We start from the raw sequence: 110,326 nt of genomic DNA on the forward strand, positions 1-110,326 counted from the left end.
CTTGCGGCTGATGATGTCACCGGCGAGGCAGAACGCCTCGCCGAAGTTGGTGTTGCCCGCGGAGATCACGCCGCGGATGTGGCGCCGGTTGCGCTCGTCGTTGAGAAACCGGATCACCTGTTTCGGAACGGCGCCCTTCTCGACGCCGCGCCCTGCTCCCCCGCCGTAGGTGGGGGTGACCAGCACGAAGGGCTCGTCGATGACGAGGTCTTCTTCGTGCCGGTGGAGGGGGATGCGTCGGGACGGGAGCCCGAGCTTCTCGATGAACCGCGCGGTGTTACCCGAGACGCTCGAGAAGTAGATCAGGAGCGGCGCTGCGGTCGCGACGGCGCTCATGGGGCGTCACGCCAGACGGGAGGCGAGCTCGTCGATCTTGTCGGGACGGAAGCCCGACCAGTGACCCTCGTCGGTGACGACGACGGGTGCCTGCATGTAGCCGAGCGCCTTGACCTGCTCGAGCGCCGTCGGGTCTTCCGACAGGTCGAGGATCTCGTACTCGATGCCCTTGGCATCCAGGGCACGGTAGGTGGCGTTGCACTGAACGCAGGAAGGCTTTGTGTAGACCGTGATCGACATCTTTTTCGTAACCCCTCAAATCTCTGGCCTGCTTCTCATCAGGCTGTTTCCCGGTAGACCCCTGCCGGGACTTCAATACTACATATGGGGACCGACATTGGGGGCGACCACAAGGGGTAGTAGTTACATCCTTGTAGTTATCCACCGTTCTCTACAGATACAACACAGGTTCTCCACCGTTTCTTCCACAGGCAGAGGCCCCGTACGGGGACACTCGAACCGCAGGAAATCGCGGCTGGGAAGCACCCGTGAGCGATCTGTCCACAGGGGCGACCATACGAGGGGCTTCGGACATTCCGAGACCTGTGGAAACTCCCTCTCGGCGTGTCGGCGGCGTGTCGCATCCGTACCCGCTTCGACGCTCCCCGCCGGGTGCCGGTACCGTTGTCTGGTGGCGGGATATCGGGATCTTCTTCGCACGCCGGGAGTGGCGCGCATGATCGCTGCTCAGCTGACGGCGCGCTTCCCCAACGGGATGATGTCGCTGGCGATCCTGCTGCATGTCGAGCAGCAGACGGGGTCTTACGGATCTGCCGGTCTGGTGCTCGCCGCGACCAGTGTGGGGCAGGCGATCGCCGGCCCCATCACCAGCCGGTGGATGGGCGTCTGGGGCATGCGTCGCGTGATCACCCTCACCCTGTCGGTATGCGTCGTGGCGGTGCTGTGCCTCGCCCTGCTCCCGCTCGAAGTACCGGGGTACATGGCGCTCGGGATGGTCGCGGGCCTCTCCACTCCGCCGGTCCAGGCCGCGGTCCGTACGATCTACCCCAAGCTCGTGAACTCGTCGAACCTCACTCCGTTGTTCTCCCTCGACGCCTCGCTGCAGGAGATCATCTGGGTGCTGGCCCCCGTCGTGATCACGCTCGTCTCCACCCAGGTCGGCACCGCGGAGGGACTGCTGCTGGTGGCGATCATCCTCGTCGGCGGCGGAGCGTGGTTCATCCTCTCCCCCGAGGTCGGGCGCGTGCGCATCCCACGCAGTCGCAACGCTCTCGGCAAGGTCGTGCTCAAGCCGCCCGTGCTGCTGGCGACCGTGATCGGCTTCCTCCTGATCGGGGCCTGCGCCGCCGTGGAGGTCGGCGTGGTCGCGACGTTCGAGCACGGAAGCCTCGCCGCCGGTCTCGTGCTCGCCGTGTTCTCGGCCGGAAGCCTCGCCGGCGGTCTGGCGTTCGGACACATCCCCATCGGGCCGTGGGCCATGGCGCGCCGGCTGCTGATCGTGACGATCGGGCTCGGCCTGACGATGGTCATGCTCAACGTCTTCTGGCTGGGCGGCACCCTGATCCTCGCCGGCATCGGCATCGCCCCCGCTCTCGCCGTGCTCTTCGCCATCACCTCGGCCAGCGTGAAGTTCAGCGAGACCGCTGAGGCGTTCGGATGGGCAGGCACCGGTCAGCTCATCGGCGCCGCGGCAGGATCCGCCGTCGCCGGCTTCCTGGTCGATGTCGGCGACTGGCGCGGTGCGTACCTCGCCGCCACGATCTTCGCCGCGGTCGGGCTCCTCGTAGCCGTCGTCTTCGTCCGCTCCTTCCCCGACCTGCGTCACCGCGACGCGAGCCCGCATCCCGACACCGAACCCCTGGCGGTCACCCCCTCATGAGCTCCTCCTCCTCGACCTCTGCCCCCGAGATCGTCTGCATCGGCGAGACCATGGCGCTGATCACCCCGACGGACGCCCGGCTGGCCGATGCCGCCGCGGCGACGATCGGTCTCGCCGGCGCGGAGTCCAACGTGGCTGCCGGCGCAGCCTCCACCGGGCATCGCGTCGCCTGGGCATCGCGTCTGGGCGCTGACCCCCTCGGCGACCGCGTCGCCACCGAGCTCGAGCAGCGAGGCGTGGAGCTGTGGATCGACCGCGATGCCACCGCGCCGACCGGAGTCATGTTCAAGGATCCGGGAGCGGAGTCGTCCTCCGTCTACTACTACCGTCAGGGGTCAGCCGCCTCCCGCATGGAGCCGGGATTCCTCACGACCGCGCAGCTCCAGGGCGTGCGGATCGTGCACACCACCGGGATCACCCCCGCGCTCTCCGCGTCGTGTCGTGAGATGGTGGATCGGCTCTTCATCGACGCACGCGCGGCAGGCGCTCTCGTGTCGTTCGACGTGAACGACCGTCGTCCGCTGTGGAGCACGCAGGAGGCGGCCGAGACCCTCGCCCGCCTGGCGGACGCCGCGGACATCACCTTCGTCGGCCGCGACGAGGCTGAACGCATCTGGGGCACGGCGACGCCGGCCGAGATCCGCGCGTTCCTCCCGAACTGCGCGCTGCTGGTCGTCAAGGACGGCGACGTCGGCGCCACCGCCTTCGACGGCGACGCCGAACCGGTTTTCGTCCCCGCCCCGGTGGTCGACGTCGTCGAACCGGTCGGCGCAGGCGACGCGTTCGCCTCCGGATTCCTGGCGGCCATCCTCGAGGGAGCCGACCTCGCCGCATGCCTGTCCGCCGGCCACGCGGCCGCCGAGCGCGTGCTGACGATCGCTGCCGACCTTCCGCCGCTGGTGACGCTCAGCTGAACGCCGCGGGCTCCCCCGCCAGGACGACCCCGCTCCCCCGGTCGTAGGCTGGTGCCATGCCCGCACCGCTCACTCTGCCCCGTATCTCGTGGGGCTCCCCGTCGGCATCCCGGCGAGCGCTTCTGGTTCACGGCCTCGGGTCGTCCGGCGCTCTGATGTGGCGTCTCGGCGACGCTCTCGCCGATGCGGGATGGCACGCGACAGCCGTGGATCTGCGAGGTCACGGCGACGCGCCGCGCTCCCTGGACTACTCGGTCGCCGCATACGGTGCCGACCTCGCCGTCACGCTCCCCGAAGGCGGCGGCGCCTGGGACGCAGTCATCGGCCACTCGCTCGGCGGCGCCGCCAGCACGGTCGCCGCAGCATCCGCTGCGGAATGGACGCGGCGTCTCGTGCTCATCGATCCCGCGATCCACGTGGACGGACGCGATGCGGCGATCGTCCGCCGCAGCCAGGAGCGCGCATTCGCCGACACCCGGCTCGAGGTCGTGCAGCAGGAGCATCCGCACTGGCATCCGCAGGATCAGGAGCTCAAGGTCGACGCCGTCCTGCGCGCGAGCGCCTGGGCCGTGGAGCAGACCAGCGCCCAGAACCAGCCCTGGGACGTGCGCGCCGAGGCCGCGCGGCTGCGCGTGCCCACGCACGTGATCGGCGCCGACCCCGCCGTCTACAGCATCTTCACGGGTGCTCTCGCCGACGAGGTCCTCGCCGCGAACCCCTTGATCTCCCTGTCGATCGTCGAGGGCGCAGGACACTCCCTGCACCGCGATCGCCCGGAGGAATCCGTCCGTCAGCTTCTGGAGGCACTGGCATGAGCACGTTCGATCCCGCGGAATTCCTCCCCGACGACCTTCTCGAGCGCATCCGCGAGCGCGCACCGATCCATGACCGCGAGAACACCTTCCCCGCGCAGGACCTCGACGAGCTGCGGGCCGCGGGATACCTGTCGATCCTCGTGCCGACCGTGCGCGGGGGCGCCGGACTCGGACTCGCCGAAGCCGCGATCCTGCAGCAGCGTCTCGCGGGTGCCGCACCGGCGACCGCCCTGGCCGTCAACATGCACCTCGTGTGGACGGGCGTCGCCAAGGTCTTCTCCGACCGCGGCGTACCCGGACTGGAGTTCGTGCAGGATGGCGCGGTGGCGGGCGAGGTCTTCGCGTTCGGCATCAGCGAGGGCGGCAACGACCTGGTGCTGTTCGGCAGCGACACCGCAGCCGTGCCCGATGGCGACGGCGGATACTCCTTCACCGGCACCAAGATCTTCACCTCCCTCGCCCCGGTGTGGACGCGACTGGGCCTGCACGGGCTCGACACCACGAGCCCCGACGCGCCCCAGCTCGTGTTCGCCTTCATCGAGCGGACGGATGCGGTCACCACCTCCGACGACTGGGACACCCTCGGCATGCGCGGCACGCAGAGTCGCACCACGCGGCTGAACGGCGCCGTCGCCGATGCTGCGCACGTGGTGCGCCGTATCGACCCGGGCCCCAGCCCCGACCCCATCGTGTTCGGCATCTTCTCGGTCTTCGAGATCCTGCTCGCGTCCGTCTACACAGGCATCGCCCGCCGAGCACTGGAACTCGCCGTCACGACGGCGCAGAAGCGGCACTCGAAGAAGACGGGTCTCGCCTACAGCCAGGATCCCGACATCCGCTGGCGCATCGCCGACATGGCGATCGCCTACGACGCGCTGCCGCCGCAGATCGCCGCGCTCGCACGCGATGTGGACGACCGTGTCGATCACGGCGCGCGGTGGTTCCCGCAGCTCTCCGGCGTCAAGCACCGCGCGATCACGATGGCCAAGCATGTCGTCGACGAGGCGATGCTCGTCGCCGGCGGCGGGTCGTACTTCTCCGCCAACGAGCTCTCCCGCCTCTACCGCGACGTGCTGGCCGGGGCGTTCCACCCCTCCGACCCCGAATCCGCGCACGCCACCGCGGCGAGCGCGTGGTTGGGCCCTCTCGAAAGCTGAGTTTTTCTGCCGATTCCGCTGGACGAATAGCCATATTCTGCGAAATCGGTTGCCGAGAGCATCGTGGAGTGCGAGGATCGCACCATGAGTCCGGCGAAGAAGCACCCTTCCCTCGATGCGGTCTCGAAGACGATCGTCGAGCTGCTCCAAGAGGACGGCCGTCGTTCCTACTCCGAGATCGGCCGCACCGTAGGGATGAGCGAGGCGGCCGTGCGCCAGAGGGTGCAGCGGCTGACCGAGTCCGGTGTCATGCAGATCGTCGCCGTCACCGACCCGATGCAGCTGGGCTTCCATCGCCAGGCCATGATCGGCGTGCGCGTGTCCGGCGATGCCCGCCGCGTCGCCGAGGCGATCGCCGCGATCGACGCCGTGGACTACGTCGTCATCACGGTCGGCTCCTTCGACGTCCTCGCCGAGGTGGTCTGCGAGGACGATGACGACCTGCTCGCACTGATCAACGACGTCATCCGCCCGATCGAGGGCGTTCTCTCCACCGAAACCTTCATATACGCCAAGCTGCAGAAGCAGCTCTACAACTGGGGGACCAGATGAGCATCGCACGCACCATCCCGTCGGAATCCGAGCTGCAGACGATGGCGAAGGATCATCTCTGGATGCACTTCACCCGGCAGTCCACGATGGCCGAGTCTGGTGTGCCCATCATCGTCAAGGGCGAGGGTCATCGGATCTGGGACGCCAAGGGCAAGGAGTACTTCGACGGCCTCGCCGGACTCTTCGTCGTGAACGCCGGCCACGGTCGGCGACGACTGGCAGAGGCCGCGGCGGCACAGGCGTCCGAGCTGGCATTCTTCCCGCTGTGGTCGTATGCGCACCCGGCGGCGATCGAACTGGCCGACCGCCTCGCGGACGAGGCACCCGGCGACCTGAACAAGGTCTTCTTCTCCACCGGTGGCGGCGAGGCGGTCGAGACCGCCTTCAAGCTCGCCAAGCACTACTGGAAGCTGCAGGGAAAGCCCGCCAAGCACAAGGTCATCTCGCGCGCGGTGGCGTACCACGGCACCCCGCAGGGCGCTCTGGCGATCACCGGCATCCCGGCTATGAAGTCGATGTTCGAACCGGTCACCCCCGGCGGCTTCCGCGTGCCGAACACCAACTTCTACCGCGCGGCCGAGATGGGCGGGCCCGCCGATGACCTCGAGGCCTTCGGGCGGTGGGCGGCCGACCGCATCGAGGAGATGATCCTCTTCGAAGGGGCCGACACCGTGGCCGCGGTCTTCCTCGAGCCCGTGCAGAACTCCGGCGGATGCTTCCCGCCCCCTCCCGGCTACTTCGCCCGCGTGCGCGAGATCTGCGACCGCCACGACGTGCTGCTCGTCTCGGACGAGGTCATCTGCGCCTTCGGCCGCCTCGGACACACGTTCGCGTGCACGGGCCTGGGCTACGTGCCCGACATGATCACGTGCGCCAAGGGCATGACGAGCGGCTACTCCCCCATCGGGGCGACGATCATCAGCGACCGCATCTACGAGCCCTTCTCGAAGGGCGACATGTCCTTCCCGCACGGCTACACCTTCGGCGGACACCCGGTCTCGGCCGCGGTCGCGCTGGAGAACCTCGCGATCTTCGACGAGGAGGGGTTGAACGCGCACGTGCGTGAGAACTCTCCGCTGTTCCGCTCCGAGCTCGAGAAGCTGCTCGATCTGCCGCTGGTCGGCGATGTGCGCGGCGACGGATACTTCTTCGGCATCGAGCTCGTGAAGGACAAGGCGACCAAGGAGACCTTCGACGACGCCGAGTCGGAGCGGCTGCTGCGCGGCTTCCTCTCCCCCGCCCTGTTCGAAGCCGGTCTGTACTGCCGTGCGGATGACCGCGGCGACCCCGTGATCCAGCTCGCGCCGCCGCTCACCGTCGGGCCTTCGGAGTTCCGCGAGATCGAGCAGATCCTGCGGGATGTGCTCACGCGCGCGCAGTCGGTCCTCTGACCGTCGCGGACACGGCACTGCGCGGCGCGGAGGTCACACGACCGGCGCCGCGCTCCGCTTCGCCAGCAGCGCGAGGTGGAGTGCGGCGAGGGTCTCCCCGTCGTCGAGATCCACATCGAGCAGGTCGCCGATCAGCGTGAGGCGCTGGTAGAAGACGGAGCGTGAGAGGTGGCTCGCGGCTGCGGCGGCCGAGCGGTTGCCGGGGTGTGCCACGAGCGCCGCCAGCACATCGAGCAGGTCGCCACGGCGCTCGCGGTCGTGCGTCACGAGCGGCGCCAGCATCCGTTCGCTGTGTGCGAGCAGGCGATGGTCGTCGCGCAACGACGCGACGAAGCGCTCGAGCGGACGGTCGTCCACGCGCCGCACGCGCGGACCGCCATCCGAACGGTCGCTGGCCGCCAGATCGCGCGCGGCCCGCAGCGAGGCGAGCAGACCCAGCACGTCGTCCGCAGGGGGTCCGACGAAGACCGTGCGGTCAGGACCGACGAGGCTCGCGACGAGCGCATCCGACAGCGGAACGGATGCCGGCAGCGACAGCAGTGCGACATCGTCGTCACCCACCCGCGCGGCGACCACCGCGACCCCGAGCTGCGCCGCGCGGTGCGCAAGGTGCACCGCAGGTTCCGTGCCACGTGCCACGATGCCGTGGCAGTGCCGCCCGGCGAGCAGGAAGCCGCTGGTCGCGAGGCGGGCCTCGATGTCATCCGGACTCGCGAACCGCGCGCCGAGCAGGTCGTCGATGAGGCCGCGCTGTGCCAGCAGCGACCACTCGGAATCACCGCCGTCCGCGAGGCACCCGAAGGCGAGGGCCGTGGCCCCCTGTTCGAGCACGGTGAGCCGGCCGGCCGGATGCGCGGGTCCGGGGAGCGCGAGCAGGGTCCCCCACCGCACGCCGCGCGCCTGCACCGGCACGCGGTCGGCGGAGCGCAGCATTCCCAGTGCCTGGGCCACCGGCATCCGCAGGGTCTCGTGCGCGATCACCTCGCGCGCCAGGTTCTCCAGCACGACGGGTGCGCCGAGCGCCCGCGCCGTCTCGGCGACGACGACATCGGCCGGGGCTCCCCGCAGGCTCAGCGCCGTGAAGAGTTCGTGCAGGTGCTGGCGTTCGCGCAGCGCCATGGTCTGCGCGGCGATCAGCGCGCGGTGCACGGTCTCGGTGACGGCGACGAACTTGACCTCGCTGGTCAGTGCGATCAGCGCGAGCCCGCGCTCCGCGCACACCTCGACGACGGCATCCGGGATGCGCGCCTGGCCGGAGCCGAGCTCGACCACGATGCCCGCGACCCCGGCCTGGTGCAGTCCCTGGGCGAAAGCACGCAGCTCCGCCGCAGCGGTCGGCCAGCCGGCCCCGGTGCTGAGCAGGAGTTCCCCGCCGTCGAGCAGACGGGCGACACCGGCGCTGTCGGACACGTGCACCCAGCGCACGGCGGCATCGAGCGCACTGCCGCCGACGATCAGCTCGGGAGCGCCCGCCTGCAGCACGGGCTCTGCGAGCACATCGGCGACCGTGAGGAGTGCGTCACCGCGTGTCGGACGATCTGTCCGGATGAAGCGGAAGTCCTGACGTTCTGACATCACGATCAGCTCCCTCGCTCTGTGATCATTGAGGAGCACAAGCCTATCGAACACCGGTCAGAGTGTTCGAGCCCCGCACTCTTCAGCCCTCGGAGGAACATCGTGGACATCGTCCGTCACGTCATCAACGGCACGGAGACCGCCGAAGCGGCCCGCACCGGTCAGATCTTCGACCCCGCAACGGGTCAGGTGTCCAAGCAGGTCGCCTTCGCATCGGCGGCCGAGGTGGAGACCGCGATCGCCGCGGCTGCGGCCGCCCTGCCGGCCTGGCGCGAGACGAGCCTGATCAAACGCGCCGACGTGTTCTTCCGCCTTCGCCAGCTGTTGAAGGAGCGCACGCCCGAGCTGGCCGCGATCGTCACCTCCGAGCACGGCAAGGTGCTCTCGGATGCCGCCGGCGAGGTGTCGCGCGGCATCGAGAACGTCGAGTTCGCGGCCGGACTCGTGCACCTTCTCAAGGGCGAGCGCAGCGAGCAGGTCTCGCGCGGTGTCGACGTGCACTCGGTCAAGCAGCCGGTCGGCGTCGTCGCCGCGATCACCCCGTTCAACTTCCCCGTGATGGTGCCGCTGTGGATGGTGGCCTCGGCCATCGCCTGCGGCAACACGGTCGTGCTCAAGCCGAGCGAGAAGGACCCGTCCGCCGCGGTGTGGCTCGCGAAGCTCTTCACCGAGGCCGGTCTCCCCGACGGCGTGCTCAACGTCGTCCACGGCGACAAGGAGGCCGTGGACGCGATCCTCGACTCCTCCAGGGTCGACGCCGTCAGCTTCGTCGGCTCCACCCCGATCGCCCGCTCGATCTACCAGCGCGCCTCGTCCGCCGGCAAGCGCGTGCAGGCCCTCGGCGGCGCCAAGAACCACATGGTCGTCATGCCCGACGCCGACATCGATGCGGCCGCAGACGCCGCGGTCTCCGCCGCCTACGGCTCCGCCGGCGAGCGCTGCATGGCCGTCTCGGTGCTGGTCGCGGTGGGCGACATCGCCGATGACCTGGTCTCCGCCATCGCCTCGCGCATCGACGGGCTGAAGATCGGCGCCGGCACGGATGCCGAAAGCGAGATGGGTCCGCTCATCACCCGCGAGCACCGCGACAAGGTCGCCTCCTATGTCACCGGCGCCGAGGCCGAGGGCGCGACGGTCGTCGTCGACGGCACGCAGAAGCAGTTCGACTCCGAGGGCTTCTTCCTCGGCGTCAGCCTGATCGACCAGGTCGCCCCCGGCATGAAGGTCTACGACGACGAGATCTTCGGCCCGGTGCTGTCGGTCGTGCGCGTCGAGACCTACGCTGAGGCGGTGGCCCTCGTGAACGCGAACGCCTACGGCAACGGCACCGCGATCTTCACGCGGGACGGCGGCACCGCCCGCCAGTACGAGTTCGACATCGAGGTCGGCATGGTCGGGGTCAACGTACCGATCCCGGTACCGATCGGCGCCTACTCGTTCGGCGGATGGAAGGACTCGCTGTTCGGCGACTCCCATATCTACGGCCCCGAGTCGGTGCACTTCTACACGCGCTCCAAGGTCGTCACGACCCGCTGGCCCGACCACACCCCGTCGCAGATCGACCTCGGCTTCCCGAGCAACCACTGACAGGAGCGACCACGATGACGAACTTCACCGACCGCCACGGCGTCTCGCACCCGCTCCCCGCCCCCGCGGCCGAGGCGCAGGTGCGTGCCGACGACCGCGGCCACGTGTTCCACTCCTGGAGCGCGCAGGGCATGATCGACCCGATGCCCGTCGCGACGGGCGAGGGCTCGACGTTCTGGGACTACCAGGGCAACGCGTACCTCGACTTCTCCAGCCAGCTCGTGAACCTCAACCTCGGGCACCAGCATCCCGACCTGGTCGCCGCGATCCAGCAGCAGGCGGGGCGTCTCGCGACGATCCAGCCCTCGATCGCGAACGACGTGCGCGGGGAGCTCGCGCGCCTGATCGCCGAGGTCGCCCCGGAGGGACTCGAGAAGGTCTTCTTCACGAACGGCGGCGCCGAAGCCAACGAGTACGCAGTGCGCATGGCCCGCCAGTTCACCGGCCGCCGCAAGGTGCTCTCGATGTACCGCAGCTACCACGGCTCCACCTCGACCGCGATCTCGCTCACCGGCGACCCCCGGCGCTGGGCCAACGACACCGTCGATTCCGGGGCCGTGCGCTTCTTCGGGCCCTACCTGTACCGCTCGCCGTTCCACGCCGAGACCCCGGAGCAGGAGTCGGAGCGAGCGCTCGCCCATCTGGAGCAGACGATCCAGCTCGAGGGACCGCAGACGATCGCGGCGATCATCATCGAGACCGTGGTCGGCACGAACGGCGTGCTCGTGCCGCCGCCGGGCTACCTGCAGGGCGTGCGCGCGCTGTGCGACCGCTACGGCATCGTCTACATCGCCGACGAGGTCATGGTCGGCTTCGGTCGCCTGGGCGAGTGGTTCGGCATCGACGCGTTCGACGCGAGCCCTGACCTGATCACGTTCGCGAAGGGTGTGAACTCCGGATACGTGCCCCTCGGCGGCGTGGTGATCTCCGACCGCATCGCGAGCGCCTTCGACACGATGCCGTTCGCCGGCGGACTGACCTATTCCGGTCACCCGCTGGCGTGTGCGGCGGGTGTGGCGACGTTCGAGGTGTTCCGCCGTGACGGCATCCTGGAGCGCGTGCGCGACCTCGGCACGCGAATCGTCGAGCCGACGGTGCGCTCCTGGGCCGAGAAGCACCCGAGCGTCGGCGACGTGCGCGGCCTCGGGCTGTTCTGGGCGGTCGAGCTGGTGCGCGACACGCAGACGCGCGAGCCCCTCGTGCCGTTCAACGCCTCGGGTGCCGACGCCGCCCCGATGGGAGCCTTCGCCGCGGCCGCCAAGAAGGGCGGGGTCTGGCCGTTCACGCACTTCAACCGCATGCACGTGGCGCCGCCGCTGGTGATCAGCGAGGACGACCTGGTGCGCGGACTCGCCGCGCTCGACGACGCGCTCTCCGTGGCCGACGAGGCCGCCGCCGGCTGACACGCGCACACGCACAGACGAAGCCCCGGCGACGCGAGGTCGCAGGGGCTTCGTGTGTGTGCGGGCTCCTCCTGCGGCTCATCCCGCGGAGTCGAACACCCGCTCCCCCTCGACCCAGGTGCCGCGCACCTCGGTCAGACCGATCTCCTCCGCCGGATGCTCGAACGGATCCCGGTCGAGCAGGGCGAGGTCCGCCCGCATGCCCACCGCGATCGTGCCGGTGTCGTCGAGATGGTTCACGCGTGCGGAGCCGGCGGTGTACGCGACGAGCGCGGTGGCGAGGTCGATCGCCTGCTCGGGCAGGAACGCCTCGTAGTCGCCCTCCCACTCGGTCGGCGCGGAGCGGCGGTTGACGGCCACGTGGATAGCGGCGAGCGGGTTGGGCGTGCTCACCGACCAGTCGCTGCCCGCGGCGAGCGCGGCGCCGGAGCGCAGCAGGTCGCCGAACGGATACTGCCAGGTGCTGCGCTGCTCTCCGAGGAACGGGATGGTGAGGTCGACCATCTGCGGCTCGAGCGTCGCCCACAGCATCTGCATGTTGGCGGTGACGTCGAGCGCCCGGAACCGCGGGATGTCGTCGGGGTGCACGACCTGGATGTGGGAGATGTGATGCCTGTTGCCGCGCGGCCCGTTGTGCACGAGCGCGGCCTCGACCGCATCCAGGCACTCCCGCACGGCGCGGTCGCCGATCGCATGGAAGTGCAGCGTGAAGCCCAGGGCATCGAGCCGGGTCGCGGCCTCTTTGAGCAGCTCCGGTTCGACGAACGAGATCCCGGAGTCCTCGCGTGGATGCCCATGGCCGTCGCAGTAGGGCTCGAGCATCGCCGCGGTGAAGTTCTCGGCGACGCCGTCTTGCATGATCTTCACGCTGCGGGCCCGGAAGCGGCCGACCGTGCCGGCGTCGCGACGGGCGACGATGTCGTCGATCTGCTCCAGTCCGCGCGAACGGTCCCACCACAGGGAACCGACGACACGGCCGGTGAGGGCGCCGGAGGCCGCGGCCGTCAGATACGCAGGGAGCGGGTCGCCCGCGTCGCCGTACTCGGTGCCGACGATCGCATCCTGCCAGGCGGTGACACCGTACGAGTGCAGGTGCCGCTGCCCCTGCAGGAGCGCCTCCACGAGTCGCTCCGGCACCTCGACCGGGAGGAGCCGGTTGACCAGACCCATCGCGCCCTCGTGCAGCGTGCCGCTCGGGGCGCCGCCGGCGTCGCGTTCGATCCGACCGTCGGCAGGATCTGCGGTGTCGCGGGTGATGCCGGCGAGCGCCAGTGCCCGGGAATTGACCCAGGCCCCGTGTCCGTCGCGGTTGGGCAGGAACGCGGGGCGATCGGGCAGCACGGAGTCCAGGTCGGCCGCGGTCGGTGTGCCGCCGGGGAACGCCGACATCTGCCAGCCGCCGCCGAGGATCCACTCGTCGTCCGGATGCTCCGCCGCGTACTCCGCGATCCGCGCCAGGTACTCCTCCCGCGTCGCCAGCGCCGACAGGTCGCAGCGCAGCATGTCGAGCCCGCCCCAGACCGGGTGCACGTGCGCGTCCTGGAACCCGGGAACCAGCAGCCCGCCGTCGAGGTCTACGACCTCGGTGTCCGGTCCGATCAGCGCCGAGACGTCGTGCCCCACCGCGCTGATGCGACCGGCGGTGACCGCCACGGCGTGCGCGGTGGAACGCGCGGCATCCGAGAGGAACACCCGTCCTCCCCGCACGCCGCCGGTGAACACCAGATCTGCATACGTCACTGTCATCCCCCGGCCATCGTGCGGGCGATCTCGGTCGCCGAGTCGCCCGCTCTCTTGAGCACCACCGCCACCAGCGCGAGAGCGAACAGCGTGAGCACCAGCATGATCGTCGACACCGCGGCGATCTCAGGACGCAGGCCGCTGCGCAGCGCGCTGAGCACGTACACCGGCCACGGCGTGGTTCCCGAGACCTGCACGAATGCCGACACGACCGTGTTGTCGAGGCTCAGCGTGAACGACAGCAGGAATCCGGCGAGCACCGCGGGCATCGCGAGCGGGAGCGTGACCTTGAAGAAGGTGCGCACGGGCGGAGCGTAGAGGTCGGCCGAGGCCTCTTCCAGGCGGGCGTCGAGTCCCACCAGGCGGGCCCGCACGATGTACGACACGATGGCGATCGAGAACAGCGACTGTCCGACGACGAGCCGCATGGTGCCGTCGTTGAAGATGCCGATGCCCGCGTCCTGTCCGAGGAAGACGAGCCACGGCAGCAGCGCGACGGCATCCACGATCTCGGGGGTGACCGACACGAGCAGCAGGAGTCCGAGGAACCACCACACCCACTTGCCGGGGTTGCGGGCCATCGCGATGCCGGCGAGGGTGCCCAGTGCTGTCGCGAGCAGGGCGGCCAGCAGACCGGTGCGCATCGACACGAGCACGGCGTCGCGGATCGCCGGTTTGTTCACGATCGCGAGGAAGGAGTCGAACCCGAAGTGGTCCCACGACACCAGCAGACGGCCGACGTTGAACGAGTACACGATGATCACGAGGATCGGCAGGAACAGGAACAGGAACACCAGTGCCGCCCAGATCGGGAGCACGAAGCGTCCGGCTCCGCGGCGCGCGCGCGGCGTCGGCGCGGTGGTCTTCGTATCGGTCATGATCCCTCCCCCAGGACGAGGCGGTGGCGTTGTCGGAGCGGCAGCGTCACGAGCCAGAGCAGACCGGCAGCGACCGCGATCGAGATCATGATGACGATGATCAGCAGCACGGCCATCGCCGAGCCCAGCGCCCAGTTCTGGGCGGTCTGGAATTGACTCGCCACCACCTGCCCGATCATGTTGCCCTTCGCTCCTCCGAGCACGGTGGCGGTGATGTAGTCGCCCATCAAGGGGATGTAGACGAGGAGCACACCGGCGATGATGCCGGGCCTGGCCAGCGGCACGGTCACCCGGAGGAAGGTGGTGATGCTGTTCGCACCGAGATCCTTGCTCGCCTCTCGCAGCGGGCCGGACACCCGGTCGAACGCCACGAACAGGGGCAGGATCATCAGCGGCAGATAGTTGTAGACGACGCCGAGCAGCACGGCCCCGCGCGAGTACAGCAGATCGAGCGGGCCGGGGATGACCCCGATGCCCTGCAGCAGCTGGGAGAGCCACCCCTCAGGGGCGAGGATCACCTGCCAGCCGATGGTGCGCACGAGGAAGTTCGTCCAGAACGGCACCATCACCAGCGCGAGCAGCAGCCCGCGCTTCGACGGCGGGGCCTTCACCGCGATCCAGTACGCGACGGGGCCGCCGATCACCAGGCACAGCGCGGTGCCGAGGATGCCGATCCACAGCGTGTTCAGGAAGGTGCTGAAGAACGTCGGAGAGAGCGCCTCGAGGTAGCGATCGAAGGAGAGGTGGTCCAGCGCGTGCGTGGCGAAGATGCTCGGCTTGTAGCCGAAGCTGAACACCACGACCATGAAGATCGGGGCGACGAAGAAGATGAGCAGCCAGGCCCACGCGGGGATGGCGAGACCGAACTTGAGTTTAGGCACCGGCGGCCGCCTTCATCGAGTTCCAGATCGAGACGACGCGGTCCTGCGCATCGGTGAGCTTGCCCTCGTGCATGGTCTCCACCTGCTTCTCGTCGAAGAACACCATGTCGAGTCGTTCGAGACCCGCGGCCTCCGCCTCTTCGCGGATGCCGCTGATCCCGGTGTCGTAGCCGATGTAGTCCACCTGCGCGAGCTGCACATCGGGCTGCAGCACGAAGTCGATGAACGCGTGCGCGGCCTCGGGGTGCGGAGCACCGGCGGCGATCGCCCAGTTGTCCATCCACAGCTCGGTCGCCGGGCTCCCCAGCACCCACTGCCAGCGGTCGGGGTCGTCGGACTCGAAGATGCCGAGCCGCGCGTCTCCGTTGTAGGACTGCAGCAGCGCGTGCGAGGCCTGGGGAATCGAGGAACCGCCGGGATACGAATCGAACGCCGAGACGTGCGGCGCGAGATCCTTCACCAGGAACTTCTCGACGGCGTCGAGGTCGTCGGGATCCGTGGTCGTCCAGTCGATGCCGTTCGCCCAGAAGTAGATGCCCAGCAGCGGCGCCGGGTCGTCGAGCACCGAGGTCGAACCGGAGGCCTCGTTCTGCGCGGCGTCGATGAAGTCGTTCCAGGTCGTGAGCTCTCGCGAGATCACCCTCTTGTCGTAGACGAAGCCCGTGGTCCCCCAGGCCTTGCACACCGAGTACTCGTTGCCGGGGTCCCACGAGCGCCCGCGGAACTCGGGCGCCACGTGCTTCATGTTCGGGAGCAGGTCGAGGTTGAACTTCTGCAGGAGTCCGTTCTCGGCCATCGGCCCGACGAAGACTCCGGTCGGTACGACGATGTCGTATCCCGAGGTGCCGCGCGCCGCGACGAGCTTGGCGATCAGCTCCTCGTTCGAGTTGAAGGCGTCGAGCACGATGCGCGGGCCGTTCTCCGCGGTGAACTGCTCGAGCACCTCCGGGGCGTCGTAGTCGCCCCAGCTGTAGATGGAGAGCTTGTCCTCGAGGGGGCCGCCCTTGGCGTGCACCGCCGCGGCGTTCTGCCCCGGCGCGCATGCGCTGAGCACGACCGCCCCTCCCGCCATGATCGCGGTGGCGAGGAAGCCGCGCCGGGTCAGCTCCGTTCGGATCACCCGCGCAGCGCTCCGATGCGCCAGCACGCGCACCGGGGGCACGCCCGTCACCGGCCGCCGTCCTTGGGCAGGGTGATCACGTGCGTCGCGGTGGTCGGGATGCCCTCGGCGGCGAACAACCGTGCATCCGCCGGGCTCCAGACGCAGCGGACGACGTCGTCGACCCCCACCGACGGGGCGGTCGGTGCGGGCATACGCGAGAGGAATGTGGCGTCCTCACCGATGCGGACGGCGACCTGCAGGGTCTCGCCGAGGTGGGAGACCCCCAGCACACGTCCGGGGACTCCGGCGCCCTCCCCCTGCTCCAGACGGATGTACTCCGGCCGGATCGCGGCGACGGCCGGTTGTCCTGCGGCGACACGCTCGCCACCCCACCGACCGGAGATCGCCCCGATGGCGGTGTCGACCGCGTTCCCGTCTGCGCGCACGGTGCCGTGCACGAAGTTCTGCTGCCCGATGAAGGAGGCGACGTACGCCGAGGCGGGCTCCGCGTAGATGGCGGCCGGTGCGTCGAGCTGCTCGATCCGCCCCGCACGCATCACGGCGATCCGATCGCTCATCGACAGCGCCTCGGCCTGATCGTGCGTGACGAACACGAAGGTCGTGCCGAGCCGTGCCTGCAGCAGCTTCAGCTCGAGCTGCATCTCTTCGCGCAGCTGCCGGTCCAGCGCTGCCAGCGGCTCGTCCAGCAGGAGGACGCTCGGCCTGTTGATGAGCGCCCGCGACAGGGCGATGCGCTGTTGCTGCCCTCCGGAGAGCTGCGTCGGCTTGCGGTCGGCGAACGCCCGCAGCTGCACCATGTCGAGCGCTTCGCTCACGCGCTCGCGCTGCTCGGCTTTCGGCACGCGCCGCTGCTGCAGCCCGTACGCGACGTTCTCGGCGACCGTCAGATGCGGGAAGAGGGCATACGCCTGGAAGACGGTGTTGACCTCGCGCCGATAGGGCGGGAGGTTCAGGACGCTGCGACCGGAGATGAGGATGTCGCCGGCGTCCGGGAACTCGAAGCCCGCGATCATGCGCAGAGTCGTCGTCTTGCCGCAGCCGGAGGGCCCGAGGAGAGAGAGGAACTCCCCCGGCTGCACATCCAGACTCAGGTCGTCGACGGCGGTGGCAGCACCGTAGCGCTTGGTGACGCCGTCGATGCGGACCGCACCGGTGGTGGCGGGTGCGTCGAGTGTCGCCGTCGACGTTCGGGTGGTGTCGGGCATGGAGCCTCCCCATTGAGATTCGCTTGTCGCGAGTCTGTCATAGGAAAGGCGCCAGGTATAGCGAAATCGGAAGTCTCTTGATCCGTTCGCAACTGTATCCGTTGCGAACTCTCAAAAAAGCGACCGATTAGCGCTGATCAGATTTAGCGCTGATCAGATGAGGAAGCCGCGCAGCAGCGCCTCGGAGCCGGCGAGGTGGTCGCGCATCGCCGCCTCTGCCGCATCCGGGCGCCCGGCGAGGATCGCGGTGACGATGCTCTCGTGCTGCTCGCCCGAGTGCTGGATGTTGCGCGGCATCAGCGGGAACGTATCGAGCCACACGTTGACATCGGCTCTGTTCTCGGCGACGAGCGCGACGAGCGACGGGATGCCTGCGGCCTCGGCGATCGCCAGGTGGAGCAGCGTGTCCAGTCGCCGATACTCCTCCGGCCCGGCCGGCAGCGCCGCTTCATGTCGCGCCCACAGGTCGGCGCGGGTCGAGGCGTCGAGCGATCGACTCGCCGCGGCGCGCACGGCCCCGGTCTCGAGCACGCGGCGCAGTCCGAGGACGTCGTCGATCTCCTCGGGCGTCACCGTCCCCGACGTGGTCGGGTGCGGCAACGGGTCGGCGACGAACGTCCCCCCGTACCGCCCGCGCCGCGGCAGCAGGTAGCCGGTGTCCGCCAGTTCGCGGATCGCCTCGCGCACGGTGTCCCGGCTCACCCCGAACGACGCGGCGAGCTCGCGCTCCGGCGGCAGCGACTCCCCCGGAGCGACTACGCCGAGCCGGATCGTCTGCACGAGGCGGGCGACCGTGTCCTCGAGGGCGTTGCCGCGCCGCAGCGGTCGGTAGACCGCTTTGCGAACCTCGACGAGGTCGCCGTCGTGGGGGTGCTCGCTCATGCCTTCACCCTGTCACAGCGAGGTGAGGGTCGCTCACAGCGGGGTGACGTAGGCGTTCGTGATCCCGCCGTCGACGACGAAGGCGCTCGCGGTGATGAACGACGAGTCATCCGAGGCCAGGAAAGCCACGGCCGCCGCGAGTTCCGCAGGCTCGGCGAAGCGGCCCATCGGCACGTGGACGAGGCGGCGCTGCGCGCGTTCCGGGTCCTTGGCGAACAGCTCCTGCAGCAGCGGGGTGTTCACCGGTCCGGGGCACAGCGCGTTGACCCGCACCCCCTGACGCGCGAACTGCACCCCGAGCTCACGGGACATCGCCAGCACGCCGCCCTTCGACGCGGTGTAGCTGATCTGCGAGGTCGCCGATCCGAGCAGCGCGACGAACGACGCGGTGTTGATGATGGAGCCGCGCCCCGCAGGCACCATGTGGCGCAGCGCCGCACGGCTGCACAGGTACACGCTCTTGAGGTTCACGTCCTGCACCCGGTCCCAGGCCGGGAGCTCGGTCGTCTCGATGGAGTCGTCGTCGGCCGGCGAGATGCCCGCGTTGTTGAAGGCGATGTCGATGCGGCCGAACTCCTCGGCGACGCCGTCGAACAGCGCGTCGACCTTGGCCTCGTCGGCGACGTCGACCGGACGGAACGCCCCGCCCACCGCGGCGGCCGCCGCCTCTCCGGTCGTCGGATCGACGTCGGCGATCACGACGAAGGCGCCCTCCGCGGCGAACCGCTGGGCGGTGGCGAACCCGATGCCGCTCGCGCCACCGGTGATGATGGCGACGCGGTCCTTCAGTCGCTGGGTCAGATCGATGCTCATGTGGGTTCTCCGTTCCGGGTGGGTGAGGGGACGACGCGATCAGGCTTCATCGGTCGCGAAGAAGACGTTCTTGGTCTCGGTGAAGTGCTCGGCGGCGTCGGGGCCGAGCTCGCGCCCCAGGCCCGACGCCTTCATGCCGCCGAACGGCGTGGAGTACCGCACCGAGGAGTGGGAGTTCACCGACAGCACGCCGCTGCGCACACCCCGTGCCACGCGCACACCGCGCCCCAGGCTCTCGGTCCACACGGAGCCGGCGAGCCCGTAGGCGGTGTCGTTGGCCAGACGGATGGCGTCGGCCTCATCCTCGAACGGCATCACCGCGACGACGGGCCCGAACACCTCCTGCTGGGCGATGCGGTCGGCGGGGTCGGCGAGCACGACGGCCGGAGCGAACCAGAACCCGTCCCCGCCCGGCGCGCTTCCCCGGAACGCGATGTCGGCGCCGTCGAGGAAAGAGGCGACGGTGTCGCGGTGCCCTGCCGAGATGAGCGGCCCCATGTCGGTGTCCTCGCGTGCGGGGTCGCCCACGCGCCAGGCGGCCACGGCCGGTTCGAGCAGTTCGAGGAAGCGGTCGTACACCGAGCGCTGCACGAGCAGGCGACTGCGAGCGCAGCAGTCCTGGCCTGCGTTGTCGAACACCGAACCGGGCACCCGCGCCGCCGCGCGTTCGAGGTCGGCATCGGCGAAGACGATGTTCGCGCTCTTGCCGCCGAGTTCGAGAGTGACCGGCTTGAGCGCTCTCGCGCAGCCGGCCGCGACCTCGATGCCGACCTCGGTCGAGCCGGTGAAGACCACCTTGCGCACGTCGGGGTGCTCGACCAGACGCTGACCGACGACCGAGCCCGAGCCCGTGACGACCTCGAACAGCCCTTCCGGGAGTCCGGCCTCGAGCGCGAGCTCACCGAGGCGGATCGCGGTGAGCGGGGTCAGCTCGGCGGGCTTCAGCACCACGGCGTTGCCCGCGGCGAGCGCCGGCGCGAACGCCCAGGAGGCGATCGTCATGGGGAAGTTCCAGGGCACGATGACGCCGACGACGCCGTAGGGGTCGTGGAAGGTGACATCGAGCCCGCCGGCCACCGGGATCTGTCGTCCGGACAGCCGCTCCGGGTCGGCGGAATAGTAGTTGAGCACCTGGGCGACGTGCCCGGCCTCCCACCGTGCGGAGCCGATCGGATGCCCGGAGTTGAGCACCTCCAGCTGGGCGAGTTCCTCGACCGCGCCCTCGACCGCACGAGCGAACGCCCGAAGCGCGTCGGCTCTGGCGATCGGAGCCAGTGCCGCCCACCGTCGCTGAGCGGAGACCGCACGGGCGATCGCCGCATCGGTCTCTCCGACATCCGCGCGCGCGACGTCGCGGATCGCGGCTCCGGTCGACGGGTTGATGACTGTGAACGCACTCATCGGGCGTCCTCCTTCCGCTGCGCGGCGAACGCACGAGCCTGTGAGACGAGATCTGTGAAGAGACGCCGGTCTTCGGCGTTCTCCTCCGGATGCCATTGGATGCCGACGATGCGGCCGGCCGAGGTGTCGACGAACGCCTGCACGAGTCCATCGTCGGAGCGGGCGGCCGCGACCAGCCCCTCCCCGAGTCGATCGATGCCCTGATGGTGGTAGCTGTGCACCCGCACATCTCCCGCGCCGAGCACCTCGGCGAGGGCGGTGTCGTCCGAGACCTCGATGTCGTTCTCGGCGAACACCCCTCCGCCGAGGCGGTACCGTTCGGTGCCGAGCGACTCGGGGAGATGCTGCTGGAGAGTGCCGCCGCGCGCCACGTTGACCAGCTGCAGCCCCCGGCAGATCGCGAGCACCGGGATGCGCCGCCGCTCCGCCGCCCGGAACAGCGCCAGCTCCCACGCGTCACGGTCGACACGGGCGGGATCGGTCAGCGGATGCCGCTGCGCACCGTAGAGCTCGGGCGCGACATCGGCCCCGCCGGAGAGGATCAGCCCGTCCATCCCGGCGATCGCCGCATCCGCCGATTCCGGGTCCTGCGGGGGCAGCAGCAGCGCGATGCCGCCGGACGCCGTCACACCATTCAGGTACTGCTCTGGCAGGAATGCCGCCCGCACATCCCACACCCCCTGCTGCGCCCGCTCCAGGTAGGTCGTGACCCCGATCAGGGGCGCCGGGTCAGAGCCGCTCGAAACCACGGACGCGCTCCCAGTCGGTCACGGCGGCATCGTAGGCTTCCAACTCGATGCGCGCCTGGTTCAGATAGTGGTCGACGACGTCGTCGCCGAAGGCCTCCCTGGCGATGGTCGACGCGCTGAACAGCTGTGCGGCCTCGCGCAAAGTCGTCGGCAGGTGGTCGACGCCCGCCTCGTAGGCGTTGCCCTCGAACCGCTCGGGCAGGGCTAGCTCGTTCTCGATGCCGTACAGGCCACCGGCGATGATCGCCGAGATGCCCATGTAGGGGTTCACGTCGCCGCCGGGCACCCGGTTCTCGACCCGCAGCCCCGATCCGCTGCCGATCACGCGCAGCGCACAGGTGCGGTTGTCGATGCCCCAGGCCACGCCGGTCGGCGCGAAGCTGCCCTTCGCGAAACGCTTGTACGAGTTGATGTTGGGCGCATACAGCAGCGTGAACTCGCGCAGGGTGGCGAGGATGCCGGCGATCCAGTGCTCCATGACGGGGCTGAAGCCGTGCGCACCGTCGCCGGCCATCACCGGCGTCCCGTCGTCGGCGCGCAGGGAGAGGTGGATGTGACAGCTGTTGCCCTCGCGCTCGTTGAACTTCGCCATGAACGTGAGCGACTGCCCGTGCTGGGCGGCGATCTCCTTCGCGCCGTTCTTGTAGATCACGTGCTGGTCGGCCGTCTCGCGCACCTCGGCGTAGCGGAACGCGATCTCCTGCTGTCCGAGGTTGCACTCGCCCTTCACGCCTTCGCAGTACAGACCCGCTCCGTCCATGCCGAGGCGGATGTCGCGCAGCAGCGGTTCCATGCGGGTCGAGGCCTGCAGGTTGTAGTCGACGTTGTAGTCGGTGGCCGGTGTCAGCCCCTCGTACTTGCGCGCCCAGGCGTCGCGGTAGGTGTTCTCGAACACGATGAACTCGAGCTCGGTGCCGGAGAAGGCCGTCCATCCGCGCTCTGCGAGTCGGTCGCGCTGCCGGTCGAGGATCGCGCGCGGCGAGGGGCCGACGGGCTCGCCGTTCTGCCAGACCAGGTCGGCCATGATCAGCACGCTGCCCTCGAGCCACGGCATCCGCCGCAGGGTCGCGACATCAGGGCGCAGCACCATGTCGCCGTAGCCGCGGTTCCAGCCCGACATCGCGTAGCCGTCGACCGTGTTCATGTCGACGTCGACGGACAGCAGGTAGTCGCAGGCCTCGGCGCCGTGATGAAGGATGTCCTCCTGGAACAGCCGCGCGGAGACCCGCTTTCCGACCAGCCGACCCTGCGCATCGGCGAAGGCCACGATCACCGTGTCGATCTCACCGGCGGCGATGCCGGCATCCAGCTGCTCGATGCTGAGGTTTCCCGACATCTTCTCGCTCCCGTCGTCGTGGTGAAGCGATCGACCGACCGGCTTCGCCATCAGAGTAGATCACTGTCGCGTTTAAAGGTAGACGAAACCACCATTGACTGCCACAATCATCCGCAAGGTGCACCCGGCGCCTGTGTGCATGCGAACGGAGAGCGGATGTCTGAGCAGAGCAATGAATCCCGCAAGGTCGCTGGGGCGACCTATACACGTGCCGGGAGCGAGTACTTCGAGAAACGGACGCTGAAGAGATCCGCCGGCGTCTGGGGCCTGTGGGGCCTCGCAGTCGCTGCCGTCATCTCCGGCGACTTCTCCGGCTGGAACTTCGGCATCGACTTCGCAGGCTTCGGCGGGATGCTGATCGCCTTCGCGATCCTCGTGCTCATGTACTACGGCATGATCTTCGCGATCGGCGAGATGGCCGCGATGATGCCGCACACCGGTGGCGCGTACTCCTTCGCACGATCGGCGATGGGACCGTGGGGCGGCCTGGTGACCGGGGCCGCCGAGACGATCGAGTACGTCGCCACGACGGCGGTGATCGTCTACTTCTCGGCGTCGTATGCGAACGGGATCACCAGTGAGCTGCTCGGCCTCGAGCTGCCGGGGTGGGCCTGGTACCTCATCCTCTACATCGTCTTCATCGCTTTGAACTCCGCGGGTGCGGCGATCTCCTTCCGCTTCGCGATCGTCGTCTCGATCATCTCGATCGGCATCATCCTGGTGTTCTCCGCGATGGCGATCTTCTCCGGCGCCTTCAGCTGGGACGCACTGTGGGACATCGCCCCCGACTCCGGCCAGACGGAGTTCCTGCCGCACGGCGTGCTGCCGATCCTGTTCGCTCTCCCGTTCGCGATGTGGTTCTTCCTCGGCATCGAAGAGCTGCCGCTGGCCGCCGAGGAATCGCACAACCCGACGCGCGACATCCCGAAGGCCGGATTCTGGGCTCGCGGCACGCTCATCGTCACGGGTCTGCTCGTGCTGTTCCTGAACACCGGCGTGATCGGCGCCGAGGCCACCCGCACTGCGGGCGAGCCGCTGCTCGACGGCTTCCGTGCGATCGTCGGCGATCAGCTCGCCGCCGTGCTCGCCCTCTTCGCCCTCATCGGACTGCTCGCCTCGCTGCAGGGGATCATGTTCGCCTACGGCCGCAACATGTACTCGCTGTCACGCGCCGGCTACTACCCGCGCTTCCTGTCACTGACCGGCAAGCGCCAGACCCCGTGGGTCGCCCTCGTCGTGGGTGCGGCGATCGGCTTCGTCGCCCTCATCGTGCTCGACGTCCTCGCAGCCGTCGACGCCGAGGGTGCGGGTTCCGTCGCCGGTGCGATCGTGCTGAACATCGCCGTGTGGGGAGCCGTGCTGGCCTACGGCCTCCAGCTGGTCTCGTTCATGATCCTGCGCAAGAAGTACCCGAACGTCGACCGTCCGTACCGCAGCCCGTGGGGCATCCCCGGTGCCGCGGTCGCGCTGGTGATCGCCGCGCTGATCTTCGTCGGGTTCCTGCTCAACCCGACGTTCGGCCCGGCGATCGTCGCGATCGCGATCGTCTACGTCGTGATCCTGCTCGGGTTCGGACTCTTCTTCCGCCACCGCCTGGTGCTCTCCCCCGAGGAGGAGTACGCGATCTCGGGCGGCACCCACGGCGACCCGCAGGCCGAGGGCTACGACGCCATGGAGGGCGAGGTCTTCGACGACAGCGGCAGGTGAATCACCGCGCAGCGCCTCGACGACTCCGTCGGGGCGCTGTGTCGTGCCCGGCTCGGAACGCCCTACTTGCGGTCGAAGTCGAAGGCCTTGAGGAGTTCGACGACGGCCTTGTCGCGCTCCTCGCCGCCCTCGTCGAACATGTGGGTGACGTGTGTGCGGAGGTGGTTCTCCAGCAGCAGACGGTTCAACGACTCCAGCGAGCGCTGGATGGCGCGGGACTGCGTGATGATGTCCATGCAGTACTCCTCGTTCTCGATCATCCGCGCGACGCCGCGCATCTGGCCCTCGAGGATGCTGGTGCGGTGCAGAGCACGCTTCTTGATGTCTTCGATCACCCCTTGAGGGTACTCGTCCGTCGAGGCGGACGGCTGTCTGAGCACCGAGACACCGCACCTGCGCCGTCGGCACCGCGACGACGACGGCGTGAAAGGATGACGTCATGCCGCGAACACCGATGGCGATGCTGTCCCCCTCCGACCAGGAGCGCCTGCGCGCGCTCCGAAGAATGAAGGCCGTCGCCCTCGGAGCTCTGGTGTTCATGGCCGTCGTCTTCGTGTTCGCCTTCGCGTTCCAGCAGCGGTTCGAGGGGCTCGCCTATGTGCGCGCTGCGGCCGAGGGCGGCATGGTGGGTGCGCTCGCGGACTGGTTCGCCGTCACCGCACTGTTCCGCCGTCCGCTCGGCCTCCCGATCCCGCACACCGCGATCATCCCCAACCGCAAGGACGAGATCGGCCGCACGCTCGGCGAGTTCGTGGAGACGAACTTCCTCGCCGCCGACGTGGTGCGCACCAAGTTGTCGAGCACGCGGATCGCGCTGCGCGCGGGCGAATGGCTGCGCGAGGCCCCGCACGCCGAGCGAGTGGGCGCCGAGGGCGCGACCATCGCCACGGCCGTGCTCAACGCGCTGAGCGATGATGATGTGCGAGACCTCATCACCGACCTCGCCCGTGAGCACCTGGTCGACCCCGAGTGGGGTCCGCCCGCGGGAGCCTGGCTCGAGAAGATCGTCGAGGCCGACGCCCATCACGGCGCCGTCGACCTGGCCGCCGACAGCATCGCGCGCTGGCTCGACGCGAATGCCGAATCGTTCAGCGGACTCGTCTCCCGTCGCCTGCCAGGGTGGGTGCCGAAGCTGGCTCATCGCTTCGTCGACGACACGGTCTACCACGAGGCCGTCAAGTTCGTGCATGCCGTGCAGGCCGACCCGCATCACCCGGCCCGCATCGCCGTCGACGGGTATCTGGCGCGTCTGGCGGACAGTCTGCAGAACGACCCGGCGACCCGCGCGAAGCTCGAGAACGCCAAGGCCTCGCTCTTCGACAGCCCGCGTGTGGGCGCCCTGGCCGCCGAGGCGTGGAACACCGCGAAGAACGGTCTGCTCACCGCCCTCGCCGATCCGGAGAGCGGTCTGCGCCGCCGCGCGGTGCAGGCCCTGCAGGAGGTCGGAGAACGCCTCACGACCGACACCGCACTGCAGCACCGCGTCGACACCTGGGTGTCAGATGCGGCCGTGTTCCTCGTCGACCGCTACCGGCACGACATCGCCTCGATCATCACCGACACCGTCGAGCGCTGGGACCCCGCCGAGACGACCGAGAAGATCGAGCTCATGGTCGGCCGCGACCTGCAGTACATCCGACTGAACGGCACGTTCGTCGGTGCGCTGGCAGGTCTCGTCATCTTCTCCATCGCCCACGCCCTGATCCCCGGAGTCTGATCATGAGCCCCCACACCGCACAGCTCAGCAACGACCCGCTCTGGCCGCGTGCCGGATCCTGGCCCGCATTCGACGGCACCGCCGACGCCGTCGTGCTCGGAGTGCCGACCTGGCGCACCTCGCTGTCACCGACGGGAGCGCACGCGACGCCGGCCGCGATCCGCGAGGCCCTCCCCCGCTACGGGACGACGCTGATGGGTCCGCCCGCGATCGAGCTCGACGAGGTGCTGCGCATCGCCGACGCCGGTGATGTCGCCGACCCCGACGGTTCCGCCGGCGAGGCGCGGGTCATCTCCCGCGTGCGCGAACTCGCCGCGGCCTCGAAGCTCGTCATCGCGCTCGGCGGCGACAACTCGCTCACCTATCCGACGGCGCTCGGGGCCGAGGCCACCGGACTGATCACGTTCGACGCGCACTTCGACCTGCGCGACGGCGTCTCCAACGGCACGCCGGTGCGACGCCTCGTGGAAGACATCCCCGCCGCATCGCCGGTCGACACCGCCCGGATCGACCCGACCCGGATCGTGCAGATCGGCATCGCCGACTTCGCGAACTCCGCCGCCTACGCCCGGCGCGCAGCCGACTGGGGCATCCGCGTGATCACCCTCGACGAGCTCCGCCGCCGCGGCATCGACGACGTGATCGCTGAGGCCCTGGACGTCGCAGGAGCAGGAGCCGATCCGCGGATCCACCTCGACATCGACGTCGACGTGTGCGACCGCTCGGTGGCGCCCGGCTGCCCCGCGAGCGTTCCCGGCGGACTGCAGGCCTGGGAGCTTCGGGCGCTCACGCGTGCCGTGGCCTCGGACTCCCGTGTGGTGAGTGCCGACCTCGCAGAGGTCGATGCGACCGCCGACGCCGACGATGCCCGCACCGTGCGCCTGGCGGCGCTGTGCGTGTTGGAGCTGCTCGCCGGCCTCGCCGCACGCGGATGAGGATCGTCGTCTCGGGAACGCATGCCAGCGGCAAGAGCACGCTGATCTCGGACTTCCACGCCATCCGACCCGAGTTCCGCGTCCTCACCGACCCCTTCGACGACCTCGACCTCGACGACCCGACCGGCGAGCGGAGTTTCGCCCGGCAGCTGCGCGTCACCGCCTCACGGGTGCAGGAATCGGCCAGCTGGTCTTCGGTCATCAGCGAACGAGGACCGCTCGACTTCCTCGCCTATCTCACTGCGCTGGAGCGGCTCGGGCGCAGCGACGGCGACCTCCTCCCGCGCGCGACCGCTCTCGTGGAGGCATCGATGTCCGACATCGATCTCCTCGCGATCGTGCCGCTGGAGGCTGCCAGGATCATCCACGTGCCCGATGACGAAGACCCGGCATTGCGCCTCGCGATGGACGAAGCATTGCCCGAGCTCGTCGACGATCTCGATCGCGACGGCCTTCTCCCCCGCACGATCACGATCACCGGCAGCCCTGAAGCACGACTTCGGCTGCTCCTCGAGGCCAGCGCACCCTCGTCGTGAACGAACTCCTCGGGGCCGGTGTACCCGCCTCCGCCACGGAGGCGGGTGCACCGGTTCAGGCTCCGGCGATCAGCCTCTCGATGAACCAGAACAGCCCGACGGCAGCGACGACCGCGGCGATCCAGAATCCCGCCGAGGGCAGCCGCCGCCGCAGCAGCACGAACAGCGGGAACACCACCGCGATCACCAGAAGCTGCGCCAGCTCGATGCCCACGTTGAAGACGAGGAGCGCCCCGAGCAGATCCCACGAGAACGGCTCGTCGATTCCCAGCGCTCCGGCGAAGCCCACGCCGTGCATCAGCCCGAAGGCGAAGACCACGCCGATACGCAGCAGATCCCCTCGGGTGAAGCCGTCGACCACCGGTGCGGATGCCGACGCCGCGAGGATCCGCTCACGCACAGCGACAGCGTTCCCGCCGCCTCCGACGAGCGGCTGCTCGTCGAGCGGACCCTGGGCCTTCCCGGACAAGGGCCGAAGCGTCCCCTCCGCCCCCATCGCATCCGTCCGCCTGGCACGCCGAAACCGTCGCATCTCCCAGAGCGCGACGACGGCGATCGACAGGGCGATGGCCGGCTCCACGATCCACGCGGGAATGCTCACCACCCCGAGGGCGGCGAGGATGAAGGTCGCCGAGTGCGCGACCGTGAACGCCGTCGCCGCCAGCACGATGTCCCTGAGCCGGCGAGATCCGATGATCAGCGCCAGCAGGAACAGCAGGTGGTCGGGGCCGAGCAGCAGATGCTCTGCCCCCAGCACGAGGAACTCACCCATCCGAGAGCCCCAGTCGGTCGTGGTGACCATCGAGGGGTTCGTGTCGGTGTCGAGACTGGCCACACCCGCACCCGAACGCACGTCGTAGTCGACGATCGTCGTCGTCATGCCCCCGGGAGCCGTTCCGGGGAAGAGCTCGGTCGTGATCCGATACGGCACGGGCATCGCCTCGACCTGCGCCGTGCAGTCGGCTTCGATCACCAGGCGCGCATGCGGCACGCCGTCCCGGATGACGATCTCGTAGGGCGCCACCACGGCGTTGGGGCACGCCTGCGACGGCTCCCCGTCCTGGGCCACGCTCACCGAGAACCGAGGCAGCACGTATCCCTCGACGGAGTCGGCGTGATCGTCGAGCACCGCGGGCGTGAGCTTCTCCGGATCCCGGCCGCTCGCCTGCACGTCGGCGTAGGCCTCCTGCTCGAAGGCCGTGTCGCCCATCGCCCGCGCTCCGTCGGTGGCGAGCAGGACGTACTCGATGTCGAGCACGGTGCGCACGACGCCGCGCTCGGGTTCGGACACATCGGCGAAGACCGTCGCCGCATAGCTGTGCGCCGCGGCCGGGGCCGCCGTCAGCATCACGCTGACGGCGACCCCGGTGAGGGCGACGACTCCGGCGACCAGGGTGCGGATCGCCGGTCGGGGGCGCTGGCGCGCACCCGGATGCCGACGCCCCGTCCTCATTCCTGTCCCTCCGGGCGGCGCAGCATCCGCCGGCGGAGCAGAACGCCGCCTCCGGCGAGCAGCAGCAGTCCGGCGAAGGCGAGCATCGTCGGGGCCGGGCCACCGGTCGCCGCCAGCGGATCGGACTGTCCACCGGCGGAACCGCCGCCCTGGTTCGCGCCGCCTCCGGTGTTACCGCCACCGGGGTTACCGCCGGGGGTGCCACCGGGGTTACCACCAGGGTTGCCGCCGGGGGTGCCGCCGTCGGAGCCGGCCGTCGAGGTCACGGTGAACGTGACCTGGTTCTGCCGGGCGGCCGCGTCGGTCGCGATGTACTTCAGGGTGTAGGTGCCGGTCGCGGTCGGGGTGAACGTGTATCCGTCTCCGGCAGCCGCGGCGAGTGCCCGCAGGCCGGACGCCGGGTCGTCGACGGGCACCGGGGCACCCGACGGGTCGGTCACCTCGAGCATCGTGCTCACGCGCCCCGAGTTGTCCACGGCCTCGGCACGCGGGGCGGTGTAGGCGGTTCCGACTGTGGCCTCACCCGCGGGTTCCGGGGCGACGCGCACGAGCGGCGGCATGGTGTCGAGTGCGGTGAGCTCCCGCGTCGCCACCCGGTACACGTCCTTGTCGGAGAGCGGAGCGCTGTAGACCTCGACTCCGGCGATCCGCCCGTCCATGGTGGCGTCGTCGAGCGCGCCCGACGTGTTCGCGTCGCCGCCGATCACCATGTAGCGCGCATCGGCCGCGCTGGGCTTGACGGAGAACGACACTCCTTCGGACTCGGCCTTTCGGACGCCGTCGACGTACAGCCGTGCATCCTGACCGTCGTACCAGGCGGTCACGTGGTACCACTGGCCGTACTTCAGGCTGACCGCCGGACGAGGCGAGGCGTACCAGAACTGCAGCTCGTACGTCGTCGCGCTGGTGCCGACGGCCTCGAGACCGATGCCGCCGCTCTGCATGCCGCCGAACACGTCGACGTATCCGCCGGCGATCGCGTCGAGACGGAAGGTCGCATCGAGCGTGAAGCCGTCCTGCAGCGCTGCATACTCCGCGTCCGTCCACTTCGGAGTGCGGATGCCGGTGGCAGCCCCCTCCGCGCCGATCACGACATCGGATCCCACGGCGGGATCGTTCTCGATCCGGGCATCGGCGCCTGCGGTGAGCGGACGCGCGGCCGGAGAGGAGTCGCTCGCCGTGCCGCCCGCGAAGCCGACATCCAGGAGATCAGCCGTGGGCAGGGCGGCGCGGAGGTCGTCGAAGGTCAGGCTGCTGGGGTCGAAGGGCCCCTCACCGCCGCTGCCCTCGGTGCTCGTGAACCGGGCCGTCAACGCCGATCCCTCCTTGCCCCAGGCGTTGATGGGGGTGACCCGCACCTCGTACTCCTTTCCGGGGAGCAGGTTCCACACCTCGTGCCTGCGGTCGGCGGGCATCGGCAGGTTGTAGAAGCCCGACCACTGCAGGAAGGAGTTGACCTCCTCGCCGGTGGCCACGTCGACCGTCGAGTAGCGGTACTTGTGCACGATGTCGCCGACGGAGTTCGGCGCGGGGACGGCCTGCGGGAACGAGACCATCGCCTTCGCGCTCGCGATGTCGCCCACGGTCACGGCCGCACCCTCCGGCCAGACCGGTCCTGCGGACTGGCTCGCACGGTAGGTGTCGTTGAACGGGAACCGCTCGTCGTAGCTCTTGGTCTCATCCACGGAGTCGGCCACGTCCCAGGTCCACGTCTGGTCGATCCACTGATCGGCGAGCAGGTCGTAGTTCTTGATGGTGACGGTGGAGCCGGTGATCTCGACGATGGCCGTCTGGCGGTTGTTGCCCGCGTCATCCGGCGTGGTGTCGTTGCCGCGGCTGGTCGGGCTCGAGTTCACGACGCCGGACTCGAACTCGTAGTACGCCAGCGGCGGCGCGTTCACGGTGGTGAATCCCTGAGTGGACCGCTCGCCGCTCCGGTTCTCCTGGCCCTGCCAGATCGAGGTCGGGATGTTCTGCGGCGTGTGGATGTGACCACCCCAGACGACAGCCTGCGGGAAGTCGTCGAACACGGACTGGAAGCCGTCGCCGCAGCCGCTGGAGAGACCGGTGCCGTACCACTCGTTCGAGACGTAGTGGGTGCACTGGAGCGGGTGGTGCACCAGCACCATTACGGGCTTGTTCGGGTCCTCGGCCGTGGCGGCCGCCAGCCTCTGCTGCAGCCAGGACTGGGCATAGGCGTAGTTGCCGCCGCTCGCTCCCGAGGGCTTGCCCGTGTCGGGGTCGATGGTGCCGCTGCCCGGCGACACCGTGATGACGTGGTAGCCGTTCACGGTGTAGTCGGCGTTCGGCTTCTGACCGCCCGTCGCCTGCGTGAACAGGTCGTACGACGAGATGCCCGAAACATCGTGGTTTCCGAGCGACGCGATCGCCGGGATGCCGAGGCCAGCCTTCGAATCCATCGTCTGCTTGAGCCCGGCGAATTCGCCCGGCGTCGCACTGTTGGTGAGGTCGCCGACGAACAGGGCGGTCTGCACGTTCTCCTGCGCCCAGAAGTCGTAGGCCTCGGCGAGCTCGTCCCAATTGACGTGGATGTCACCGATCGCCGCGAAGCGCACGTCCGGTCCTCCGACCTCGACCGCCGGCGCCGCTGCGACGCTCGGAGCCGCGGCCACGGCCGCATCCGGCGCACCGGTCACGGTGATCGTGCGGGTCTCCTCGCTCACACCGCCCGCGGCATCGCTGATCGAGTAGGCGACGACGTACTCGCCGGGGATGGTCGGGGTGAATCGATACCCGCCGGACTCTTCCGGCATCACCATCGTGACGACACCGGAAGGGTCTTTCACCGTGACGACGAGCTCGCTCGCGGAGCCGTCGACGTCGACCGCCGCGGCCGGCGGGAGCACGATCGCGCGCCCGACCTGACCGCTCGTCGGCGCCTCGCCGTCGAGACGGATGATGGTGCCGCCGGTCTCGGTGGAGGCAGGAGCCTCCTCGCCGTCGGACACGGCGAGAGCCGACCGGTCGGAGGCAGCGACACCCGGTGCAGTGAAGTTGGGGGCGGCGAAGGCCGGTGCCGCCGTCAGCGCAGGCACTGCGATGCAGGCGGCGACGGCGACCAGCGATGCGGGGCGCAGGAGCCGGGTGAATCCACGGCGGGAGAGGGTCGGATCGGGGGCGGGCGGTTTACGACGAGACACGGAGCATCCTCTGTGAGAAGAGAAGAAATCGGACCCACCCAATCGACCGCCGCGAGATGTCCGGTGGGTGAACTCCGACCGACCTGCGCGTGTCATCGTGCGCCCGCACGAGAATCCCGGCGACCCGGTGCGCACAGCGGGCGCGTGCCGTCAGCCCGGGCTTCAGTCCTCACCCGGAAGCGCGGCGGCACCGAAGGCCTGCGCCTCGAACGAGATCGTGTGCGGGACGTAGCGGTCTTCGGCGCATTCGACGGGGCGGCCGTTCGCTGCGAAGGTCTCCCGTCGCACCTGCAGGAGCGGACTGGACCTGCGCACCCCGAGCAGACGCGCATCCTCGGTGGCTGCGGCCACCGCCTCGATCCTGTGGTTCCCCGACGACACCACGATTCCGGCATCCGCGAGCACCCGTGTCGTGGAGACGACGTCGTCGGGGACGCCAGTCACATGCGGCACCACCCAGGGCGCCCAGGTCGATCGCTCCACCATCACGGCACGCTGGTCGAGGGTCCGGACCCGGGTGAAGGTCAGGACGTCCGCATCCGTCCGAATAGCCAGCAGACGCGCCTCCCGCGCCGTGGCCTTCCTCGTCGCACGTGCCACGATGAGACCGCCGGGTGCGCGCCCGCGACCGCGGGCCCACTGCGTGAACGACCGCATCCGGTCGAATCCCTGCGGCTGGCTGGGCTGCACGAACCATCCGGAGCCCCGGTGCGACTCGACCAGGCCTTGCCGCGCCAGGGTGGCGAGCACGGTGCGGATCGTGCGTCGAGAGACGCCGTGGAGGGCGGCCAACTCCATCTCGCTGGGAAGTCCTGCTCCCCCGGCGTAGGTTCCGTCGAGGATCTGCCCCCGCAGACGGGCCAGCACCTCACTCATCGGAACGCATGCGAGCGCATCACGGCGTTGTCGAGCGGAACGCTCCCGGGTTGCGACGGCACAGCTCACTCTAACGCCCGTGCGCCGTCACGCAGGAGATGACTGAAGCCCCCGGGCATGTGCCTGGGGGCTTCAGTGTTCGGTGGACCTAAGGGGATTCGAACCCCTGACCTCCTCGATGCGAACGAGGCGCGCTACCAACTGCGCCATAGGCCCGTGAACGACATCTACGCTATCACGACGGAGAAGCTGTTCGTGCCGCGGACGGTCATCCGGCGGCGCGGCGCGAGAGCATCTCGCGCACGTGCGCTTCGATCTCGGCGTCGTCGACGAAGCCCATCCGCGCATACGGCGATGAGGCCGCAGGCAGGGCCACCGGGGCCTCGGGCGCCATCTGCTCGGCACGCTCGCGCAGAGCAGCGACCCTGGCTGCCTTGCGACGCTGCTCCTGCGCCTCCAGCTGGGCCTGCGCGGCCTGTGCGCGGGATCCCGCCACCGAGACCAGGGGCTCCGGCAGCGGCCGCGGCGTCCACGTCGCCCGTCCCTGATCGTGCAGCTCCGGCGCGACGCGAGGAGCGGCGGGAGCGGAGACGACGTGCGTCGCTCGCGCGACCCGGCCGGCCACGGCGGCCATTCGCTGCAGCGCGACACCGGCGACGACGATCGCGGCACCGCCGAGCCAGAGCAGCAGCGCGCTTCCCGCGGCCAGCAGCTGCCACACACCGAGGCCGGCGAGCACGAGCCCGACGAGGAGAGTGCTGGTCGCCGCGACACGCACACGTCGACGCGCGCGCGCACGACGGATCACGGGATCGGCTCGGGTGGCGGCGAGTTCTTCACGGAGCGCCTCGAGCTCGGCGGCCTCGCGTTCGGACTGCACGCGCTTGGCCAGCTTCTGCTGCGCGAGCGCGGTGCGCGCATTCAACTCGAAGCGCACCTCACCGGGGGTCTCGCTCGTCTCGGCGAGCACGCGCAGGGCTTGGTTCAGCCGCACGGCGTTGCGTTCGGCGGCGTTGTACTGGAAGCGGCCCCGCCACGAAGGCAGCAGATAGAGCATCCAGAGCAGCACGGAGACGAGTACGATCACTCCCCCGCTCAGCACCGGCCCATCCATACCGTCCACGCTAAGGGTTGCGAGCGGGCAGCGCCGTACACACGGGCGCGTGTCGCGGCGAGTCCGTGCGGATCCGCCGCCGGAGCACCCGTTTCAGTGCGAGATGCGGTCCGAGGGCGGCACCGTCGCAGCATCGGGCGGCACCTGGCCGCTGAGCCAGCGCGCGAGCACGCCCTGGGGCACGTCTTCCCTGGTCAGAGCGAACGCGTAGTGGTCGCGCCAGTCGCCGTCGATGTGGATGTAGCGACGACGCAGTCCCTCGTAGCGGAACCCCAGCTTCTGCACGATGCGCAGACTCGCGTCGTTCTCCGGGCGGATGCAGATCTCCATCCGGTGGAGCCCGTACTCGGTGAAACACGCATCGGTGGCCATCGCGACCGCCGTCGGGGTGATTCCCCGACCGGCGAACCGCTCGCTCACCCAGTACCCGATCGTGGCCGAGCACAGGGACCCGCGCGAGACTCCCCACACGTTGAGCTGCCCTGCGATCTCGCCGTCGTACTCCATGACGAACGGGTAGCCCGAGCCGTCGCGATACTGCTGGAGCAGCCGTCGGATGCTGAGCCTCATGTCGAACGACACCGAGCCGTACGGGACCGTCGCCTCCCACGGCTGGAGCCACGACCTGTTGGCGAGCAGCTCATGCTGCAGTGGTCTCGCATCCTTGGCACGGACGAGCCGCAGTTCTATGGGTCCGTGTCGCATTCCCGCCGCCAGATCCATGCCGCACCGACGCCCGCAGAGTCGCCTACAGGCGTTCCGCGAACTCCTTGAGCCAGGGGCGCAGCTCGGGACCGAGGTCGTCCCGGTCTGCCGCGAGCTGCACGATCGCCTTGATGTAGTCGACGCGGTCGCCCGTGTCGTAGCGGCGTCCGCCGAAGATGACGCCGACGACGCCGGGGCCGTCGGGATCGGTCGCGAGCACCTGCAGCGCGTCGGTGAGCTGGATCTCGCCGCCCTTGCCCGGCTCGGTGTGCTCGAGGATGTCGAACACCGAGGCCGGAAGCACGTAGCGGCCGATGACGGCCAGGTTCGACGGTGCGTCTTCCTGGGCGGGCTTCTCGACGAGTCCGGTGACGCGGACGGCGTCGGATCCTTCGAGCGGCTCGACCGCGGCTGCACCGTACATGTGGATGTTGGCGGGGTCGACCTCCATGAGCGCGATCACCGCGGCGCCGGAGCGCTCGTGCTCGGCGATCATGTCGGTCAGCAGCGCGTCGCGCTCGTCGATGAGGTCGTCTCCGAGGAGCACGGCGAAGGAGCTGTCACCGACGTGGGTGCGTGCACGAAGGACCGCGTGTCCGAGCCCCTTCGGCTCTCCCTGGCGCACGAAGTGGATGTCGGCGAGGTCGCTCGACTTCATCACACGCTCGAGACGCCCGGTGTCGCCCTTCTCCATGAGCCTGACCTCGAGCTCCGGCACGGAGTCGAAGTGGTTGGAGATGGCGTTCTTGTTGCGGCCGATGATGACGAGGATGTCGTCGATGCCGGCGTTGGCCGCCTCTTCGACGACGTATTGGATCGCCGGCTTGTCGACGACGGGGAGCATCTCTTTCGGCATCGCCTTCGTCGCAGGGAGGAATCTCGTACCCAGGCCTGCTGCGGGAATGACGGCTTTGATCTTGTGGTCAGCCATCTTGCCAGCCTAGTGGTGAGCGCCGACGTAGACTCGGAGCCATGTCGAACGACGTCGAACATGCGAAGCGCGCACTCCGCGCCGAACTCCGCGAACGACGCCAGCTCCTCTCCGACACGCAGCGCGAAGCCGCCGCCACGGCCATCGGCGAACGCCTCGACGCCCTGGTCGACGAGCTCGGCGCCCGATCCATCTCGTGCTTCCTCTCCACCACCACCGAGCCGGGCACCCGCGAGTTCGTGACCAGGGCCGTGCGCCGCGGCATCCGCGTGCTCCTGCCCGTCACCCGCGCCGACGGGCTGCTGGACTGGGCTGTCGCCACCGATGACGACGAGGTCACCGAGGGACTCTTCGGCCTGCCCGAGCCCACCGGCGAGGTGCTGGGCCCGATCGCGGTGAACGACGTGGACCTGATGATCGTCCCCGCCGCGGCGGTCGATCGCACCGGCATGCGCATGGGGTGGGGACGCGGCTACTTCGACAAGACGATCGGCTCGATGGAGAAGTGCCCTCCCGTCTATGCCGTGATCTATGATTCCGAGGTACTCGACGAACTTCCGCGAGAGGTGCACGACCAGCCGGTGAACGGCGTCGTCACCCCGTCGCAGACCCTCACCCTGTCGCCACGCCGGCGCTGATCGCAAGGACCCCCATGCCCACCTACGCCTATGCCTGCACCGCGTGCGGACACACTTTCGACGCCGTGCAGAGCTTCGCCGACGACGCTCTCACCGTGTGCCCCGAGTGCGGTGGCGCGCTGCGCAAGCAGTACGGCTCGATCGGTGTGACCTTCAACGGCTCCGGCTTCTATCGCACGGACTCGCGCGCGAAATCCGGGGCTTCGAAGGATGGTTCGGCATCATCGAAGACGGAATCGACGACGAGCGCCAAACCGGCGGCTGCGTCGACTCCGGCCTCTTCCTGAGGCCCCGATCTGTTGGGGGATCCCATGCTCAAAGGTTTCAAGGACTTCCTGCTGCGCGGCAACGTCATCGACCTGGCCGTCGCTGTCGTCATCGGCACCGCATTCACCGCGATCGTCACGGCTGTCGTCAACAGCATCATCAATCCGCTCATCGCACTCTTCCTGAAGGCGGATGCGACAGGCCAGTTCGGCATCCAGGTCCCGAACATCTACGGAGAGATGGTGACGTTCCCGATCGGCGACCTGATCTCGGCGATCATCAGCTTCCTCGCCGTCGCCGCCGTCGTCTACTTCGTCTTCGTGCTGCCGATGAACACCTTCAAGGCCCGTGTCGAGGCTCGCAAGGGCACGCCGGCCGAGGAGCCCGAGGAGGAGCCGGCCGCATCGACCGAGTCCGAGCTGCTCGTCGAGATCCGCGATCTGCTCAAGGCACAGCGCGGGGCCTGAGAGCTTCCACTCGCACGACGAGACGCACGGTTCCTCTTCGGAGGGGCCGTGCGTTTCTCGTCCGCGGGCGCAGACCGAGACTCACGCTCAATAGTGCGGCGGCACGTCCCGCATCAGCTGATCGTCGTTCGGACCCCTGGCGCCCTTCGGCCGTGTCGGCGGAGGCGATACCTGGGCGGGGCCGGACTCCGGTTCGGGATCGCTTCCCGGCACCGGTGTGAGACGCGCACGTCGGGAGCCGGATACCCGCACGACGCGCTGGCGCGGTTCGGGGGTGTCGGGCTCGTCAGTCATTCCGGGGGTCGACGATGTTGATCGGCTGCGTGTCGTTCTCGGCACGCGGGGCGGAATCCGAGATGCCGAGCACCGCAGCGATCCGCGTCGCGACAGTCGCGGGGTCGCTGTAGAGATCGAAGGCGTGCACCCGCACGTAATGCCAGCCGAGGCGACGCAGCACATGCGGTCGCAGACGCAGGGTCTCCCGCAGCGATTCTCCTCGCGACTCCGGGTCGGACTCGATCACGACCGCCTTGCCGCCGTGCTGCGCGACCAGCGGGAGCAACCCGCGATAGTCGACATCCACCGAGGCTCCGAGCCGCCGCAGCTCCCGCGCGAGGGCGAGCGTGAGCGGATCGGCGAGATCCTCCAGGCGGGCATCCCTGCTGCGCGCGGCCAGTCCGCCGAGGATCGACATCAGGGTCGCCGCTCCGTGCTCCAGGCGTCCGTCGTCGAAGGACGAGGGGCGGATCGACGACACGAGCACCATCGACCGGCGTGCCCTGGTCATCCCGACCGTGAGAAGCCGCTCTCCGTCGGGAGTGGAGAGATCACCGAAGTCGCTCAGGACGCGGCCGTGCTTGGTGAGCCCGAAACCGAGCGAGAAGATCACGCGGTCGCGGCTCTCGGCGACCGACTCCTCGAGGGTCAGCACCGCGAAGGGTTCGACCGTGTCGCGCCCGACGAAGTCCGCCACATCCGAGCGTCCGGCGAACGCCGAGGTGACGGCCGCGCGCACGCGCTCGGCGTGACGGGCGCTCGCGGTCACGACCATGAGGGACTCAGCCGGACGGTGCACGGCGTGCTCGACCACGAGGGTCACGACCCTGGCGACCTCGGCATCCGGACTCTCGACCGCGCCGGAGATCGGATCGGGCGTTCCCGTCCCGCCCTCCACGTAGTCGACCGTGAGGCTGCCACGACCGAGGTACGAACCCGCCCAGGGAAGGGAGACGATCTCGCCGCCGTAGAACGCGTCGTTGATCAGCTCCGCGAGGTCCTCACCACCGGCACGATAGCTGCGGGTCAGGGTCATCACCGGCAGGAGCTCGGAAAGACGCTCGAAAGCCGAGACGTCGTCGAACGGCACCTCGGGCTCCCACGACTCCTCAGGATCCACCGCAATGCGGAAGGGAGTGGGGCGCTGCGTCACCGGGTCGCCGAACGCGACGATCTGGCGCGCGCGACGGATCGCCGGGGCGGCCTCCGCGAGGTTGATCGCTGCGGCGTCGACCAGAATCACGGTGTCGAACTCCACAGAGTCCGGAATCTCCGGGACGAGGTACGGCGACGAGATCCAGACCGGTGCGAGCACATCGACCAGGGTGGGCGCGGCACTGACGACCTGCGCGGTCGTGGTCGCTGACTGCGTCAGCGCACGGCGCAGGTGCTGCGACTGCTGAGGCTCGTCGACGATCGCGATCCGCCACTGGTTGGCCAACTGCCATGCGAGCAGCGGTCCGGCCATGGCGGCATGGGCCTCATCGACCAGGCGGAAGTCCCGCTCGAGGCGGTCGACGACAGCGGTGTTCGCGCCGAGCAGCGCGCGGTTGTCCTGCAGGGCACGCTCGAGGAGGGACTGCCACCAGGCGAATTCGAGCTCCTCCCCCACCTGGGACTCCGCGACATGGCGCACCGAGAGCTCGGCGAGCAGGGGCTCCAGCCCGAGAAGGGCGAGCCGATCGCGCAGCTGAGCGCGCTCGACGAGGTTCTCGAAGACATCGGACTTCGCAGCGAGCCCCGCGAGGGTGCGGACGAGTCGCGCGACCGGGAGCGAGGCCAACGGTTCGCGGCGCCCCAGTGCGACATCGAGCTCGCTGAGTTCAGCCTCGACCCGCTGCCAGGCCGCGTACACATCGGCGAGACCGAGGGGAATCTCCGGCGCGACGCCGGCTTCGACGAAGCGCTGCCACTGCGTGCGCTGCGCCTGGATCCGCAGAAGCGCCTCGTGCATCTCGGTGACATGCACGCCGGGGCGCACGTACTCCTTGGCCAAGCGTCGCAACCGCCGCCTGTTCGCACCCGACAGACCAGGGGCATCGCGACGCGAACCGTGCGCCTGGATGAGCTCACCCAGCGGACGCTCGAACACGGTCGGGCTGAAGCGGTCGAGGGAGTCGCGGATGCCCTGCAGCAGCCGCAGGTACTCGCCCAGCTCATCGATGGTCGCGAACGGGCGCATGTGCGTCTGGGCGATCAGCTCGTAGCCGCGCTCGAGGAGGGCCGGCACGCTGTCGGAGTGCAGGCGACCGGCGAGCTCATGAGCCGCACGAGCCGCTTCGGTGCTGGAGAAGGTCACCCCGTACCAGGGCGAGTCGTTCGGGCCGAAGCGGAACTCTCCGAGACGGGCGGCCTGCGCGAGAGCCTCGGCGGCTTCGCTGCGATCCGCGGCGAGACGACGCAGCGCATCGGGGCCCAGTCGAGCCGTGGTCGACGGCGGCACCGGGAGCGATGCCAGCCGCGTCAGTTGCCTGGTCGCATCGAGCACGGAGGCGTTCAGCCCGGCCACCGGCGCACTGAGCGCCTGGCGGTAGTCGCGAAGGACCGTGCGCAGGCGCACGAGCGCGTCGTCGACCTCGCTGACCTTGGGCGCCGTGGCCTTCTCGTTGCGTCCGATCGCCCTGACCAGGTCGCGCCGCACGCTCGCCGGCGAGATCGCCAGGCTGTCGAGCCCGATCCCGGCGAGTCGATGGCGCACGCCGTCCAGCGTGGAGCGACGGGCGGACACGACCAGTACCCGCTTGCCGCCGCGCACCAGCTCCCCGAGCGCGTTGATGACGGTCTGCGTCCCCCCGGTACCCGGAAGAGTGGCCACGGTGAGGGAGTGCCCTGCAGCGATACGGGCGAGCACCGCCTCCTGCTCCGCGTCGGCATCGAGGAGGAGGTTGTCGGATGCCGGAGCGCGATCGTCCGGGCCGATGTGATGAGGGGTGGCGCGCGGGGCGGTGACCTGCTCGCGGTCGCCGACGTGGCCGGCGAGCGCGTTCAGAACCTGATGGTCGAGGCTGCCGCCGTCGCGCGACATCACCCCAGACACGTCGGCGAACGTCGAGACGACCAGGCGCGGCTCGACCGAGAAGGTGTCGATCGAGCGGGTCAGCGCGCGCAGACTGTCGATCACGGGCTGCGGCTTGAAGATGCCGCCGTCGTAGGCCAGCGCGGCGAGGGCTGCGGCATCGATCGTGAGGCCGAAGTGGTCACGCGCGATCCGCACGAGTTCCGGGTTCACCTCGAAGGTCCCCTGGAGCTTCAACTCGAAATCGGAGTGGTGGCGGCGGATGGCCAGCGGGCGCAGCAGCACGGGCGCGGCGAAACCCGCGCCGCCGATGCGCCACCGTGCGACACCGACCGCGAGATGCACCGCTTCGATGCCGCGGACCGTGCGCAGCTCGGTGTTCTTCGCCGTGATCCGCTCGGCGGCCAGTCGTGCTGTGCGCAGTCCGACCTCATCACGGAAGAGGTTCGACAGCAGCGTCGACTTCCCGGTGATGAACTGCGGCAGGCTGCCAGGGTGCGCCTTGGAGATGTCGATACCGGACTCCGGGGTGTCGCGGAAGCTGACCAGCGGCGAGGGGCCGCCGAGATCGGCCGCTTCGGCCCTCAGACGCGTGCGCTCGGCCTCGGCCGCGTGCGCGATGTCGATGCCCGTCGTGGTCCCGTGCAGGTCGCCGATCGGCACAGCAGGGTCCACCGCTGTGTCGTCCGCAGACTTGCCTTCACGTCGCCACACACTGACACCCTAGGCGCGTGACCCGCGGAGGCGCGGTATCCCGGGCGGGTTTCCGCCGAATTCCGCCGTCCGAGAGGCAACCTGCACTCCTCCTGCCCGGTGTGGTCGCCGCTCGCGTTCTCCACCCGGAGCGGCCGGCGCAGGACTCCGAGTCGGATCGGGCGGTCAGGATGGGGGCATGACCTTCCGCTACGACTTCGCGCCGACACCGTTCGGCGATGCTCTCGCGGTGTTCTCCGACGAGGGCATCGTGCGCTTCGACCTCTCCGAATCCGAAGACCCGCGCGTGCCCTGGCTGCTCGAAGGCGTCTCCCGGCAGCTGAGTGCGGTGCCCGAGCCCGACCCCGGTGCCGCCGACGAGCTCGCACACCTGCTCGCCGAGTACTTCGACGGCGAACCGGTGCGCTTCGAGGAGCACATCCGGCTCGACTGGCGACTCGTCGACGGGTTCGCCCTGACCGCGCTGCAGACGATCTGCGACATCGGGTGGGGAGAGACGATGAGCTACGGAGAGGTCGCGGTGCTCGCCGGGCACCCCGGTGCGGCGCGCGCCGTGGGAACGGCGTGCCGCATCACCCCGTTCTCGATCATCGTGCCGGTGCATCGCGTCGTGCGCTCCGATGGGAGCGCTGGTCAGTACGGAGCGCACCCCGAACGCAAGCGGTTCCTGCTCGACCTCGAGGCGAGCAGAGCCGCCGGCCGCTGATCTCGTGGGCCCGGCGTGTAGGCCGCCGGGCCCACGCGCATCTCGACGTGAGTGATATCGTCGACGCTACGAAACGGGGAACTGCGTCGTCACCCCGGAAGTAGGTAGTCGTGTCCTCACCCGTCACCCGCGAATCCGAGGCGGATCTCATCGCCAATGCGGTGCGCGAGCTTGCCAGGCGCACGCGCTTCCCGGTCGCTTTCGGCGGCCTCATCGAAGAAGGCGTCGTGAGCGTCACCAGCATCGTCGGTGCGCGCACCCGATCACTGGACGGTCTGCGCGTGCGGCCGGAACGTGGACTCGGCGGACGGGCGATGATGGAGCTGCGCCCCAGGATGACGAGCGACTACGGGTCTTCGCAGCAGATCACGCACGACTACGACGTCTTCGTGCTGGGTGAGGGACTGCGCACTCTTCTCGCCCTTCCGATCGTCGTCCAGGGTCGTTCTCGCGGCGTGCTCTACGCAGGAGGCTGGGATGAGGAGCGGGTCGGCGGGGTGACCACCGCTCCCGCTATGCAGGTCGCGCAGTCCGTCGCCGACGAACTGCGCATCCGCGACGAGGTGCAGCGACGGATGCAGGAGGCGCCCCTCGGCGTCGACAGCGTCGCACCGGCGCACCGGGAGGAACTGCGTCAGAGCTTCGCAGAACTTCGCAGCATCGCCGCCTCTGTCGACGACGTCGATATCCGCGCGAGGATCGCGCACGTCGAACGCCGACTCATGACGCTCGCGGGAAGCACATCCGCGCCGGCGACAGGCCCCATCCCCACGGTCCGCCTCTCCCCCCGCGAGACCGATGTGCTCGCGTGCGCGGCGCTCGGTTCGACGAACGCGGAGATCGCCGCGCAGCTCGGCCTGCGCGAAGGCACGATCAAGGCGTACCTCGGAACCGCGATGTCGAAGCTCGATGCTTCCACGCGTCATGCGGCTGTCACCAGAGCGCGGCGTGCGGGACTTCTTCCCTGACCACAGGGAATTGATTTATTGCTTCGCGTGAATTCCATTGCGCTAATGATTGTTCCGACTTGTCGCATTTCGTCCTGACGGGTAAAGTCCCCGTATGGCAAGACGAATTGTGCATCAGCTGGTAGACGACATCGATGGCAGCGTCCTGGAGGTCGGCGAGGGCGAGACTGTACATTTCTCGCTCAACGGCGCCGCTTATGAGATCGACTTGAACTCCGCGCACGCCGATGAATTGCGCAAGGCCCTCGAGCCTTACGTGACTGCGGGGCGAAAGGCCGGCTCCTCGAGCGCTCCTCGCACCTCCGCGGCTCGGAAGCGGCCCGCGCGCAACCCCGAGGTCGCAGCCATCCGCGCCTGGGCGAACGAGAATGGGCACAAGCTCTCCGAGCGCGGTCGCATTCCCGCACAGGTCGTGGACGCATACAACGCCGCACACTGACCTCGGTCGCAATTAAGCAGCACTTCCGCCTGCACCGGCAGGCGGGTATTAAGCGCCTCCCTGCAACCAGGGTTCGTCGCGGAGCGTGATCTCTTCTGTCATATCCATGAGGAATCGGATCACGACTTCCCTTTCGGCAGGCGCGAGTCGGGCGGCAGAATAGAAGCGCTTCGCCTGCTGCCGTCCGACGGTTTCCATCGCGGCATGACGCGTCTGCGCGGTGATGTTGATCTGCAGCGCCCTGCGATCCGTCGGGTGCGGGGAACGCGTGATGTGCCCTCCCTGTTCCAGACGGTCGAGAAGCTTGGTCGTCGCCGCGGTCGAGACCCCCAGGTGATGCGCGATCCCTCCGGGCGTCGCCACCAGGTTCCGGTTCGCGCACACGATCAGATAGTGCAGCGCGCGCATGTCGGTCTCGTTCAGGCGCATGTATCGACGCGATGCCTGGGAGAGCGTCTGCTCCGCCTCGCGCAGTCCGGCGAGCGCCTCCATGACCCTCGAGATCTGCTTGAGCTCCTCCGGCGAGACGCCGGTCCGGTCGATCAGGACACTGCGAGGATCGCTCGCCTCGACGTCGTAGATGGCCGAATGGGTCAGCCCATCCGGGGCCGCCTCGGATGACCGCGATCCTTCGCCTGCGACGGGGAGCGAATCCTGCGCGCCCGCGTGCGGGGTGGTGCCGGGCTCCGTGTCCATGCGATCATGTTACACACCAACAGTTTCATGCTAAGTTGACTACTCACCAAGTTAGCTAAATGGAGAAGCTTCAGAACAGGGAGATGCCATGGACGACGTGACCCTCCTCGCGGAAGACGGGACAGCCATCGGCACCCTTCCCAAGAGCGAAGTTCATACCCACGACACTCCCCTGCACCTCGCCTTCTCGTGCTACGTCCTCGACCGCGAAGGACGACTGCTGCTGACGCGCCGAGCACTCTCGAAGAAGACCTGGCCCGGTGTCTGGACGAACAGCTTCTGCGGGCATCCTCGGCCCGACGAGGCGATGTCAGATGCCGTGCGTCGACACGGCGCCGGCGAGCTCGGCCTGCAGCTCTCCGAGATCCGGATGATCCTCCCCGATTACCGCTACCGCGCGGTGGATGCCAGCGGAATCGTCGAGAACGAGATCTGCCCCGTGCACGTCGCGGTCTTCGACGGCGAACCCGCCGCCAACCCCGACGAGGTGTCCGAATGGACGTGGGTCGCCGTCGGTCCGCTCGTCGAGGCCGTCACGCATGCGCCCTTCGCCTTCAGTCCCTGGCTGGTCGAGCAGCTCCCGCTGCTGCGGCGGCTCGGCGAGGTGTGAGAGATGAGCACGACGACGACGGAAGAATCGCTGGGGACACGGATCGAGCAGGCCCTGCGACACCGCTTCTCCGAGCGGAGCGCCGCCGCCGAACAGTACGGGAGCGAGTTCGTCAGACTGTGGCAGGCGGCTGAGGAGCACGCTCTCGGCGGAAAGCTCATCCGCCCGCGTCTGCTCCTAGACCTCGCGCGTGCTTTGGCACCCGCCCCTCTGACCGCCGACGAGATGCGCTCCGCCATCGATGTCGCGGCCCATGTCGAGCTCCTCCACTTCGCCTTCCTCCTGCACGACGACGTCATCGACGGCGATCTGATGCGGCGGCGGCGCCCCAATCTGATCGGTGCGCTCGTCGCAGGACGCCCGGCGGGCCCGACCGAACCCGCCCTCCACTGGGCGCGCTCGAGCGCGATCCTCCTCGGAGACCTGCTGCTGTCGTCGGCGGTGCTGGGATTCGCGCGGGCGGGCGTCACGGACGAGGCCCGCGAGCGTCTGCTCGGCCTGCTCGAGGAGACGATCTTCGAGACCGTCGCCGGTGAGCACGCCGATGTGGCACTCAGCGACGGCATCATCACCCCCGATCTGCGGACGATACTCTCCACGAGCGCGTACAAGACCTCGACGTACTCCTTCGTGCTCCCGCTGCGGGCGGCCGCGGTGCTCGTCGGCTCGTCGACCGCGGCAGAAGATCACCTCGCCGTGATCGGCCGGCACCTCGGCCTCGCCTATCAGCTGCAGGACGATCTGCTCTCCGTGTTCGGCGACCCCGATGAGCACGGCAAGGACCCGTTCTCCGATCTGCGGGAGGGCAAGGAGACCGCGATCATCGCCTACGCGCGTATGACCAGCCAGTGGGACGGGATCGAGCTGCACTTCGGCAGAGCCGACCTCAGCCCCACGGACGGAGCAGCTGCCCGCGATCGGCTACGCGAATGCGGCTCGGAGAGCTTCGTGCGAGGCCTGGTGCGGGAGCACCTCGAGTCGGCGGACGCCGCACTGCGCGAGGCGGAGGCCGCCGGGCTGCTCCCGGCAGCGGCCGGGGATGCCATCCGCGCACTCGCGTCCCGTGTCGGAAGCCGCAGCCGATGACCGCGAACTCGGCCGGCCACAGGGACGACACCGCCCTTCGTCGCTTCAACCGCACGGCGGAGATCGCGACGACCGATGTGATCCGCACCTATTCGACGTCGTTCGGGCTCGCCACCCGTCTTCTCGGAAAGCGCCATCGCCAGCACGTACGCAACATCTATGCCATGGTGCGCATCGCCGATGAGATCGTCGACGGCGTGGCCGCCGAGGCAGGGCTGGACGTCGCCGCGCAATCGGCCGCCCTCGATTCCTACATCGCCGAGACTCATCGATCGATGCGCAGCGGCTACAGCAGCGACCTGATCCTGCATGCGTTCGCGCGTACCGCACGGGAGTGCGGGATCGGCGAGGACCTGACACAGCCGTTCTTCGATTCGATGCGCGCGGACATCGAGGAGGACGCCGGCTTCGCCGCCTACGACATCGACGCCCATGCGGCGTACGTCTACGGCTCCGCCGAGGTCGTGGGTCTCATGTGTCTGCAGGTCTTCCTGCGCGGGGTCGAGCGCACGCCCGAAGAGCTCGAGACCCTGCGCCACGGTGCACGCCAGCTCGGTGCGGCGTTCCAGAACGTGAACTTCCTCCGAGACCTCGCAGACGACACCGACCGACTCCACCGCGGCTACCTCGGTGGGACCGCGCGTCTGACGGATGCCGATCGCGACGCATGGGTTGCGACCGTGTTCCGGCAGCTGTCCGACGCCCGCGACACGATCCCGCTGCTGCCGAAGGACGCCCGTGCGGCGGTGCGCAGCGCCCTGGCTCTGTTCGCCGCGCTCACCCGACGTGTGTCCCAGACACCTGCCGACGTCCTCTACCGACGCCGCGTGCGCGTTCCCGATCCGATCAAGGCCGCACTCGCCACCCGCGCCGTCCTCACCACCGCGATGGAGCGCGACCGATGAGCCGGGTCGTGGTCATCGGTGCAGGAGTCGCCGGTCTCGCGACAGCGGGCCTGCTCGCTCGGGACGGGCACGAGGTGGTCGTGCTCGAGAAGAACGACCGCGTCGGCGGACGCGCGGGGACGATCGAGCGCGACGGCTTCCGCTTCGACTCCGGCCCCTCGTGGTACCTCATGCCCGAGGTCTTCGACCACTTCTTCGCGATGATGGGCACCTCGACCGCGGAGCAGCTCGACCTCATCCGCCTCGACCCCGGCTACCGGGTGTTCCGCGCCCCGGACGCGACGGATGCCGACCGCTCCCCCGTGACGGTGCCGGCCGGACGCGAGCAGGTCACCCGGCTCTTCGAAGAACTGGAGCCCGGCTCCACAGCGGAGCTCGACTCCTACCTCGACTCCGCGCAGCATGCCGGAGCGATGGCGCAGAAGTACTTCCTCTACAACCCGTTCACCCGCATGCGCTCGCTCCTCGCACCGGAGGTGCTCCGGGCGCTGCCTCGCCTCGCCACCCTGCTCGGAACGCGGCTGCAGTCCTTCGCTGCCCGACGCTTCACGCACCCCGTGGTGCGCCAGATCCTCGGCTACCCCGCGGTGTTCCTCGGAACCGACCCCCGAAGCGCGCCGGCGATGTACCACCTCATGAGCGCGCTCGATCTCGACCAGGGCGTCAGCTATCCGCAGGGCGGTTTCTGGCGTGTGATCGAGCGGATCGAAGCGCTGGCCCTCGACGCGGGGGTACGGATCATCACCGAGGCGAACGTCACCGGAATCCGCACGCAGGACGGCGCCGATGGCACCCGTGTGACGGGTGTCGGCTGGGTCGACGGCGCCGGCTCCTCGCACATCGAGAGCGCCGATGTGGTGGTCTCCGCGGCCGATCTTCACCACACCGAGACCACTCTGCTCCCGCCCTCGCTGCAGACCTACCCCGAGTCGTGGTGGGCGCGACGCACCAGCGGACCGGGCGGCGTGCTCGTGATGCTCGGCGTGCGCGGCGCGCTCCCCGAGCTCCCGCACCACTCCCTGTTCTTCACCGACGACTGGGACGCGAACTTCGACGCGATCTTCGGGGCCTCCCCGACCGTGCCGGACCCGGCGTCGATCTACGTGTGCCGCCCCAGTGCCACGGACCCCGAGGTCGCGCCCGCCGATCATGAGAACCTGTTCGTGCTGATCCCGGTACCCGCGGACGTCGATCTCGGACACGGTGGAACCGACGGAGAGGGATCACCCGCGATCGAACGCGCAGCGGACGCGGCGATCGATCAGGTCGCGACCTGGGCCGGGATCCCCGATCTCCGCGACCGCATCGTGGTGCGCGAGACGAAGGGTCCCGCCGACTTCCGCGACGACTACCACTCCTGGCACGGCGGCATGCTGGGGCCCGCGCACATCCTCTCGCAGAGCGCGATGTTCCGTGCTCAGAACACGTCGAAGCGCGTGCAGGGTCTGTTCTACGCGGGTGCCACCACCGCGCCGGGTGTCGGTGTCCCGATGTGCCTGATCAGTGCGGAGATCGTCCTCAAGCGCATCCGCGGCGATCACTCCCCCGGTCCGCTCCCCGTCCCCCGCACCTCACCTGCGGGGACAGAGGCGTCCTGATGGGCGTGGTGTACCTGGCGGCCCTTCTCCTGTCGCTGGGCTGCATGCTGCTGCTGGACTGGCGATTTCGACTCTTCTTCTGGCGCGATGCGGTATCGGCTGCGGTGGTGACGGCCGTCGGTCTCGTCTTCTTCCTGATCTGGGATGTCGCCGGCATCGCCAACGGGATCTTCTTCCGGGGCGACGGCATGATCGCGACGGGATTGGTGCTCGCGCCGGAGCTGCCCCTCGAGGAACCGATCTTCCTGCTGTTCCTCGTGGTGTGCACCATGATCATCTACACCGGAGCAGAACGGGTGCTGACACGGCGCCGCAAGCAGGCGGAAGGCGGCGGGTCATGACCTATATCCAGCTCTCCGCGTGCTTCGTCGCCGTCGCCGTCCTCGGCGGCATCGGGCTCGCGTTCGCATCCCGCGGAAAGGGCCCGCGACCGCTCGCCGTCGTGCTGACCGTGATCGTGCTGTTCCTGCTCACCGCGGCCTTCGACACCGCGATGATCGCAAGCGGCCTCTTCCACTACGCGCAGGACCCGCTGCTCGGGGTGCACATCGGACTGGCTCCCATCGAGGACTTCGCGTACCCCCTGGCGGGCGCGCTGCTCCTTCCGGCCCTGTGGACGGCGATGCGCGCCCGGCGGCGAGTGCAGGATCGTCGAACGCTCGAACAGGAGGAACGACGATGAGCACTGCCGCAGCCCCGTCGAACAGCATCGGACGCGACATCGCCCAGATCGTGCTGTCGTCGCGTCCGATCAGCTGGATCAACACGGCCTTCCCGTTCGCCGCCGCGTATCTGCTCAGCACACGCGAGATCGATCTGACGCTGGTGATCGGCACGCTGTACTTCCTCATCCCCTACAACCTCGCGATGTACGGGATCAACGACGTCTTCGACTACGCCTCCGACCTCGCGAACCCCCGCAAGGGCGGGATCGAGGGGGCCCTCCTCGCACCCCGCATGCACCGGACGACGCTCTGGGCGGCGGCGGTGACGAACATCCCCTTCCTCGTCTACCTCGTGATCGTCGGGAATCCGGCGTCCTGGCTCTGGCTGGCGGTCAGCGTGTTCGCCGTGATCGCGTACTCCGCCCCCGTCCTGCGCTTCAAAGAGCGCCCGTTCCTCGATTCCATCACCTCGAGCACGCACTTCGTGAGTCCTGCCATCGTCGGCCTCGCCCTCGCCGGGGTCCCGGCGACCGCCGCCACGGTCATCACGCTCAGCGCCTTCTTCCTCTGGGGCATGGCCGCACACGCCTTCGGTGCCGTGCAGGACATCGGGCCCGATCGGGAGGCCGGGATCTCGTCGATCGCCACCGTCATCGGAGCGCGCGCGACCGTACGCCTGTCCCTCTCCCTGTGGGTGATCGCGGGCGCAGCCATGCTGCTGACGCCCTGGCCGGGCCCGCTCGCCGCGGCCCTGGCTCTGCCCTACGTCGTGAACGCGGCTCGGTGGTGGAACGTGACCGATGAGACCTCCGGCTCCACGAACCGCGCCTGGCGACGTTTCATCGCCCTGAACTACTTCGCCGGTTTCCTCGCCACGATGATCCTCATCCTCGCGTGGATCTCCTGACCCGCAGCACACCCGAAAGGAACCCGATGTCCCGCCGCGAACCGACGCCGACCCCGTCCACGAGGGAGCGTTCACGACGACACTCCTGGGTGCGCGTCTTCCTCCCCGTGGCCCTGATCCTCGTGTGGCTGGTGGGCGCATCGCTCGGCGGCCCCCTTTTCGGCAAGGTCGACGAGGTCTCCTCCAACGAGCAGACCACCTACCTCCCCGAGTCCGCGGATGCGACCCAGGTGCAGAAGCTGCTGGGCGAGTTCAACGACAGCGACTCGATCCCGGCCATCGCCGTGTTCACCTCCGACGAGAAGCTCACCGCTGCCGAGCTCGACGCGATCTCCGGTGCCGTCGCGGACGCGCCGAAGGTCGAGGGCGTCGGCGAAGACGTCTCTCCCGCACTCCCCTCGGATGACGGCCGCGCGGTGCAGGCCTTCATCCCGATCGACTCCGACGCCGAGCTCGCGGACGCGACGAGCGCTCTCGGGGAAGAGCTGCGCGCTGCGGTCCCTGACGGGATCACGGTCTACATCACGGGACCAGCGGGGTTCAGTGCCGACCTGGTGGCAGGCTTCGCCGGTATCGACGGCCTACTCCTGGGCGTCGCGCTCCTCGCCGTGCTGGTCATCCTGGTGCTGGTGTATCGCTCGTTCCTCCTCCCGTTGGTCGTGCTGTCCACCAGCCTCTTCGCGCTCTGCGTCGCGCTGCTCGTGGTGTGGTGGCTCGCGAAGTTCGAGATCCTGCTGCTCAGCGGCCAGACGCAGGGAATCCTCTTCATCCTGGTGATCGGCGCTGCCACCGACTACGCCCTGCTGCTGGTCGCGCGCTTCCGAGAAGAGCTGCGCGTCTCACAGGACAAGGGCACCGCGATCATGGCGGCGTGGAAGGGCTCGGTCGAGCCGATCGTCGCATCGGGCGGCACGGTGATCGCAGGGCTCCTGTGCCTGCTGCTCAGCGATCTGAAATCCAACAGCACGCTCGGGCCGGTCGCGGCGATCGGCATCGTGTTCGCGATGCTCTCCGCCCTGACGCTGCTGCCGTCACTGCTGCTGCTCTTCGGACGCGCCGTCTTCTGGCCGCGACGCCCGCGCTTCGAGCCGGAGGTCGTCGCCGCAGAGCACGGCATGCGCACCACGGGTCTGTGGGCGCGACTCGCCGGCTTCATCAAGCGCCGTCCGCGCGTGATCTGGATCGTGACCACGCTCGTCCTGCTCGCGGGAGCGGCGGGAGTCACCCAGCTCGATGTGGACGGCGTGCCGCAGTCCGACCTGGTCCTCGGTGCATCGGAAGCGCGCGACGGCCAGGTGGCGCTCGGCGAGCACTTCCCCGGCGGATCCGGCAGTCCGGTCTACGTCGTCGTCGCCGAGGACCAGCTGCAGGACGCCGCTGACATCCTGCTCGCGAACGACGGCGTCGACGCGGTCTCCGTGACCTCCGCCGAATCCCCGAGCGGCTCGGCCCCTGTGACCGCAGACGGGATCACGGCAGTGGGCCCTCCCGGAACGCCGGTCCCCGAGCCGACCACGGTGAAGGGCGACGTGCTCCTGCAGGGCACTCTGACCGATGCGGCGGACTCCGAGGCCGCAGCCTCCACGGTGCGCGAGCTTCGCGGCGAACTCGACGGCGTGGATGCCCTGGTGGGAGGAGTCACGGCGACCTCGATCGACACCAACGACGCCTCGATCCACGACCGGAACCTCATCATTCCCGTCATCCTCGTGGTGATCATGTTCATCCTGATGCTGCTGTTGCGCTCGGTCCTCGCGCCCGTGCTGCTGATCCTCACCACGGTGCTGTCCTTCGGCACGGCGATGGGGGTGTCGGCGCTCGTCTTCAACGGCATCTTCGCCTTCCCCGGTGCCGATCCCGCAGTTCCTCTCTTCGGTTTCGTCTTCCTCGTCGCGCTCGGCATCGACTACAACATCTTCCTGATGACGCGAGTGCGCGAGGAGTCGAAGGCGCATGGGACGCGGGAGGGCATCCTGCGTGGTCTCTCGATCACCGGCGGCGTGATCACCTCGGCGGGTCTCGTGCTCGCCGCGACCTTCGCCGCGCTGTCGGTGATCCCGATCCTGTTCCTGGTGCAACTCGCCTTCATCGTCGCCTTCGGTGTGCTCCTGGACACCTTCGTCGTGCGTTCGCTGCTGGTCCCGGCGCTGACCTACGACATCGGCAAGGCGATCTGGTGGCCGTCGAAGCTGTGGCGGCGCGGGAAGGACTGAGACGTGGCGGCGTGCATCCGGTCCCTTAGACTGGATGCACGCCCACGTAGCTCAGGGGATAGAGCAGCCCTCTCCTAAAGGGCAGGTCGCAGGTTCGAATCCTGTCGCGGGCACGACGTCGAAGAGAAGAGGGGCCGCCCGAAAGGGTGGCCCCTCTTCGTCGTCTCAGGGCCTCGTCAGCGGGTCCGCGGCGTCAGGCGGCCAGAGCGAGGTACGGCTCCCATCGCGGGTCGCTGCGTTCGGTTCCGCGCACGGTCCAGGCGGTGCCGTGCGGCGGTCGAGGGGTGAAGCGCAGCTGCCAGCGCATCTCCTGCGGCGTGCGATCACTCTTGACGTTGTTGCAGCGCAGGCAGCACGCGACGAGGTTCTCCCAGGAGTCCGCTCCCCCGCGCGAGCGCGGCAGCACGTGATCGATCGTCGATGCCGCCTTCCCGCAGTATCCGCAGCGGTGGTTGTCGCGGCGGAGCACACCGCGCCGGGTTACCGGCACACGCCTGCTCGTCGGGACCCGCACGTAACGGGCCAGGATGATGACCGCCGGGCGATCGTAGACGCCGTGCGTGCCCCAGACGGGGTCTTCCTCGACCCGTTCGATCACGGTCGCCTTGTCGTTCATCACCAGCACCAGGGCTCGTTTGAACGACACGATCGCCAGCGGCTCGTATCCGGCATTCAGGACCAGTGTGCGCATTCGTCATCCTCTCGATCCGCCGGGACGGCTTCCCGGCACTCTCGACTCACACGAGGTCGTGCAGGAGGCAGATCGATCGCGAGGACGAAAAAAGGCGCCGTCTAGAGACAGCGCCTTTCGCGCACGGCAACGCCGTGGCATCCCTGCGGGCTATGCAGAAGGACGTGACGACCGAGGGCATCCATGGTTCGGATGCTCGGTATTCGCTCCATCAGCCTCTCCCACCTGTACGACAACGGGATCAGGCTAACCCATCGCGCTGGGTGCAGGGCGAAACAGCGGGTGAATGGAGTGAGGCGTGTCCGGAAATCAGCCGGCGTTGACCGAGAGCCAGGACATGGGCTCCACGAGTCCGCCGTTGATCCAGACCTCGAAGTGGAGGTGGTTGGCGGTCGAGCGGCCGGTGCTGCCGACGTAGCCGATCAGCTGCCCGGCGGAGACCGTCTGCCCCACCTGCACCTGACGCGAGCCGTAGATCATGTGGCCGTAGGTGGTCTGCACACGCTGCCCACCGACGACACTGTCGAGCATCACGGCAACGCCGTAGCCGCCGATGCTCTCTGCGGAAGCACGGACGACGCCGGCGGCGGCCGCATAGATCGGCGTACCGGCCGGGGCGAGCATGTCGGCGCCGTTGTGCCCACCGCCCACCGTGCGGCTGACGTTCCACGAACCCATGGGAAGCGGATAGCGCACCTCACCGGAACCCGGCGAGGTGAGCGCGTAGCCCGCGGTGTTGAAGCGGGAGGAGGCGGTCCCTGCGGTGGAAGCAGCGGCGGCTGCACGTGCTGCGGCCGCCTCTTCCGCCTTCTTCTTCTCGATCTCCTCGGGGGTGGTCGCGCTGAAGGTGCCGCGAGCGAGGGGTGCCGCAGTGGCCTGCGAAGCGACGACGAGAGACTGCGCGTCGACGGCCGCGAGCTGCTGAACAGTCGTCGGCGCGGCTTCGCTCGGCTTCGTCGAGGCGAAGGCGGGCAGCGCGATTCCGGCGACCAGTGCACCGACGGCTCCGAAGATGGCGATGGATCGGAGTGGCTTGACGGCCTTGCGAGCACTCATGCGCGCACCGGATCGGCGGGCGGGTACTCGGTCTTCAGATGTCTTCTTCGCGGGCGGTTCGATGTCTGCGGCCAAAACTTGGTCCTCCTGGGCCCTCGCGCTGTTCGGGTCAGCGCTGGCTCGTCGGCACTCTGCTCTCGTGGCACGAATGTAGCTCGGGTACTTTGTGCGTTCCTGCCGTGAAGACGACGAGCCTGGAAGGCAATCTTCGCGGGTTCATCTCCAGCGGGCTTCTTCGCTGGCGACCTGTCCGAGGTTACCGGAAGATAACGATCATGTCACCCCGGGAATCTGACAATCACCGCAGAAGCCTCCGGCGCCCCGCCGCTGCGCTGGCGACGGTCCCGGATTTCTCGCGGGATCAGGCCGGTTCGCCAACCAGGAAGATGTGCGATGCCAGCTCCACCGGGAGCTCGAGCCCCTCGTCTTTGCCGTCCATCTGGATGAGCACGTAGCCCTCGCTGAAGCGGAAGTCTCCGTGGGCGCCGGGAACGACACCCGCGTCACGCAACTGCTCGAGCAGCTCGGGATCGACCTGAGCCGGCTCGGCGAGACGACGGACCGTGCCCTCGACGGGTGCACCCGCGGCGTTCAGACGCTGCACGAGTCCGATGACGCCCTCGTCGAACGTGCGCGCGGGAACGTCTCCGAGCTGGTCGAGTCCGGGGATCGGATTGCCGTACGGCGACTCGGTGGGATGTCCGAGCAGCTCTACGAGGCGGCGTTCGACCTGCTCGCTCATGACGTGCTCCCAGCGGCAGGCCTCTTCATGCACGAACGCCCAGTCGAGTCCGATGACGTCGGACAGCAGACGCTCGGCGAGCCGATGCTTGCGCATGACGTTGACGGCCTTGTTGCGCCCCGCGTCTGTGAGCTCGAGAGTGCGATCCTCGGAGACGATGACGAGACCGTCGCGCTCCATGCGGCCGACGGTCTGCGACACGGTCGGACCGGAGTGGCCGAGACGTTCGGAGATGCGCGCGCGCAGCGGCACGATGTTCTCCTCCTCGAGTTCGAGGATGGTGCGGAGATACATCTCCGTGGTGTCGATCAGGTCGGTCATGTGCAGGCCCTCCGAGGTTCTTAGGCAAGCCTACATTCCCCGGCGGACATCGGACTCTCGAGCGGTCCTGCGACAGGTCGAGCGCCCCCTAGAATCGACCCATGGCGATCGAGATTCCCCGTGACCTCCTGCCCATCGACGGCCGCTTCGGCTGCGGTCCCTCGAAAGTGCGCCCTGCGCAGCTCGAGGCACTGGTCTCTTCGGGGTCGACGATCCTGGGGACATCGCATCGTCAGGCGCCGGTGAAGAACCTCGTCGGCAGCGTCCGCGAGCAGCTCGCCGCCCTGTTCCGCATTCCCGAGGGATACGAGATCATCCTCGGCAACGGCGGATCGACCGCGTTCTGGGACGCGGCAGCCTTCGGCCTCATCGAACGCCGCAGCCAGAACCTCGTGTTCGGCGAGTTCGGCGGCAAGTTCGCTGCCTCCGCCGCCGCCCCTTGGCTCGAGGCACCCGACGTGCGCAAGGCCGAGCCCGGCTCGCTGACCGTCGCCGAGGTCGTGGAAGGCGTCGACGTGTACGCCTGGCCGCACAACGAGACCTCGACCGGCGTCGCCGCACCGATCCAGCGCATCGCCGTCGATGGCGCACTGACCGTCATCGACGCCACGAGCGCGGCGGGAGGTATCGACTTCGATGCCGCACAGGCCGACGTGTACTACTTCGCACCGCAGAAGAACCTCGGCTCCGACGGTGGCCTGTGGTTCGCCGCGGTCTCGCCGGCCGCGATCGAGCGCATCGATCGCATCGCCGCGTCGGGTCGCTACATCCCCGAGTTCCTGAGCCTGAAGAACGCGGTCGACAACTCGCGGCTCAACCAGACGTTGAACACCCCGGCACTGACGACCCTGCACCTGCTCGACAGCCAGCTGCGCTGGATCCTCGACAACGGCGGCCTCGCCTGGGCGGCGGCGCGCACCGCCGAGTCGTCCTCAGTTCTGTACGACTGGGCCGAGGCCTCCTCCGTCGCGACGCCGTTCGTCACGGAAGCCGCACACCGCTCACCCGTGGTCGCCACAATCGACTTCGACGACAGCATCGATGCCGCGGCGATCGCGAAGACGCTCCGCGCGAACGGGATCGTCGACACGGAGCCCTATCGCAAGCTCGGGCGCAACCAGCTGCGCGTGGCCACGTTCGTCTCGATCGAGCCGGATGACGTGCGTCAGCTGACCCGATCGATCGAGTACGTGCTGGAGAACCTGGGCGCCTGAGCGCCTGGAGTCACTCCTCCTCGTCGACCTCGCCGGCGTCCTCATCGAGGGCGTCGGCGTCGTCGTCTTCCGACTCTTCGTCTTCGGCGGCGCCGTCGTCGAGTTCGTCGATGTCCACGCCGTCCAGATCGCCGGCGTGCAGGATGTCCGCTTCGCCGTCGTCGAGGTCGTCGTCATCGAGGTCGTCGTCGTCGAGACCATCGTCGGCCAACGCATCGTCGCCGATCGCCACGTCGCCGCCGGCAGCAGCGGCCGCCTCGGCGAGCTCGACCTGATGGGCGCGGTACTCGGCCAGCCTCTCGGCCCAGGGGACCCACTCCGGCGCGAGCAGCGCGCCGTCGCCGGGCAGGAGTTCGATCTCGAGGACCGTAGGCTCCTCGCCCTCGACGCGGGCGACGGTCACGGTCCAGAACCACCCCGGGTAGCCGGGGAGTCGGTTCTGGAAGCGCAGCGAGACCGAGCCGTCTTCCTCGGCGAGGTATCCGGCGGCGGGGCCGACAGTGGACGCCGGGGTGATCTCGGCCAGCGCGGCCAGCGCGAGGTCGTGGGCGGCGATGAGACGCGCGTCGGCGTCAGGCGTCGAGGTCATCAGCGACCTTGCGCAGGACGGCCGCGATCTTGCGGCCCTGTCCGGAAGAGGGGTAGCGCCCGCGGCGCAGATCCCCGCCGATGCCGTCGAGGAGCTTCACGAGATCCTCGACGATGATGGCCATATCGTCTGCAGGCTTGCGCTTGGCCTTCGAGAGGCTGGGCGGTGCCTCGAGCACACGCACGGACAGCGCCTGGAGTCCGCGCTTGCCGTCGGCGACGCCGAACTCCACGCGTGCACCGGCCTTCACCGCGGTGCCGGTGGGCATCGCGGAGGCGTGCAGGAAGACGTCCTGGCCGTCATCGCTGGCGATGAAGCCGAAACCCTTGTCTTCGTCGTAGAACCTGACCTTGCCGGTGGGCATGGGAGAACCTCGCTGAGATCGATATGCAGAACAGTGGACGCGCTCGTGCGCGTGCCCCCAGCCTACCGGTCGTGGCGCTCGCGCAGCCGAAGGCCTCAGTGCGAGTAGGCTGAGGCGGATGAGCACGCAGAATTCCGAACCGGAGGTTCCCATCCGCCGGCTGGATCGTATCCTGGCGTTCACCGCGCTCGGAATCGCCGCGGCGTCCGTGGTGTGCTTCTTCGCGATCATCATCGGCACCGCGCTCGGGATGGACCAGGCCGCGTTCGGCGAGGGCATCTGGCCCGTCGTCGCCGCGATCCCCTACTGGGGGCTGCCGGTCGCCTTCCTCATGATCATCACGCTCCTGACCATGAGCTTCATCCGGAAGGGACGCGCGTCTTCGCGTTCCTGAGGCATCGGCCATGAGCACTCACGCGCGACCGCTGGCGGATTGGCTGGCGGCAGCGAGCGATGACGACCTCCGCCACCTCTTCCGCGCACGGGGCGTGCGAGCGGATGCGCCGTGGCAGGACTTCTTCGATGCCGCTGAGGCACTGCTCGATCCGGCATCGCTGACGCGTGTGCTCCCCACGCTCACGGCATCCGAGGCGAGCGCGCTGGTCTCCGCCGCCTCCGGAAAGGACGCCGGACGCGAGACGGAGCAACTGAAAGCGCTCGCGCTGCTCCGTCCCGACGGCACGCCCTATCCCCCGGTGGTCGCCGCGATCGCCGGGCGCACCGCCTCCGGACCGCCCGCCGAAGCACCGGCACCGGCCTCGTCCGAGGCTGCCGCAGCGCACGCGGCCGAGCGCGCCTTCACGACCGTGGCCGTGCTCGCCGACCTTCTGATGATCGCGAGGGAGAGCCCGTTCGCCCTGCTCACGGGCGGTGGCGTCAGCGCCGGCGAGAAGCGTCAGCTCACCGAAGCCGGCGTCCCCGCCGAGATCGTCGACACCCTCGCCGCCATCGCGCTCCAGTCCGGGCTCGCCGTCTCCGCAGACCGGCGGCTGCGATCGAGCCAGTCGGCGGAGGACTGGCTGCGCTCGTCCGCTGCCGATCGATGGGCGGTACTTGCGACCGCGTTCCGCGACGCGCTGCCACGCGGAGTCCGCTCCGAGACCGGCGGATGGATCCCGCCCGAGGTGTGGCCGTTCGCACACCCGTGGGATCCCGCCTGGGCCGAGCGTTCGCGCACCCTGCAGGAAGCGGCTTCGCTGCTCGGTCTGATCGCCGAGGACGCAACCGAGCCCGAGTGGGCCGTGAGCCTGCGTCGCGGGGATGCCGCCGACCCGGAAGCTCTCGTGCGCCTGCTGCCGACCGAGGTCGACCGCATCTTCTTGCAGAACGATCTGACGGCGATCGCACCGGGTCCGCTGGAGCCGGCGCTCGACGTACGACTGCGCACGATCGCGGCCCGGGAGTCCGCAGCCCAGGCGTCGTCCTACCGCTTCACCTCCGAGTCGGTGGCGCACGCGTTCGTCGCAGGCGAGACCGAGCAGTCGATCCTCGATTTCCTCTCCTCCGTCTCCCTCACGGGTCTCCCTCAGCCCCTCAGCTACCTGATCGCCCAGACCGCCCAGCGACACGGACTGGTCCGCGTCTCGACCGATGACGAGACCGGCCGCACGCGGATCGAGAGCTCCGACTCGCACCTCATCCAGGCGATGGCGGTGGATCAGTCCCTGCGCCCGCTCGCCCTCACCGCGCACCTCGACGCCCTGACCACCCGCGTCGGCCGGGACACGGTGTACTGGGCGCTCACCGATGCGCGATATCCGGCGACGCTCGTCGGCCCCGACGGCGCCCTGCTCGTCCGCGAGCGGCATCCGGCGCCCCCGTCGTCGGCATCGACCGGGGACTCGATCGACCTGATGCCGCTCATCACCCGGTTGCGCTCGCATCAGGGACCGGATGCCGATGCGGCGTGGCTCGACCGTGAGCTCGAGGCTGCCGTGCGCGCGAAGTCCGTCCTCCAGGTCACGGTCGGGATGCCGGACGGATCGACCAGGGAACTCCTCCTGGAAGCGACAGGGATCGGCGGCGGCAGACTCCGCGGACGAGACCGGGCGGCCGACGTGGAGCGGACCCTCCCGGTGTCGAGCATCCTCACAGCGACGATCGTCGCGCCGTAGGGCCCTGCACCTGTCTCGACCGCTAAACTGGTGAGCTATGTCTGATGGCCCACTGATCGTCCAGAGCGATCGCACCGTGCTGCTCGAAGTCGCCCACGCCGACGCCGAGAGCGCCCGCCACGAGCTGGCGATCTTCGCCGAGCTGGAACGCGCCCCCGAGCACATCCACACCTACCGGATCACGCGTCTGGGGCTGTGGAACGCCAGAGCCGCAGGGCACACCGCCGAAGACATGCTCGAGACGCTCGATCGCTGGTCGCGCTTCCCCGTGCCGCCTTCCGTGTCCGTCGACCTGCGCGAGACGGTGAACCGCTACGGGCGGCTGGTCATCGAACGCGACGACGAGGGAACCCTGATCCTGCGCTCCTCCGATCCCGCCGTGCTGGCGCAGGTCGCGAACAACAAGCGCATCCAGCCGCTGCTCATCGGCCACCCGACGCCTGAGACGTTCGTCGTCGATGCCTGGGCTCGCGGGCAGATCAAGCAGGAGCTGCTGAAGATCGGCTGGCCCGCCGAAGACCTCGCCGGGTACACCCCGGGGACACCGCACGAGATCGACCTCGCCGAGGACGGCTGGCACATCCGCCCCTACCAGCAGGATGCCGTCGATGCTTTCTCGAAGGACGGCTCGGGCGTCGTCGTGCTCCCCTGTGGCGCCGGCAAGACGATCGTGGGCGCCGGCGCGATGGCCGCGACCAAGACCACCACGTTGATCCTCGTCACCAACACCGTCTCGGCCCGCCAGTGGCGCGACGAGCTGCTCAAGCGCACCAGCCTCACTCCCGAGGAGATCGGCGAGTATTCGGGTCAGGCCAAAGAGGTCAAGCCCGTCACGATCGCGACCTACCAGATCCTGACCGCGAAGCGTAAGGGCGAGTACGCGCACCTGGCGCTGCTCGATGCCCTCGACTGGGGCCTCATCGTGTACGACGAGGTGCACCTGCTGCCGGCTCCGGTGTTCAAGCTCACCGCCGACCTGCAGGCGCGTCGACGCATCGGCCTCACCGCCACCCTCGTGCGCGAGGACGGACGCGAGGGCGACGTCTTCAGCCTGATCGGCCCCAAGCGCTTCGACGCTCCCTGGAAGCAGATCGAGGCGCAGGGCTTCATCTCCCCCGCCGCGTGCTACGAGGTGCGCGTCGATCTGCCGCCGAGCGACCGGCTCGAATACGCCGCGGCGACCGACGACGAACGCTATCGCCTGGCGGCCTCCGCCCCGGCGAAGGTCCAGGCGGTGCGTGAACTCATCGCCAAGCACGAGGGCGAGCGCATCCTCGTGATCGGACAGTATCTCGATCAGCTCGAGTCGCTGTCCGAGGCTCTGAACGCGCCGCAGATCACCGGCGCGACCCCCATCGACGAGCGCGAAGAGCTCTACCGCGCCTTCCGCGAAGGCGACATCTCGCTCCTCGTGGTCTCCAAGGTGGCGAACTTCTCGATCGACCTCCCTGAGGCCTCGGTCGCGATCCAGGTGTCCGGCTCCTTCGGATCGCGTCAGGAGGAGGCCCAGCGACTGGGTCGCCTGCTGCGCCCGAAGCAGTCGGGGCACACCGCGAGCTTCTACACCCTCGTCGCCCGCGACACGATCGATCAGGACTACGCCCAGAACCGCCAGCGTTTCCTGGCCGAGCAGGGATACAGCTACACGATCATGGACTCGGACGCGATCGCCGCCTGACCGCGGAAGATCACGCTCGGGCGGAACGTCCCTGCACGGCGAGGCCGAGGTGATGGGTACCGGTCGCCCCCACGGTGGGCGATGCGGCCCGCGCCGTGCGTGCGATCCCGACCCTCGCCGCCCAACGGTCGGCGAGCAGGGCGTAGACGACCATGGCCAGCGCTGACGCGAGAAGGTCGACAGCCGTGCCCGAGGTCGCGTTGGCGTCGACCAAGGTGACGGATCCGAGCAGGAAGATGAGCACGTTGTTGACGATGTGCAGCGAGATCGCCGCCTCGAGTCCACCCGTGCGCCAGGTCAGCCAGGCGGCGACGATCGCGAACATGCCCACGCTGGCCGCGCCCCAGATGTCGTAGCCGTGACCGAGCACGAACAGCGGCACGGGCAGGAGGATGGCGAAGGCGGGATGACGCAGCCATCCCCCGACCAGCTGCATCAGATACCCGCGGAACACGTACTCCTCGGCCGCGGCCTGGAAGGGGATCAGCAGCAGCACGAGCAGCACCATGATCCACAGCCCCGGGTGCGAGAAGTCGGCGGTCACCGCGTCGCCGGTGAGCGCCGACCACCCCAGCACGACGGCGAAGTAGACGACGAACACCGCGAGCGCCAACAGCAGACTCCTGCCGAGCCATCCCATCCGCAGACGCCCGGTGACGGACGACAGCAGACCGACCCCGCGTCCCTCGACGATCCGCGAGGCCAGCAGCAGGGCGGGGATCATCAGGATCAGCGGCAGCACCAGCGCCACGAGCAGCCACGGGCGGTCGAGGTCGAAATACTGCGACGTCGTGAGGAGCACCTGCGCGTCGACACCCCACTCCGGGACGAACATCGACACGATGGCCAGCGGCACGATCACGATCAGCAGGATCGCGATGTAGAGGGCGATGCCGACGAGCCCGGTCAGCAGCATGCGCCACCAGCGATACCGCGGCCGCAGGCGTGCCAGCCGGTGGTAGGCGAGCTGCTCGACACCGGGCAGTCCGGCCTGTGCGACGGTGTTTCCGGGGGCGGGGGTGGCGTCCTCGTTCAAGCTCATACCTCGATCCTCCCGTGCGCAGCTGTGCGCCGCATCCGACCGTGGGACGATCTCGGCTCCCGCCGTCCACCTGCCGCGCGCCCGGCTCGCTCGAAGGGGGCGACTCCACGCCGTTCCGCACAATAGTCAGCATCCACATGGCCGGAGTCACCATAATGGGGACATGACTGCTCCGCGCATCCTGGTCGTCGATGACGAACCCAACATCCGCGACCTGCTCTCCACGGGTCTCAGCTTCGCCGGATTCCAGGTGAAGACGGTCGCCAACGGCGCCGCCACGATCTCGGCCGTCCTCGAAGAGGAGCCAGACCTCATCATCCTGGATGTCATGCTGCCCGACATGAACGGGTTCAGCGTGACCAAGCGCCTCCGCGGCGCGGGTTTCACCGCCCCGATCCTGTTCCTGACGGCGAAGGACGGCACCGACGACAAGATCGAAGGCCTCAACGCGGGTGGCGACGACTACGTCACCAAGCCGTTCAGCCTCGACGAGATCGTCGCCAGGGCCCAGGCGATCCTCCGCCGCACGATGCAGGCCGACGAGGAGTCGATCATCCGCGCCGGTGAGCTCTCCATGGATCAGGACACGCACGACGTCCACGTCGGCAAGGAGCCGATCGAGTTGAGCCCGACGGAGTTCAAGCTGCTCCGCTACCTGATGCTCAACCCGAACCGCGTGCTGTCGAAGGCCCAGATCCTCGACCACGTCTGGGAGTACGACTTCAACGGCGACGCCGGCATCGTGGAGAGCTACATCTCCTACCTCCGCCGCAAGATCGATCCGCACACCGAAGAGTCGTTGATCCAGACCAAGCGCGGCTTCGGCTACATGCTCAAGGTCGGCAAGACGGTCTGACGACCACCGCACCACCATCGACGCCGCCCCGCGGCGGAGTCGCCGCATGAGGGAGGACCGCATGGCGCACAAGCCCGATGCGGTCACCAGCTGGTGGCGACGCATCAGCCTTCGGGCGAAGGTCACCGGCGTCACGGTCGCGGTGCTCGCCCTCGGCCTGCTCGTCGCGGGTATCGGCACGGTGCCGATCCTGCGCAACGCCCTGGTCGCGAACATCGACGCCCAGCTTCCCGCCCTGGTCTCCAGCGACCTGGTCGATCGCTACTTCGACACCGTGACGGTCGATGGCGTCAGCACCTACACCCCCCGCGACGAGCAGCCTCGGGACTTCTCCTTCGCGATCTACGACGCGACGGGCGAGCTCCGTGCGACGGCACGCGGCACCGCGGGCCAGGCGCCTCTGTTCCCCGCCCAGTACTCCCTCACGAAAGCGACGGCGAACACCGACCAGATCCCGCTCGAGATGGAGGGAGCCGACGGCCAGCGCTTCCATGCCGCCGTCGCCGTGGTCCCCTCGGAGGGCGGAGTGCTGCGCATTCAGCTGGTGGCCCTGCCGCTCTCGCCTGCCGATCGCATCATCAGCCAGTACTTCGGCATCTACATCACGATCGCCCTGATCACCATCCTGATCGCCGCACTCCTCACGCGTGGACTCGTGACCCTGACGTTCCGCAGGCTCGGCCAGGTCGAGGCGACAGCCATGTCGATCGCCGCCGGCGACTTCCGGCAGCGGCTGACCGACCTGGAGCCGACCACAGAGGTCGGGCGGCTGAACACCGCCATCAACACGATGCTCGATCGCGTCGACCGCTCTCTCGCGCAGCGGGACCGCACGGTGCAGCACATGCGGCGGTTCATCGGCGATGCGAGCCACGAGCTGCGCACGCCGCTGGTGAGTGTCCGCGGCTACGCGGAGCTGTACCGCATGGGCGCGATCAAGGGCGAGGAGGATACGGCCCGGGCCATGGAGCGCATCGAGAAGGAAGCCATCAGGATGGGTGTCCTGGTGGAGGACCTTCTCGCTCTCGCTCGGTTGGACGAGGAACGCGAGCCGGAGATCGTGCCGCTCGATCTGCGGCCGATCGCGAGGGACGCCGCCCTCGATCTGCGTGCCGCGGCTCCCGGACGCACGGTCACCGTGATCGACCGCACCGCCGACAGCAAGACCGTGATCCCCGTTCACGAGATCCCACCGCTTCAGCCGCCGCAGCCCCCGACCCCGCGCGGCCTGTCGCGCGCCACGCTCTCGCGCCTTCGCCGTCGTCCCCGGCCGCAGGAGCAGGCCCCAGCCATCGACTTCACAGAGGTCACCGATCTCCCTGTGCGCACACCGCCGATCGTGCTCGGCGAAGAGAACAAGGTCCGTCAGGTGGTCACCAATCTGCTGGGCAATGCGCGCCGATTCTCCCCGGAAGACGGTCCGATCGAGATCGTCGTCGACTCGGACCGCGTCGCGGGAACCGGAAGCATCGCGATCGTCGATCACGGCGAGGGGATCCCTCCGCAGATCCGGGAGCAGATCTTCGAGCGGTTCTGGCGAGCCGACACCTCACGCGCCAGGGAGACGGGAGGCTCCGGCCTCGGGCTCGCCATCGTCGCATCGATCCTGAAGGCGCTGCACGGCGGCGTCGACGTCTCGGAGACCCCTGGTGGCGGCGCGACGTTCACCGTCACACTTCCTCTCGCACCGGCGCAGGCCACGCCCGCGCATCTCCTCGAGGACACGCAGCCTCTGGAACGGCTCGATCTGCCCTGAGCCCCGGGCCGGAGCGCCTGCACTTCTGCACCGCCACTGCCGCGAACCGATTGCGCACAGCACGCGGAGCTCCCTGTCTTCGTCGGTGCACACGGCAGCGACGTCCGCTTAGCCTCGGAACCCCTACGAGAAGGAGTTCCCATGTCTGTCTTCACCGTCGACACCGAAGCCGTCCATGCGGCCCACGGAGCGACACGCGCCACCATCGAGCGCTTGCAGAGCGAGTCCGCGACCCTGATGGCCCAGCTCCGCCAGCTGCAGTCGACCTGGTCGGGGACGGCGTCCAATGCCTTCCAGACGTGCGCCGAGCAGTGGCAGGGCGCTCAGGTCCACGTGGAGCAGGTGCTCGAATCGATCGGCACCTCTCTCGGCTCGGTCGCCACCCAGTACGCAGACGCCGATCAGTACTCGGCCAGTCTGTTCCGGTGACACCACCTCGGCATCAACGCAGAACGCCCCCGGCCGAAGCCGGGGGCGTTCTGTCAGGAGAGCTGGATCAGAAGTCCATGCCACCCGACGGGTCACCCATGGGAGCTGCAGCCTTCTCGGGCTTGTCAGCGACGACGACCTCGGTGGTGAGGAAGAGAGCCGCGATCGAGGCTGCGTTCTGCAGCGCCGAGCGGGTCACCTTCGCCGGGTCGATGATTCCCGCAGCGAACATGTCGACGTACTCACCCGTGGCCGCGTTGAGGCCCTGGCCCGAGGGGAGCTCGGAGACCTTGTTCGCGACGACACCCGGCTCGAGACCGGCGTTCAGCGCGATCTGCTTGAGCGGAGCCTCGATCGCGACGCGGACGATGTTCGCACCGGTCGCCTCGTCGCCCGAGAGCGAGAGGGAGTCGAGAGCCTTGGTGCCCGACTGGATGAGCGCGACGCCACCACCGGGGACGATGCCCTCCTCGACGGCTGCCTTCGCGTTGCGAACGGCGTCCTCGATGCGGTGCTTGCGCTCCTTGAGCTCGACCTCGGTCGCGGCTCCGGCCTTGATGACGGCGACGCCACCGGCGAGCTTCGCCAGGCGCTCCTGGAGCTTCTCGCGGTCGTAGTCGCTGTCGGTGTTCTCGATCTCGCGACGGATCTGCGTGACGCGACCCTCGATCTGGTCTGCCTCGCCGGCACCTTCGACGATGGTGGTCTCGTCCTTGGTGACGATCACCTTGCGTGCACGACCGAGCAGGTCGAGCGTGGCGTTCTCGAGCTTGAGGCCGACCTCTTCGGTGATGACCTGACCACCGGTGAGGATCGCGATGTCCTGGAGCTGCGCCTTGCGGCGGTCGCCGAAGCCGGGAGCCTTGACGGCGACCGACTTGAAGATGCCCTTGAGCTTGTTCAGCACGAGCGTCGCGAGAGCCTCGCCCTCGACGTCCTCGGCGATGATGACGAGCTCCTTGCCGTCCTGGATCACCTTGTCGACGACGGGCAGGAGGTCCTTGATGTTGGAGACCTTCTGGTTCGCGATGAGGATGTACGGGTCCTCGAAAACCGCCTCCTGGCGCTCCGGGTCCGTGACGAAGTAGGGGTTCAGGTAGCCCTTGTCGAAGCGCATGCCCTCGGTGAGCTCGAGCTCGGTGCCGAACGTCTGCGACTCCTCGACGGTGACGACGCCCTCCTTGCCGACCTTGTCGATCGCCTCGGCGATGAGCTCGCCGATCGCGGGGTCAGCAGCGGAGATCGAGGCCGTGGCGGCGATCTGCTCCTTGGAGTCGATCTCCTTGGCGCTGGCGAGCAGCTCCTCGGTGATCGCAGCGACGGCCTTCTCGATGCCGCGCTTGAGCGAGATGGGGTCGGCGCCGGCTGCGACGTTGCGCAGACCCTCGCGGACCAGAGCCTGGGCGAGGACCGTGGCGGTCGTGGTGCCGTCACCTGCGACGTCGTCGGTCTTCTTGGCGACCTCCTTGACGAGCTCCGCGCCGATCTTCTCGTACGGGTCGTCCAGCTCGATCTCCTTGGCGATGGAGACGCCGTCGTTCGTGATCGTGGGGGCGCCCCACTTCTTCTCGAGAACGACGTTGCGGCCGCGCGGGCCGAGGGTGACCTTGACCGCGTCGGCGAGGATGTTCAGGCCGCGCTCGAGGCCGCGGCGGGCCTCCTCATCGAAAGCAATGATCTTTGCCATGAGTTTTTTCGTCCCTCCTGGACGTAGACGTTGGGTTTAGCACTCAGAGTGAGAGAGTGCTAACGCCATTCTGGCACTCGACACCTTCGAGTGCAAGCCGCCGGAGGTGAGGTCCACCCCGGGGGTCAGGGGGCCGGAGTCTCCCCGGGCGTCTCGGACGCCGAGCTCGATCGATCGAGGCCGATCACCACCGTGAACTGCTTCTGCCCGTCCTCCGTCTGACCGGAGTAGTAGTCGCTCTGCTGCACGGCTGCGCCGCCGAGGAGCTTCGCCAGCCCGATCGCTGCGAGCTCGTCCTCGTCGTTGAGGTAGAAGACCGTCGTGGCGGGGAAGTCCTGGCTGGAGCTGTCGCCCGCGAAGACGATGTCCGACGCCCACCCGTTGTTGATGAGCAGATCTCTCATCTGCGTGTCCAGTCCCTCGTCCGGCGTGCCGTTGAGGATCAGCACGGAGATCGAGGTGTCCACCACGCCGGTCTCCTCCGGGGTGGGCACGGCGGTGGGCACGGCCTCGGGGAAGAGCGAGACGCGACCCATCACCACGAGGGACCCGAAGATCCCGCCGATGATGAGCACGAGCGCGGCGACGAAGGACCACAGCAGCACGACCCAGCCGTTCATCCCCGGCGCTTCGGCGCGGTGCGCTCCTACACGTCCGGAGGAACGGGGAACGTCATCGAAGCGATCGCGGGAGGGCTTGGACACCCCTCGATGCTAGCGGCACCTTCCTGGCAATCCGTTCCTCGGCGCGGATCATGCGATGCACAAGGCTGTCAGTGCGTCCGTTCAGCCCACGAAACCCGGCGTCCGGGCCGAGCGCTGCCTGGCACGGGAATCCCGGATCCGACGCAGTCTCCGCACCAGCATCGGGTCGTACTCCAGAGCGGCTTCCGATTCGATCAGTCGCCCGAGGAGCTGGTAGTAGCGCGCCGCGCTCATCCCCAGCTGGGCACGGATGACCTCCTCCTTGGCCGAGCCGTGGCGCGGCCACGCGACCTCCATCGCGAGGATCGCGCGGTCGCGCTCCGTGAGATCTCCGAGCATGGGTCCAGGTTAGGACCCATCCGCGGGGAGGGGCGTTCGCCACTCCCACCAGGCGCCGAGAGGATCCGCGGCCGCACGCACCTGCCCGTCGATCGCGACGACGAAGCCCGGCCAATCTTCCGTGTCCACCGGAGGCACCCAGACATCCAGGGCACCGGGCGGATCGATCGTGACCCAGCGCGCGTCCAGGGCGGAGATGCACGCGACCAGGGCGCCCCTGAGCTCCCGCGGGATGTGCACAAGAACGCCGGGTGTCGTGATGACGAGCGTCGCCTCCGTCGGTGCGGCGGCCGCGAGCGCCTCGATGCCCTCCAGAGCATCCCCGGCGACGAGCAGAGGCGGATCGGATGCCGCGATGTTCAGCGCGGCATCGATGCGCTCCTCCCTCCCCCTCTCCCCCGGCCACACGAGTCCGCGCAGCCACCTCCGATCCCGTTCGTCCGCCGCATCCAGCGGAGCCAGATCGATGCCTGCCCTCCAGACGATCTCCGGAAGACGCAACCGGGGCAGAGGTCCGGTCACCGTGCTCTCCAGCACGACTGTCGACGGTCCTTCCACGGGGTCGAGCGCGGCTCGGAGCGCGCCGTCGTCACCGAGGAAGCGATACGAGTAGCGGTCCGGGTATAGGCAGAGCCCCGCAGAGGCTCCGACCTCGAGCAACGCGATCGGGCCGTCGATCTCGGACAGCACGGGAAGCAGCGCGGCGAGGCGGAGCGGCTCATTGGTCTGCAGGCTGCGACTCGCGCACTCCGCGACGACCTCGTCGGCGTTGCGGAGCACGAACTCCCGCCACTGCGGATACGCCGCGAGTCCGGCGCCGAGCATCCGGGTCACGGCGAACACGAGAGGCGGTTGCCTCCGCGTCTCCGGAATCCGCAGCAGGACACCCCGCACCTCTTCGTCAGCGGCGACTCCGGCGGCCCATGCCGCGTAGAGGGCGCTGCGACCGGGCGCCTCGTCACGGGCGAATCGTGCGTAGCGCTCCTGCACAGCATCCGTCATCCGTCCATTCTGACCCGGAGCACCCGAGACCTCGCCGCGCGGGGGAGAATGGAGACGACTCAGGAGGACACATGTCGTACAGCGTGGACAAGACCGAAGACGAATGGCGCGAAGAGCTCGGCGAGGAGCAGTACGCCGTGCTGCGGCAGGCCGCGACCGAACGGGCCTGGACCGGTGAGCTGCTCGATGAGGAGCGTGCGGGCCTCTACACGTGCGGCGCCTGCAACGCCGAGCTCTTCAAGAGCGGCACGAAGTTCGATTCCGGATGCGGATGGCCCAGCTTCTACGAGTCGATCCGCCCCGATGCGGTCGAGCTCATCGAAGACGACAGCCTCGGGATGGTGCGCACCGAGGTGCGCTGCGCCAACTGCGGGTCGCACCTCGGCCACGTGTTCCCCGACGGGTTCGGAACTCCGACGGGCGACCGCTACTGCATGAACTCGATCGCACTGAACTTCACCCCCGACGCGTCGTGAGCGCCCTCGACGCCGTCCGGGCACGGCAGTCCTGGTCGAAGGTCGAAGACACCGCGCCGACCCGCGACGAGCTGCTGACGTTCGTCGCTGCGGCAGGCCGCGTCGCCGACCACTCATCGCTGCGGCCCTGGCGGCTGATCGAGCTTCGCGGCGCGGATCGCGAGGTGCTGGGCGCGGCGATCGCGAAGGCCCAGGGAGATTCCTCCCCCTCGTCGAAGCCGCTTCGCGCTCCGCTGCTCATCGCCGTCGTCGCGAGCTACCGCAAGAGCGAGAAGGTGCCCCGGTGGGAGCAGGAGGCGGTCGCGTCCGGTGTCGCGCACGTGCTGAGTCTTCTGCTCGACGAGGCCGGGTGGGGCGTCATCTGGCGCACGGGCCACTACACGCGTGCCAAGGCGGTGGCCAAGGCCCACGGGCTCGGCAAGAACGAGGAGCTCCTCGGCTGGCTCTACGTGGGTGGCAAGCCCGAAGGCAAGAAGCCCGGCCGGCGCAAGAGCGTCGATGCCCGCAAGCTCGTCACGCGCCTGCCCGCGGCGAGCACCGAGAAGGCGAAGAAGAAGAAGTAGCGCCTCAGCGTCGACGCCGCCACGGCACGGCCACGACGACCGACCCGACGGCGACCACGACCATCGCGAGCACCTGCCAGAGCGCGGGTCCCGCCGCCGGTGGCCACAGGAGGTCGATCACGACCGACGTGACCAGCTGCCCGAGCACCGATCCCAGGCCCATCAGCAGCACACCCGTCTGGGCCACGATGAAGGTGCCGAGCAGGATGTAGGCGGCGCCCAGGAAGCCCCCGAGGTAGAGCCAGGGCTCCGCCGGCAGCGCAGCAGGTGCGCCGCGGAACGCGATGCTCACACCCGACGCCAGCGCGAGGACCACGGTGCCGGCGATGAAGCTCATCAGAGTCGCGGCCAGCGGCGAGCGCGCGCGCTGCGCCAGCCGCCCGTTGGTCGCCGCCTGCCACGCGATGCCGACGCCCGCTGCGAACGGCAGCAGCAGCATCCACAGCGGTGCGGAGGCGAGCACATCGCCGGAGAGCGAGATGCCGACCGCCGCGAGCGCGAGCAGACCGCCGAGGACCCGACCGGGAGTGACCGCGACGACGCCTGCCGGACCGAAGCCGATCCGATCGAGCACGAGGCCGTGCACCGTCTGCCCGGCCACCACGCCGACGGTGAACAGCGAGACGCCGAGCACCCCCGCCGTGAGTCCCTGGGTGGAGACCGTGAGCGCGCCGCAGGCGCCCCCGAGCAGCATCCAGAACGGGATCGTCTGCTGCCGGATGCCGACGCGGAGTCTCGCCACTCCTCGTCGGGCCGAGGGGAGACAGATGATCACGACCGCGAGCGCCAGAAGACCCACGGAGAAGGAGACGAAGCCGGCGACGATCCCATCGTCGACACGCACTCCGAGCACTCCGTTGATCCGCGCCTGGATCGCCGTCATCACCCCGATCGCCACCGCACCGCCCAGTGCCACCGGGGCGGGAAGTCGACGGGGCTCTGGCACCTGTCGACCCTACCCGAGCCCGTGGGCGCTCTCGTTCCTGCGGATGTCGGAGCCCGGCGCTACGCTGACGGCATGTGCGCGAGCTACGGTCTCGATCCCCGATTCACCGATGCGGAACTCCTCGCCGCCGCCGACGACGCGGTACTCGAGGGCCTGCGGGTGTGGGCACGCGAGAATGCGGGTGAGACCGTCCGCCCCACGGGCAAGAACCTGCGCAACCTCAATCCCCTGGTCGTGCAGCCCGATGCCGCGCCGACCCTGGAGCCCGCGTGGTGGGGCTTCCTCGTGAACGGCGAGCCGGCGAAGTTCCCTTCGATCAACACCCGCGCCGAACGTCTTCAGGAGCGTCCAGGAGGTGCGAAGTCGAGAGCGATCGTGCCGGCGACGAGCTGGTACGAGATGCAGAAGCCCTCTCGCCAGTGGAACGAGTTCATCATCGACGACGGCACCCTGTTCGGCATGGCCGCCGTCACCCAGCGCGGGCGCACCGCCGACGGCGAGTGGTTCACGTGCTACTCGATCGTGATGCGCCCGGCCCCGGCCCACCTCGTCGATCTGCATGATCGGATGCCGCTTCTGGTCCCCGCCTCGTTGAGCCACGACTGGCTGACCGCGCCGGCGTCGAGGGAGATCATCGACGAGGCGATCCTCGCCTCCGACGAGATGGCCGCGCGCGTGCAGGCACGTCCTCGGCCCTGAGGTGCGGATGTCCGCCGCCGGGCGGACTCTCCCTCCACCAGATGTGTACCTGAGGAGGACGCGCGGTCCCGGGGTCGCTCCGTAACGTTGTCCTCATGATCACAGCAGAAGGCCTCACCAAGAGATTCGGAGACAAGACCGCCGTCGATGACGTGTCGTTCACGGTCAAGCCGGGCAGCGTCACCGGATTCCTGGGCCCGAACGGCGCCGGGAAGTCGACCACCATGCGGATGATCGTCGGCCTCGACCGGCCGACGTCCGGCCGTGCCGCCATCGCCGGCCGCGAGTACCGCAAGCTGCGCGCACCGCTCACCGAGGTGGGCGTGCTCCTCGACGCGAAGGCGGTGCACACCGGCCGCACCGCGCGCAACCATCTCCGCGCGATGGCCGCGACCCACGGCATCCCCTCCTCTCGCGTCGACGAGGTGATCGACCTCGCCGGCATCGGATCGGTGGCCCGCAAGCGTGCAGGCGGGTTCTCGCTCGGCATGGGACAGCGCCTCGGTATCGCCTCGGCGCTGCTCGGCGACCCGCACACACTGATCCTCGACGAGCCGGTCAACGGCCTCGACCCCGAGGGCGTCCGCTGGGTCCGCCAGTTCGTTCGCCACGCCGCCTCCGAGGGGCGCACCGTGCTTCTCTCGAGCCACTTGATGAGCGAGATGGCGCAGACCGCCGACCACGTCATCGTGATGGGACGAGGCCGCGTGCTCGCGGATGCGCCGCTCCCCGAACTCGTGCGCTCGTGGACCCGCAACACGGTCAGGGTGCGCACTCCCCGCCCGGCCGATCTGGCCGCAGCCGTCGGCGGACCCGATGTCGAGATCGTGAGCTCGGCTCCCGACCTGCTCGACATCGTGGGGCTGCCTGCTGCGCGCATCGGCGACCTCGCTGCGGACCGCGGCATTGCGCTGCACGAACTCACCCCGACCACCGGTTCGCTCGAAGACGCCTACCTCGCCCTCACCGGCGACTCCGTCGAGTACCGCACCAAGGAGATCTCATGACCACGACACAGGCCCCCGCCGCCACACGGCCGCGCGTGGACACCGGTCGAAAGCTGACGTTCGTGCGCGCGCTGCGCGGTGAATGGATCAAGCTCGCCACCCTGCGCTCGACCTGGTGGTCCATCGGGATCGCCGCCGCTCTGACCGTGGGGATCGCGGTTCTCATCGCCCAGGCCCTCGACATGCCGGACTTCGAGCCGATCCAGGCCGTCATCATGCCCATCCAGTTCACCATGCTGCTCGCCGGCATCATCGGTGCGATCTCGGTCACCGGCGAGTACTCGACCGGAATGATCCGCTCGACGCTCACGGCGAATCCTGTTCGCGGATCGGTGCTGGCGGCGAAGTCGACCGTGCTGGCCGTCTTCATGTTCCTGTCGTCGCTGGTGATCTTCGCCATCGCCGCCCTCGCCGTCACTCTCATCGTGGCGCCGCGGGATCAGAGCATCGACTGGTCCGATCCGTCGGCCTCGATCCTGCCGATCGTCGTAGCCTCGCTGTCCATGGCTGTCTTCGCCCTCATCGGCGTCTCGTTCGGGTTCATCCTGCGCTCGGGGGCCGGAGCCATCGCCGCCACCGTCGGCGTGCTGTTCGTGCTGCCTATCGTCGCGAGTTTCTTCTCCTTCGCCGGCGAGGCGTGGGCGTGGGTCATCGAGGCCTCGTCCTACCTCCCGGTGGCGGCTGCGCAAGCCGCGATCATGCCCAGTGAGACGGCGGCTCTCGACGCACCCACCGCGTTCCTGACGCTGGGCTGCTGGGTCGCCGGTGGTGCCCTGGTCGCGTGGGGCGTGCTGCGCACGCGCGACGCGTAAAGTCGGCCTGTGAGCAGAACGCGAAGCCGCAGCGACTCGATCCGTGAGGACGAGGAGCTGCGGCTTCCGCGTGCCCCTGGCCTGTTCCGACGCTTCTGGGCGCGCCACCCGCTGTTCGCCGACATCCTGCTCGCCCTGATCTGCCTGTTCCTGTCGCTCGCACCGGCCGCGCCCTACCCCGACCCCTCGCTCCCGGAGGGCACCTACATCACCCTCAACATCGCGACGCTGGCGATGGTCGCGATCGGGTGCAGCACCCTTCTCTGGCGCCGTCGAGCGCCGCTGGGCCCCTTCCTCGCTGCGGTGATCCTGGGTACCGTCGGTCTGTTCACGGGCATGTCCGGCGGCATCATCCTCCTGCTCGTCGCCTGCTACGGCGTCGCGGTCTATCGCTCGGCCCGCCTGGCCTGGATCTGCTACGGGATCGGCGCGGCATGGTTCCTCGGCTTCACCACGGTGCTCATGCTGACCGGCGCGACCGTGCTCCAGGTCGGCCTCGACACCGCACTCAGCTACGTCGCGCTCGGTCTCATCGGCACACTCGTCGGAGTCAACGTCGGTGACCGCAAGCGCTACCTCCTCGCCATCATCGACCGCTCACGCCAGCTCCTGATCGAGCGCGACCAGCAGGCGCAGCTCGCAGCCGCGTCCGAACGCGCCCGCATCGCCCGAGAGATGCATGACATCGTCTCCCACTCGCTCACCGTCATCGTCGCCCTGTCCGAAGGTGCGGCCGCGACACCGGACCGGGAGCAGGCACGCAAGGCCGCGGCATCCGCCGCCGACACCGCCAGAGGTGCGCTCACCGAGATGCGCTCGATGCTCGGAGTGCTGCGCGACGACGAATCCCCGTTGCCACTGGCCCCGATGCAGCCCGTACCCGCGCGCGACACCGTGGAGACCGCGCAACGAGCCGGCTATCCGGCGACGCTCACCGTCGTCGGGCAGGCGGAGGTCTCCCCCGCCGTCGCGCATGCGATCGGAAGGATCGTCCAGGAGGGGGTGACCAACGCGATGCGTCATGCTCCCACCGCGAAGACCATCGCGGTGCGACTGGAGTACACGACCGAGACGGTCACGATCGAGATCGTGAACGACGGCGTCACAGGCGAGGTCGGGTCGGATGGATTCGGCGTACGCGGACTGTCCGAGCGCGCTGCGCACGTTCACGGAACGGTGCGGTCGGCACCTGCGGACGGGGGACGATGGGTTCTGCGGGCCGTGCTCCCCACCTCGGGAAGCACACCCGCCGCACGACGAGAGACGATGGAGGACGACGGATGACGGATGCGATCAGGGTGCTGCTGGTGGATGACCAGGAGCTCATCCGAGTCGGGTTCCGGATGGTGCTCGACGCGGAGGAAGACATCGTGGTGGTCGGTGAGGCCGGCGACGGCAAGGCGGCGATCACGCAGACCGCCCTGCTCGCCCCCGACCTGGTGCTCATGGACATCCGGATGCCGGAGCTGGACGGCATCGCCGCCACCGAAGCGATCGTCCGCGACCACCCGCAGACCAAGGTGCTCGTTCTGACCACGTTCGATCTCGACGAGTACGCGTTCGGAGCGATCCGCGCGGGCGCGAGTGGGTTCCTGTTGAAGGACGCGCAGCGCCACGAGATGATCTCTGCCGTGCGCGCCGTGTCCCGCGGAGATGCAGCGCTCTCCCCTCGGGTCACGAGAGCGCTGATGGAGCATGTGACACCCCGACTCGGAGCGACCTCTTCCGCCGCTCCGGCCGCCGAGGAGAGCGCCGCACTCGAATCGCTCACCGATCGCGAGCGCGACGTGTTCCTCGCGATCGGCCGCGGCCTCACCAACGCGGAGATCGCCCAGACTCTCTATGTCGGCGAGTCCACGGTGAAGACGCACGTCGGTCGCGTGCTCGCGAAACTCGGTGCCCGCGACAGGATCCACGCAGTCATCCTGGCGCACCGGCACGGACTCGTCGGCGACGAGCGAAGCTAGCTCAGGTCCGGGCCGGAGTCCACTCCGAGACCTGGTTGAGCCGCTGCACCTCGTCGTCCGAGAGCTCGAGGCGGGCACCGGCGAGGAGATCGGGGACCTGGTCCACGTTGCGCGCGCTCGCGATCGGTGCGACGACCGTCGGCTGCGCGCGGAGCCAGGCGAGTGAGGTCGCGGCGATCGAGGCGTCATGCACGTCGCCGATCTCCTGGAGCGCATCGATGACCCGCAGCCCCGCCGGCGTCGCGTACTTCGCCGCGCCGTGGGCCCGCGGCGAGCTCTGCCCTTCGGCATCCGTCGAGCGGTACTTGCCGGTGAGGAAGCCGCTCGCCAGCGAGTAGTACGGGACGAGACCGAGCCCGAACTCCTCGGCGACCGGAATGATCGTGTCCTCGACCTCGTTGCGGTGCACGAGGTTGTAATGCGGCTGCACAGCGACCGGCAGCGCGGCACCGGTGCGACGGGCGATCTCGATCCACTCGCGGATGCGATCGGCGGAGTAGTTCGACACGGCGATGTGCCGCACCAGACCGTCGTCGACGAGCTGACCGAACGCGGCGACAGTCTCCTCCAGCGGAACCGTCTCGTCGTCGAAGTGCGCGTAGTAGAGGTCGATCTCATCGACGCCCAGGCGCGCCAGCGAGGCTTCGGCGGCCTTGCGGACGTTCGACGCGGCAAGACCGCGGAACTTCGGGTGCTGGCTCACCTTGGTCGCGACGACCACCCCTGCGGGCCTGCGAGAAGCCAGCCATTCGCCGACGATCGTCTCACTCTCTCCGCCTTCGTTCCCCGGCACCCAGGAGCTGTACGAGTCAGCGGTGTCGATGAAGTCGCCACCGCCGTCCACGAACGCGTCGAGAACCGCAAAGGAGGTGTCACGGTCGGCCGTCCAGCCGAACACGTTGCCGCCGAGCGAGAGCGGGAGGACGTCGAGATCACTGGTGCCGATGCGAGTCATGAGGGGAACAACCTCCGAGTCCACCCCTCGCATTCCCGGATGCCCCCCGGTGGCGACCCTCAGACATCACCGCGTCGGCCTCTCCCCCTCGTGGCGGATCTGAGAGGGGCGCCCCACGAGCCGCGGATCAGGGGCGTGAGCGATCAACGGATCCTTGCCCGGGTAGTCGAACCGCGAGAGGACGCACCTCATCGCCTCCAGCCGCGCGCGCCTCTTGTCGTTCGACGCGATGACGGTCCAAGGGAGGGCAGGGGTGTCCGTCCGGAGGAACATCGCCTCCTCCGCTGCGATGTACTCGTCCCAGCGGTCGACGCTCGCGAGGTCGGTCGGGCTGAGCTTCCACTGCGCGACGGCGTCTTCGCCCCGGTGCGCGAAGCGGCGCCGCTGCTCCGCCTCATCTATCGAGAACCACAGCTTCACGAGGCGGATGCCCGAGCCGACGAGCATGCGCTCGAACTCCGGCACGGTCTGGATGAACTCCTCGTACTCGGCCGACGAGCAGTAGCCCATGACCCGCTCGACACCGGCGCGGTTGTACCAGGAGCGATCCATCATCACGATCTCGCCGCCGGAGGGCAGATGCGCGACGTAGCGCTGGAAGTACCACTGCGTCCGCTCTGCATCGGTGGGCTTGTCGAGTGCCACGACACGGGCACCCCGGGGGTTCAGGTGCTCCATGAAGCGCGTGATCGCGCCGCCTTTGCCCGCCGCGTCTCTTCCCTCGAACAGGATGAGCACGCGGTCGGACGAACGCGTGATGTGCGCCTGGAGTTTGAGGAGTTCGATCTGCAGCAGGCGCTTCTCGCGTGCGTACGCCTCCCGCGTGAGCGCGGTCTCATACGGGTCGCCGCTCTGCCACTCCGGCATGGACCGCTGCGACTCCGGCGAGCTGCTCATGACATACCCCTCCCCCGGTGCTCCATGGATCACGCCCTTCAGGGGGCAAGCGCAGGTGGCCGCGGCGGGGAGTCGGCCACCTGCGCAGTCATCCACCTGGTGTCACGACGTCGTACCCACCAGGAAACTCAACGTTCGGTAACATATCACCCTCTAGCGCGATACTCCGATATGCTCTCTCACCATCACGGCCTGGCGCGGAAAGTGCGCGCGGTGGCGGCTATGGTGCAGAGATGGGAACGATCCAGTACGGCAACGGCGAGGAGATCCATATCGAGGACCGCGCGCTCGCGCATCTGAAGGTGGTCATCGCCACCAAGTTGCGACGCAACGAGAGCTTCACCCTGTCGTGGCGTCATCCCGACGGAGATCCCGCAGGACGCTCGACGATCTGGCTGCACCCCTCGATTCCGCTCCGCTTCACCTTCGACGAGCCGGAGGCGCCCCCGCTGAACCCCTCGTGGATTCAGGACCTCATGCAGTCCGCGAGCTCGACGGGCGGGATCGGCCTCATCGACGAGGTCGTCGACACACCAGAACCCGTCTCAGTGGACTGAGTACGCCGAGACCACGATCAGAGACGCGTGAGCCTCAGCTCGTCCGCCATACGGAGAGCAGCTGCCATCCCTCGGGCACCTGCGACTCGAGGGCAGCCATGTCGTCGCCTTCGATCTCACGGATACCGTCACGACGCAGGAACTTGCCTTCGACCGAGCGCATCGATCCTGCTTTCTCCATCGTCGCCATCGCCGAGACGAGGTCCCATCCGGCGGGAGCCTGAGCGGTGAGCTGCGCGCGAACCTCGGCGAGGTCTTCGCCCTTCAGCGTCACGCTGTGGGCTTCGACAGGGCGAATCAGTCCGTGGAGCATCACACCAGCCTAGGACGAGGGAGGGGCGGATGTTCCGCTCACTCCCCTGCACCCCTGCTCTGCGAAGGGCCGGAAGAGTGACCTACTCGTCCTCGGCCTCGGCCGCGGGCTCGCCGTTCTTCCACGAATACTCGAGTCCTGCACCGATCGCGAGACCCACAGAGATACCCACACCTGCGCCGATCGCAACGCTGTCGAAGAAGATCAGCCCGGCCGCAACGCCCAGCGGTAGCCCGAGCGCCATCCCTGTGGCGATGCCATACCCCGGCTTCTTCTTCGAACTCTCCTCTGATGCGGTCATGGGTGCAACGGTACGCAGGCACGTGAGCAGGCGCATCCCCCGTGAGACGGACATCAGCCGACCCGCCGGAGCCGGAGGTAGCGAAGCGAAGAACCGCTCACTCCGTTCGCTTCTGGACGCCAGCTCCCGGGCCGTGTCGAGTCTCGAAAGCCCGGGTCTCCCGCAGCGCCTTGCGGAGCTGGACAGCCCCGATCGCGGCACCGAGCGCGAACACGACGATGCCGATCCAGCGCCACACGTTGGGGCCGTCGAGGACGAGAACGAAGATCCAGCCGGCCAAGACGACGGCTGAGAACCCCAGTTGAGATACCGCCCCCACCCGCCTGCGCTGGAGGGCGAGTCGCTGCTGGATCAGCGACGGGGTCGGCTCCGCCTCGGGCTCGCTCATGCCCAGAGCCTACGACCTACGCGGCGGCGCATACCGGGCAAAATCGCCGACGACGGACAAGCCCGGCCCGAGCTCTGCCTGCAGATCTGCCACGAGCTGCTCGCCCTCAGCGATCCATGTGCGTCCGATCTGTGGATCTGGCCATTGCATTTCAGTGACCGGATCCAGCACGGTCTCCCAGACCTGATTCCACTCCCGGAGCCGCTTTCGCAGCTCAGCTGAGACCACAAACCTCTCCGGTATCCGGTCGCCTCCGAACCACTCCGGGTACAGCAGAAACGTGTTCATACGATCTTCAGGAGTCATCCCCCGACTATCTAGGTTCGCCATCAGGGCGACGATAGCAATGCGGGAGCGTGCAATACGCCTCTCGGCTGATGCCGTCGGTGTTTCTTGAGCCGACTACGGGACTCGAACCCGTAACCCCCGTATTACAAGTACGGTGCGCTACCAATTGCGCCAAGTCGGCGGATGCCACCCACAAGCTTAGCGATGGCATCGACCCCGCTTCGACCTAGGGGGCAGGCGTGGTGGTCGGTGTGGGAGTCGGCGTCGGCGTGGCACGCGAGGCATCGCTCGCGACGCTGAGCACGAACTGCGAGAACTCGGCCGGGTCGTCGAGCGCTCCGACGTACGCTTCGCCGTTCGCGACGACCATCGGAGCCGACTGCAGGACCAGGTCCTTGGAGCCCGCGAGCGGTCCGTCCAGCGCGCGAGTGGTCGCATCCTTCGCCCAGCTGACGAAGTCGCCGTTCTCGATGCACGACCGCACGGCCTTGGTGTTGTCGGTGCCGACGGCCGCGGCGAGGTTCGCGAGCTCTTCGTCGGACATGCCATCGCTGCCGACCTCGGGCTGGTTGTCCAGCAGGTCGTGGTTGAACGCGTAGAACTGCGCGGGCGAGTGCGTGGCGACGCAGGCGGCTGCGGCCGCCGAGCGCAGCGAGTACTTGGTGCCGTTCGAGCTCGCGGTGAGGAGAGCGACCGGGTGGTAGCTGACGGTCACGGCGCCCTCGCTGATCCAGCCGGCGAACTGACGCGCGTTCGCCCGCTCGAACTTCCCCGCGTCCGGCGAGAGGTAGTCGACGTAGACGTGGATGTCGACCTTCTCAGACGTGGTCGCCTTGGGCGTCGGCTCGGTCGACGCACCCGCATCGGTCGGCTCTGCGGACGGTGTCGCGGGGACCTCGTCGGATCCTGCGACCGCCGTGATGTCTGTGACGACCACGCCGTCCGATTCCATCCCCGTCGGAGTGAGCTTGGGCTTGGACACCTGGGCGGACACCGCAAGGGTCACCGCAGTGCCGATCGCCCCCACCGCGACGACCGCGACGGCGCCGATGATGATACGTCGCATGAGGCGCGCCCTCGACTGCTGGGCGTGCACTTGCTGAGCCTTCTCCCGCACGGCCTCGCGAGAATTGCGAGGTGTGGGGACGTTCGGCGTTTCGTCGCTCGACATCGTTCCTCTTGTGAGTCTGCGGGGGTCCGGGTTGGCCCCGACCGCCGCTCAGCGACGATCGCCGCTGCGCGCGGCCGAGTTCGATGCTAACCAGTGAGGCTGAGAAATACCCAGGTACAGCCGTTCATGTCATACTGAATTCGACCCAAAGACGGGTCACGGTGACTCATCTCACCGCTTCATCACTACGGATCGTCCGGCACGTACCTGCCGGTGAAGGAGAAACGACAATGGCATCTGTGACTTTCGACGAAGCCACCCGCCTGTACCCCGGTGGAACCCGTCCGGCCGTCGACAAGCTGAACCTCGAGGTCGGTGACGGCGAGTTCCTCGTCCTCGTCGGTCCTTCCGGTTGCGGTAAGTCCACGTCCCTGCGCATGCTCGCCGGCCTCGAAGAGGTCAACGCCGGCCGCATCCTCATCGGCGACCGCGACGTGACCGACGTCCCGCCGAAGGACCGCGACATCGCGATGGTCTTCCAGAACTACGCGCTGTACCCGCACATGACCGTCGCCGAGAACATGGGCTTCGCTCTCAAGATCGCCGGCGTCGGCAAGGAAGAGCGCGCCACCCGCGTGCTCGAGGCTGCGAAGCTCCTCGACCTCGAGCCCTACCTGACCCGCAAGCCGAAGGCCCTCTCGGGTGGTCAGCGTCAGCGTGTCGCCATGGGCCGTGCGATCGTGCGCCAGCCGCAGGTGTTCCTCATGGACGAGCCGCTGTCGAACCTCGACGCCAAGCTCCGCGTCCAGACCCGTACGCAGATCGCGTCGCTGCAGCGTCGTCTCGGCGTCACCACGGTCTACGTCACCCACGACCAGACCGAGGCGCTGACCATGGGTGACCGCATCGCGGTCCTCAAGGACGGCCTGCTCCAGCAGGTCGGCTCCCCGCGCGACCTCTACGAGAAGCCGAACAACGTCTTCGTGGCCGGCTTCATCGGCTCGCCCGCGATGAACCTGTTCTCGGCGGACCTCGCCGAGGGCGGCATCCGCTTCGGCACCGAGGTGGTCCCGCTCGACCGCGACACCGTCGGCCGCGCGAACGGTTCGCAGGTCACGGTCGGCGTGCGCCCGGAGGACATCGTCGTCGGCCCCGCCGATGGCAAGGGCCTCTCGGTCACGGTCGACCTCGTCGAGGAGCTCGGCGCTGACGGCTACCTCTACGGGCACACCGAGATCAACGGCAAGCGCGCCGACCTCGTCGCTCGCGTCGATGGCCGCAACCACCCGAACGCGGGTGAGACGGTCACGCTCGCAGCTTCGGCCGGCCACGTGCACGCGTTCGACATCGAGTCGGGCGAGCGCCTGAACGACAAGCCGGTCGTCTCCGCCTGATCGGATCCACAGACGCGGCGCAGGCTGACTTCGGTCGCCTGCGCCGCGTCTCTTTTTCCTCTTCGCACGCAACCAGGGAGCGCCATGCAGGATTCGCTGCGGATCACCGCCAGCAAGATCGATCCGGGGTTGCTCTCCCTCCCCTGGTCCACCACGTTGGCGAAGTGGCCGTCCGAGCACATCGTCTCGCTCCCGAAGGGGCTCTCCCGCCACCTCGTGCGCTTCGCCGACCTCTCCGGTCGCGTCGTCGCCGTCAAGGAGACCACCGCGGAGATGGCGCAGCGCGAGTACGACATGCTCGGCAACCTCGCCCGACTCGATGTGCCCTGCGTCGACCGGGTGGCCGTGATCGCCGGGCGCACCGACGCGCATGGTGACCCACTCCCCGCCGCGCTGGTCACCTCGCACCTGCGCTTCTCGATGCCGTACCGCGCTCTGTTCACACGCGTTCTGCGCCCGGACACCGCCAACCGTCTGGTGGACGCACTCGCGCTGCTGCTCGTCCGCCTGCACAACGTGGGCTTCTACTGGGGCGACGTGTCACTGTCGAACACCCTGTTCCGTCGGGACGCCGGCGCATTCGCCGCCTACCTCGTCGACGCGGAGACGGGAGAGCTGCACGAGGAGGGGCTCACCGACGGCCAGCGCGCCTACGACCTCGACCTCGCCCGCACCAACATCGCCGGCGAGATCATGGACCTCGCTGCCGGCGGACGGCTCGAGCACGGCGTGGACGCGGTCGCGATCGCCGACGGCATCGTGTCGTCGTATCGATCGCTGTGGGCAGAGCTGACTGCACAGGAGTCGTTCTCCGCCGCGGAGACATGGCGCATCACCGAACGTGTCGAGCGGCTCAACGCCCTCGGCTTCGACATCGACGAGATGTCGATGTCGACGACCGCGGACGGCACCGTGGTGGAGATCCAGCCGAAGGTCGTGGATGCCGGACATCATCAGCGCCGTCTCATCCGCCTGACCGGCCTCGACGTCGAGGAAAACCAGGCACGACGTCTGCTCAACGACCTCGACGAGTTCCGGGCCCGCTCGACGAAGCAGTGGGCGGACGAGGAGATGTACGCGCACGAGTGGCTGACCCGAGTGTTCGAGCCGGTCGTGCGTGCGATCCCCTACGAGCTGCGCGCCAAACTCGAGCCGGCCGAGGTGTTCCACCAGGTGCTGGAGCACCGCTGGTACCTGTCTCAGGCGGAAGGACGCTCCATCCCGCTCGCCGAGGTGCTCACCAGCTACATCAACGAGGTGCTGCGGCATCGGCGCGACGAAGCCACCATCATGGGTCCGCCCACCGAGACGATGAGTCTTCCCGTCATCACCGGCATGACGCCGGTCGCCGATGATGACGAGGACGTGGACTGGCGGGATCTGGTCTGATCGACCGGCGGCTCAGTAGCCGACGGTGAACCGCTCCCTGTGGTGGTTGCCCTGCTCGATCTCGTCGACCACCGCGACGGCGAAGTCGGCACCCGAGATGTACGACTTGCCTTCGGCGTCGCGGACGATCACGTCGCCGCCGTCCCGGTAGTGGCCGGTGCGCTCGCCCTCCGCCCAGGGTCCGAAGACCTCGGCGGGGTGGATGAAGAACCAGTCCAGGCCCGCGTCGGTCGCCTCGAGGAGGGCCAGCGAGTCGATGCCGACCTGCGCCTCGTGCTTGTACTCCTCCGGGAAGCCCTGATCGAACAGGCGCGGCCCACCGGGGGCCACGAGGCTCCCGCCGGCGCCGCCGACGACGCCGACACGCGTGTCCGTACCCGCGAGCTGCTCGACGACATTCGACAGCGCCTCGAGCGCACGGTCGGCCATGTCACCGCGCGGCGAGAGAGCCGAGACCACGGCGTCCGTGCCGACGAACGCTTCCGCGAGCGGTGCCAGGTCGAGAGCGGAGCCCTGCAGATATGCGGCCCCCGCCACCGGATCGGCCGGCGCAGAACGCGAGATCGCGATCACGGCATGGCCACGGCTCACCGCCTCCGTGACGATGTGACGACCGGCGTAACCGGTCCCTCCGAGCACGATGATGCGAGCCATGGTCTGCCTTCCCTCGAACGGTCTAGTTCTTCTTCGCGGCGCGGAGCGACGCGACCTGGTAGAGCGCGACGGAGGTCGCGATGCCGGCGTTCAGTGACTCGGTGGCCGCAGAGATCGGGATCGAGACGATCTGATCGCAGGTCTCGGAGACCAGGCGGGACAGCCCCTTGCCCTCCGACCCGACGACGATCACCACGGGACGATCGGCGAGCTGCAGCTCGGGGAGCGACACATCGCCGTCGCCGTCGAGGCCGAGCACGAACACGCCCTGCTTCTTGAACTCCTTGAGCTGCGTCGTGAGGTTGGTCGCCAGCGCCACAGGGGTGCGAGCGACGGCTCCGGCACTGGTCTTCCAGGCGGCGGAGTTGACGCCGGCCGAGCGACGCTGGGGAAGGATGATCCCCTGGCCTCCGAACGCCGCGGTGGAGCGGATGATGGCGCCGAGGTTGCGGGGGTCGGTGATGCCGTCGAGCGCCACGAACAGCGGCACCTCGCCACGGTCGATGACCTGCTCGAGCAGATCCTGCGGGTGCGCGTACTCGTACGGCGGCACCTTGATCGCGACGCCCTGGTGCACACCGTCGAACCCGGCCATGCGGTCGAGCTCCGGACGTGTGACCTCCATCACGGGGATGCCCCGATGCGTGGCGATCGAGAGCATCTCCTTCACGCGGTCGTCCATCTCGACGCGCTGCGCGATGTAGAACGCCGTCGCCGGGATCTTCGCCCGCAGTGCCTCGAGGACCGAGTTGCGACCCGTGACGTTCTCGGTGTCGTCTCCCGCCTTGGCCTTCGGCGCACGGTTGCCCCCGCCACCGGAGCCCGGCCGGCTGCCACCGGGGCGGCCCTTGCCGCCCGTCGCGGCGGCGTAGCGCTCGGCCGCGGCCTTGCGCTTGCCGGCGGGGTGCCACGCGCGGTCCTCCGCCTTCGGCGTCGGTCCCCGGCCCTCGAGCGCCTTGCGCCCGAGTCCGCCGGTGCCCTTGGTCGGGCCCTTCTTGTTTCCCTTGCTCGCGCCGGGGCGCCCTGGCTTAGCCATCGATACTCCAATGAGTTCCGGCCGGAGTGTCCTCCAGCGTGATTCCTGCGGCGGCGATCGCATCTCGGATGCGATCCGCCGCCGCCCAGTCCTTGTCAGCGCGTGCCTGAGCGCGCTGGGTGATCATCGTCTGGACGAGGGCGTCCAGAGCGGATTGCGAAGCGTCGGCCTTCGCCCCGGATGTGTGTGTGAGGCCCAGGACCGACGTCATCGCCAGCACGGCGCGCAGCGCGTCGAGCGCGGCGTCGTCCTCCCCCGCGTCCAGCGCCGCGTTTCCCGCACGCACCGTCTCGTGCAGCACGGCGAGCGCCTGGGGCACGCCGAGATCATCGTCCATCGCCGCCGCGAACGCCGCGGGGAGGCTCTGCGACAGGAAGAACCCGATGCCGCCTCCGGCAACACGTGCGGCGCGCTGCTGGAACGTGCTGATCCGGCTCAGAGCCGCTTCGGCCTCCGCCCACGACGAGTCGCCGAGGTCGAGGCTCGACCGGTAGTGAGCGGCGGCGAGCGCGTAGCGCACCACCAGCGGATCGTGCGCGGCCAGCACGTCTGCGGCCAACGTGAAGTTCCCGAGCGACTTCGACATCTTCTGGCCGTCGACGGTGACGAGACCGTTGTGCATCCAGTAGCGCGCGAAGCCGTCACCTGCCGCCGTCGACTGGGCGAGCTCGTTCTCGTGATGCGGGAATCGCAGGTCGAGCCCACCGCCGTGGATGTCGAACTCGGGCCCGAGATAGCGCTTCGACATCGCGGAACACTCGATGTGCCATCCCGGACGCCCGGCGCCCCACGGCGACGCCCAGGTGGCGTCTGCCGGCTCTTCGGGCTTGCTGCCCTTCCACAGGGCGAAGTCCTGCGGATTGCGCTTGCCCCGAGGGTCGGCGTCCTCCGCGGCTTCCATGGCATCGAGGGATTGATGGGTGAGCGATCCGTAGTCCGGCCAGGAGCGCACGTCGAAGTACACGTCTCCCGAACCGTCAGGGGCGGGATATGCGTGACCGCGCTCGATCAGCAGCGCGATGAGCTCCTGCATCTGCGGCACCGATGCCGTGGCTCGCGGCTCGTACGTCGGGGGCAGGATGCCGACCCCCGCATACGCCGCGCTGAACTCCTGCTCCATGCGATACGCGAGCGCCCACCACGGCTCGGAGTCGGTGGCGTTCGCGAGCACCTTGTCGTCGATGTCGGTGACGTTGCGCACGAAGGTGACCCGACCGTGGCGGTACTGCAGCCAGCGGCGCAGCAGATCGAAGCTCAAGGCCGCCCTGACGTGCCCGATGTGGGGGCCTGATTGCACCGTGGGTCCGCACACGTACATCGTGATGTTCTCGGGATCGAGAGGCACGAAGTCGCGCAGCTGCTGCGCGCGGGTGTCGTAGAGGCGGACTGTCACCGCTCAAGCCTACTCGGGGACGGCTGAGCGCCCGCCTTTAGATGACGATGAACGCCGGGAACCACCGACGCGATGGCCGTCACGGCGATGCCCTCTCCCCTGCCGGGGAACCCGAGCCCGTCCGTGGTCGTCGCCGTCACGGACACCGGAGCGCCCAGGACGGCGGACAGAACCCCTTCGGCCTCGGCCCGCCGTGGGCTGAAGCGCGGTCGATTGCCCTGGAACTGCACCGAGACGTTGCCGATCTCGAACCCGGCTTCGGCCAGCAGCTCCCGGGTGCGAGCGAGGAAGACGTCCGCATGCGCGCCGGCGTACTCGGGGTGGGAGGTACCGAAGTGCTCTCCGATGTCACCGAGCCCCGCGGCACCCAGCAGCGCGTCGACGATCGCATGGGCGACGGCGTCTCCGTCCGAATGACCGGAGAGGGGCTGCTCCCCCGGCCACTCGAGGCCGGCGAGCCACAGGTTCCCCTCGCCCCCGAAGGCGTGGACGTCCGTGCCGATGCCCACCCGGGGGGTGCCGGTGGCCGCGACGCTCGCACCCAGCAGGTGGCGGGCGCGCTGGAGGTCAGCGGGCGTGGTGATCTTGAAGGCGCGTTCCGAACCGGCGATGTACCGCACGGGGTGGCCGGCCGCCGAGAACAGGGCCGCATCATCGGTGTACTCGATCCCGCTGTCGCCGGCGGCAGCGTACGCCGCCTCGAGCGGGCCCCTCGGAAACCCCTGCGGCGTCTGCGCCGCAGCGAGCTCGGAACGGTCGACGGCCCCGACGACGGCCCCGTCCACGACCTTCTTGAGCGTGTCGACGACGGGCAGTGCCGGGATGATGCCGTGCTCTGCTGTCACGGCAGCGGTGACGGCGTCGATCTGCGACGGAGGGGTGAGCGCGCGCGCCGCATCGTGCACCAGCACGATCTCGACGTCTCCCCAGAGCGCGGCGAGACCTGCCGCCACCGACTGCTGCCTGGTCGCACCACCGGTGACCACACGACCGAGATCAGCCCGGTCGCCGGCCGCGGCGCGCAGTTCCGTCTCGGCGTCGCCCTCCCATCCATCGGGGGCGACCACGACGACCTGCGCAGGCGATGCGGCGAAGACGCCGTCGAGCGCGTGGCGGAGGACGGAACGGGCGTCGATGCCGACGAAGGCCTTCGGAGCTTCGGCACCCAGACGCGTGCCGGAGCCTGCAGCCACGACGATGATCGCTGAACGCGGGACAGGGAGGATGGTCACAGCATCACGTTACCGGCGAAGACGACGAAAGGCGGATGCCGAAGCACCCGCCTTTCGTCGTGAAAAGAGCTCAGGAAGCGAGGACCTCGTCGAGCAGTGCGCCCGCCTTGTCCTCGTCGGTCTTCTCGGCGAGCGCGAGCTCGGAGATGAGGATCTGACGAGCCTTCGCCAGCATGCGCTTCTCGCCCGCGGAGAGGCCGCGGTCCTGATCGCGACGCCACAGATCGCGCACGACCTCGCTCACCTTGATCACATCGCCGGAGGCGAGCTTCTCGAGGTTCGCCTTGTACCGGCGCGACCAGTTCGTGGGTTCTTCCGTGAAGGGTGCTCGCAGCACCTCGAAAACATGATCGAGGCCTTCCTTGCCGATGACGTCACGCACGCCGACCAGGTCGACATTCTCCGCGGGGACCTCAATGATGAGATCACCCTGGGTGACGTTGAGCTTCAGGTATTTCTTCGCCTCACCCTTGATGATGCGCTCCTTGACCTCGATGATGGTCGCAGCGCCATGGTGGGGATAGACGACGGTCTCGCCAACCTCAAAAAGCATAAAAACGTGTCCTTTCGGCAACCTCAAGGATACCACAGGGGACATGCGCTAAGGTTCGCGCCCCCGGTGCCGCAGGAGCCCTCACGACTTACGCATAGAATGGATGCGGATATCCCCGCCGGACCTCAGGAGGACCCGTGAAATCGCGCCTTGTTGCGTCTGCAGCCCTCAGCGCCCTCGTTCTGCTCGGCGCGACCGGGTGCACGTTCATCACCCCACAGTCCACCAAGACCGAGTACGCCGCATCCGACGGCGTGAACGTCTCCGACGCCGACGGCCCGATCGACGTGCGCAACGCCCTCGTGGTGGCCACCGAAGACGGCTCTGTGGGCAATCTCATCGCGGCGTTCGTCAACCCCACCGATGAGAAGGCGACTCTCACGATCACGGTCGCGGGCGTCGACCCGCTCGTCGTCACCGTCCCCGCCGGCGACACGGTGAGCCTGGGCGCCGGTGCCGAACCGCTGCGCATCGTCGGACTCGACACCAAGCCCGGCGCGACGGTGGAGATGCACTTCCAGTCCGGCGACTCCACCGGGGTCAAGACGGAGGTTCCCGTGCTCGACGGAACGCTCCCCTACTACTCGGACCTCGCCCCCTCGGAGAAGACGGCCCCTTCGACGCCGACGCCGAAGCCCACCGACACGGCGGCTCCGGCCCCCAGCAACTGACACCTCAGAGCACGAAGACGAAGAGGCCGGCGCCCAGGGGCGCCGGCCTCTTCGCTGTCTCGACGGGCTCTTCGTCCCGCCGGGAGATCAGCCTTCGAAGCGGTATCCCAGACCGCGCACAGTGACGAGCATCACAGGCTCGCTCGGGTTCTCCTCGATGCGCGAGCGGATCCGCTTGATGTGCACATCGAGCGTCTTGGTGTCGCCGAAGTAGTCGCTCCCCCAGACCCGGTCGATGAGCTGGCCGCGGGTCAGTACGCGCCCGGAGTTGCGCATCAGCACCTCGAGCAGCTCGAACTCCTTCAGCGGCATGTTGATCTGGGCTCCGGCCACGGAGACGGTGTGCCGATCGATGTCGAGCGAGACCCGTCCGCCGTCGAGCACGCGCTCGTCGAGTTCGCTGTCCGCCTGCACGACCCGGCGCAGCACGGCACGCATGCGGGCGAGCAGCTCCCGGGACGAGTAAGGCTTCGTGATGTAGTCGTCGGCTCCGAGTTCGAGGCCCACCACGATGTCGACCTCGGAGTCCTTGGCCGTGAGCATGATGATGGGAACGGCAGAGGTCGACCGGATCTGCCTGCACACCTCTGTTCCCGGCATGCCGGGAAGCATCAGGTCGAGCAGCACGATGTCGGCCCCGCGCTCCCGGAAGGCCGCGAGCGCTCCGGGACCGTCCTCCGCGATCTCCACCTCGTAGCCCTCACGCCGGAGCAGGTACGCGAGCGGGTCGGCGAGGTCGGGCTCGTCTTCGACGAGAAGGATTCGGGTCATGCTCTCTCTCCGTTTCGAACGCGCGCGGATGCGGCGGACTTGGCCGCTTTGCGCGCGCGCTTCTTCTTGCTCTTCTTGCCCGCGTCGAGGTTGTCGGGGGCGTCGATCCGGGGAAGACGGATCGTGAACGTGGACCCGCGGCCCGGACGCGACCACAGCCGCACCTCGCCGCCGTGCCGCTGGGTGGCGTGCTTGACGATGGAGAGCCCGAGGCCGGTCCCTCCGGTGCGCCGCGAACGGGCCTCGTCGGCCCGGTAGAACCGCTCGAAGATGCGCTCGCGATCGGCTTCTGCGATGCCGATCCCCTGGTCGGACACCGCGATCTCGACCACGCCGTCCTCCGCGCGGACGCCGACTCCGACGCGGGAGCCGCGGGGCGAGTAGACGATCGCATTGGCGATCAGGTTTCCGACCGCCTCGATCAGGATCTGGGCGTCGCCGCGCACGAAGACGCCGCGGTCCCCTCCCCTGGTGAGCTCGACCCCTGCGGAATCGGCCTGCACGACGTGAGCCTCGATCGAGGAGGCGATCACCTCGTCGATCGCGACCGGACCGACCTTCGTCAGACCGTCCTCGGCCTGGAGCCGGGACAGGCTCATGATGCGTCCGGTGAGCTGTCCGAGCCGCCCCGCCTCCGCGGAGATGCGCGCGGCGAAGATGCGCACCTGGGCGGGATCGTCGGCCGCGGACTCGATGGCCTCGGCGAGAAGGCTCACCGCGCCCACGGGCGTCTTCAGCTCGTGGCTCGTGTTCGCCACGAAGTCACGACGCATCTGATCGAGCCGCTCCTGCTCCGTGACGTCGCGGATGATCAGCAGCACCAGACGCGTGCCGATCACGCTGGCGCGCGCCGAGACCAGGCGGGGGTCGAGGCTCAGGCCCCCTCGGGTGAGGCGCATCGACTCGGTGGCTGTGCCGCCGGCCTCCCTGACGCCGCGCACGAGCTGGCGCAGCTCCGGGTTGTCGAGCGTCGAGCCGACATCGATCCCGAACCGGGTCGCCGCTTGCGAGGAGGCGAGTACCAGACCGGAGGTGTCGACGATCGCCGCGGCATCGTCCATGCTGTGCAGGACATCGGTGATGCCGGCGGGAATCGCCAGCGATGTCTCCTCCTGCACGCGGGCCCGCGCCCGGTATGCCCACACGACGAGCAGGGAGAGGCCGACGCCGATCACCAGCCCGATGGCGAGCGAAGACAGCGCGAGCTGCGGCAAGGTCATGACATAAGCGTAGAGTGCGTTCACCGTCCGTCCGGCGGGTTTCCGCGCCCTGGCGGGAACAGGAGAAGTACTATTCACGTGCTGGGCACCGTTCGTTAACCTTCGAAGCAGACAATCGCTTCGGGCTTGTGCGGGAGCACAGACCTGCTCTCGTGCGGACGACCCGCCGTCTCGCGCTGACACAGCCGAGATCCGAATGAAAGGTTGCGCCCCAACATGCGCGAAGTCTTCCACCAGTCCCTCGAGGACCTTCAGAACCGCCTCGTCGAGATCGCCGACCTCGTCACGGTCTCGATCGACAAGGCCACCAGGGCATTCGCCACGAGCGATGTGGCACTGGCCGAGGAGGTCATCGCCGATGACGCCAAGATCGACGAGCTGGCCGTCGCCCTCGATGAGCAGGCGATCGAGATCCTCGCCCGCCAGCAGCCGGTCGCGCGCGATCTGCGCATCGTCGTGACCGCTCTGCGTGTGAGCGCCTCGCTCGAGCGCATGGGCGACATGTCGGAGCACATCGCCCAGCTCGCCCGCCTCCGCTTCCCCGAGCGCGCCATCCCGAAGGGCCTCAAGGGCACCTTCGTGAAGATGGGCGAGCTCGACGTCGAGGTGGCCCGCACGCTCTCCGAGCTGCTGCGCACCCAGGATCTGCGCTTCGCCGACGCCATCCGCAACGCGGACGACGATGTCGACGAACTGCACGCCACCGTCTTCGAGAAGGTGCTCAGCGACAACTGGAAGGGTGAGGCGACGGCGACCGTCGACGCCACGCTCGCCAGCCGGTACCACGAGCGCTTCGCCGACCACGCGGTCGCCGTCGCGAAGAAGGTCGTCTATCTCGCCACCGGTGACTGGGCGGTCGATGAGGATGACATCCCCCTCGCCGTCGAGCAGCAGGAGCTCGGCCAGCAGGAGTTCGGCCACGCCTGATCGCACCCACGGCAACGCAGAAGCCCCCGATGCCTTCGCATCGGGGGCTTCTGCGTGAGGAGCGGAGGCTCCTACTTCTTGCCCTGGGCCGCGACCGCGGCGGCACCGGCGGCCGCAGCCTCCGGGTCGAGGTAGCGTCCTGGGCCGGTGGGAACGTTGTTCTCGTCCAGCTCGTAGACCAGCGGGATGCCGGTGGGGATGTTCAGCTCGGCGATGTCGTCGTCGCTGATGCCCTCGAGGTGCTTCACCAGGCCACGCAGCGAGTTGCCGTGCGCCGTGACGAGCACGGTCTTCCCGGCCTCGAGGTCGGGGACGATCGCGCTCTCCCAGTACGGCAGCAGACGGTCGATGACGAGCTTGAGCGACTCGGTGCGCGGCACCTCGCCGTCGATGCCCGCGTAGCGGACATCGTTCACCTGGCTGAACTCGCTCTCGTCGTCGAGCACGGGCGGCGGCACGTCGAACGAGCGGCGCCACAGCTGGAACTGCTCGGGGCCGAACTCCTCGAGGGTCTGCGCCTTGTCCTTGCCCTGGAGCGCACCGTAGTGACGCTCGTTGAGCCGCCACGAGCGGGTCACCGGGATCCACAGACGGTCGGCGGCGTCGAGGGCGATGTTCGCCGTCTGGATCGCACGGCTGAGCAACGAGGTGTGCAGCACGTCGGGGAGGATGCCGGACTCTGCCAGCAGCTCGCCGCCGCGGCGCGCCTCCTTCTCGCCCTGCGCGTTGAGGCGGACGTCCACCCAACCGGTGAACAGGTTCAGTTCGTTCCACTCGCTCCGGCCGTGGCGGAGCAGGATGAGGGTGCGCGTCGCAGTCATGCGGCCAGTTTATCCGCCCGGAGCCGAAGCCCTAGTCGGATGCTGGGAGGATGGAGACATGGCGTCATCTCCCCTCGGTCGGCCGACCCGCGGCACCACGGGGACCAACCGGCTGCGACGCAACGATCGCTGGATCGCCGCGAGCGACGCCCTGCGCCGAGCATCCGATCCGCTGGTCGTCGATCTCGGCTACGGAGCCAGCGGCGTGACCGCGTTCGAGCTCGCGACGCGCCTCGTCCGGGTGCGCGACGACGTCGAGGTGCGCGGTCTGGAGATCGATCCGGCGCGCGTCGCGACGGCCGACGCCCAGCTCGCCGAGGTGCGCGCGGGGCGGACACCCTTCGCCCCGGACCTCCCGGTCTCGTTCGGGCGCGGCGGTTTCGAAGTTCCGCTTCCCGGCGGACGCCGGGCCGCGGTCATCCGTGCCATGAACGTTCTGCGGCAGTACGACGAGCAGGACGTTCCCGATGCGTGGTCCCGCATGGCCTCACGCCTGGCGCCGGACGGGCTGCTCTTCGAGGGCACCTGTGATGAGATCGGCCGCGTCTCGAGCTGGGTCGACGTCGATGCGCACGGCTCACCGCTGCGCTTCACGATCTCCCTCCGGCTCGCCGACCTCGAGCGCCCGAGCATCGTCGCCGAGCGATTGCCGAAGGCGCTGATCCACCGCAACGTCGCCGGAGAACGCATCCACGGGCTGCTCGTCGATCTCGACCGCGAGTGGGACCGCGCGGCGCCCCTGTCGACCTTCGGAGCCACGCAGCGCTTCCTCGCCGCCGTATCCGCTCTTCGCGCGCAGGGCTGGCCGGTCCTCGGCGGACGCACGCGTTGGCGTCTGGGGGAACTCACGCTGCCGTGGGCCGCAGTCGCTCCGCTGACGGACTGAGTCGTCCTGCCGCCGAGGGCGGGTCAGAGCTCGACGCCGGAACCGCGAGGGTCGGGAGCCGTGGGCCGTCGCGACAGCCGGGTGAGGCGCGGGATATCCGCCGTCGCACCTGCATCCGCCGGGACGATCACCTGCTGAGAGGCGGCGATGTCGATGCCATCGGCGCGAACCACGAGGTCGCCGATCGGTGCGCGCCGAGAGAGGATCGCGAGCGCGATCGGACCGTCTTCGTGATGACGCGCCACCGAGGTCAGGTGTCCGACCTCGTCGTCGCCGGCGAACACCGGCGCACCCGGCGCGGGAAGCACCGCATCGCTGCCATCGAGGTGGAGGGCGGCCAGACGGCGGGGCGGGTGACCGAGGTTGTGCACCTTCGCGACGGTCTCCTGCCCGCGGTAGCAACCCTTGTTCAGGTGCACCGCGCTGCGGATCCAGTCGGACTCGTGCGGCAGAGAGCGCTCGTCGACCTCTGTCTTCCACCGCGGGCGCCAGGCGGCCACGCGCAGCGCCTCCGCGGCGAGGAGGCCCGCGAGCGACTCCCGATCGATGGATGCGGCGAGGGCGTCAGCAGCCTCCTCCTCGAGGATCGCGACGCGCCAGGCGAAGTCGGCGGCGGGGTGCTCGGCGACCTCGGAGTACTGGTGTCCTCCGACGCTGATCCGCTGCCACGGGTCGGCCCAGACGAGGGCGGTGCCGTTCGGAGCTGACGCGGCAGCGGTCACCGTCGATGCGACGGAGCCGCCCTCGACGTAACCGACCAGCACGAGGTCGGGTCGGATGTCGACCGTGGCCTGGGTGCGGAACTTCATGCGCGTCAGCCAGGCGGCGAGCGCATCGGCGTCGTCGGCGTCGACGATGAGCCACGTGGATGCGCCGTCGTCGAGCACACCGGCCGCGTGCTCGACGCGGCCCTGTGGATCGAGCACGAGGAGCTCTGTACTGTCGCCGGGGGTGAGACGCCCCACGGCCTGCGACGTGATCGAGTCGAGCCAGGTCAACCGCTCGGGGCCCGCCACCTCGATCACGGTGCGGTCGCCGAGCGGTGCGAAGGCCGCACCACCGGCAAGACGCCGCTGCTCGCGGAAGGCGTCTCCGAAGTGCACGATGAGGTCGCCGTCGGACACGACGCCGTCGATCTGGCTGAAGCCGGACACGTCAGACCTTGGCCAGGCGCGCCGACGCGTGCGAGCGCAGCGGGGTGCCGAGCGCGGCGATGTCCCACGCCCACAGCAGATGTCCGTCGACGAGGCCGTACATGCGCGACGATGCGGTGTGCACCTTCGCACCGGCGCTGCGCACGACGGCGTCGGAGCCGATGTCGATGCGCGGACCGTTGATCTCGCCGAGGTAGAGCTCGAGAGCGCCGTCGGCGTGCGCGAGCGAGACCTCGATCGGGAACCCACCGCTGGGTGCGCGCAGCTCTTCCACGTCGTCGACCGTGCGCGTGTGCACGGGCGCGGTGGGGGGAAGCAGCGCGGGGCCGGGATCTGCGGCCGTCGCCGGGCGCGCGAGACGCCAGAAGCCCGTCTCGGCGAGGAGCGCCGCGGCGGGAGCCCCGTCCTCCGTGAGGAACGTGGCCGTGCTGGAGTAGTTCAGGAACGGTCCGCCGTCGTGGCTGAAGCTGATCCGGTGGGTGAACTCGCCCTGCAGACGCTCATCCCCGACCGGATAGTCGATGACGCCGGTGCCCTCCCAGACGCCGATAAGCCATGCGAAGGGAACGATATCGGCCGGAAGGTCGACGGGCAGTTCGAGCATTATCGCGTCAGCGCTGGCCGCGGAAGAGGTTGCGCAGCACCACTGCCGAGACGAAGACGATAGCGAGGCTCGCAAGGCCCAGCAGGCCGATGAAGAAGATTTCGAGCGCCATGAGGTCCATGTCATCCACCTTACCGCGCCGCGCCGGTGTCAGGAGGGGATCAGTGCCGCGAGGCCGAAACCGACGGAGATGATGCCCATCAGCAGCAGAGCGCCGATGACGCTTCCGGAAACGCGGAAGATGAAGCCCTGGGTGCGCCCGTACCAGAGCTGCACCGCGAAGGACAGCAGTACGACGCCTCCGAACCCGACGAGCAGCCAGGGCACACGCCATTCCTCCGGCACGAAGATGCCGATGGCGACGGTGGCGAGGAAGGCCGTGGCCCAGACGACGAGCACACCGACGAACGCATTGCGTGGTGCGAGTGCGGGATCCGTCATGTCTCCATTGTTGCGCATCGCTCCCGGTATCATGGCGGCACGACGTCGATCCGCGTCTGTGAGGAGTGCGCGTGGCCCAGGTGCTGGTTCTGACCAACGCTCCGCTCTCCGAGCAAGTGCTCCCCGCGCTCGAGCTGCTGAGCCACCGCACGCGCCAGATCCCCGCGGAGACGTCGCAGCTGGTCAGCGCCCCCGACTACGACGTCGTGATCGTCGACGGCCGCCACGATCTCGTCGCCGCGAAGTCGCTGTGCCGCCTGCTGCGGACAGCAGGGCAGGATGCGCCACTGCTGCTCGTCGTCACGGAAGGCGGGATGAGCGCGCTCTCGGGAGACTGGGGAATCGACGACGTCCTGCTCGCCACAGCCGGTCCTGCCGAGATCGATGCCCGACTGCGTCTCGCGCTGGCTCGACGCGATGAGGTCGCCGAGCCCGCACGCGTGCAGGCATCCGGCGTCACGATCGACGAGCAGTCCTACTCGGCGAAGTTGCGCGGCAGGCCTCTGGATCTCACCTACAAGGAGTTCCAACTGCTGCACTTCCTGGCGACCCACCCCGCTCGTGTGTTCACCCGCGAACAGCTGCTGAGCGAGGTCTGGGGCTATGACTACTTCGGAGGCACCCGCACCGTCGACGTGCATGTGCGACGGCTCAGGGCGAAGCTCGGCGACCAGGAGCAGATCATCGGCACGGTGCGAAACGTCGGCTACCGCTTCAACGTCAACGAGGACGAGAGCCTCGCGAGCGTGGTCTGACGATCGACTCCGTTCACACGCGCGTCACCTCTCGGTGCTTAGATGTACCCCATGATCGATCCCGCACTCGCCGACGCCGGGCTGGGTGACGCCGAAGACGACGACTTCGACGCCATCGAGTCCTACGACTCCCAGCTCCCGGACCACCGCTACCTGGATCGCGAGCTCAGCTGGCTCGCCTTCAACCAGCGCGTGCTCGAGCTGGCAGAGGATCCGTCGCTCCCCGAACTCGAACGCGCCAACTTCCTGGCGATCTTCGCGAGCAATCTCGACGAGTTCTTCATGGTGCGCGTCGCCGGACTCAAGCGCCGCATCATGACCGGTCTGGCCGTGCCCACCAACATCGGCCGCTCCCCCGTCGACGCGCTCGCCGACATCTCTCGGGAGGCGCACGCTCTGCAGCTGCGTCATGCCGACGCCTGGACATCGCTGGTGCGACCCGCCCTCGCCGAATCCGGAGTGGAGATCACCGAGTGGTCAGAGCTCACCGACGGTGAGCGCGCGGCGCTGTCGGAGTACTTCGGTGCCCAGGTCTTCCCGGTGCTGATGCCGCTCGCGGTCGATCCCGCCCATCCGTTCCCCTACATCTCCGGCCTGTCGCTGAACCTCGCGATCCGCATCCGCAACGCCCGCACGGGGCGCCAGGAGTTCGCGCGCCTCAAGGTGCCGCCCATGCTTCCGCGCTTCGTCGAGGTGCCAGGAGGCGGCGAGATCAAGCGCTTCCTGCGTCTGGAAGAGCTCATCGCCAACCATCTGGGCGATCTGTTCCCCGGCATGGAGGTGCTCGACCACCACGCGTTCCGCCTCACCCGCAACGAGGATGTGGAGATCGAGGAGGACGAGAGCGAGAACCTCATCCAGGCGCTCGAGGCCGAGCTCCTGCGCAGGCGGTTCGGCCCGCCCATCCGTCTCGAGATCACCGACGACATGGATGACGTCACGATGGACCTGCTGGTCCGCGAGCTCGACATCACCGACCTCGAGGTCTACCGCCTCCCCGGGCCGCTCGACCTGCGCGGTCTGTTCGACCTCTCGCGCATCGACCGCCCCGACCTGCGCTACCCGCCGCATCTGCCCACCACGGCGGTGGCGTTCCAGCCCGCGGGATCGAGCGCCCGCGCTGACATCTTCAAGGCGATCCGCAAGTCGGACGTGCTGGTGCACCACCCGTACGAGTCGTTCACCACGAGCGTGCAGGCGTTCCTCGAGCAGGCCGCCCGCGATCCGCACGTGCTCGCCATCAAGCAGACGCTCTACCGCACCTCCGGCGACAGCCCCGTCGTGCAGGCCCTCATCGACGCGGCAGAAGCGGGCAAGCAGGTGCTGGCCCTCGTCGAGGTGAAGGCGCGCTTCGACGAGGCGAACAACATCGTCTGGGCGCGCAAGCTCGAGAAGGCCGGCGTGCACGTGGTCTATGGGCTCGTCGGGCTCAAGACGCACTGCAAGCTCGCGCTCGTGATCCGCGAGGAAGATGGGATGCTGCGTCACTACTCCCACGTGGGCACCGGCAACTACAACCCGAAGACCAGCCGCATCTACGAGGACTTCGGACTGTTCACCGCGGATGCGCAGGTCGGCAAAGACCTGACGCGACTCTTCAACGAGCTCAGCGGCTACGCGATCGAGAAGAAGTTCAAGCGCCTCCTGGTGGCGCCGCTGCATCTGCGCAAGGGGCTGATCCGCCAGATCGACGCCGAGCGGAAGAACGCCGAGGCCGGGATTCCCGCGCACATCCGCATCAAGGTGAACTCGATGGTCGATGAGGAGATCATCGATGCGCTCTACCGCGCGAGCGCAGCGGGTGTGAAGGTCGATGTCTGGGTGCGCGGCATCTGCAGCCTCCGCACCGACCTCGACGGCATCAGCGACAACATCACGGTGCGCAGCATCCTGGGGCGTTACCTGGAGCACTCGCGCATCTTCGCGTTCGAGAACGCCGGCGACCCGCAGGTGTACATCGGCAGCGCCGACATGATGCACCGCAACCTCGACCGCCGCGTCGAGGCTCTGGTGCGCGTGACCGACCCCGCGCACCTCAAGGAGCTCGGGACGTTCTTCGACCTGGCGATGGACGCCGGAACGACGTCGTGGCACCTCGGCGCCGGCGGCGTCTGGGAACGCCACGCCGTCGATGCGGAGGGCAAGCCCCTCATCGACCTGCAGGATAAGACCATGGGGTTGATCCAGCGGCGCCGTCGCGCACGGGCGGTTCGATGACTGCGCGACAGCTGCAGCTCCCGGCCGACACGGCGACGAGCTCGAAGTGGACGGACAAGGCCGTGTACGCGGCGGGGGCCGTCGTGTGGCGCCTGGTCGACGGCAAACTTCGCATCCTGCTGATCCACCGCACCAAATACCGCGACATCACCCTCCCCAAGGGCAAGGTCGATCCCGGTGAGATGCTCGCCGAGACGGCCGTGCGCGAGGTGCACGAGGAGACCGGCATCCGCGTCTCTCTCGGGGTGTCGGTCGGCGTGAGCCGGTACCACCTCGCCTCGCAAAAGCAGAAGGTCGTGCACTACTGGGCTGCGGAGGCGACGGATGCGGCGATCCGGGAATCGACGTTCGTTCCCAACCGCGAGATCGCCGCGCTGGAGTGGGTCAGTGTGAAGAAGGCGCGTGCACGCCTGAGCTACCCCGTCGACCTGGAGATTCTCGACTTCTTCTCCAACCTCGTCGACGACGGCGTGCTGCGCACCTTCCCGGTGATCGCGCTGCGTCATGCAAAGGCCACACCTCGTTCGGAGTGGGACGGTTCGGATGCCTCGCGACCGCTCACCGAGCGCGGGCGCACGCAGGCGAAGTCCATCGTCGGACCGTTGCGCGCGTTCGGCGTGCGTCGGATCGTGACCAGTGACGCGGTGCGCTGCGTCGAGACGATCACCCCGCTCTCCCGCGCGCTCGATCGCAAGCCGGTGAAGACCGAGAAGATCAGCCAGGACGCCTGGGAGGACGGCGGGTCCGACCTGCGTGCGGTCGTCGGCCGCCGCATCCGCGCCGGCAAGCCGGCCGTGCTGTGCAGCCATGGCCCGGTGCTCCCCGGCCTGCTCTCGGAGATCGCGCTGGCCACCGGCACCATCCAGGGGTCCTACCTCAGCAGCGCAGCAGACCTCGAGCCTGCCGCGTTCTCGGTCGTGCACCTCTCGGCCACGAATCCCGGATCCGGGATCATCGCCATCGAGACGCACATCCCCAAAGTCTGACGTCCCCTGATTTCTCGCGGGAGCACCCCAGAGAGTCGCCCGTCGTTCACCTGCCGTTCACCTGCTCGGGAGAGTCTCGTTAACCGTCGCCCATAGCGTCACTGTGTGCCCTGCACCGGGCCCCACCCATTCCAGATCGAAGGATCCACAGTGAAGATCTCCCGAATCGCACGAATCGGCGCCATCGGCGCCGTCGCCGCTCTCGCCCTCGCCGGCTGCGCCGCGAACGAAGGCGGCACCGGCTCCACCGACGAGCCCACCTCCAACACTTCCGCCGTCAGCGGCTCCCTGGTCGGCGCGGGCGCTTCCTCGCAGCAGGTCGCCATCCAGGCGTGGACCGCCGAGTTCCAGAAGACCAACCCCGACGCCCAGGTCGAGTACGACCCGCAGGGCTCGGGCGGTGGCCGCGAGTCCTTCCAGCAGGGTGCGGTCAACTTCGCCGGTTCCGACCGTGCGTTCAAGACGGACGAGATCTCGGCCGGCGGCTTCGGCGCGTGCGTCGACGGCTCCGACATCATCGAGATCCCGGCCTACATCTCCCCGATCGCGATCGTGTTCTCGCTCGACGGCGTGGACGAGCTGAACCTCGCCCCCGAGACGATCGCGTCGATCTTCGCCGGCAAGATCACCAACTGGAACGACCCGGCGATCGCCGAGGACAACCCCGACGCCAAGCTGCCCGACCTCGCCATCACGCCGGTGCACCGCTCCGACAAGTCGGGCACGACGGGTAACTTCACCGACTACCTCGCACAGACCGCGGGCGATGTGTGGACCGCAGGCAGCGTCGAGGAGTGGCCGGCCGACCTCGCCGGCGAGTCCGCCGAGAAGACCTCGGGCGTCGCCAACGCCGTCAAGGGCGGACAGGGCCTCATCGGCTACATCGACTCCTCGCAGGCCGCCGACTTCTCGGCCGTCAACGTGAAGGTCGGCGACAAGTTCGTGCCGCACTCGGCCGAAGGCGCCGCCGCGACGCTCGACGCATCGAAGATCGAGGAAGGCCGCACCGACGGCGACCTCGCCTTCGCGATCGACCGCACCACCACCGCTGACGGCGCCTACCCCGTGCTCCTCGTCAGCTACCTCATCGGCTGCGCCGAGTACGAGGACGAGAACGTCGCCGCACTGACCAAGGCGTTCTTCACCACCGCGATCAGCGCCGAGGGCCAGGACGCCGCCGCGACCAACGCGGGCAGCGCCCCGATCTCGGACGACCTGCGCACGCAGGCCCAGGCTGCGATCGACCTCATCAAGTGAGTGAATGACGGTCTCCGGGATGCCTCACGGCATCCCGGAGACCGTCTGCTCGCGTCAGACACCCGATCTCCACTGAGCAGGAAGCAGCTCCCATGACAGCCACGACCTCGCCGGCGTCGACGCGCATCGTCGCGAAGAAGCGCGCCGGTGACCTCTGGTTCTCCGGAACGGCGGTCGCCGCCGGGTCCATGATCATGATCACGCTGGCCGCGGTCGCGATCTTCCTCATCGTTCAGTCGATCCCGGCCTTCACCGCGACCGCTGAGGACGCCTCACTCCTCAAGACGAATTTCTGGGACTACGTCGGTCCGCTCCTGTTCGGCACCGTCTGGGCGGCCTTCCTGGCCCTCCTGCTGGCCGTGCCGCTCTCCCTCGGCGTCGCCCTCTTCATCACGCACTACGCCCCGCGACGACTCGCTCAGGGCCTGGGCTACGTGGTCGACCTGCTCGCCGCCGTCCCCTCGGTCGTCTTCGGCCTCTGGGGCATCCTCGTCCTGGCCCCGGCCGTGCAGCCCATCTACGTCTGGCTGAACACGAACGCCTCCTGGATCCCGCTCTTCAGCGGCGTCGTCTCCCCCACCGGCCGCACGATCCTCACCGCAGCCATGGTGCTGGCGGTCATGGTCGTCCCGATCATCACGGCCATCTGCCGCGAGATCTTCCTGCAGACGCCACGACTGCATGAGGAAGCCGCTCTCGCCCTCGGCGCCACCCGGTGGGAGATGGTGCGCATGGCCGTGCTGCCCTTCGGCCGCTCCGGCATCGTCTCCGCCTCCATGCTCGGCCTCGGCCGTGCGCTCGGTGAGACCATGGCCGTCGCGATGGTGCTCTCGGTGAGCAAGGCCGTCACGTTCGAACTGCTCACCTCCACGAACCCCTCCACGATCGCAGCCAACATCGCGCTGACGTTCCCCGAGGCGTACCAGGTCAACATCAACATCCTCATCGCGACCGGTCTGATCCTGTTCGTCGTGACGTTCGCGGTGAACGCTCTCGCACGCTGGTTCGTGAACCGCCGCAAGGAATTCTCGGGAGCGAACTGACATGACCGTTACCGCCCCTGAATCGGCTCGCACGGCGAGCGCGGCTCCTTCCCAACTCTCGCTCAGCTCGGGCCACCTCCCCCGCTGGTCGCCCTGGGCCCTCCTCGCCCTCTCGCTCCTCATCGGCTTCACGCCCTTCGCGCTCGAAGCAGTCGCCAGCGGATCCGACCTCAACGTCGCCGGCTCCGTCGTGCTCGGGGCGGTCATCTACCTGGTGCTCATCTACGTGATGTCGCGCATCATCGAAGGCTCGCGGAAGGCGCTGGACCGCCTCATCACCGGCGTCGTCACCTCGGCGTTCGCGATCGCGATGGTGCCGCTGGTGTCGGTCGCGATCACCGTGGTCGCCAACGGAGTCGCCCGCTTCGACGGGCTCTTCTTCTCGTCATCGATGCGCGGAGTGCTCGGCGAGGGCGGCGGCGCCCTGCACGCCGTCATCGGCACGCTCCTGGTCACTCTCGCCGCGGCGGTCATCTCGATCCCGATCGGTCTGATGACGGCCGTCTACCTGGTCGAGTACGGCAAGGGCGGGCGCATGGCGCGCACCATCACGTTCCTCGTCGACGTCATGACCGGCATCCCCTCGATCGTCGCGGGTCTGTTCGCCTACGCGGTCTTCGCCCTGATCTTCGGTCCCGGTGTGCGCATGGGCATCGCGGGCTCGGTCGCCCTGGCCGTGCTCATGATCCCGGTCGTCGTGCGCTCCACCGAGGAGATGCTGCGGCTGGTGCCGAACGAGCTGCGCGAGGCGTCGTACGCTCTCGGCGTGCCGAAGTGGCTCACCATCGTCAAGGTGGTCCTTCCGACCTCGATCGCCGGCATCACGACGGGTGTGATGCTCGCCATCTCCCGCGTGATCGGCGAGACCGCGCCGCTGCTGCTCACGGCCGGATTCACCGATGCCATGAACTACAACCTGTTCAGCGGACGCATGCAGACGCTCCCGGTGTTCACGTACTCGCAGTACGCGTACCAGGGCATCCCCGCTGAGGCATACGTGGAACGGGCCTGGGCCGCCGCCCTGACGCTCATCATCATCGTCATGCTGCTCAACCTGATCGCGCGGCTCGTCGCGAAGATCTTCGCACCCAAGACCGGCCGCTGAGCCTCGACCCGACAAGCAAGGAACTGCAGTGTCCAAGAGCATTGAAGTCAACGACCTGAACGTCTACTACGGCGACTTCCTCGCCGTGGAGGGCGTGTCCCTCGACATCCAGCCGCGCAGCGTCACCGCGTTCATCGGCCCCTCCGGCTGCGGCAAGTCCACGTTCCTGCGCACCCTCAACCGCATGCACGAGGTCATCCCCGGCGCCCGCGTCGAGGGCGAGGTGCTGCTCGACGGCAAGGACCTCTACGGCCCCGGCATCGATCCGGTGCTCGTCCGCCGCCAGGTGGGCATGGTCTTCCAGCGTCCGAACCCGTTCCCCACGATGTCGATCAAGGAGAACGTCCTCGCCGGTGTGAAGCTCAACAACAGCCGCATGTCGAAGAGCGACCAGGACGCCCTCGTCGAGAAGTCGCTCACGGGCGCGAACCTGTGGAACGAGGTCAAGGACCGCCTCGACAAGCCCGGATCCGGCCTCTCGGGCGGTCAGCAGCAGCGTCTGTGCATCGCCCGTGCGATCGCCGTGTCGCCCCAGGTGCTGCTGATGGACGAGCCGTGCTCGGCTCTCGACCCCATCTCGACCTATGCGATCGAGGAGCTGATCGGGGAGCTCAAGAACGAGTTCACGATCGTGATCGTGACGCACAACATGCAGCAGGCGAGCCGCGTGTCCGACAAGACCGCGTTCTTCAACATCGCCGGCACCGGCAAGCCCGGGAAGCTGATCGAGTACGACGACACCACGTCGATCTTCACCACTCCCTCCGTGCAGGCCACAGAGGACTACGTCTCCGGCCGCTTCGGGTGAGCTGAGCAAACACGTGAAGAGGGCCCAGGAACTTCGGTTCCCGGGCCCTCTTCACGTTGCGGCGCGTCTTCGCGCGCCGGCGCCTCGAGGGATCAGTCGCGGGGCGAGAGCAGGTAGCGGTTCAGGTCGGCGGTCAGCGTGTGGTCGAACGGAAGTGCGACATCGTCGACGGCCGTGATCGCGGCGGCGAGACGCACGCTCGACACCAGCCACGCGGCATCCGCTTGGGGGAGGTCGGTCGCCGGGATGCGGTCGTAGCCGACGTCGAACCCCTGGGCGGCGAGATACTCGTAGACGCTGAGCTGCGTCGTGCCGTGCAGGATGCCGCCGTTCGGAGCCGGGGTCACGAACCGGTCATCGAAGCGGAGGATCAGAGAGGCGGTCGGAGCCTCCAGCACGAACCCGTCGCTCGAGAGGAAGATCGCATCGTCGGCGCCGCGTCGGTGCGCCTCACGCAGGGCGGCCATGTTCACGGCGTACGACAGCGTCTTCGCGCCCAGCAACAGCCACGGGGCCCGTTCCGCCGCACCCAGGTCGTACCCGCGGTCGAGCGTGACGACGCGTACGCCTCTCTCGCGCACGGCCGAGAAGTCGGCAGCCGGGGCCGCGGTCACCCACGCGGTCGGCGTGGGGCCGTGCTCCACCCCACGGCTGAGGATGAGCTTGATGACCGACTCGCCCGCACCCAGCTGCACGGCCGCGTGGTCGATGGCCTGGCGCCACTGCGCGAGGTTCGGCACGGGAAGGTCGCACAGTCGAGCCGAATGCGCGAGGCGTTCCAGGTGGGGCACGACCTCCTGGGCATGCCCGTCGACCACGCCGATCGACTCGAACACGCCGTCACCGCGCTGTGTGCTCAGCTCCCCGACACTGAGCGCGGGGGCTGCAGCGTCGACCTGCGTGAAGGTGTCGGCGAAGTCGCCGCGCTGTACGTCGGCGGCGACGGGATCGATCATGAGTGCAAAGCGCCCTGTCATGATCCGAGCCTAGATGGCGGGAATACCCACCGCCTCATCGCGTTACAATTGAATGGCCGGGCCGCATAACCCCGGGCTCCAATTTTTGCCGCTTTGAGCGGCCTTCCGCCGAGAGGCGTTCTTGCGGCCCGGTCTTTTCATGTCCGGGCAGTCTCTCCGTCGCCTCAGGCGAGAGCATCCATCCGCCACAGCACAGCGGCCGCGGCCAGATCCTGACCGTAGCTGCTCAGCCGCAGCGCGCGTGTGGTCAGCTCGCTGGCCCGAGCCGGCTCGGTCGGCTCGTAATCGTCGGCGGCATGGGTCGCCCCCGAGGCCTGCACGCGGCAGAATGCCGCGGCGCGGTCGAGCGCGACGGCGAAGTCGCCGCGGAACGCGCCCCGCAGGATCGTGTCGATCAGTGCGACCAGCTCGTCCGGACTCGCCGGCACGGGCGCCCCCGCGATGACCGCATCCGCCGACGGCAGTTCGACGCGCCCCCGGTCGTAGAGGAGTGCGGCGGTCTGCGGGTCGCCGTGGATCGCGAGCTGCAGGACGTAGAGGCGCCAGAGTGCGCCGGGCAGCGTGCGCGACGGCGCCTTCGACCACAGTTCGGCGATCTCGTCGATCCCGTGCTCGGCGGTGAAGGCCACGAGACGTTCCGCACTCACCCCACTCTCATCTGCGCGGACGCGGGTCAGCAGAGCGGATGCCGTGGCATGCGCGACGCGCGTCTCCTCGGCGGGATCGTGCGCGCCGACGATGTTGTCGAAGGCACTCGTGGGGCGGCGCACAGGGCGGTGGTACTGCTCGGGCATCCCTCCAGGGTACGCGCGATCAGTGCGGCTCACGCCGTCGGGATCACGATCACCGGGTCGGTGGTCGGCTGACCGGACGGCGAGCCGCCGGCCTGCTCGACGGTCACGGCGATCGCATCGCCTGCCTGCATGTCCCCCGTGAGCAGGGCTGTGGCTTCCCCACCGTCGACGTCGAAGACGCCGGCGGCGACGGGGCCGTCGCCGCGCACGAACCACAGTTCGTAGGTCTGTCCGTCACCCGGGCTCGGCAGGCCGTCGGCCACCAGCACCGCCTTGCCGGCGGACGCCGACCAGTGCGCTGTGGCACTGCCGCCGTCGTCGAGCTCGACGGTCGCCTGCTGGGCATCTCCGGCGGCTTCGATCTCCTGCAGAGCGACCACGCTCGCGGGCGGGTTCAGCTGCTGATTGAGAGCGACCGCACCGATTCCGACGCCCACGAGCACGGCGAGGCATGCGGCCAGGGCGAACACGCTCCGCGTCCAGCGGCGCTGCTTCGGCTTCGGTGAGATCGCGGGCTCGGCACCGGCGCCGGCGCCGTACGAGTCGGCTGTGCTCTCGGCGTTCGCCGAGGAGGGGTCCGGATCCGTTCGCGATCCATCGTCCTGCGGCATGTCCGCGATCCGCGCGAGCAGAGCGGTGCGGATGTGCGAGGGCGGGGTGACAGGCTCGACCGGGTCTGCGAGCGACGCAGCGGTGGCGGTGTCCGCATCCACAGTGTCCTCCCATTCCGGGTGCTCAGTGAGGGCAGCGCGATAGCGTCGCTCGTCTTCTGCGTCGAGCGAGTGCAGCGCGGCACCTGCCGCGAGTTCCGCGAAGTCCTTCTCGTTCATGCCGTCACCCCCATCGCCGTGCGCAGACGAGTGAGCCCGTCTCGCATCCGTGTCTTGATAGTCCCCAGCGGCGCTCCCACGAGGGCCGCGATCTCGTTCTGACTGTAACCGCCGTAGTACGCGAGGACGAGCGCTTCGCGTTGCGCTTCCGGAAGACCCGACAGCGCTTCGACGACCTTTCCTCCCTCGATCCCCAATTCGACCTGCTCCGCGACACTGTCGTGCGCGACGCCGATGTCCTTGAATCCTGCTCGTACGTCTCGGTCGGCGCTCGACTGCGAAGCTCGCACCCGATCGACGGCCCGGCGATGAGCGATCGTCATGATCCACGCTCGTCCCTGACCTCTGTTCGGAGCGAAGCGGGAAGCGGATTGCCAGATCTCCAGAAAGACTTCCTGGAGCACCTCCTCGCTCTGCGCGCGGTTGATCAGCACGCGGAGGATGAGGCCGAACACGCGGGAGGAGAGCATGTCATAGAGAGTCGCGAAGGCAGCCTGATCACCGGAGGCGACGCGGACGATGAGGTCGGCGACAGCATCCTGCGTCGCTCCGTCCTCGGGAACGTCGAACCCATCGATGACCATCTCCATAAGCATGCCGTATCTCCTCCCCGATCACGTGCAGACGTCGCCCGAATGTGAAGGAAAAGAGATCGCGGAAATGTCCGCTCCTGCGCGGTCGTGGAGGCGGTTTCGAAGATTTCTCAGATTCGTCCCATCCGATCGCGAGCGGGCTCCGAACAGCCCTCGACGCCACGGAGAGGCCGTGGCTCAGTTCTGAAGGAGCTCGACATGTTCAGCACCAAGAAGAAGGTCACCGCAGCGATCACCCTCGGCCTGGCGAGCGCGTTCCTGCTCTCCGCCTGTTCCATGGGCAGCGGCAGCACCACGGAATCGTCCGAGCCGACGGCACCGGAGACGTCGGAGTCGACGCCGATGGAGATGGACCCGGCGGCCAACCTGGTCGGCCCCGGCTGCGCGGCATACGCCGACGCCGTGCCGGACGGCGCAGGCTCGGTCGAGGGAATGTCGCAGGACCCGGTTGCGGTCGCGGCTTCGAACAACCCGCTGCTGACCACGCTGGTCGCTGCGGTGAGCGGACAGCTCAACCCCGACGTCGACCTCGTCGACACCCTGAACGGTGGCGAGTTCACCGTCTTCGCACCGGTGGATGACGCCTTCGCGAAGATCGACCCCGCCACGATCGAGGCCCTCAAGACCGACAGCGCCACGCTGAGCTCGATCCTGACGTACCACGTGGTCCCCGGACAGATCGAGCCGGCTGACATCGACGGCATGCACACGACCGTGCAGGGCGCCGACCTCGAGGTGACCGGCAGCGGCGATGACCTGAAGGTCAACGGCGCCAGCGTCATCTGCGGTGGAGTGCAGACCGCGAACGCGACCGTGTACCTGATCGACACGGTTCTGATGCCCCCGGCTTCCTAAGCCAGGGACAGCCGGGTGGGAGGACGCCCGGCACACGCCCTTCTCGGGTTCTGGAGGAGAGACCCGGGAAGGAAAGGGGCCGTCGGTGGTGCTGTGTCGCCGACGGCCCCTCGTCGTGCGCACTAGACTTTGATGAGGGGCCTCTAGCTCAGTTGGCAGAGCATCGGACTTTTAATCCGCGGGTCGTGGGTTCGAGCCCCACGGGGCCCACCCAGATGACGAATTTCTCGGGTATCCGCACGAGCCGTCAGTAGCCCCGGGCGTCCACGCCTCCGCCGAGGAGGACGGCACATCCGCGCGCAGGTCGCTCAGGGTGTCGGCTTTTCGGGTGCAACGGCCGTCGCCTCCGCGGCACGGTCTCGGCGGACGTTCTCCGCGATCAGCTGGCCGCCACTGGTCAGGAGGGCTCGACGCCAGGGCGCGACACCCTCGATCTCGATCTGGATCGACATCGAGAGCACCGTCCGGATCAGCACGATGAGGCCGAGGATCACGGCGTCCTCGATCGACGGCTTCGACGTGATGGTGCGGATGAGGTCGGCAGCGACCAAGACTTCGAGGCCGAGCAGGATAGCGGCGCCGAGCGTGTTGCGCAGGAGCAGATAGGCGGCGTGACCGTCGCCCGACCGTCGCAGCGAACGGACGGCGAGCACCACGGCGATGATGAACCCTACGACCATCGCGAGTGCACCGAGCACCTCGAAGCCCACCGCGATCACGGTGAAGAACGATTCGATCCCCTCAACCACGTGGCCCCCTCATTCTTGTTCGGTCAGGTCACCCCACCGACAGGATCACTCTACGGTGACGTCGAAGACGCGCGGATGCTCTCTCCGCCGCAGTTCGCCTCTCGGCAGCCGTCTCAGGACTCGCCGCCGGGCGCTCCGGTCAGCAGTTCTTCGCGGATGTCGGCCACTCCATCCGGGAGGGTCTCCCCTTCGAGGGCGAACACCGGCGCCTCCTGGGTGCCGCCGATGCCGCATACCGCGACGCTGTCCGCACCGTCGAGCGTCTTGGGGATGACCACGAACCAGAGCGATGACGGTTCGAGCCGTTCGGTGGTCGCCATGTCGCCGAAGTACGTCGCGTTCGGGGCCAGGGCGCGAGTCCTCTCGGTGCAGAGCTGCACGAGCACCGAGGGAGTGAATTCCGTCCCCGCCGCCGGCGGTTCCGCGGTCTCGGACGCCGAGGGAGACGGCGTGGGGGTCGGCGAAGACGTCGTGGAGGCGGAGGGCGAGGGGCTCGCCGCCGGCTCGGGAGCGCACCCCGCGAGCAGGACGAGCGCCGAGAGGAGGACGAGTGCAGGACGAACGCGCATGTCTGGATCGTACTGCCGAGGCTCCTCGATCCGAGCGGAGCGCTCCGCGGGCCGCCGCTTCTCCCGCTCACCTGTATCACCGGCTCGCCTGCGCGGCCACCCCCTTCCCTCCTCTTCCGCTGCAGGGGATCGTGGAGTCGTCCCCCGAACGGCGGACGATTCTCCAGGAAAGGACGAACGATGACTCTCAGCGGCAGCCGCGTGGCATTCCTCGCGACCGACGGATTCGAGGACAGCGAGCTCACGAGTCCCTGGGATGCGGTGACGGCGGAAGGCGCGAGCGCGACCATGATCGCCCCGGACGGTGCAGCCATCACCGGCAAGAACGGACATGAACAGGCCGTGGATCTGCACGCGTCGGCGACCACTGCGGATCAGTTCGACGCGCTTGTTCTGCCCGGCGGCGTCGTCAACGCGGACCATCTGCGCATGGACAAGGCCTCCGTCGATCTGGCCAGGGCCTTCTTCGAGCAGCACAAGCCGGTCGGCGTGATCTGCCACGGCGCCTGGATCCTCATCGAGGCCGGTGTCGTCGACGGGCGCACGCTCACCAGCTACCCGAGCCTGACCACCGACCTGCGCAACGCGGGCGCGACGTGGGTCGACGAAGAGGTCGTGGTCGATGAAGGCCTCGTCTCCAGCCGCACGCCCGACGATCTACCGGCGTTCAACGCGAAGCTCGTCGAGGAGATCGGCGAGGGGAAGCACGCCGGGCAGACCGCCTGACCGTGCTTCAGTCGGCGGGCTCGACCGAGGGAACGGTCCAGCCCGCCACCTCGGCCAGCCGTGGACGGTAGAGGCGGATCAACAGGTTCCATCCCTCGGGCGTCGGTATCCGGTTGGGGCGATCGTCGTCGAAGTCGCCGAGCCACACCGTCATGGATCCGTCGTCGTTCTTGACGCCGAACACGTCGTTGACGTTCGTGATGCCGGAAGCGCTCGGCTCGAAGTATCCGTCGCCGTTGTACACGCTGACCGAGTAGAACGCATCCGCCGGCACGTCGCGGAGCGTGAGCCGGTAGCGCCCGGGCTCGAGCCCGGGGAACAGTGCGACGTACTGCGCCTCATCGTCGGGGAGCCCGCCCCAGCCGGCAGCGGTTCCCAGCAGGTGATGCACGGGGTCCACCTGCTCGACGCTCCCGAAGCTCCGCGAGAATCCGGGAAGACCCTCCGCGAGCGCCAGGAGATGATCACGGGTGACCTTATGGGTCACCGGGTCGAACGCCGACGGTGCGAACGGGGTGGCAGAGCCCGCATCCACACGCATGCCGTCCTGGATGCGGTGGACGGCATCGAGGTCGTCGGGATCAGTCGGATCGAACAGCACGCGGGCGGCTACCACCACGTAGTCGGAACCGAACTCGTCGACCGTGAGATCGTATGTTCCCGGCTCGTGCAGCACCCGGTTGATGTAGTGGTCCTGGTTGATGATCATGACCGAGACGTATCGGTCGCCGAACGGCGGAAGCGTGAACGTCGCTCCGTGAGAGATGTCGACGATCGTGACCGAGTAGAGCGTGTCGCGGTTCTGTCGGATCACGGGCTGCCTGTCGAGCGGTGCCAACTGCCGATCGTGGTAGATCGCGTTCACGGCCCCGGCCTGTTGCAGAATCCGATCGATCATCACGTCCGTCTCAGCACGGGCGAAGTTGTCGACATTCACGATCACATCAGACACGTCGTCTCCTCATCGTCTCTCGGCCATCGTGGCACGGAAGCCTCGCGCATGGTGTGGCCGAAAGTCTCGATTCGCCGTCTGTCAGATCCGGGCGCGGTGTCTGCGCACCGCCGCACGGTTGGCGCAACGCACGGAGCAGAAGCGCTGGCGGCCGTTGCGGGTCACGTCCGCGACGACTCTCGTGCAGGGCGCGGCCTGGCAACGACTCAGCCGGCT

General features: G+C 68.6%; 114 protein-coding genes and 4 tRNA genes (2 of these 118 only partly in view). 57 read left to right on the forward strand and 61 right to left on the reverse strand.

Translation table 11 applies throughout. The annotated features are described in order from the left end of the window. Together nrdI and nrdH are read right to left on the reverse strand one after the other, a co-directional pair. Positions 1-336: the 5' portion of a class Ib ribonucleoside-diphosphate reductase assembly flavoprotein NrdI gene (nrdI, locus tag ASC55_RS06380; protein WP_055865024.1), read on the reverse strand. Its footprint begins 99 nt before the window's first position; 336 of the gene's 435 nt are visible here — the first part of the coding sequence; its start codon is at positions 334-336; the stop codon falls past the left edge of the window. A 6-nt stretch (positions 337-342) separates the two neighbouring features. Then, positions 343-576 carry a glutaredoxin-like protein NrdH gene (gene nrdH / locus ASC55_RS06385; RefSeq protein ID WP_017828869.1) on the reverse strand — a complete coding sequence of 78 codons (234 nt, stop codon included), beginning with the start codon at positions 574-576 and terminating at the stop codon, positions 343-345. A gap of 436 nt (positions 577-1,012) precedes the next feature. On the opposite strand from nrdH, the gene ASC55_RS06390 reads away from it, so the two are divergent. From ASC55_RS06390 to ASC55_RS06415, 6 genes are all read left to right on the forward strand, one after another. After that, complete coding sequence (locus ASC55_RS06390) at positions 1,013-2,176, forward strand: MFS transporter (RefSeq protein ID WP_055873783.1); 1,164 nt, start codon at positions 1,013-1,015, stop codon at positions 2,174-2,176. After that, positions 2,173-3,090, forward strand: coding sequence for a sugar kinase (locus ASC55_RS06395; protein ID WP_055873786.1), 918 nt, complete (start codon positions 2,173-2,175; stop codon positions 3,088-3,090). Before ASC55_RS06390 ends, ASC55_RS06395 begins: the two co-directional genes overlap by 4 nt. A 56-nt stretch (positions 3,091-3,146) precedes the next feature. After that, positions 3,147-3,905, forward strand: coding sequence for an alpha/beta fold hydrolase (locus tag ASC55_RS06400; protein WP_055873791.1), 759 nt, complete (start codon positions 3,147-3,149; stop codon positions 3,903-3,905). Next, positions 3,902-5,062, forward strand: a complete 1,161-nt coding sequence (locus tag ASC55_RS06405; RefSeq protein WP_055873793.1) for an acyl-CoA dehydrogenase family protein — start codon at positions 3,902-3,904, stop codon at positions 5,060-5,062. Before ASC55_RS06400 ends, ASC55_RS06405 begins: the two co-directional genes overlap by 4 nt. A gap of 84 nt (positions 5,063-5,146) precedes the next feature. Then, positions 5,147-5,614 carry an Lrp/AsnC family transcriptional regulator gene (locus ASC55_RS06410; protein WP_017828874.1) on the forward strand — a complete coding sequence of 156 codons (468 nt, stop codon included), beginning with the start codon at positions 5,147-5,149 and terminating at the stop codon, positions 5,612-5,614. Next, the gene (locus tag ASC55_RS06415; RefSeq protein WP_055873797.1) at positions 5,611-7,005 is read left to right on the forward strand and encodes an aspartate aminotransferase family protein; all 1,395 of its coding nucleotides are present in this window, start codon (positions 5,611-5,613) and stop codon (positions 7,003-7,005) included. The genes ASC55_RS06410 and ASC55_RS06415 overlap by 4 nt, the downstream gene beginning before the upstream one ends. A 33-nt stretch (positions 7,006-7,038) precedes the next feature. Here ASC55_RS06415 and ASC55_RS06420 read toward each other — a convergent pair whose 3' ends face one another. Then, positions 7,039-8,580 carry a PucR family transcriptional regulator gene (locus tag ASC55_RS06420; RefSeq protein WP_082524337.1) on the reverse strand — a complete coding sequence of 514 codons (1,542 nt, stop codon included), beginning with the start codon at positions 8,578-8,580 and terminating at the stop codon, positions 7,039-7,041. Between the two features lie 102 nt (positions 8,581-8,682). Between ASC55_RS06420 and ASC55_RS06425 the strand changes: the two genes are divergently transcribed. Further along, positions 8,683-10,167: a CoA-acylating methylmalonate-semialdehyde dehydrogenase gene (locus tag ASC55_RS06425; RefSeq protein WP_055865043.1), complete on the forward strand. Its 1,485-nt coding sequence runs from the start codon at positions 8,683-8,685 to the stop codon at positions 10,165-10,167. A gap of 14 nt (positions 10,168-10,181) precedes the next feature. After that, a complete protein-coding gene (locus ASC55_RS06430) occupies positions 10,182-11,570 on the forward strand; it encodes an aspartate aminotransferase family protein (RefSeq protein WP_055873800.1) in 1,389 nt (462 codons plus the stop codon). A 78-nt stretch (positions 11,571-11,648) separates the two neighbouring features. On the opposite strand, the gene ASC55_RS06435 is transcribed toward ASC55_RS06430, so the two are convergent. The 10 genes from ASC55_RS06435 to ASC55_RS06480 form a co-directional block, all read right to left on the reverse strand. After that, positions 11,649-13,316, reverse strand: a complete 1,668-nt coding sequence (locus ASC55_RS06435) for an amidohydrolase (protein ID WP_055873809.1) — start codon at positions 13,314-13,316, stop codon at positions 11,649-11,651. Continuing rightward, a complete protein-coding gene (locus ASC55_RS06440) occupies positions 13,313-14,188 on the reverse strand; it encodes an ABC transporter permease (RefSeq protein WP_200935151.1) in 876 nt (291 codons plus the stop codon). The genes ASC55_RS06435 and ASC55_RS06440 overlap by 4 nt, the downstream gene beginning before the upstream one ends. After that, the gene (locus ASC55_RS06445; protein ID WP_017828881.1) at positions 14,185-15,069 is read right to left on the reverse strand and encodes an ABC transporter permease; all 885 of its coding nucleotides are present in this window, start codon (positions 15,067-15,069) and stop codon (positions 14,185-14,187) included. Before ASC55_RS06445 ends, ASC55_RS06440 begins: the two co-directional genes overlap by 4 nt. Next, positions 15,062-16,240, reverse strand: a complete 1,179-nt coding sequence (locus tag ASC55_RS06450) for a polyamine ABC transporter substrate-binding protein (RefSeq protein ID WP_055865057.1) — start codon at positions 16,238-16,240, stop codon at positions 15,062-15,064. Before ASC55_RS06450 ends, ASC55_RS06445 begins: the two co-directional genes overlap by 8 nt. Then, the gene (locus ASC55_RS06455) at positions 16,237-17,397 is read right to left on the reverse strand and encodes an ABC transporter ATP-binding protein (protein ID WP_055873811.1); all 1,161 of its coding nucleotides are present in this window, start codon (positions 17,395-17,397) and stop codon (positions 16,237-16,239) included. Before ASC55_RS06455 ends, ASC55_RS06450 begins: the two co-directional genes overlap by 4 nt. A gap of 153 nt (positions 17,398-17,550) precedes the next feature. Continuing rightward, entirely contained in the window at positions 17,551-18,279 is a 729-nt protein-coding gene (locus tag ASC55_RS06460) for a FadR/GntR family transcriptional regulator (protein WP_055865065.1), read from the reverse strand. A 33-nt stretch (positions 18,280-18,312) separates the two neighbouring features. Further along, positions 18,313-19,092 carry a 3-oxoacyl-ACP reductase gene (locus tag ASC55_RS06465; RefSeq protein WP_055865069.1) on the reverse strand — a complete coding sequence of 260 codons (780 nt, stop codon included), beginning with the start codon at positions 19,090-19,092 and terminating at the stop codon, positions 18,313-18,315. A gap of 39 nt (positions 19,093-19,131) precedes the next feature. Beyond that, positions 19,132-20,493, reverse strand: a complete 1,362-nt coding sequence (locus ASC55_RS06470) for an aldehyde dehydrogenase family protein (RefSeq protein WP_055873814.1) — start codon at positions 20,491-20,493, stop codon at positions 19,132-19,134. Beyond that, on the reverse strand, positions 20,490-21,242 hold the full coding sequence (locus ASC55_RS06475; RefSeq protein ID WP_031205537.1) for a gamma-glutamyl-gamma-aminobutyrate hydrolase family protein: 753 nt from the start codon (positions 21,240-21,242) through the stop codon (positions 20,490-20,492). The genes ASC55_RS06470 and ASC55_RS06475 overlap by 4 nt, the downstream gene beginning before the upstream one ends. Then, positions 21,223-22,629 carry a glutamine synthetase family protein gene (locus ASC55_RS06480; protein ID WP_055865078.1) on the reverse strand — a complete coding sequence of 469 codons (1,407 nt, stop codon included), beginning with the start codon at positions 22,627-22,629 and terminating at the stop codon, positions 21,223-21,225. Before ASC55_RS06480 ends, ASC55_RS06475 begins: the two co-directional genes overlap by 20 nt. Before the next feature lie 105 nt (positions 22,630-22,734). Between ASC55_RS06480 and ASC55_RS06485 the strand changes: the two genes are divergently transcribed. Beyond that, a complete protein-coding gene (locus ASC55_RS06485) occupies positions 22,735-24,285 on the forward strand; it encodes an amino acid permease (RefSeq protein ID WP_055873817.1) in 1,551 nt (516 codons plus the stop codon). Positions 24,286-24,347: 62 nt separating this feature from the next. Here the strand turns inward: ASC55_RS06485 and ASC55_RS06490 are convergent, their stop codons facing one another. Beyond that, complete coding sequence (locus ASC55_RS06490) at positions 24,348-24,620, reverse strand: metal-sensitive transcriptional regulator (RefSeq protein WP_017828890.1); 273 nt, start codon at positions 24,618-24,620, stop codon at positions 24,348-24,350. A 104-nt stretch (positions 24,621-24,724) separates the two neighbouring features. On the opposite strand from ASC55_RS06490, the gene ASC55_RS06495 reads away from it, so the two are divergent. From ASC55_RS06495 to ASC55_RS06505, 3 genes are read left to right on the forward strand one after another with little or no spacing between them, the layout of a single operon-like run. Then, positions 24,725-26,002, forward strand: coding sequence for a DUF445 domain-containing protein (locus ASC55_RS06495; RefSeq protein WP_055865084.1), 1,278 nt, complete (start codon positions 24,725-24,727; stop codon positions 26,000-26,002). 2 nt (positions 26,003-26,004) lie between these two features. Beyond that, the gene (locus ASC55_RS06500; RefSeq protein WP_055873820.1) at positions 26,005-26,937 is read left to right on the forward strand and encodes an agmatinase family protein; all 933 of its coding nucleotides are present in this window, start codon (positions 26,005-26,007) and stop codon (positions 26,935-26,937) included. Further along, positions 26,934-27,473 carry a hypothetical protein gene (locus ASC55_RS06505; protein WP_017828893.1) on the forward strand — a complete coding sequence of 180 codons (540 nt, stop codon included), beginning with the start codon at positions 26,934-26,936 and terminating at the stop codon, positions 27,471-27,473. The genes ASC55_RS06500 and ASC55_RS06505 overlap by 4 nt, the downstream gene beginning before the upstream one ends. 55 nt (positions 27,474-27,528) lie before the next feature. On the opposite strand, the gene ASC55_RS06510 is transcribed toward ASC55_RS06505, so the two are convergent. The 7 genes from ASC55_RS06510 to galU all read right to left on the reverse strand — a co-directional run bounded on the left by ASC55_RS06510 (position 27,529) and on the right by galU (position 35,713). Next, entirely contained in the window at positions 27,529-28,926 is a 1,398-nt protein-coding gene (locus ASC55_RS06510) for a HupE/UreJ family protein (RefSeq protein ID WP_055873823.1), read from the reverse strand. Further along, on the reverse strand, positions 28,923-32,087 hold the full coding sequence (locus tag ASC55_RS17270) for a LamG-like jellyroll fold domain-containing protein (RefSeq protein WP_162243045.1): 3,165 nt from the start codon (positions 32,085-32,087) through the stop codon (positions 28,923-28,925). Before ASC55_RS17270 ends, ASC55_RS06510 begins: the two co-directional genes overlap by 4 nt. Positions 32,088-32,249: 162 nt before the next feature. After that, positions 32,250-32,963, reverse strand: coding sequence for a GntR family transcriptional regulator (locus ASC55_RS06520; protein ID WP_031205543.1), 714 nt, complete (start codon positions 32,961-32,963; stop codon positions 32,250-32,252). Between the two features lie 143 nt (positions 32,964-33,106). Next, positions 33,107-33,179, reverse strand: a tRNA-Ala gene (locus ASC55_RS06525). Between the two features lie 52 nt (positions 33,180-33,231). Then, positions 33,232-34,077, reverse strand: coding sequence for a hypothetical protein (locus ASC55_RS06530; protein WP_055865100.1), 846 nt, complete (start codon positions 34,075-34,077; stop codon positions 33,232-33,234). Positions 34,078-34,170: 93 nt separating this feature from the next. Next, entirely contained in the window at positions 34,171-34,782 is a 612-nt protein-coding gene (locus tag ASC55_RS06535; protein ID WP_055865109.1) for a GNAT family N-acetyltransferase, read from the reverse strand. Positions 34,783-34,825: 43 nt separating this feature from the next. Continuing rightward, a complete protein-coding gene (galU, locus tag ASC55_RS06540) occupies positions 34,826-35,713 on the reverse strand; it encodes a UTP--glucose-1-phosphate uridylyltransferase GalU (RefSeq protein ID WP_031205546.1) in 888 nt (295 codons plus the stop codon). 41 nt (positions 35,714-35,754) lie between these two features. On the opposite strand from galU, the gene ASC55_RS06545 reads away from it, so the two are divergent. The 3 genes from ASC55_RS06545 to mscL are packed head-to-tail and all read left to right on the forward strand — an operon-like array spanning position 35,755 to position 37,085. Then, on the forward strand, positions 35,755-36,351 hold the full coding sequence (locus ASC55_RS06545) for a 5-formyltetrahydrofolate cyclo-ligase (RefSeq protein ID WP_017828900.1): 597 nt from the start codon (positions 35,755-35,757) through the stop codon (positions 36,349-36,351). A gap of 14 nt (positions 36,352-36,365) precedes the next feature. Continuing rightward, positions 36,366-36,638 carry an FmdB family zinc ribbon protein gene (locus tag ASC55_RS06550; RefSeq protein WP_017828901.1) on the forward strand — a complete coding sequence of 91 codons (273 nt, stop codon included), beginning with the start codon at positions 36,366-36,368 and terminating at the stop codon, positions 36,636-36,638. A gap of 24 nt (positions 36,639-36,662) precedes the next feature. Next, on the forward strand, positions 36,663-37,085 hold the full coding sequence (gene mscL / locus ASC55_RS06555; protein WP_055865112.1) for a large conductance mechanosensitive channel protein MscL: 423 nt from the start codon (positions 36,663-36,665) through the stop codon (positions 37,083-37,085). 286 nt (positions 37,086-37,371) lie between these two features. On the opposite strand, the gene ASC55_RS06560 is transcribed toward mscL, so the two are convergent. Then, positions 37,372-41,091, reverse strand: a complete 3,720-nt coding sequence (locus ASC55_RS06560; RefSeq protein WP_055873825.1) for an ATP-binding protein — start codon at positions 41,089-41,091, stop codon at positions 37,372-37,374. 178 nt (positions 41,092-41,269) lie between these two features. On the opposite strand from ASC55_RS06560, the gene ASC55_RS06565 reads away from it, so the two are divergent. The 3 genes from ASC55_RS06565 to ASC55_RS06575 all read left to right on the forward strand — a co-directional run bounded on the left by ASC55_RS06565 (position 41,270) and on the right by ASC55_RS06575 (position 43,204). Next, a complete protein-coding gene (locus ASC55_RS06565; RefSeq protein WP_055873828.1) occupies positions 41,270-41,797 on the forward strand; it encodes a methylated-DNA--[protein]-cysteine S-methyltransferase in 528 nt (175 codons plus the stop codon). Between the two features lie 110 nt (positions 41,798-41,907). Beyond that, positions 41,908-42,765, forward strand: coding sequence for a LuxR C-terminal-related transcriptional regulator (locus tag ASC55_RS06570; RefSeq protein WP_017828906.1), 858 nt, complete (start codon positions 41,908-41,910; stop codon positions 42,763-42,765). Positions 42,766-42,859: 94 nt separating this feature from the next. Next, a complete protein-coding gene (locus ASC55_RS06575; RefSeq protein WP_031205549.1) occupies positions 42,860-43,204 on the forward strand; it encodes a histone-like nucleoid-structuring protein Lsr2 in 345 nt (114 codons plus the stop codon). Positions 43,205-43,252: 48 nt separating this feature from the next. On the opposite strand, the gene ASC55_RS06580 is transcribed toward ASC55_RS06575, so the two are convergent. Then, on the reverse strand, positions 43,253-43,900 hold the full coding sequence (locus ASC55_RS06580; RefSeq protein ID WP_082524256.1) for a MarR family winged helix-turn-helix transcriptional regulator: 648 nt from the start codon (positions 43,898-43,900) through the stop codon (positions 43,253-43,255). An 88-nt stretch (positions 43,901-43,988) separates the two neighbouring features. On the opposite strand from ASC55_RS06580, the gene idi reads away from it, so the two are divergent. From idi to ASC55_RS06625, 9 genes are all read left to right on the forward strand, one after another. Continuing rightward, positions 43,989-44,510 (forward strand): isopentenyl-diphosphate Delta-isomerase, encoded by a 522-nt coding sequence (gene idi, locus ASC55_RS06585; protein WP_055865130.1) that lies wholly within the window; start codon positions 43,989-43,991, stop codon positions 44,508-44,510. 3 nt (positions 44,511-44,513) lie between these two features. Then, the gene (locus tag ASC55_RS06590) at positions 44,514-45,596 is read left to right on the forward strand and encodes a polyprenyl synthetase family protein (protein WP_055873831.1); all 1,083 of its coding nucleotides are present in this window, start codon (positions 44,514-44,516) and stop codon (positions 45,594-45,596) included. After that, positions 45,593-46,501, forward strand: a complete 909-nt coding sequence (locus ASC55_RS06595) for a phytoene/squalene synthase family protein (protein ID WP_055865136.1) — start codon at positions 45,593-45,595, stop codon at positions 46,499-46,501. The genes ASC55_RS06590 and ASC55_RS06595 overlap by 4 nt, the downstream gene beginning before the upstream one ends. Continuing rightward, complete coding sequence (gene crtI / locus ASC55_RS06600) at positions 46,498-48,099, forward strand: phytoene desaturase family protein (RefSeq protein ID WP_055873834.1); 1,602 nt, start codon at positions 46,498-46,500, stop codon at positions 48,097-48,099. Before ASC55_RS06595 ends, crtI begins: the two co-directional genes overlap by 4 nt. Next, complete coding sequence (locus ASC55_RS06605) at positions 48,099-48,440, forward strand: lycopene cyclase domain-containing protein (protein ID WP_055873837.1); 342 nt, start codon at positions 48,099-48,101, stop codon at positions 48,438-48,440. Before crtI ends, ASC55_RS06605 begins: the two co-directional genes overlap by 1 nt. Then, positions 48,437-48,781: a lycopene cyclase domain-containing protein gene (locus ASC55_RS06610; RefSeq protein ID WP_055873840.1), complete on the forward strand. Its 345-nt coding sequence runs from the start codon at positions 48,437-48,439 to the stop codon at positions 48,779-48,781. The genes ASC55_RS06605 and ASC55_RS06610 overlap by 4 nt, the downstream gene beginning before the upstream one ends. Continuing rightward, a complete protein-coding gene (locus ASC55_RS06615; RefSeq protein WP_055873843.1) occupies positions 48,778-49,671 on the forward strand; it encodes a prenyltransferase in 894 nt (297 codons plus the stop codon). Before ASC55_RS06610 ends, ASC55_RS06615 begins: the two co-directional genes overlap by 4 nt. 26 nt (positions 49,672-49,697) lie before the next feature. After that, the gene (locus ASC55_RS06620; RefSeq protein WP_055873846.1) at positions 49,698-51,884 is read left to right on the forward strand and encodes an MMPL family transporter; all 2,187 of its coding nucleotides are present in this window, start codon (positions 49,698-49,700) and stop codon (positions 51,882-51,884) included. 40 nt (positions 51,885-51,924) lie between these two features. Then, positions 51,925-51,997, forward strand: a tRNA-Arg gene (locus ASC55_RS06625). 80 nt (positions 51,998-52,077) lie between these two features. Here the strand turns inward: ASC55_RS06625 and ASC55_RS06630 are convergent. The 3 genes from ASC55_RS06630 to ASC55_RS06640 form a co-directional block, all read right to left on the reverse strand. Then, entirely contained in the window at positions 52,078-52,575 is a 498-nt protein-coding gene (locus tag ASC55_RS06630; RefSeq protein ID WP_029258662.1) for an HNH endonuclease, read from the reverse strand. A 309-nt stretch (positions 52,576-52,884) separates the two neighbouring features. Beyond that, positions 52,885-53,631, reverse strand: a complete 747-nt coding sequence (locus ASC55_RS06635; RefSeq protein WP_055866793.1) for a M23 family metallopeptidase — start codon at positions 53,629-53,631, stop codon at positions 52,885-52,887. Between the two features lie 361 nt (positions 53,632-53,992). Continuing rightward, positions 53,993-54,694: a metal-dependent transcriptional regulator gene (locus ASC55_RS06640; RefSeq protein ID WP_055865154.1), complete on the reverse strand. Its 702-nt coding sequence runs from the start codon at positions 54,692-54,694 to the stop codon at positions 53,993-53,995. Between the two features lie 101 nt (positions 54,695-54,795). On the opposite strand from ASC55_RS06640, the gene serC reads away from it, so the two are divergent. After that, positions 54,796-55,908, forward strand: a complete 1,113-nt coding sequence (serC, locus tag ASC55_RS06645; RefSeq protein ID WP_055865158.1) for a phosphoserine transaminase — start codon at positions 54,796-54,798, stop codon at positions 55,906-55,908. Positions 55,909-55,918: 10 nt separating this feature from the next. Here the strand turns inward: serC and ASC55_RS06650 are convergent, their stop codons facing one another. Together ASC55_RS06650 and ASC55_RS06655 are read right to left on the reverse strand one after the other, a co-directional pair. Continuing rightward, on the reverse strand, positions 55,919-56,497 hold the full coding sequence (locus ASC55_RS06650; protein WP_055865161.1) for a DUF3027 domain-containing protein: 579 nt from the start codon (positions 56,495-56,497) through the stop codon (positions 55,919-55,921). Continuing rightward, positions 56,481-56,861, reverse strand: coding sequence for a cold-shock protein (locus ASC55_RS06655; protein WP_017828921.1), 381 nt, complete (start codon positions 56,859-56,861; stop codon positions 56,481-56,483). The genes ASC55_RS06650 and ASC55_RS06655 overlap by 17 nt, the downstream gene beginning before the upstream one ends. A 118-nt stretch (positions 56,862-56,979) precedes the next feature. Between ASC55_RS06655 and ASC55_RS06660 the strand changes: the two genes are divergently transcribed. From ASC55_RS06660 to ASC55_RS06670, 3 genes are read left to right on the forward strand one after another with little or no spacing between them, the layout of a single operon-like run. Continuing rightward, complete coding sequence (locus ASC55_RS06660) at positions 56,980-57,255, forward strand: hypothetical protein (RefSeq protein ID WP_017828922.1); 276 nt, start codon at positions 56,980-56,982, stop codon at positions 57,253-57,255. A 10-nt stretch (positions 57,256-57,265) separates the two neighbouring features. After that, positions 57,266-58,975, forward strand: a complete 1,710-nt coding sequence (locus tag ASC55_RS06665) for a helicase-associated domain-containing protein (RefSeq protein WP_055873849.1) — start codon at positions 57,266-57,268, stop codon at positions 58,973-58,975. A 37-nt stretch (positions 58,976-59,012) separates the two neighbouring features. After that, positions 59,013-60,653, forward strand: a complete 1,641-nt coding sequence (locus ASC55_RS06670; RefSeq protein WP_017828924.1) for a DNA repair helicase XPB — start codon at positions 59,013-59,015, stop codon at positions 60,651-60,653. A gap of 10 nt (positions 60,654-60,663) precedes the next feature. Here the strand turns inward: ASC55_RS06670 and ASC55_RS06675 are convergent, their stop codons facing one another. After that, complete coding sequence (locus tag ASC55_RS06675) at positions 60,664-61,695, reverse strand: CPBP family intramembrane glutamic endopeptidase (protein WP_055873851.1); 1,032 nt, start codon at positions 61,693-61,695, stop codon at positions 60,664-60,666. 163 nt (positions 61,696-61,858) lie between these two features. On the opposite strand from ASC55_RS06675, the gene ASC55_RS06680 reads away from it, so the two are divergent. The 3 genes from ASC55_RS06680 to ASC55_RS06690 all read left to right on the forward strand — a co-directional run bounded on the left by ASC55_RS06680 (position 61,859) and on the right by ASC55_RS06690 (position 64,736). Beyond that, positions 61,859-62,551 carry a response regulator transcription factor gene (locus ASC55_RS06680; protein WP_017828926.1) on the forward strand — a complete coding sequence of 231 codons (693 nt, stop codon included), beginning with the start codon at positions 61,859-61,861 and terminating at the stop codon, positions 62,549-62,551. 61 nt (positions 62,552-62,612) lie between these two features. Then, complete coding sequence (locus tag ASC55_RS06685) at positions 62,613-64,307, forward strand: sensor histidine kinase (RefSeq protein WP_082524257.1); 1,695 nt, start codon at positions 62,613-62,615, stop codon at positions 64,305-64,307. A 141-nt stretch (positions 64,308-64,448) separates the two neighbouring features. Continuing rightward, the gene (locus tag ASC55_RS06690) at positions 64,449-64,736 is read left to right on the forward strand and encodes a WXG100 family type VII secretion target (RefSeq protein WP_055865175.1); all 288 of its coding nucleotides are present in this window, start codon (positions 64,449-64,451) and stop codon (positions 64,734-64,736) included. Between the two features lie 67 nt (positions 64,737-64,803). Here the strand turns inward: ASC55_RS06690 and groL are convergent, their stop codons facing one another. From groL to ASC55_RS06710, 4 genes are all read right to left on the reverse strand, one after another. Further along, positions 64,804-66,423 (reverse strand): chaperonin GroEL, encoded by a 1,620-nt coding sequence (groL, locus tag ASC55_RS06695; RefSeq protein ID WP_055873854.1) that lies wholly within the window; start codon positions 66,421-66,423, stop codon positions 64,804-64,806. Between the two features lie 125 nt (positions 66,424-66,548). Then, a complete protein-coding gene (locus tag ASC55_RS06700; protein ID WP_235563130.1) occupies positions 66,549-67,127 on the reverse strand; it encodes a LytR C-terminal domain-containing protein in 579 nt (192 codons plus the stop codon). Between the two features lie 81 nt (positions 67,128-67,208). Then, a complete protein-coding gene (locus ASC55_RS06705) occupies positions 67,209-67,466 on the reverse strand; it encodes a DUF3263 domain-containing protein (RefSeq protein ID WP_017828931.1) in 258 nt (85 codons plus the stop codon). Positions 67,467-67,475: 9 nt separating this feature from the next. Further along, a complete protein-coding gene (locus ASC55_RS06710; RefSeq protein WP_055873861.1) occupies positions 67,476-68,468 on the reverse strand; it encodes a DUF2332 domain-containing protein in 993 nt (330 codons plus the stop codon). Between the two features lie 71 nt (positions 68,469-68,539). Here ASC55_RS06710 and msrB point away from each other — a divergent pair, with 71 nt between their 5' ends. Both msrB and ASC55_RS06720 read left to right on the forward strand, forming a co-directional pair. Next, complete coding sequence (gene msrB, locus ASC55_RS06715) at positions 68,540-68,944, forward strand: peptide-methionine (R)-S-oxide reductase MsrB (protein WP_017828933.1); 405 nt, start codon at positions 68,540-68,542, stop codon at positions 68,942-68,944. After that, on the forward strand, positions 68,941-69,507 hold the full coding sequence (locus ASC55_RS06720) for a nitroreductase family protein (protein ID WP_055873864.1): 567 nt from the start codon (positions 68,941-68,943) through the stop codon (positions 69,505-69,507). Before msrB ends, ASC55_RS06720 begins: the two co-directional genes overlap by 4 nt. A 4-nt stretch (positions 69,508-69,511) precedes the next feature. Here ASC55_RS06720 and ASC55_RS06725 read toward each other — a convergent pair whose 3' ends face one another. Then, the gene (locus ASC55_RS06725; protein ID WP_055873867.1) at positions 69,512-70,423 is read right to left on the reverse strand and encodes a DMT family transporter; all 912 of its coding nucleotides are present in this window, start codon (positions 70,421-70,423) and stop codon (positions 69,512-69,514) included. Positions 70,424-70,525: 102 nt separating this feature from the next. Between ASC55_RS06725 and ASC55_RS06730 the strand changes: the two genes are divergently transcribed. The 5 genes from ASC55_RS06730 to ASC55_RS06750 all read left to right on the forward strand — a co-directional run bounded on the left by ASC55_RS06730 (position 70,526) and on the right by ASC55_RS06750 (position 74,938). Continuing rightward, positions 70,526-71,152, forward strand: a complete 627-nt coding sequence (locus ASC55_RS06730) for an SOS response-associated peptidase family protein (RefSeq protein ID WP_055875990.1) — start codon at positions 70,526-70,528, stop codon at positions 71,150-71,152. Between the two features lie 95 nt (positions 71,153-71,247). Continuing rightward, entirely contained in the window at positions 71,248-72,159 is a 912-nt protein-coding gene (locus tag ASC55_RS06735; protein WP_055865189.1) for an ABC transporter ATP-binding protein, read from the forward strand. After that, the gene (locus tag ASC55_RS06740) at positions 72,156-72,971 is read left to right on the forward strand and encodes an integral membrane transport protein (protein ID WP_055873869.1); all 816 of its coding nucleotides are present in this window, start codon (positions 72,156-72,158) and stop codon (positions 72,969-72,971) included. Before ASC55_RS06735 ends, ASC55_RS06740 begins: the two co-directional genes overlap by 4 nt. A gap of 9 nt (positions 72,972-72,980) precedes the next feature. Then, complete coding sequence (locus tag ASC55_RS06745) at positions 72,981-74,255, forward strand: sensor histidine kinase (protein WP_055873872.1); 1,275 nt, start codon at positions 72,981-72,983, stop codon at positions 74,253-74,255. Then, positions 74,252-74,938, forward strand: coding sequence for a response regulator transcription factor (locus ASC55_RS06750; protein WP_055873875.1), 687 nt, complete (start codon positions 74,252-74,254; stop codon positions 74,936-74,938). Before ASC55_RS06745 ends, ASC55_RS06750 begins: the two co-directional genes overlap by 4 nt. Position 74,939: 1 nt before the next feature. Here the strand turns inward: ASC55_RS06750 and ASC55_RS06755 are convergent, their stop codons facing one another. Together ASC55_RS06755 and ppk2 are read right to left on the reverse strand one after the other, a co-directional pair. Next, the gene (locus ASC55_RS06755; RefSeq protein WP_055873878.1) at positions 74,940-75,893 is read right to left on the reverse strand and encodes an aldo/keto reductase; all 954 of its coding nucleotides are present in this window, start codon (positions 75,891-75,893) and stop codon (positions 74,940-74,942) included. 66 nt (positions 75,894-75,959) lie between these two features. Then, positions 75,960-76,790, reverse strand: a complete 831-nt coding sequence (gene ppk2, locus ASC55_RS06760) for a polyphosphate kinase 2 (protein ID WP_055873881.1) — start codon at positions 76,788-76,790, stop codon at positions 75,960-75,962. A 233-nt stretch (positions 76,791-77,023) separates the two neighbouring features. On the opposite strand from ppk2, the gene ASC55_RS06765 reads away from it, so the two are divergent. Next, positions 77,024-77,347 carry a DUF7882 family protein gene (locus ASC55_RS06765; RefSeq protein ID WP_055865203.1) on the forward strand — a complete coding sequence of 108 codons (324 nt, stop codon included), beginning with the start codon at positions 77,024-77,026 and terminating at the stop codon, positions 77,345-77,347. Between the two features lie 34 nt (positions 77,348-77,381). Here ASC55_RS06765 and ASC55_RS06770 read toward each other — a convergent pair whose 3' ends face one another. The 6 genes from ASC55_RS06770 to ASC55_RS06795 form a co-directional block, all read right to left on the reverse strand. Then, positions 77,382-77,660 carry a hypothetical protein gene (locus tag ASC55_RS06770; protein ID WP_017828944.1) on the reverse strand — a complete coding sequence of 93 codons (279 nt, stop codon included), beginning with the start codon at positions 77,658-77,660 and terminating at the stop codon, positions 77,382-77,384. A gap of 82 nt (positions 77,661-77,742) precedes the next feature. Further along, the gene (locus tag ASC55_RS06775) at positions 77,743-77,961 is read right to left on the reverse strand and encodes a hypothetical protein (RefSeq protein ID WP_055873884.1); all 219 of its coding nucleotides are present in this window, start codon (positions 77,959-77,961) and stop codon (positions 77,743-77,745) included. Between the two features lie 97 nt (positions 77,962-78,058). Beyond that, positions 78,059-78,349, reverse strand: a complete 291-nt coding sequence (locus tag ASC55_RS06780) for a hypothetical protein (protein WP_055873886.1) — start codon at positions 78,347-78,349, stop codon at positions 78,059-78,061. A 9-nt stretch (positions 78,350-78,358) separates the two neighbouring features. Beyond that, complete coding sequence (locus ASC55_RS06785; protein ID WP_157559418.1) at positions 78,359-78,655, reverse strand: hypothetical protein; 297 nt, start codon at positions 78,653-78,655, stop codon at positions 78,359-78,361. Between the two features lie 90 nt (positions 78,656-78,745). After that, a tRNA-Thr gene (locus ASC55_RS06790) sits at positions 78,746-78,818 on the reverse strand. Positions 78,819-78,863: 45 nt separating this feature from the next. Then, positions 78,864-79,808, reverse strand: coding sequence for a DsbA family protein (locus tag ASC55_RS06795; protein WP_017828951.1), 945 nt, complete (start codon positions 79,806-79,808; stop codon positions 78,864-78,866). A 230-nt stretch (positions 79,809-80,038) separates the two neighbouring features. Here ASC55_RS06795 and ASC55_RS06800 point away from each other — a divergent pair, with 230 nt between their 5' ends. Beyond that, the gene (locus tag ASC55_RS06800; RefSeq protein ID WP_055865216.1) at positions 80,039-81,142 is read left to right on the forward strand and encodes an ABC transporter ATP-binding protein; all 1,104 of its coding nucleotides are present in this window, start codon (positions 80,039-80,041) and stop codon (positions 81,140-81,142) included. Positions 81,143-81,226: 84 nt separating this feature from the next. Further along, positions 81,227-82,531 carry a DUF4032 domain-containing protein gene (locus ASC55_RS06805; protein WP_055873892.1) on the forward strand — a complete coding sequence of 435 codons (1,305 nt, stop codon included), beginning with the start codon at positions 81,227-81,229 and terminating at the stop codon, positions 82,529-82,531. 12 nt (positions 82,532-82,543) lie between these two features. Here the strand turns inward: ASC55_RS06805 and ASC55_RS06810 are convergent, their stop codons facing one another. The 5 genes from ASC55_RS06810 to ASC55_RS06830 form a co-directional block, all read right to left on the reverse strand. Further along, positions 82,544-83,185, reverse strand: coding sequence for an NAD(P)-dependent oxidoreductase (locus tag ASC55_RS06810; RefSeq protein ID WP_055873898.1), 642 nt, complete (start codon positions 83,183-83,185; stop codon positions 82,544-82,546). 22 nt (positions 83,186-83,207) lie between these two features. Then, positions 83,208-84,221 (reverse strand): 23S rRNA (guanosine(2251)-2'-O)-methyltransferase RlmB, encoded by a 1,014-nt coding sequence (gene rlmB / locus ASC55_RS06815; protein WP_017828955.1) that lies wholly within the window; start codon positions 84,219-84,221, stop codon positions 83,208-83,210. Beyond that, positions 84,214-85,614, reverse strand: coding sequence for a cysteine--tRNA ligase (gene cysS, locus ASC55_RS06820; protein ID WP_055873900.1), 1,401 nt, complete (start codon positions 85,612-85,614; stop codon positions 84,214-84,216). Before cysS ends, rlmB begins: the two co-directional genes overlap by 8 nt. Then, positions 85,611-86,846 carry a 2-C-methyl-D-erythritol 4-phosphate cytidylyltransferase gene (ispD, locus tag ASC55_RS06825; protein ID WP_055873903.1) on the reverse strand — a complete coding sequence of 412 codons (1,236 nt, stop codon included), beginning with the start codon at positions 86,844-86,846 and terminating at the stop codon, positions 85,611-85,613. Before ispD ends, cysS begins: the two co-directional genes overlap by 4 nt. Positions 86,847-86,916: 70 nt before the next feature. Continuing rightward, positions 86,917-87,399: a CarD family transcriptional regulator gene (locus ASC55_RS06830; RefSeq protein ID WP_017201416.1), complete on the reverse strand. Its 483-nt coding sequence runs from the start codon at positions 87,397-87,399 to the stop codon at positions 86,917-86,919. Between the two features lie 137 nt (positions 87,400-87,536). Between ASC55_RS06830 and ASC55_RS06835 the strand changes: the two genes are divergently transcribed. After that, complete coding sequence (locus ASC55_RS06835) at positions 87,537-88,070, forward strand: hypothetical protein (protein WP_055865231.1); 534 nt, start codon at positions 87,537-87,539, stop codon at positions 88,068-88,070. A gap of 87 nt (positions 88,071-88,157) precedes the next feature. Here ASC55_RS06835 and ASC55_RS06840 read toward each other — a convergent pair whose 3' ends face one another. Together ASC55_RS06840 and ASC55_RS06845 are read right to left on the reverse strand one after the other, a co-directional pair. Then, complete coding sequence (locus ASC55_RS06840; protein ID WP_017828959.1) at positions 88,158-88,841, reverse strand: response regulator transcription factor; 684 nt, start codon at positions 88,839-88,841, stop codon at positions 88,158-88,160. Continuing rightward, entirely contained in the window at positions 88,838-90,061 is a 1,224-nt protein-coding gene (locus ASC55_RS06845; protein WP_055866802.1) for a sensor histidine kinase, read from the reverse strand. The genes ASC55_RS06840 and ASC55_RS06845 overlap by 4 nt, the downstream gene beginning before the upstream one ends. 216 nt (positions 90,062-90,277) lie before the next feature. On the opposite strand from ASC55_RS06845, the gene phoU reads away from it, so the two are divergent. Beyond that, entirely contained in the window at positions 90,278-90,988 is a 711-nt protein-coding gene (gene phoU / locus ASC55_RS06850; RefSeq protein ID WP_055865234.1) for a phosphate signaling complex protein PhoU, read from the forward strand. 71 nt (positions 90,989-91,059) lie between these two features. On the opposite strand, the gene ASC55_RS06855 is transcribed toward phoU, so the two are convergent. Then, entirely contained in the window at positions 91,060-91,809 is a 750-nt protein-coding gene (locus tag ASC55_RS06855) for a phosphoglyceromutase (protein ID WP_021199094.1), read from the reverse strand. A 58-nt stretch (positions 91,810-91,867) separates the two neighbouring features. Here ASC55_RS06855 and ASC55_RS06860 point away from each other — a divergent pair, with 58 nt between their 5' ends. Continuing rightward, positions 91,868-92,695, forward strand: coding sequence for a class I SAM-dependent methyltransferase (locus ASC55_RS06860; RefSeq protein ID WP_055873905.1), 828 nt, complete (start codon positions 91,868-91,870; stop codon positions 92,693-92,695). Positions 92,696-92,718: 23 nt separating this feature from the next. On the opposite strand, the gene ygfZ is transcribed toward ASC55_RS06860, so the two are convergent. From ygfZ to ASC55_RS06875, 3 genes are all read right to left on the reverse strand, one after another. After that, positions 92,719-93,849: a CAF17-like 4Fe-4S cluster assembly/insertion protein YgfZ gene (ygfZ, locus tag ASC55_RS06865; protein ID WP_055873908.1), complete on the reverse strand. Its 1,131-nt coding sequence runs from the start codon at positions 93,847-93,849 to the stop codon at positions 92,719-92,721. Between the two features lies 1 nt (position 93,850). Next, complete coding sequence (locus tag ASC55_RS06870) at positions 93,851-94,453, reverse strand: FABP family protein (protein ID WP_055873911.1); 603 nt, start codon at positions 94,451-94,453, stop codon at positions 93,851-93,853. A gap of 150 nt (positions 94,454-94,603) precedes the next feature. Continuing rightward, complete coding sequence (locus tag ASC55_RS06875) at positions 94,604-94,894, reverse strand: hypothetical protein (protein ID WP_017828966.1); 291 nt, start codon at positions 94,892-94,894, stop codon at positions 94,604-94,606. Between the two features lie 71 nt (positions 94,895-94,965). Here ASC55_RS06875 and ASC55_RS06880 point away from each other — a divergent pair, with 71 nt between their 5' ends. From ASC55_RS06880 to pstB, 7 genes are all read left to right on the forward strand, one after another. Next, entirely contained in the window at positions 94,966-95,649 is a 684-nt protein-coding gene (locus ASC55_RS06880) for a winged helix-turn-helix transcriptional regulator (RefSeq protein WP_055865247.1), read from the forward strand. Between the two features lie 51 nt (positions 95,650-95,700). Then, a complete protein-coding gene (locus tag ASC55_RS06885; protein ID WP_055873914.1) occupies positions 95,701-97,866 on the forward strand; it encodes an RNA degradosome polyphosphate kinase in 2,166 nt (721 codons plus the stop codon). Further along, on the forward strand, positions 97,863-98,852 hold the full coding sequence (locus ASC55_RS06890; RefSeq protein WP_055873917.1) for an NUDIX hydrolase: 990 nt from the start codon (positions 97,863-97,865) through the stop codon (positions 98,850-98,852). Before ASC55_RS06885 ends, ASC55_RS06890 begins: the two co-directional genes overlap by 4 nt. Positions 98,853-99,002: 150 nt before the next feature. Continuing rightward, entirely contained in the window at positions 99,003-100,109 is a 1,107-nt protein-coding gene (gene pstS, locus ASC55_RS06895; protein WP_017828970.1) for a phosphate ABC transporter substrate-binding protein PstS, read from the forward strand. A 92-nt stretch (positions 100,110-100,201) separates the two neighbouring features. Beyond that, complete coding sequence (pstC, locus tag ASC55_RS06900; protein ID WP_055865259.1) at positions 100,202-101,152, forward strand: phosphate ABC transporter permease subunit PstC; 951 nt, start codon at positions 100,202-100,204, stop codon at positions 101,150-101,152. Between the two features lies 1 nt (position 101,153). Further along, positions 101,154-102,257 carry a phosphate ABC transporter permease PstA gene (gene pstA / locus ASC55_RS06905; protein ID WP_055873922.1) on the forward strand — a complete coding sequence of 368 codons (1,104 nt, stop codon included), beginning with the start codon at positions 101,154-101,156 and terminating at the stop codon, positions 102,255-102,257. 28 nt (positions 102,258-102,285) lie between these two features. Next, entirely contained in the window at positions 102,286-103,065 is a 780-nt protein-coding gene (pstB, locus tag ASC55_RS06910; protein ID WP_017828973.1) for a phosphate ABC transporter ATP-binding protein PstB, read from the forward strand. 92 nt (positions 103,066-103,157) lie between these two features. Here the strand turns inward: pstB and ASC55_RS06915 are convergent, their stop codons facing one another. From ASC55_RS06915 to sigK, 4 genes are all read right to left on the reverse strand, one after another. Next, positions 103,158-104,042 (reverse strand): aminodeoxychorismate lyase, encoded by an 885-nt coding sequence (locus ASC55_RS06915; RefSeq protein WP_055873924.1) that lies wholly within the window; start codon positions 104,040-104,042, stop codon positions 103,158-103,160. Between the two features lie 164 nt (positions 104,043-104,206). Further along, on the reverse strand, positions 104,207-104,836 hold the full coding sequence (locus ASC55_RS06920) for a hypothetical protein (protein WP_055873927.1): 630 nt from the start codon (positions 104,834-104,836) through the stop codon (positions 104,207-104,209). A gap of 29 nt (positions 104,837-104,865) precedes the next feature. Further along, on the reverse strand, positions 104,866-105,666 hold the full coding sequence (locus ASC55_RS06925; RefSeq protein ID WP_055873930.1) for an anti-sigma factor: 801 nt from the start codon (positions 105,664-105,666) through the stop codon (positions 104,866-104,868). Further along, entirely contained in the window at positions 105,663-106,262 is a 600-nt protein-coding gene (gene sigK / locus ASC55_RS06930; RefSeq protein ID WP_031205569.1) for an ECF RNA polymerase sigma factor SigK, read from the reverse strand. Before sigK ends, ASC55_RS06925 begins: the two co-directional genes overlap by 4 nt. Before the next feature lie 195 nt (positions 106,263-106,457). Between sigK and ASC55_RS06935 the strand changes: the two genes are divergently transcribed. Then, complete coding sequence (locus tag ASC55_RS06935) at positions 106,458-107,114, forward strand: fasciclin domain-containing protein (protein WP_017828978.1); 657 nt, start codon at positions 106,458-106,460, stop codon at positions 107,112-107,114. A 137-nt stretch (positions 107,115-107,251) separates the two neighbouring features. Continuing rightward, positions 107,252-107,324, forward strand: a tRNA-Lys gene (locus ASC55_RS06940). Positions 107,325-107,422: 98 nt separating this feature from the next. Here the strand turns inward: ASC55_RS06940 and ASC55_RS06945 are convergent. Then, positions 107,423-107,863, reverse strand: coding sequence for a DUF1622 domain-containing protein (locus ASC55_RS06945; RefSeq protein ID WP_017828979.1), 441 nt, complete (start codon positions 107,861-107,863; stop codon positions 107,423-107,425). 113 nt (positions 107,864-107,976) lie between these two features. Beyond that, on the reverse strand, positions 107,977-108,432 hold the full coding sequence (locus ASC55_RS06950) for a hypothetical protein (protein ID WP_055865271.1): 456 nt from the start codon (positions 108,430-108,432) through the stop codon (positions 107,977-107,979). A 180-nt stretch (positions 108,433-108,612) separates the two neighbouring features. Between ASC55_RS06950 and ASC55_RS06955 the strand changes: the two genes are divergently transcribed. Then, complete coding sequence (locus ASC55_RS06955; protein ID WP_017828981.1) at positions 108,613-109,158, forward strand: type 1 glutamine amidotransferase domain-containing protein; 546 nt, start codon at positions 108,613-108,615, stop codon at positions 109,156-109,158. Between the two features lie 7 nt (positions 109,159-109,165). On the opposite strand, the gene ASC55_RS06960 is transcribed toward ASC55_RS06955, so the two are convergent. Continuing rightward, the gene (locus tag ASC55_RS06960) at positions 109,166-110,110 is read right to left on the reverse strand and encodes a DUF1254 domain-containing protein (protein WP_082524258.1); all 945 of its coding nucleotides are present in this window, start codon (positions 110,108-110,110) and stop codon (positions 109,166-109,168) included. Between the two features lie 81 nt (positions 110,111-110,191). Then, positions 110,192-110,326, reverse strand: partial view of a CGNR zinc finger domain-containing protein gene (locus tag ASC55_RS06965; protein WP_055865274.1) — the 3' end only. It continues 381 nt past the right edge of the window; only the last 135 of its 516 coding nucleotides appear in the window; the start codon falls outside the window, past its right edge — the gene reads right to left on this strand; the stop codon is at positions 110,192-110,194.

The organism is Microbacterium sp. Root322, assembly GCF_001425645.1.
GTDB lineage: Bacteria > Actinomycetota > Actinomycetes > Actinomycetales > Microbacteriaceae > Microbacterium > Microbacterium maritypicum.

Excerpts from the sequence above, each read along its gene's own strand:
- ASC55_RS06430 (WP_055873800.1), top strand. The coding sequence starts at position 10,182 with ATGACGAACTTCACCGACCGCCACGGCGTCTCGCACCCGCTCCCCGCC.
- ASC55_RS06915 (WP_055873924.1), bottom strand. The coding sequence starts at position 104,042 with ATGACAGGGCGCTTTGCACTCATGATCGATCCCGTCGCCGCCGACGTA.
- ASC55_RS06535 (WP_055865109.1), bottom strand. The coding sequence starts at position 34,782 with ATGCGACACGGACCCATAGAACTGCGGCTCGTCCGTGCCAAGGATGCG.
- sigK (WP_031205569.1), bottom strand. The coding sequence starts at position 106,262 with ATGCTTATGGAGATGGTCATCGATGGGTTCGACGTTCCCGAGGACGGA.
- msrB (WP_017828933.1), top strand. The coding sequence starts at position 68,540 with ATGTCGTACAGCGTGGACAAGACCGAAGACGAATGGCGCGAAGAGCTC.
- ASC55_RS06775 (WP_055873884.1), bottom strand. The coding sequence starts at position 77,961 with ATGACCGCATCAGAGGAGAGTTCGAAGAAGAAGCCGGGGTATGGCATC.
- ASC55_RS06470 (WP_055873814.1), bottom strand. The coding sequence starts at position 20,493 with ATGAGTGCGTTCACAGTCATCAACCCGTCGACCGGAGCCGCGATCCGC.
- ASC55_RS06390 (WP_055873783.1), top strand. The coding sequence starts at position 1,013 with ATGATCGCTGCTCAGCTGACGGCGCGCTTCCCCAACGGGATGATGTCG.
- ASC55_RS06455 (WP_055873811.1), bottom strand. The coding sequence starts at position 17,397 with ATGCCCGACACCACCCGAACGTCGACGGCGACACTCGACGCACCCGCC.
- ASC55_RS06735 (WP_055865189.1), top strand. The coding sequence starts at position 71,248 with ATGATCACAGCAGAAGGCCTCACCAAGAGATTCGGAGACAAGACCGCC.
- ASC55_RS06750 (WP_055873875.1), top strand. The coding sequence starts at position 74,252 with ATGACGGATGCGATCAGGGTGCTGCTGGTGGATGACCAGGAGCTCATC.
- ASC55_RS06405 (WP_055873793.1), top strand. The coding sequence starts at position 3,902 with ATGAGCACGTTCGATCCCGCGGAATTCCTCCCCGACGACCTTCTCGAG.
- ASC55_RS06795 (WP_017828951.1), bottom strand. The coding sequence starts at position 79,808 with ATGTCGAGCGACGAAACGCCGAACGTCCCCACACCTCGCAATTCTCGC.
- ASC55_RS06550 (WP_017828901.1), top strand. The coding sequence starts at position 36,366 with ATGCCCACCTACGCCTATGCCTGCACCGCGTGCGGACACACTTTCGAC.
- mscL (WP_055865112.1), top strand. The coding sequence starts at position 36,663 with ATGCTCAAAGGTTTCAAGGACTTCCTGCTGCGCGGCAACGTCATCGAC.
- ASC55_RS06885 (WP_055873914.1), top strand. The coding sequence starts at position 95,701 with ATGATCGATCCCGCACTCGCCGACGCCGGGCTGGGTGACGCCGAAGAC.
- ASC55_RS06955 (WP_017828981.1), top strand. The coding sequence starts at position 108,613 with ATGACTCTCAGCGGCAGCCGCGTGGCATTCCTCGCGACCGACGGATTC.
- ASC55_RS06770 (WP_017828944.1), bottom strand. The coding sequence starts at position 77,660 with ATGCTCCACGGACTGATTCGCCCTGTCGAAGCCCACAGCGTGACGCTG.
- ASC55_RS06465 (WP_055865069.1), bottom strand. The coding sequence starts at position 19,092 with ATGAGCATCGATCTGACCCAGCGACTGAAGGACCGCGTCGCCATCATC.
- ASC55_RS06575 (WP_031205549.1), top strand. The coding sequence starts at position 42,860 with ATGGCAAGACGAATTGTGCATCAGCTGGTAGACGACATCGATGGCAGC.
- ASC55_RS06520 (WP_031205543.1), bottom strand. The coding sequence starts at position 32,963 with ATGAGTGAGGTGCTGGCCCGTCTGCGGGGGCAGATCCTCGACGGAACC.
- serC (WP_055865158.1), top strand. The coding sequence starts at position 54,796 with ATGGCGATCGAGATTCCCCGTGACCTCCTGCCCATCGACGGCCGCTTC.
- ASC55_RS06650 (WP_055865161.1), bottom strand. The coding sequence starts at position 56,497 with ATGACCTCGACGCCTGACGCCGACGCGCGTCTCATCGCCGCCCACGAC.
- ASC55_RS06730 (WP_055875990.1), top strand. The coding sequence starts at position 70,526 with ATGTGCGCGAGCTACGGTCTCGATCCCCGATTCACCGATGCGGAACTC.
- ASC55_RS06590 (WP_055873831.1), top strand. The coding sequence starts at position 44,514 with ATGAGCACGACGACGACGGAAGAATCGCTGGGGACACGGATCGAGCAG.
- ASC55_RS06740 (WP_055873869.1), top strand. The coding sequence starts at position 72,156 with ATGACCACGACACAGGCCCCCGCCGCCACACGGCCGCGCGTGGACACC.
- ASC55_RS06630 (WP_029258662.1), bottom strand. The coding sequence starts at position 52,575 with ATGCGCACACTGGTCCTGAATGCCGGATACGAGCCGCTGGCGATCGTG.
- ASC55_RS06410 (WP_017828874.1), top strand. The coding sequence starts at position 5,147 with ATGAGTCCGGCGAAGAAGCACCCTTCCCTCGATGCGGTCTCGAAGACG.
- ASC55_RS06495 (WP_055865084.1), top strand. The coding sequence starts at position 24,725 with ATGCCGCGAACACCGATGGCGATGCTGTCCCCCTCCGACCAGGAGCGC.
- ASC55_RS06925 (WP_055873930.1), bottom strand. The coding sequence starts at position 105,666 with ATGAACGAGAAGGACTTCGCGGAACTCGCGGCAGGTGCCGCGCTGCAC.
- ASC55_RS06545 (WP_017828900.1), top strand. The coding sequence starts at position 35,755 with ATGTCGAACGACGTCGAACATGCGAAGCGCGCACTCCGCGCCGAACTC.
- ASC55_RS06805 (WP_055873892.1), top strand. The coding sequence starts at position 81,227 with ATGCAGGATTCGCTGCGGATCACCGCCAGCAAGATCGATCCGGGGTTG.
- nrdH (WP_017828869.1), bottom strand. The coding sequence starts at position 576 with ATGTCGATCACGGTCTACACAAAGCCTTCCTGCGTTCAGTGCAACGCC.
- ASC55_RS06870 (WP_055873911.1), bottom strand. The coding sequence starts at position 94,453 with ATGCTCGAACTGCCCGTCGACCTTCCGGCCGATATCGTTCCCTTCGCA.
- ASC55_RS06420 (WP_082524337.1), bottom strand. The coding sequence starts at position 8,580 with ATGTCAGAACGTCAGGACTTCCGCTTCATCCGGACAGATCGTCCGACA.
- ASC55_RS06690 (WP_055865175.1), top strand. The coding sequence starts at position 64,449 with ATGTCTGTCTTCACCGTCGACACCGAAGCCGTCCATGCGGCCCACGGA.
- ASC55_RS06580 (WP_082524256.1), bottom strand. The coding sequence starts at position 43,900 with ATGGACACGGAGCCCGGCACCACCCCGCACGCGGGCGCGCAGGATTCG.
- crtI (WP_055873834.1), top strand. The coding sequence starts at position 46,498 with ATGAGCCGGGTCGTGGTCATCGGTGCAGGAGTCGCCGGTCTCGCGACA.
- ASC55_RS06640 (WP_055865154.1), bottom strand. The coding sequence starts at position 54,694 with ATGACCGACCTGATCGACACCACGGAGATGTATCTCCGCACCATCCTC.
- ASC55_RS06890 (WP_055873917.1), top strand. The coding sequence starts at position 97,863 with ATGACTGCGCGACAGCTGCAGCTCCCGGCCGACACGGCGACGAGCTCG.
- ASC55_RS06610 (WP_055873840.1), top strand. The coding sequence starts at position 48,437 with ATGACCTATATCCAGCTCTCCGCGTGCTTCGTCGCCGTCGCCGTCCTC.
- ASC55_RS06800 (WP_055865216.1), top strand. The coding sequence starts at position 80,039 with ATGGCATCTGTGACTTTCGACGAAGCCACCCGCCTGTACCCCGGTGGA.
- ASC55_RS06680 (WP_017828926.1), top strand. The coding sequence starts at position 61,859 with ATGACTGCTCCGCGCATCCTGGTCGTCGATGACGAACCCAACATCCGC.
- ASC55_RS06415 (WP_055873797.1), top strand. The coding sequence starts at position 5,611 with ATGAGCATCGCACGCACCATCCCGTCGGAATCCGAGCTGCAGACGATG.
- ASC55_RS06485 (WP_055873817.1), top strand. The coding sequence starts at position 22,735 with ATGTCTGAGCAGAGCAATGAATCCCGCAAGGTCGCTGGGGCGACCTAT.
- ASC55_RS06685 (WP_082524257.1), top strand. The coding sequence starts at position 62,613 with ATGGCGCACAAGCCCGATGCGGTCACCAGCTGGTGGCGACGCATCAGC.
- galU (WP_031205546.1), bottom strand. The coding sequence starts at position 35,713 with ATGGCTGACCACAAGATCAAAGCCGTCATTCCCGCAGCAGGCCTGGGT.
- ASC55_RS06785 (WP_157559418.1), bottom strand. The coding sequence starts at position 78,655 with ATGACTCCTGAAGATCGTATGAACACGTTTCTGCTGTACCCGGAGTGG.
- ASC55_RS06935 (WP_017828978.1), top strand. The coding sequence starts at position 106,458 with ATGTTCAGCACCAAGAAGAAGGTCACCGCAGCGATCACCCTCGGCCTG.
- ASC55_RS06615 (WP_055873843.1), top strand. The coding sequence starts at position 48,778 with ATGAGCACTGCCGCAGCCCCGTCGAACAGCATCGGACGCGACATCGCC.
- ASC55_RS06710 (WP_055873861.1), bottom strand. The coding sequence starts at position 68,468 with ATGACGGATGCTGTGCAGGAGCGCTACGCACGATTCGCCCGTGACGAG.
- ASC55_RS06755 (WP_055873878.1), bottom strand. The coding sequence starts at position 75,893 with ATGACTCGCATCGGCACCAGTGATCTCGACGTCCTCCCGCTCTCGCTC.
- rlmB (WP_017828955.1), bottom strand. The coding sequence starts at position 84,221 with ATGGCTAAGCCAGGGCGCCCCGGCGCGAGCAAGGGAAACAAGAAGGGC.
- ASC55_RS06810 (WP_055873898.1), bottom strand. The coding sequence starts at position 83,185 with ATGGCTCGCATCATCGTGCTCGGAGGGACCGGTTACGCCGGTCGTCAC.
- ASC55_RS06675 (WP_055873851.1), bottom strand. The coding sequence starts at position 61,695 with ATGAGCTTGAACGAGGACGCCACCCCCGCCCCCGGAAACACCGTCGCA.
- ASC55_RS06655 (WP_017828921.1), bottom strand. The coding sequence starts at position 56,861 with ATGCCCACCGGCAAGGTCAGGTTCTACGACGAAGACAAGGGTTTCGGC.
- ASC55_RS06705 (WP_017828931.1), bottom strand. The coding sequence starts at position 67,466 with ATGCTCGGAGATCTCACGGAGCGCGACCGCGCGATCCTCGCGATGGAG.
- ppk2 (WP_055873881.1), bottom strand. The coding sequence starts at position 76,790 with ATGAGCAGCTCGCCGGAGTCGCAGCGGTCCATGCCGGAGTGGCAGAGC.
- ASC55_RS06920 (WP_055873927.1), bottom strand. The coding sequence starts at position 104,836 with ATGCCCGAGCAGTACCACCGCCCTGTGCGCCGCCCCACGAGTGCCTTC.
- ASC55_RS06875 (WP_017828966.1), bottom strand. The coding sequence starts at position 94,894 with ATGACGGATCCCGCACTCGCACCACGCAATGCGTTCGTCGGTGTGCTC.
- ASC55_RS06530 (WP_055865100.1), bottom strand. The coding sequence starts at position 34,077 with ATGGATGGGCCGGTGCTGAGCGGGGGAGTGATCGTACTCGTCTCCGTG.
- ASC55_RS06635 (WP_055866793.1), bottom strand. The coding sequence starts at position 53,631 with ATGAGTGCTCGCAAGGCCGTCAAGCCACTCCGATCCATCGCCATCTTC.
- ASC55_RS06620 (WP_055873846.1), top strand. The coding sequence starts at position 49,698 with ATGTCCCGCCGCGAACCGACGCCGACCCCGTCCACGAGGGAGCGTTCA.
- ASC55_RS06765 (WP_055865203.1), top strand. The coding sequence starts at position 77,024 with ATGGGAACGATCCAGTACGGCAACGGCGAGGAGATCCATATCGAGGAC.
- ASC55_RS06480 (WP_055865078.1), bottom strand. The coding sequence starts at position 22,629 with ATGGCGAAGCCGGTCGGTCGATCGCTTCACCACGACGACGGGAGCGAG.
- ASC55_RS06660 (WP_017828922.1), top strand. The coding sequence starts at position 56,980 with ATGAGCACGCAGAATTCCGAACCGGAGGTTCCCATCCGCCGGCTGGAT.
- ASC55_RS06670 (WP_017828924.1), top strand. The coding sequence starts at position 59,013 with ATGTCTGATGGCCCACTGATCGTCCAGAGCGATCGCACCGTGCTGCTC.
- phoU (WP_055865234.1), top strand. The coding sequence starts at position 90,278 with ATGCGCGAAGTCTTCCACCAGTCCCTCGAGGACCTTCAGAACCGCCTC.
- ASC55_RS06860 (WP_055873905.1), top strand. The coding sequence starts at position 91,868 with ATGGCGTCATCTCCCCTCGGTCGGCCGACCCGCGGCACCACGGGGACC.
- ASC55_RS06395 (WP_055873786.1), top strand. The coding sequence starts at position 2,173 with ATGAGCTCCTCCTCCTCGACCTCTGCCCCCGAGATCGTCTGCATCGGC.
- ASC55_RS06950 (WP_055865271.1), bottom strand. The coding sequence starts at position 108,432 with ATGCGCGTTCGTCCTGCACTCGTCCTCCTCTCGGCGCTCGTCCTGCTC.
- pstA (WP_055873922.1), top strand. The coding sequence starts at position 101,154 with ATGACCGTTACCGCCCCTGAATCGGCTCGCACGGCGAGCGCGGCTCCT.
- ASC55_RS06855 (WP_021199094.1), bottom strand. The coding sequence starts at position 91,809 with ATGACTGCGACGCGCACCCTCATCCTGCTCCGCCACGGCCGGAGCGAG.
- ASC55_RS06595 (WP_055865136.1), top strand. The coding sequence starts at position 45,593 with ATGACCGCGAACTCGGCCGGCCACAGGGACGACACCGCCCTTCGTCGC.
- ASC55_RS06665 (WP_055873849.1), top strand. The coding sequence starts at position 57,266 with ATGAGCACTCACGCGCGACCGCTGGCGGATTGGCTGGCGGCAGCGAGC.
- groL (WP_055873854.1), bottom strand. The coding sequence starts at position 66,423 with ATGGCAAAGATCATTGCTTTCGATGAGGAGGCCCGCCGCGGCCTCGAG.
- ASC55_RS06460 (WP_055865065.1), bottom strand. The coding sequence starts at position 18,279 with ATGAGCGAGCACCCCCACGACGGCGACCTCGTCGAGGTTCGCAAAGCG.
- idi (WP_055865130.1), top strand. The coding sequence starts at position 43,989 with ATGGACGACGTGACCCTCCTCGCGGAAGACGGGACAGCCATCGGCACC.
- ASC55_RS06565 (WP_055873828.1), top strand. The coding sequence starts at position 41,270 with ATGACCTTCCGCTACGACTTCGCGCCGACACCGTTCGGCGATGCTCTC.
- ASC55_RS06605 (WP_055873837.1), top strand. The coding sequence starts at position 48,099 with ATGGGCGTGGTGTACCTGGCGGCCCTTCTCCTGTCGCTGGGCTGCATG.
- ASC55_RS06435 (WP_055873809.1), bottom strand. The coding sequence starts at position 13,316 with ATGACAGTGACGTATGCAGATCTGGTGTTCACCGGCGGCGTGCGGGGA.
- ASC55_RS06510 (WP_055873823.1), bottom strand. The coding sequence starts at position 28,926 with ATGAGGACGGGGCGTCGGCATCCGGGTGCGCGCCAGCGCCCCCGACCG.
- pstC (WP_055865259.1), top strand. The coding sequence starts at position 100,202 with ATGACAGCCACGACCTCGCCGGCGTCGACGCGCATCGTCGCGAAGAAG.
- ASC55_RS06845 (WP_055866802.1), bottom strand. The coding sequence starts at position 90,061 with ATGACCTTGCCGCAGCTCGCGCTGTCTTCGCTCGCCATCGGGCTGGTG.
- ASC55_RS06440 (WP_200935151.1), bottom strand. The coding sequence starts at position 14,188 with ATGACCGATACGAAGACCACCGCGCCGACGCCGCGCGCGCGCCGCGGA.
- ASC55_RS06400 (WP_055873791.1), top strand. The coding sequence starts at position 3,147 with ATGCCCGCACCGCTCACTCTGCCCCGTATCTCGTGGGGCTCCCCGTCG.
- ASC55_RS06500 (WP_055873820.1), top strand. The coding sequence starts at position 26,005 with ATGAGCCCCCACACCGCACAGCTCAGCAACGACCCGCTCTGGCCGCGT.
- ASC55_RS06830 (WP_017201416.1), bottom strand. The coding sequence starts at position 87,399 with ATGCTTTTTGAGGTTGGCGAGACCGTCGTCTATCCCCACCATGGCGCT.
- ASC55_RS06505 (WP_017828893.1), top strand. The coding sequence starts at position 26,934 with ATGAGGATCGTCGTCTCGGGAACGCATGCCAGCGGCAAGAGCACGCTG.
- ASC55_RS06780 (WP_055873886.1), bottom strand. The coding sequence starts at position 78,349 with ATGAGCGAGCCCGAGGCGGAGCCGACCCCGTCGCTGATCCAGCAGCGA.
- ASC55_RS06840 (WP_017828959.1), bottom strand. The coding sequence starts at position 88,841 with ATGACCCGAATCCTTCTCGTCGAAGACGAGCCCGACCTCGCCGACCCG.